Genomic DNA, 113,259 nt, shown 5'->3' with positions numbered 1-113,259 from the left:
CGCTCGCCAAGGTGTGGAAGGTGTGGACCGAGCCGGAGTACTTCGCCCAGTGGTTCGGCGCCCCGCTGCCCACCGTCGCCAGCGACGTCCGCCCGGGCGGCGCCTGGCGCGCCACCATCACCACGCCGCAGGGCGAGATGCCGCTGAGCGGGGTGTACCGCGAGGTGGAGGTGCACAAGCGGCTGGTGTGGACGATGGACGTCCCCGGCGCACCCGAGGTCGTCATGGACGCCACCTTCACCGACCGCGGGGACAGGACCGAGGTCGTCTACCACCAGCCCGGGGTCCCCGAGGAGCACTGCGCCACGGCCGAGGCCGGCGCCAACCACATCCTGGACAGCTTCACCTCCGTCCTGACGAAGTCCTGAAGGGAGGGCGGACGGACGTGACGGAGACGACCTTCGTCCTGGTCCCCGGGGCGGGCGGCGGCACCTGGTACTGGCACCTGCTCGTGCCGGAGCTGCGCCGCCGCGGCCACGCGGCGGTCACGGTGGACCTGCCCACCGCGGACGACTCCGCGGGCCTGCAGGAGTACGCCGACGCGGCCGTCGCCGCCGCGGGCGACCGTGCGCCGCTGGTACTGGTCGCCCAGTCGATGGCCGGCTTCAGCGCGCCCCTGGCCTGCGAACGGCTGGGGGACCGGCTCGTCCTGCTCGTCCTGGTCAACGCGATGGTCCCGGTCCCCGGCGAGACCGCCGGGGACTGGTGGTCCGCCACCGGCGAGCCGGAGGCCCGGCGCGCCCTCGACCTCGCCGAGGGACGTCCGGTGGACGGGGAGTTCGACCCCCTGGTCACCTTCTTCCACGACCTTCCGCGGCCCGTGGCGGACGAGGCCCTCGCCCAGGGGAACCGGCAGTCGGACACCCCGTTCGGCGTGCCCTTCCCCCTGCCCGCCTGGCCGCGGGTGCCCACCCGAGTCGTCGTGGGCCGCGACGACCGGCTGTTCCCCGCCGCCTTCCAGCAGCGGGTGGCCCGGGAACGGCTCGGCGTCGAACCGGACGTCCTGCCGGGTGGGCACCTGGTGGCGCTCGCCGATCCGGGCGGGCTGGCGGACCTTCTGGTGGGCTATCTGCCGGGCTGAGGCAGCGACCGGCGCAGGTCCAGGGCGCCGGGGCTCCACTGCTCCCGCCCCGTGCCGCGTACCTCCGCCGTCCAGCCCTCCGCGGCGGCGACGGCGGCGGCACGGTCCGGGCCCGCACCGCGGAAGGACCGGGCGGGGACGCTGACGGCGAGCACGGCCCCGCCGTCGGCGTCCCGCGCCCGGTGGGCCGCCGGCCGGCGCTCGGCGGCGGCGATCCGGGCGCGGATCCGCTCGGTCGCGTACGCGTCCCACCGGGCGGGGTCGGCGGCCCACTCGAGCCGGAACCGGGGCCAGGTGAGGGCGCCGCGCCACGGGTTGAGCCACGCGAGCGGCGGGTTGACCCCCGCGGACGCGAGCGCGACGAACAGGCCCAGGGCGAGCGCGACGACGGCCCACAGCGGCAGCCAGAGCCACTGCAGGACGAACTGCGCGAGCAGCCCGGGCCGGTTCCTGCGCGGGACGGCGAGGCGGGGCGGGGCGGTCACGCGGTGCCGTGCGAGCGGTGGACCACGGCCTGCGCGTACGCCACCCGTACGTCCAGCCGGTCCGTCCGCACCTTGTACCGCTCGGACATCCCGTAGTACTTCAGCGACGCCGGCGAACCGATCCCCTGCCGCCAGGCCGTCCGGACGGGCAGCGACCAGGCGGAGTCCCCGGTGCCGCCGACCGCCCAGAACAGGTTGAGGACGAGCCACAGCGGCGACAGCAGCACGAACACCACCCACGAGGTCGTCGTCCCGCCGTGCCCGGCGAGCACCCGGCCGCCCGGCAGCCTGATCTCCCACCGCGGCCGCCACCGCGCCCGCTTCGCCGGGGTCCCCAGCTCGCCCAGTTCCTCGCCGCCCGCCCCGAGCACCGACAGCCGCCCGCCGGACGACTGCCCGCCCACCGGCCGTACGACGAAGCCGAGCGTCTCCCGTCCGGCCAGGTCCCGGTACATCGCGAACCGCGGTTTCGCGTCGGCCCCGGAGCCGCCGACGGGAACACCGTGCCCGACGTACACGGTCTCCCCGCCCCGCCCGGGACGGATGACCTTCTGCAGCTTGAACCCGGCCTGCCGGCGCTCCTGTTCGGAGGGCGGCCGTACCTGGAACGAAACGACACTCATCCGATCACGTCCTGTCCTGTGTCATCCGAAGACGGAGCGGACGTCGCCGCCCGCGCCGGGCTGCTCCGGTGGGCTCCCGGGGGCGCCGCCGCCAGCGCCGCGGTCACGTGCGAAGTGCACGCTCTGCCCGATCTCGGACATCAGCGAGACGTACACGGGCAGGTCCGCCAGGCTCGGGGTGCTCAGCGAGAAGACGACGAGGTAGCCGGCGAACGGCGACGGCACGTAGAGCTCGATGTGCAGGAACGCGAAGGGGGCCGCGATCTGTTCGCCGTCGACCTCCGTCGCGTGGAACGACACCACGGCGGGACCGCACTCCAGGTCCACCCGGTGGACGTCCCGGTGCGGCTCCAGCGAGAGCATCTCGTGCAGCGCCGCCGCCGCGATCCCCGGGTCGCCCGGCTCGACCTCCTCGATGCGCACCAGCAGGTTGGCCGTGCTGATCCGGTCGTCCTCGGTGGCGAACAGGCCGAGGGCCGCGTGCAGGACTCCGTCGGCGTCCAGCGACCCGGCGACCTCGCGGTACACCGCGGCGGTGGCCTCCCGCTGGAAGTCGGTGCCGCCCGGCCAGATGCGCGCGGCCAGTTCGGCCACCTGCGCGTCCAGGGCGTCGGGCGGCAGGTGCAGCGGGATCTCGTGGAAGACGTCCGGGGACTCGAACTCGACGAGCACGCCCGGCGCCTCGTGGAGCGACGTGCTCATCAAAGCCTCCCGGCCGCGGGCGTGTCCGAATTGTTGAACATGTTGTAGACGCCGGTCACGATACCGGGAGCCTGCTGCGCGACCTGCGGTCCCTTGGCCCACCACGACATGGGGTCGAGCGTGCCGTCGGCCCGGATGGCCGCGCCGAGGGAGTTCTTCACGCTCTGCGGGGCGAACTTCTCCACCGCCCAGCTCAGCGCCTTCTCCTTGGCGGAGGATCCGACGGTGTCCAGGACGTGGTTGTCCCAGGCCATCTTCATGCGGTTGCCGAAGCCCTCGGCGCTGACCATCTTGCTGCCCGGCAGTGCCTCCCGCCGCAGCAGGCCGACCTTGCCCTCCAGCTTCTCGACCGTGTAGCCGGCGTTCTTCAGCGCCCGGATCTTGGTCACGTGCTCGATGGAGGCGATGGTCCTGCCGTTCACCTTGTAGAGCTTCATCGGGATCTTGACACCCTTCATCGCGACCTTCCCCAGCTTGCCGATGGGGATGACGCCCAGACCGTCACCGATCAGGTCCATCGCGCTGACGTCCGCGCCGCCCAGTTTCGCCGCCCCGTGCGTGGCCAGGGCGCCCAGCGACAGCGCGCCGCCCGCGAGCGCGAAGGCACCGGAGAGCGGCGGGCACCAGAGCGTGAGCAGGGAGAGGACGCCCATCACCGTCGAGGCGATGCTGAGCCAGTCGCCGATCTGCTTGAGCAGGTCGGCGTGCTCGACGCACCAGTTCTGGATGCTGTGACCCAGCTTGGTGAACGCGTCCGCCAGTCCCTCGAAGAACCCCGAGTCGGGCGCCTTGTCGTTGGCCTTGCGCAGCCGGTCCGCGATGCCCCGGGCGTCGGACTGGTGGTGCTCCAGCAGTTCCTCGGCCCGCTTGATGATGTCCTCGAGCTCCTGCTGCGCCTTCTCCAGCTGCTTCCCCGCGGAGTCGAGGTCCTTGCCCGCCTGGTTCAGCCGGTTCGACGCCGCGTCGATCTTCGCCTGGGCGTCGGCGAGTTCGCTCTGCGTCGCGTAGTACTGGCCCGCCAGGCGCAGCGCAGGGTCCGCGGCCGCCTGGTTGTACGCGGACGTCGCGCGGTCGTAGGTGCCCTGCCCGGCCTTCTCCCGCTCCTTGGCGGCCTTGGCCTGCGCCTCGTACTCCCGGGCCTTGTGCTGGTACTCCGCCAGCTTCGAGCGCCACGACGACAGCTGGAGCGAGGCCTCGCGCAGCGCGTCCCGGCTGTCGCCCACGTAGCGCGGCAGGTCTCCGACCTTCTCGGCGAAGGCGCTCGCCGCCTCGCCCTCCCAGGTCTTGCCGCCCTTGGTGATCCCGGTGAGCGTCGTGTAGGCGTTGTCCAGGCCCGTCGCGGCCCGCGAGAGCTTGGAGGTGAGGTCCTCGACGCTCTCCAGCTTCCCCGGCGCCGGGTCGAAGCCTATGGAGGGGTATTCCACCGCCGTCATCGCGCACCCGCCGTGGGCCGCGCCTGCGGGGACGGGGAGGGCGTGGGCTTCGGCGCCGCGCCCTGCGTCATGGCGTCGCGGATCGCCTGCTCCGTGGCCTCGTAGTTGTCCTTGGTGGCCTTGAGCTTCTCCTCGATCTGCTGCGTGCCGTCCGCGATCTTCCCGATGGCGTTGTCCCAGCTGTCGTGGAACTCGTCGCAGGCGTTGTCCAGCGCCTCGCTGCCGGTGCTCTTCGGACCCACGTCCTTCAGCGCGCCCAGCGCCTTGCGCATGTCGTCCTGGCTGTCGTGCAACTGCTTCAGCAGCCGGTCGAGGTCCTGGACCTCGACCTTGAAGTGGTCACCCAATGTGTGTCCCCCGCGTGGACCGCCCGCCGTGCTTCAGCACCAGGGGCGGTGGTTTCAGCCGACCCACCGAGGCTACCGGTCCCCACGTGCCGCTTCACCCCCTCCCGGGGGCTCCCCGCAGGATCTCTACGTGCCCTGGCGGGGGCGCGGTTCGCGAGCGCGGCTCGCGGGTGCCGTCCGGGACGCGGGGCGCACGGTGCGCCCCGGACGTGATCCGGTATGTTCGGGTGCCATTGGCATGTCCCCGCTTAGGGCGATCGCGCGGTACCGGGTTCCGGGGACCGCGCGGGCCGCGCGGTGGGCGTGCCGGGATTGCAGTCAACGGGGATGGGACAAAGGGATGAGCACTCCCTTCGACGGTTCACAGGGCGGCGGAGCCACGCGTATGCGGCTGAACTCCGTTCCCGCGGATCCGGGAGGCGGCGGTACGTCCGCCGGAACGACGAAGGTCGACACCCAGCGCCTGGACGAGGCCGCCAACGCGCTGGTCGAACTGCGCGGTGACACCGAGAACGTCGACAACCAGGCCGACGAGGACACCCTCGGCGCCGTCACCGGCCTCAACAAGCACACCGCTCCGGGTCCGCCCGAGGGGGGCTCCTGGGCCACCGCGGGCTCCCTGATGAGCATGGACGTCCGCTGGGGCGACCAGGTCCTCGACCTCAAGCGCATGCTGCAGGACATCAGCGACAAGCTCCACACCAGCACCGGCCACTACACCCGCGCCGAGCAGGAGGAACAGGCCCGCCAGGCCTCGATCCACACCCCCTTCGGCTAGGGGCCGCCTTCCGGCCCGGGACGCCCGGGACACGTGGCACGGCCGCAACGCGAAACCCACACCCGTCCGAAGGGACGGACAGGAGCTGACGCACACATGGTGTCCATCCCCTACCTCGACAAGGCCGACCTCGGGCCGCTGTCCGACGCCGCCACCTCATGGGGCGCGCTGCCCGCCAAGTACGAGGCCCTCCAGGGCGAGTTCGAGCAGCGTGTGATCAACCACCTCAAGGGCCACTGGGAGGGCGACGCCGCGACCGCGGCCTTCGCCACCATGGACAAGGCCCGCACGGAGTACGAGAACGCCGCCACCGAGGCCGGCCGCATCGCCAAGCTGCTCAAGGACGCCCACACCGAGTTCGCCGCGTACCAGAAGCAGCTCCGCACCCTGCTCGACGAAGCCCGGGCCGACAGCTTCCACGTCTCCGAGGACGGGGCGATCAAGGACGTCGACTCCCGCTGGGACAGTCCGACCGCCTCCGCCGCCCCGGGCTTCGCCACCGAGCGCAAGGACAAGCTGGACTCGCTCTCCTCACGCCTGACGCGCGTGCTCGAACTGGCCACCGCCGCCGACGAGGCCGCGAGCGCCGCCCTGGAGCGCGACGCCAACGGCGACAGCCGGTCGTTCAACACCAGCGTCTACACCAGCCTCGACGCCGTCGAGGCCGACCAGGCGGCCGCGCTGATGACGAAGAAGGGGCGGCTGTCCGACGCCGAGCTCACCAAGCTCGACCTGCTGCTCTCGGCGAACAAGAACGACCCCGAGTTCTCCCGGCAGTTCGCGGTGAAGACCGGCGGCGAGAACATGCTCGAGAAGTACAACGAGATCGTCACCCCGCCCGCGGGGACGCACCTGTCCAAGAGCGAGCTCGCCCGGCTCGAGGACATCCAGAAGAACCTGGGCACCACCATCGGAACGGCCACCACCTCCGACGACCGCGCCGGCCGCCCCGACCCGGCCGTCACCAAGTTCCAGGACGACCTGCTCGAGGCCGGCCGCCGCGATTTCAACGCCAACCCCACCGAGACCCCCTACGGCCTCAGCGGCTACCAGCTGACCAGCAGCCTGATGAGCCACGGGAAGTGGGACAAGGACTTCCTCCAGGCCTACGGCAACGACCTCATCACCGCCGAGGCGAACGGCGCCAACGGCGGCCAGAACCCCGACGCCTACTGGACCGGCAACATGACCCGTTCCCTGGGGCCGGCGAACATCGGCGCGCTCGACCCCATGACGGGCTTCATGGACGCCCTGGGCCACAACCCGGCGGCCTCCACCGAGTTCCTCTCCTCCGAGTCGGAGGTCAACGGCGAGAAGGTCGACCACCTCGACTACCTGATGAAGGACCGCCACTGGCCGGAAGGCGCGGGCTTCACCGGCGACTCGAAGAACCCCAGCGGCTACAACAACCTGGGGCACGCCCTGGAGTCGGCGACCACGGGGCACCCGTACGACACCAGCCCCTCGACGGACACCCCGGCGCACAACACGGCCCAGGCCCGCCTCATGCAGGAGGTCGTCCACTCCGTCTCCCAGGACTCCGAGCTCGCCCACGACGGGATGCAGGACAGCCTCGGCCGGATGGCGGGCGAGTACATGCCGGACATCCACCAGTCCCTGACGAACGACCGCTCGGGGAACAGGGACCAGTTCTATCCGATCGGCGGCACCGCGGCGAACCTGAGCGAGCAGGACACCTCCCGCTTCCTCATGACCGTCGGAAAGGACCCGGACGGCTACGCGGCGATCAACCTCGCCGAGAGCGCGTACACCTCCAACCTCATCGACTACCACCTGCAGCACCCCGAAGCGTTCGACGGATCCACGGACACCGCGCTGCGGGAGATCGCCAGGTCGTCCGGCGAGGTCCAGGGGAGCATCGCGATCGGCAGGCGCGAGTCGGACATCGGCGACGCCGTGGAGGCCGACAAGGCCTACAACGACGCCATGGGGAGGGCCGGCAGCTACGCGTCCGGGATCGTGGGCACCGGCATCGGTGTCGGCACGTCCTTCATCGCCACACCCGCCGTCGGCGCGGGCGTCGGCGGCGTGGCGACCACCGTCACGGGGGACCTGATCAACCAGATCGTCAGCGGTTCCGAACGGGACACCATGGGCAACGCGGTGTACTCCAGCGGCACCGACTGGGAGGACGCGAAGTACTCCACCACCGCGGTCCTCCAGGACGCCTACCGGAACTCCGCGGAGGCCCGGGGACAGGGCCACGTCGCCGACTACCAGAACATCCTGGCCAACGAGGTCGAGGTGGGCTTCCACTCCGCCGACAGCAACCTGGACGGCTACGGGCAGGACAAGAGGGGAACCGGGCAGGGCTGACCGCCGGGGCCCGGAGCGGCCCGGCCACCACGAGGGACACCGCCGACACGATCGGCCCAGGTATCGCGGACAGGGATTACGGCACATGAAGTGGAACGACCGGATTTCGCTCCGGAAGAACGGCAGGCGCAAGCTGCTCGTCTCAGCGGTGACGCTCGTCGCCCTGGGCGCGGGGTGCTACGGATTCCAGCTGCAGTATCCGGCCGCGAAGGCGGGCAGGGCGTGCGGTGGCATGCTGCCGGTCGACCCGGTGCTGGACCTCGCGGGGAAGTCGCGGATGAGCCTGCTCGGCGGGGGCTTCGAGGTCGGCAGCCGGCAGTTCGACGTGTCCGACGACGTGAAGGAGCCCGCGGGCCTCGCCGTGCGGTGCGACGTCGGTGGCGTCGAGATATCCGTCGAGACCACGGCGGGTGCCCTCAATGCCTTCGGCGTCTACACGTTCCAGGACGAGCAGGAGTCGCTCCCCGTGCCCTTGGACGCGGGCTGGCAGGGCTTCATGGTCACCAAGGACGCCGGGGCGACCGCGTCCGTACTGCTGAGCTGTGACAACTGGGAGCCCGAGCAGGGCGGTGGCCTGCTCGTCGCGGCCGAGTCCCCCCGTGACATCGAGGTCACCGATTCCGTGCGCCTCCAGCTCGCCCGCACCGTGACCGAGACGGCACGGAAGGCCGCGGAGACGACCGGGTGTGCGACGAAGCCGGGGGACGCGAAGAGGCTGACGGCCCCGGCGGCGTCCGCCACGGCCGTACCGGCCGCCGAGGCCGAGGGAACCTGCAAGGGGCTGACCTCCGCCACCGAGGTACGCGAGACACCGGCGGAGGCAGCGCCGGTGGAGGAGTGCGTGCTCTCGGGGCACCTGCAGCTGGCCGCCGCGTACGGCCCCTTCAACGACAACTCCCAAGCCGTCATGAACGGCGCGTACGGGGGGCACGACAAGCCTTCAGGCGTCGACGGTACGTCGGTGTGGACCTCGGCCACCTGCCCGGGGGCCCTGGGCCTCGGCTACTTCCGCGCGTCGCCGGTCGACGGGAGCGACCGGCACTTCACCTCGCAGCCGCTCACCGCCTCCGAGCGGGCCGATCTGCAGCGCTTCGCCGAGCAGTCGGCCGCCCGCCACGGGTGCGACAGCCCCGCGAAGCTCTCCTGACGGCCGCCGGGACCCGTAGCGCCCGCGCGGCACGCGGTTCAGCGTCCGCCGGCCCGCGAGCGGGCGCGGACGGGGCCGGTGAGGCGGACGCCTCAGTCCGTGTGCCGTGATCGTCGGCGGCCTGAGGAGCGGTGGAGCCACCGTCAACGAAGTCCTTGCCTTGATCACGTTGCCCTTGAGGTCCACGTGGTCGGCGTTCACCCCGGCGTCGACGACCGCGACGGTGACTCCCTTGCCCTGCCAGACCTTCCAGATCGACTGCGCGCCGAAGGCCTCAACACCCACTGGTCCTGCCTCGTCTTGTCGGCCGCTGCCGTCGAGGCAGTGCCGAGAACCAGCGCACCCGCCATCACCGCTCCGCCTGCCGAGCGAAGCGTCCCCGTGAACCGCACCCCGTTGTCGTCCTTCCTCGGGCAGCACGGAAGGCGGCAGCACACCGTCCCCCGTCTGCTACCGCGTCACATGACCCGGACTACTGGTTCGGCCACCGTCCGGGCGCCTGCGGCTGCTGCTGGTACGGGCTGCCCCCCTGCTGGTACTGCGGCTGCTGCCCGTACTGCGGATGGCCATTGCCGCCCCAGCCGGAGGGCGCCCCGGGTCCGCCGGGTCCGCCCGGGCCGCCGTCGTCGCGCTTGCCACGGCGTGCGATCTTGACGATCAGCAGGATGACGAGTGCGAGGACTACGAGCGCGACGACTCCCACGCCGACGAGGATGATGATCCGCTTGGACTCGGCCGTAGAGGACGACGACTCGTCGTCGCCGGCCGCCGCGTTGTTCGACGGCTGGGCCGTGTCCGCGTTCCCCGTGCCTCCCTTGAGGGACTCGGGGACGGACAACGGCCCGTTCTTCGGCCCCGCCGGGATGTCCTCCTTGAGAGCAGCGAGCGGCTGGATGAAGCCGTAGCCGTAGCGCTCGTCCGGGAGGGAGACGCTCTTGGCGGAATCCGGCAGACCGGCGGTCTTCGTCAGCCGATTGGCGATCTGGCCGGCGGTGAGGTCGGGGAACTTGGAGCGCAGGAGGGCGGCGGCCGCAGAGACGAAAGCCGTGGCATCCGAGGTTCCCGTGCCCGACACGTACGCCGTGTCCGACTTGTTGCCCGCGGAGACGATGGACGTCGCCGGGGCGCTGAGGAGGGCGCTCGGGCCGCGATTCGAGTCCTCCCAGATGGTGCCGTCGTTCTTGACGCCGCCGACGGCGACGACGCCGGGATAGTTCGCCGGGAACTCGACGCCCTGCCCGTTGTTGCCGGTGCTCGCGACGACGAGAACGTCCTTCTGGAACGCGTACGCGATCGCGTCCGCCTCGGCCTTCTCGTCATTGGCGCCGGGACCGCCCTGCGAGATGTTGATCACCGATGCCCCGTGGTCCACGGCATAGCGAATGGACCCCGCGAATCCGTCCGGCCGCAGGCCGATGTCCCGAATGTCGAGGATCTTGGTTTCCGGAGCCAGGCCCATGACCCCGTCGGACGAACCGGGACCGTGGCCGTGACCGGCGATGATCGCGGCCATGCTCGTGCCGTGGGAGTCACCGTACTTCGGCGTGGTGGCGCCTCCGTCGACGAAGTCCTTCCCCTGGATCACGTTGCCCTTGAGATCCACATGGTCGGCGTACACGCCCTCGTCGATGACGGCGACAGTGACGCCCTCACCTTTGGAGATCTTCCAGATGGCCTGGGCATCGAACGCCTCCAGAGGCCATTGGTCCTCCCTGGTCTGGTCCGCGGCAGCGCCCGGTGCGGACACCAGGACCAGCGCGCCGGCGAGCACTGCCCCGCTTACCGCGCGAAACGTCCGTGTGAAGCCCATCCCTGTCTGTCCTCTCTCAGGCAGTGTGGGGGCGTAGCTCAGGCGGCTACGCCCCCACACCTTTCCACATGCACTGATGCACCGGTCGGCCAAGGGTGATTACTCGATGACCCGGGGAGCGTTGTTCTGCTCCGGCGTCCAGGTCTCCTCGTCCTCGACCAGGTAGTCGGGACGCTCGCCCTCGCGCCGCTCTTCCTCTTCCGTCCGATCGGTCTGGCCGCGGCCCATCATGCGGTTCGCGCCCTTGCCCACGTTGCCGCCGCTGCCGGCTCCCGCCGCGCCGCGGCTCCTGTGCAGGCCCGAGCCGCCCGGCGTACCGCGGGTGCCCGAACCGGTGCCCTTGGCGGCACCGACGACACCGCCGCCACGACGGGCGAGGCTGCCGCCGCGCCCGGCGGCCGCGCCACCCCTGCCGCCTGCACCCGCGCCGGCCCCGCCTGCGCCGGGCATGCCGCCGCGACCTGCTGCTCCCCCGGACCCGCCACGGGCACCCGCTCCACCACGTGCACCGAGCCCGGCGCCGGCCACGCCTCCGGGGAGTCCGCCGGTGGCCCCACCGGGACCACCGACCGCGCCGCCGACACCACCACCGGCGCCGACGCCACCGCCCGCTCCGCCCACGCCACCGCCGATGCCGGCAGTTCCGCCGCCCGGGCCGGAGATGCCGTCGATGGCCGTGCCGACCTGGGGCTTGGTGCTCGTGACGGGCTTCTGCACGCCCCCGGTGATGCCGGACTCGCGCGGCGGCTTCACCTGCTGCGACGGCCTGACATTGCCGGTGGTGCCCCCCGTCGTGCCACGGCTCGGGGCCACCGTCTTGGGCCGGGACACCTCCGTGGGTATCGGAGCGGGAACCGGAGCGACGCCTCCCGGATCACCCGGATAGTCGTCGTGGTCGTCCCGCCTCGCCGGCGGTACCTTCTTCCACGACCCCATGGTCGACGTCTGCAGGGTGTACGCCTGGGCCAGCGTCTCCATCTTGGCCGCCATCTGCAGTTGACGCTCTTTGCCCTCGGAGAGGTTTCCGGCGTGGTTGTCCAGGGCCTTCTGCGCTCCCTGGTTGTTCCGGATCTCACCGCGCCAGTTCTCGTCCCGGCTGCCGAGGTTGCCGACCGCGTCGGCCTTGGAGGCGAGCCACCCCGGCTTCTCGATGGCGTCGACCTCGGGCTTGATCCTGGCCAGGACGTCGCCGGCGTGCTTCATCGCCGTGGAGGTGTAGTCGGCGTACGTCGCACAGTCGTTGATGCTCTTGCTGATCTGCTGCGCCTTCGTGTGGAAGGCCTGCGCCGCCGGGCCCTCCCAGTGGGCCATGATGTGGTCGACCGCCTTGTCGAACTGGGCCTTCGCGCTGTCCGGGTCCCGAGCGAGGTCGCCTGCGACCCGCTTCCAGCCATCGGCCACGCGCAGCACGGTGTCCGGCTGCGCGTTGGCGAGCATGGCCTTCATCTGGTCCATGTCCGTGTCGGTGGCGAACGGGGTCTTCACCACACCGACGTACGGCCCGTACATGTGCTGGTAGTCGTAGTCGATCTGGTCGTTCTCACCCATGGTTCACAGCCCCCTCGTCGATCCTCGCCACGTTTCCCGTCCACCCACCGTCAGCCGCCGGCCATGCCGGTCTGCGTGTCGTACTCCGCGTCGGAATAGGCGCCGTGGACCTTCTTGGTGTTCTTCCCGAACTCGTCCATGACGCTGTGCAGAAAGTTGATGACGTCCTGGATGTGTATCTTCATCTCGTCGTGAGCCTTGGCCAGTTCGCTCGCCTCGATGAAATCGCCACTCCCGAGAGCGCCGTCCGGCAGGTGCGTCCCGTTGACGGCGCAGGACTTCACTCCGCCCATGCTGCTGAGCACGCCGTTGAGCTTGCTGATCGTGTCCTCAAGCTCACTCAGATCGACCTTGTACTGGTCACTCATCGTGTCGCTTCCCCGTTCCTACTCATGTGTTGATCCCTCGCTTGCGACGCCAGTCGCCCAGCACCACACCGCCGCCCACCAGCAGCGCGACACCGCCGATCGCGCCGCCGACCGTGTAGACGGCGTAGCGCTCGGTGCGTTCCTGGGGGCTCTCGCCGAGGATGACGGTCGCCGCCTCGATCTTCTCGTGGGCCCCGGCGTTGACGACGGGGTCCGGCGTCGGGGCGTCCTGCGGGGTGGTGGCGTCGTCGTTGACGGCGGCCACGGGGTCGATGACGCCCCATCCGACGAAGTCGTCGCGGCCCGGCTTGCCGCGGTCCGCGGTCTGCTCGATCTGGGTGATGACCTGGCGGTAGGTCCAGTCGGGGTGCTTGGCCCGGATGAGGGCGGCGACGCCGGAGACGTACGGCGCGGAGAAGCTGGTGCCCTGGTCGATGCAGTGGCCGCCGAAGGGGACGGTGGAGACCATGTCGACGCCGGGGGCGGCGATGCCCACGAAGGAGCCGGGCTGCGAGAAGTTGGCACGGGCGTTGTCGCGGTCGGAGGCGCCGACCGCCAGGACGCCGTCGTAGGAGGCGGGGTAGGTCAGCTTTTCCTGCCCGCCCGCGCCGTCGTTGCCGGCGGAGGCGACGATCAGGGCGTCGCGTTCCTGGGCGTACTTGACGGCCTGCTCCAGCGCGGAGTCGGGCGGCATCGCCGTGGCGGTGTCCTGCGAGATGTTGATGACCTTGGCGCCGGCGTTCGCGGCGTACTTGATCGCCTCGACCATGGTCCTGACCGTGCCGCCGCCCTGGTTGTCGTTCTGGCGGATGGCGAGGATCGACGCGCGCGGGGCGATGCCGACGAAGCCGGTGTCCTTGAAGGGCCGGGCGGCGATGATGCCGGCGACCTTGGTGCCGTGGCCGACCGGGTCCTTGGTGCCGTCGTTCTTGCGGTCCCGGTCGATCAGGTCCTTGCCCGCGTGGAACTTGATGGCGGTGGCGAGCTGCGTGTTGTTCTTGTCGACGCCGGTGTCGATGACGGCGACGACCACCCCGAGGCCCTGGGTGTCCTTCCACAACTGCTCGAGGACGATGCGCTGCAGCGACCAGGGCGTGCCCTTGATCACGTCGGACGGGAACGAGCACTGGGTGTCGTCGATCTGGAAGCGCTCGTTGTCGCCGTCGTCGGCGAGGACCGTGCGTACGTCGCCGGCGGACGACGCCGAGGCGACGCCGGAGGCCGGCAGGCCGAAGGCGGCGAGCGCCGCTGCTGCGGCGATGGCGGCGGTGCGCCTCACGGCGTGCGATCCCACTGGTGTTCCGTCCTCCCGTTGTGTGCGGTTCGTGGTCAAACCGCCGACGAGGGCGAGCACGTACGTCGTCCGTACACGCCCGCCCTCATCACGTATTACGCGGCCAGGCGCGTCATCAGCCCCAGATCTGCCGGTTCTTGTTCTCGGTGGCCTGGTAGCTCTGCGCGGCCGTGTCGAGGGCACGGGCGATGGCCTCCAGCGTCTGGTGCATGGACGCGGCGCGCTGGTCCCACTCGGTCTGCTTGGTGCGGTAGGCCTCCTGCGCGGAGCCCTCCCACGTGGTCGCGATCTTCTTCACGCCGGACTCGAGGTCGTCCAGCTGGCGCTTGATGTTGTTGGCCGTCGTACGCACGTCGGTCGCGGCCTGGGAGATGGTCTGGAAATTGACCAGGATCTGCCCGGACATGTGATGTCTCCTCAGATGTTGGATTCGGATGGGTGGTCCGGCCGGCGCGGCATCAGGTCACCGCGCGGGGACGGTCATCCGAACGGGTTGCTTCCCTGCGCCGAGATGCTCTGGATGGACGCGCGCTGCTCCTCCTCGGAGGCGGAGTAGTTCTTGGTGCTCGCGTCCACAGCTTCCTTGATGTCGCCCAGGATCTGGTTGATCTTGTTGGCGTCCTCGTTCACCTGCGACTGCAGGTTGTTGTACGCCGTGGCGGCGGAGCCCTTCCACCCCGAGGTGATCGTGTCGATCACGGTCTGGAGGCGGCGGATCTCGCCCTGGATCGAGGAGTTGACCGTGGAGATGCGGTTGCTGAATGCAACCATCTCCTCCTCGGTCATGGTGAACTGCTGTCCAGCCATGTCTGGCGTCCCCCATGAGACGTAGAAGATCGGATTCCTCGCACATCGGAAGATGTGGTCGGTCTTCAACTCTAGCCAATAGCGGTGACAAGGCGAACAGGTACCCGGTTCCGTATCGGGATCCTGACCTTCATCACCAAACCCTCACGTTGCCACGGGTGTTGATGGCTTGGCCAATGGATTGTCAAATACTCAATCAATACCCGTGAAGCTCCGCGGAAATACCAGTTCAGGAGCCCTGCGCCTGCTTCGCCGCGTTGACGTCGAGCGTCGGCCCGCTCGCGAGGAGGTCCGACCAGATCCGCGGCACCGGCACCGGGGAGTTCTTCGCGTAGCCGAGCTTGGTCTGCACGACGCCGACCGCGTCGTCCTGCTTGGCCGCGCCGCCGCTGTCGCTGTCGCCGGTCGTCGGCACCGAGTAGCGCAGTCCGGTGTCGGTGACCATGAAGATGGACCCGATGCGCTTGTCGGTACCGTCGTACGCCTTGTAGAAGAGGCCGCTACCGGGCGAGACGTAGGTGTTCGTACCGCTCTGCGCCACGTCCCGGGGGAACTTCTTCCCGGCCCACATCGTCATCGCCGGCTTCTTGGTCACCTTGTCGTCGACACCGCTGTACACGCTGCACGCGACGCTGCGACCGTCCTTCTCGTCCTGGGTGTTGGCCTGCGTGACCGCCTTCTCCGGCCAGCCGAGGTCGTCCATGAAGGTCTCGCTCGCCTGGGCCGAGGTGACTTCGCCCACGTTGACGGAGACCGCCTCCGGCGATCCGTCGTACAGCGACCTCGCCTGGGGGCTGTTCAGCAGCAGCTTCGCCATGAAGGCGGTGACACGGACGACCCGGTCCCGCTGCACCACGTACTGGTCGTCGTTGGCCTTCAGCACCAGGCCGACCTTCGCGTGCTCCGCGCTCAGACCCGGCGCGGTGGACGTCTCGCCCATGCCGTCGACCTGCGGGAAGGAGATGGCGGCGCCCGGCACGTTGTTGAGGGTCGACAGGAAGTCGGCGTCGACCTTCTGCGGCTGCGCGGAGGCGCCGAAGATGACCTGGCGCAGGGTGTTGACCAGTTCGGGCTGCTGCTTCCCGTCGGGGCCGCCGAGCAGGTAGGGGAAGCCCCGGTCCGTCACCAGGTACTGGGCGCCGCCGGGCACCTCGATGTACATGGCCTCGTCGTCACGGAGCTGGTTCGCGCCCCCGACCAGCGCCGCCTCCTTGGGCTTCTGCTGGTTGATGACGAGGACCGCCCGCTGGGCCGAGCGGTCCGTGCCGCCGCCCGGGGTCTCGCACAGCGCCCAGGTCTTGGGCTTGCCGGCGTCGGCCTGGCTGGGCAGCCGGTCCGGGGCGTAGGGGATGCCGATGGTGCTGCCGAGCGTCATGCCGCTGTTGTCGAGCACCGACTCCTTGACCTTGATGACCTCGAACTTCTCGGGGTCGAGCAGCAGTCGGGCGGAGGCGAGGTTGAGCACGGGGTGCAGCTGCGCCTCGCCGTTGGTCTTCAGCACGACGTAACGGGTGGTGGACTCGTCGCCGACGATGACCTTCTGGGCGGGGGTGTCCCAGCCCTTGGGCGCGGCGGGCTTCAATATGCCCCAGAATCCGAAGCCGACGACGACCAGCAGACCCACGACGAGGCTCGGGGCGACGGTCTTCAGCGGACGCGGGGTGGCCTCCTCCGAACCGTGCGGGGAGGGCTGGAGGAACGCGGCCACCGTGCGCCTGCGCGCGAACGAGTAGGCGTTCAGCTCATCCCTACGTGTCGCCATCCCTGCGTCAACTCCCCGTATGTCGCTGCTTTGTTGTGGCGTTCCCCGGTCCCGTCTGTCCGCCGCGGTGACGGCTGTGGTGACGGCTGTGGTGAGGGGGACCCCTACTATGCCGTGTGACGATCGCACCGTACGGTACGGGGTAGCGCGATCGGCCCGCCAGCGGCACCCGGAGCGTCCCAGGCCGGCAGGGCGACGGACGCGAGCGAGCGCCGGACGGCGCCGGACGCCGCCCACGCGGCACAGGTACCGGCAGAAGCAGAAGGGTTGTACGGGGGATGACCACCGCGACCAGGTCCCGGCGCAGTCCGGGCGACGAGCCACCGCAGCAGTACGCCGGACCACCCGGGAGCGGGCACGGCGGCTCCCCCGCGGCGCGGGCCGGGGCGGCGGCCCCGGTGATGACCCGCAGGCCCGGGAGCATAGGCCCCGTGCGGGTGCAGCAACTCGTGCTGATCGAGCTGGCACTCGCACTGCTGCTGGGCGGCTGGCTGATCCACGAGGTGGTCGGGCCCGTCGTGGCCGCGGTCATCGCCGTCCCGCTGCTGCTCTTCGGCCTGCTGCGGCGGCGCGGCCGCCCGATGCCGGAGTGGATGGCCACCGCCCGTTCCCTGAAGGCCCGTCAGCGGCGCAACGCCGCCGGCGTCCCGCAGGGCACCGACCCCGGTTTCGTGCCGGCCGTGGAGTGCGACCCGGCGCTGCGCACCTACGGGTACACCGACGAGCGCGAGCAGCGCGAGATCGGCATGATCGGCGACGGCACCTTCCTGACGGCCGTCGTCCAGGTGCAGGCGGTCGACGAACCGCTGCGCCCGGCCCGCGGCGTCCGCTCGCTCCCCCTGGAGCTGCTGAACGGCTCGCTGACGGTGGACGACATCCGGCTCGCGTCGGTCCAGGTCGTCCAGCACACCCAGCCCGCCCCGGCCCCGCACCTGCCCGCGCAGGCGCTGGCCGCGCGCTCCTACGCACCGCTGCAGGCGCAGAGCCAGACGCCGGGGCTGCGGCTCACGTGGATCGCGATCAAGCTCGACCCCGAACTGTGCCCGGAGGCGGTGCAGGCGCGCGGCGGCGGCATGGCCGGGGCGCGGCGCGCCCTGCTGCGGGCCGCCGACCACCTGGTGAGCCGGCTGGTGGGCACCGGGCTCGAGGCCCGCGTGCTGACCGAGCCCGAGATCATCGCCGCCGTGGCGACGTCGAGTTGCGTGAACCCCCTCGCCACGACGGGCGGCGCCGCCCTCGACGGCAGCCGCCAGGCACGCCGTACCTCCGAGAGCGCGCGGGCGTGGCGGTGCGACGACCGCTGGCACACCACCTACTGGGTCAGCCGCTGGCCGCAGTTGGGCACCGGCGCCGCCGCACTGCCCGACCTGGTCGGCCTGCTGACCTCCTCGCCCGCGCTGGCCAGCACCTTCTCGCTGGTCCTCGCGCCGGGCGGCAGCCGGGCGGCGCTGCTGTCCGGGTACGTGCGGCTGACCGGCCGCAGCGAGAACGAACTGACGGAGGCGCGGCGTCAGTTGGAACGCCGCGCGACCGCGTCCCGGCTGGGCCTGGTGCGGCTGGACCGCGAGCAGGTGCCCGGCATCCTGGCCACGCTGCCCTTGGGAGGTACCCGCTGATGTCGGCTCCGACCGTTCCCGCCTTCGGCGGACAGCGCCCCGGCGCGGGCTCCGGTTTCCCCGCCGGCGCCGGGCCCCGCCCCTCGCACCTGCCGCAGGGCGCCGACCCGCGCGGCTCCTCGTTCGCCGGCGCCGGTCGGCGCACGCTGCGTGCCGCGTTCGGGCTGCTCGGACCGCGCCGCGACCGGCACACCCTGACGCCCGGACAGCTGTCCGGGCTGTCCCTGCCGATCGGTGACGACGGTGTCGTCATCGGGATCGACGCCGCCAACCAGCCCGCCGTGCTGGCGCTGAGCCGGCCGGTCCGGCTCGACGTGGTGCTGGTCGGCAGCATGTGGCTGGCGCAGGTGCTGTCGCTGCGCGCCGCCGCAACCGGTGCCCGGGTCGCGGTGGAGACCGCCCGCCCCCAGTCGTGGGCGCCGATGGCGCAGGCGGCGGGCGGCGGCCAGCAGTGCGTGACGGTGCACGAGGTCGGGCGGATCGCCCCGCAGGGTCCTTCGGTGCACAGCCCCGTCGTCATCGTCCGTGACTGCGGCGCCCGTCCGCCGCGCAGCCGGGTCGCGGCGCAGTCCTGGCAGTCGGTCATGACCCTGCTGCCGTACCTGGGGCCGACGGCCCCGCGGTTGCTCGCCGGCGCCGACGTGGTGGGGCTGCAGCGGGTCTCGCCCCAGGAGGCCGAGGTCATCGGCCAGGTGATGGGCCTGTCGGAGGCCGACGTGGCCGCGCTGCCGACGCTCGGCGACAACGTGACGATGTGGTGCACGCGCAAGCGCCGGCAGTTCGTGATGACGCAGCCCACGGACGCGGAGTCCGGCCTTCTGGGCCCGGCCCGGCGCGTGGACTGACCCGGGGCCGCCCGTCGGGGGCGTTCCGGACGCTCGAGTGCCGCGGCGGTTACCCGGCCGCGGCACGGGGCATGGGCACAGGGGTCCCGGCATCCGCAGCGGCCGTGCCAACGCGTGGCCGGCACGGCTCCGTGCGCGGCGAACGGTGCATCACGTCGGCGTGCCGGTCGTGATGCCGACGGCGCTTGCCCTACCCGCGGCCCGGATGATTAGGCTCTTCCGGTGAGCCGCGGCGGCTGTGCCGCGGGAACTCCGAGACGGGGGAATCGCGTCCGCTCCGACGGACCGGGCGCGTACTTGAGTTGACCAGGAGGCACAGTGAGCAGCGATCAGGACGACATCCGCACGGGCGGGGCCGTCCCGGACGGGGATCAGTCCGACGCGGACCTCACGGGCGAGTTCCAGATCGACTACGCGCCGCCGTCCTGGTACACGCAGCAGGCGGGAGGAGGCGCGCCCACGCCCACGCCCACGCCCGCGCCCGCGCCCGCTCCCCCGGCCCCGGCTCCCGCGGTGAGCCCGCCGCCAGTGGGTCAGCCGGTGGGTCCGCCGGTGGCGGCCGCGCCCGAGGCGATGTCGCCGCAGGAGCCGCAGAACCCCCGTCCTGCGCAGGCCGGGCAACCGCCCACCCCCGCACCCGCCGTCGCCCCGGGCGTCCCGACCCTGCGTCCCGCCGTGGAGGAGGTCCCCGCCCCCACCCCCGCGGAGCCGCAGCCCGCTCCGGCGGTCCCCGACGCCACCCGCGAGGCCGCCGCGGCGGCGGTCTTCGCCGACCCCGAGCCCGCCCCGCCCGAGGAACCGCAGCCGGTGGAACCGCAGTCGGTGGAGGCGCCCGCGCCGGTGGCCACCGAGGTGACGTCCGCGCCCGCGGAGCCGGACGCAGGGCCGCAGCAGCCGCCCGTGCCGCAGCCCCAGGAAGCGCCCCAGGGGGAGATCGCGGCCACCCCCGAGCAGCAGCCGCAGCCGCCCGCTCCGGCGCCGCAGTCCCAGGTGCCGCCGCTGCCGCCGGAGTACCAGCCGGCCACCCCTCAGGAGGCACCGCAGCAGCCTGCCCCGGTGCAGCCCCCGCCTCAGCAGGGGTACGGCTACCCGCAGCCGCCGCATCAGGGTGCGCCGTGGGGCGACCCCAACTCGCCCGCGCCGCAGCAACCGTACGGCTACCCCCAGCCCGCCCCGCCGCCGCACGGTTACGGGTACCCGCAGCCGAACCAGGGCGCGCCCTGGGGTGACCCCCACGCGCAGCAGCCGCCGTACCCGCAGCCCCAGCCCCCGTACCCGCAGCAGGGGTACGGCTATCCGCAGCAGGGGCCCGGTCCGCACGCCCAGCCCCAGCCCCCGTACGCGCAGACGGCCCCGCAGCAGCCCCCGGCTCCCGCGCCCGGGCCGCCCCCGCAGCAGGGGCAGCAGCCGATGCCGCCGTACGCCGACGGAGCCAACCCCCCGGCACCGCCGCACGGTTACGGCTATCCGCAGCCTGGGCCCGGCCCGCACGCCCAGCCCCAGCCGCAACCGCCGGTGCAGCCCCACCCCCCGGTCCTGCCGCAGCAGCAGCAACAGCCCACCCCGCCCGTGGACCCGCGCACGGCCGCCGGCTGGGGCGGTCCCGGTCCCGGCCAGGAGCAGCAGCAGCGGGTCATGCACGGCGCCCCGCTCGGCTACAACGCGGCCGTGGAGCTCTCCTCGGACCGTCTGCTGCGCCAGCAGCCGAAGGCGCGCAGGAACAACAACCAGGCGTCGCGCTTCAAGATCGGCGCGAAGAAGGAGGAGCAGGAGCGCCAGCGCAGGCTGGACCTGATCCGCACCCCGGTGCTGTCCTGCTACCGGATCGCGGTGATCAGCCTCAAGGGCGGCGTCGGCAAGACGACGACCACCACCGCCCTGGGCGCCACGCTCGCCTCCGAGCGCCAGGACAAGATCCTGGCCATCGACGCCAACCCGGACGCCGGCACGCTCGGCCGCCGCGTGCGCCGGGAGACCGGCGCGACGATCCGCGACCTCGTCCAGGCGCTTCCGCACCTCAACAGCTACATGGACATCCGCCGCTTCACCTCGCAGGCGCCCTCGGGCCTGGAGATCATCGCCAACGACGTGGACCCGGCCGTCTCCACCACCTTCAACGACCAGGACTACCGCCGCGCGGTGGCCCTGCTCGGCCAGCAGTACCCGATCATCCTCACCGACTCCGGCACCGGTCTGCTCTACAGCGCCATGCGCGGCGTGCTCGACCTGGCCGACCAGCTGATCATCGTCTCCACCCCGTCGGTGGACGGTGCCAGCAGCGCCAGCACGACCCTCGACTGGCTCGGCGCGCACGGCTACGCCGACCTCGTGCAGCGCAGCCTGACCGTGATCTCCGGGGTCCGTGAGACCGGCAAGACGATCAAGGTGGACGACATCGTCGCGCACTTCGAGACCCGCTGCCGCGCAGTCGTCGTGGTGCCCTTCGACGAGCACCTCGCCGCGGGCGCCGAGGTCGACCTCGACATGATGCGGCCGAAGACCCGTGAGGCGTACTTCCACCTGGCGTCGCTGGTCGCCGAGGACTTCGTCCGCGCCCAGCAGGCCCAGGGCGTCTACCCGCCCCAACAGCAGATGCCGCCGCAGCAGCAGGGCGGCTACCCGCCCCAGCAGGGGCAGCAGCCGTACCCGCCGCAGCAGCCGATGCCCCCGCAGCAGGGGTACGGCCACCCGCAGCAGCCGCCCTACGGGCAGCCGGCCCCGCCTCCCCCGCCCGCGCAGGGCGGCATGCCCCAGGGCTGGACCCAGCAGCCTCCCCCGCCGCCGCAGGAGGCGCAGCCCGGGCAGCAGCCCCCGGCGCAGGGGCAGGTCCCGCCCGGCTGGACCCAGCAGCAGTGACGGGAAGGGCCCGTCCCGCCATCGTGGCGGGACGGGCCCTTCGCGTCGGTCGGTCAGCGGCGCTCCGGCCGCCGGTTCACCCGGCGGCGCCGTAGGCGTCGACCAGTTCCCGGGCGCGCTTGACGTCGTCGGCCATCCGCTCCAGGAGCGCGTCGATCGTGTCGAACTTCTCCATGCCCCGCAGGTAGGTGAGGAAGTCGACGGCGACGTGCAGCCCGTACAGGTCCAGCCCGACGCGGTCGATGGCGTACGCCTCGACGGTGCGGGCGGTCCCGTCGAAGGTCGGGTTGGTGCCGACGGAGATCGCGGCGGGCATGGCCTCGCCCTCGACGTGCAGCCAGCCGGCGTAGACCCCGTCCGCGGGGATCGCGGTGTGCGGCAGCGTCTCGACGTTCGCCGTGGGGTATCCGAGGTCCCGGCCACGCTGGGCGCCGCGGACGACCACGCCCTCGACCCGGTGCGGTCGGCCGAGGATCTCGCCGGCGCCCGCCACGTCGCCCTCGGCGATCAGGCGGCGGGTCATCGTGGAGGAGAACGGCCGGCCGCCGCCCGCCTCGCCCGTCAGGTAGAGGTCGACGACGTCCACCTCGTAGTCGTACTTCAGCCCCATCGCGGACAGGAACTCCACGTCACCGGCGGCCTTGTGCCCGAAGCGGAAGTTCGGGCCCTCCACGACGGCCCGCGCGTGGAGCGCGTCGACCAGCACGGTGCGGACGAAGTCGCCCGGCGAGAGCTGCGAGAACTCGGTCGTGAACGGGAGGATGAGCAGGGCGTCGACGCCCAGCTCCGCCATCAGCTCGGCGCGGCGGTGGTGGGCCGCCAGCAGCGGCGGGTGGCTGCCGGGGCGGACCACCTCGCTGGGGTGCGGGTCGAAGGTGACGACGACGGAGGCGACGCCCATTTCGCGGGCGCGCTCCACGGCCCTGCCGATGATCAGCTGGTGCCCGCGGTGCACGCCGTCGTAGGAGCCGATGGTGACGACGCTGCGTCCCCAGTCCCCGGGGACGTCCTCCAAGCCTCGCCAGCGCTGCACAGTGACCGCTCCTCGACCGCCGATGGTTCTTCGATGTGCAGGTCCAAGCCTGCCATGCCGGGGGGCCCACCGGCGCAGCGCCCCCGGTGACGCGGCCGTCGCGGACCTGGGCGCGCCTCCTTGGCCGACCGGTGAGAGCACGCTTTCGGCGGCCGGATCGCCCGCGAGCCGGATCACATTCCGCGGCTCCGCCCGGAAGGGACGCGGTACGGGGCGGGGCTCGGCGCCGGATGCCGGACGCACGCGGTACAGGAGTGCCGGCGCGGCGACCAGCGGCGCAGCACGACGGCCGGCCGGAACACATGACGCCGCCGCCGTCGGCGGATGGTCCCCGGCCGGTCAGAGGCCCACCGCCTCCGCCGGCGCCAGCTGGTCGCACATGCGCCGGGCGCTCGGGCCGATCACCGCGTCCCACGCCCCTGGGCCCGCGCCGTCGAGGCCGTCCGCGGCCAGCCATCCGCGCACCTGCCGGGCGAACCCGGGCGACCCGCTGACCAGCTGCACCAGCCGCCGGTCGAAGAGGGCAGCGCCCTCGGGCGTACGGCAGAGCAGGAGGCCGACCCGGTGCACCAGGTCGCGGGTCATCGGGGCCGGCCGCCGGGCGCACCCGTCGGCGGCCGCGCCCAGGAGGGCGTCGAGCACGGCCGGGTCGCGTTCCTGGTCCAGGAGGACGTCCAGCAGCTCCTGGCGCAGCGGGCGGGAGACGCGGCCGCCCGGTGCGGCCAGCACGGGCGCCAGCACCCTGCGCACCTGCGGCGGGTGCTCCCGCAGCAGTCCGGTGACCAGCGGGAGGAGTACGGCGCGGGCGGCCGGCCCGTGCTCCAGGCGGCGGTCGAGGTAGGCCGCCGCGTGCCGCGCGTCCTCGGGTCGGTGGCCGAGGTGGTCCCACACCAGGGCGGCGGCCCGGCGGGCGAGTGCCGGGGTGGACACCTCGGCCAGTTCGCGCAGTACCTCGGCGGCGCCGGGACCCGGTTCGCGCAGCCGGGAGTGGAACGCGGCGAGCACCTGCTCGGGGTGCGTGGGGAGGGCCGCGGCGAGCGCCGCGGCCGGCAGCAGCGGATCGCCGGCGGCGAAGCCGTCCAGGGCGGCCCGCAGGTGGAGGCAGCGGGTCGCCGGGTCCCGCACCAGGAGGCCGAGCGCGGCGCCGTGCAGGGTGCCGTCGGCGGGTCTGGCCAGGATCGCCAGGGCCGCGTAGCGCAGCAGTTCGCGGTCGGCGGCGAGTACGGCGTGCGGGGCGGCGAGCAGGCCGTAGGTGGCCGCGGCGGCGTGCCGCTCCGGCCGGTCCTCGTGCGCCCAGCGGTCGACGGCACGGCACACGGCGGACGGCTCGTCCTCGGCGAGGGCCGCCAGCAGTTCCTTGGCGCGGGGGTGGTCCGCGGCGGCCAGGGCCTCGGTGAGGTCGTCCACCGCCTGCCGCCGGTGCGTGTGGAGGAGGGCCTGCGCCGCGGTGGCGACCGTCGGCCGGGGGCCGGAGGGCGCGGACTGCAGCAGCCGTTCGTCGGTGAACCAGCCGCACAGCGCGGGCATCGACGGCCGCGGCGTCGCGGCCAGCACCTCGCCGGCCGCCGTCAGGAACCGCTCCCGCGTGCCGTCCGCGGCGCGCGGCGGACCGTCGGCGGGCAGCAGCAGCCGCAGCAGCGCCAGGCGCTCCTCCGGGGGGAGCCGCAGCCGCCGCCAGAACCACGGCCCGAACTCCCCCAGCCCCGCGCCCTCGTGGAAGCCCCCGGCCTCGATCGAACGGACGGTGACACGCTCCGCCAGCAGCCGCAGCACGTCCCGGTACGGGGTCGCGTCCGGCACCCCGAGCAGGGTCTCCCCCAGCAGGTGCGCCGCCCACCACACCGCGTCCGCGCGCCGGGCCGTCACCCGGGCGACGGCGTCGCCCTCCCCGCGCGGCCGGGGCACCCCGTCGAGCAGTACGGTCCCGCCACCGCGCGACGCGGGCGCGGCGGCGTCGCGGTCGAGCACCTGGACCAGTTGCCGCAGCCTGCGCCCGAGGACGTCCGGCCCCGAACGGCGGGCGGTGAGCAGCAGCGCCTGCACGACCGGGCCGATGCGGTGCCGCGGCACGGGCAGGCAGCGCGGCTCGGAGGTCGGGGCGAGCGGCGGCGCGGGCGGCACCGGCGGCACGGCCCTGTGCCGCGGCTGCGCCCCGGTCCGGGCGGGCAGGCGCACGGGGGCCTCGGCGCAGCCGTCCCGGTCGCCGGCCGACCAGCGGTGGACCAGGGCGTACAGTGCCTCGTCCAGGTCGAGTTGGCCACCCTGCAGCCAGTCGCCGAACTCCTCGTGCGCGAAGCGGTACCCGGCGCCGGCCGGCACCACCAGCCCCTCCGTGAGCACCGCCGCCGCCCACCCGGGGCGCCACGGGAACAGCTCCTCGAAGGACGCCCGGTCCAGTTCGCCCTGGCCCGGACCCAGGCAGCGCCGGGCCGCCTCGTGCGCCTGCCCGGCGACGCGGGCGGCCAGCCGCCGTACCTCCGTCGCCCGCGCGGGGGCCGTGGCGGCCGCGATCCGGTGGGCGATCCGCAGGCACAGCAGATCCAGGTGCGCCGAGAAGACCTCCGCCCGGCCGGGCCGTCCCGTCAGGCCACCGCCGGCGGCCCGCACCTCCGACAGCAGCCGCAGGGCCAGCGGATGCGCCGCGTCCTGCTCGGCGAGGGCACCGGCGGACAGCCCGTGGCGCTCCCGGGCGAGCCGCGCCGGCTCCTCCGCCAGGCCGCCGAGGCGCAGGCAGGCGGGCAGCGCCCGGGCGCCCGGCGGAGCGCCGGCGTCGTGGAGCAGGCCGGGCGGGAAGAGGGCTCCGGCCTCCTCCCAGTACTCGGGGCGGCACGCCACGATCAGCCGCGCCCCCGCCGTGCCCAGCCACCGTGCCGTCTCCGCGGACCACTCGGGCAGCGCGTGGGCGAGCAGCGGCGGCATCTCCTCGGGAGCGTCCAGCACGACGAGCAACCGCCGCCCCACGGCACGCGCCAGGCGGGCGACGGCATCGGGCGACGCGTCGGCCGGCGCGCGTTCCGGCACCCGCCCTGCGTGCACGATGCGCCCCGCGGCGGCCAGCGCCCGCGCCACGGCGTCCCTCAACCCGGCGTCGCCCGCCCGCAGTTCGGCCCCGCGCAGCCACAGCGTGGGCGCCGGGTCCGGGCCCGCGGCACGCCGGGCGGCCAACGCCTCCAGTGCGGTCGTACGGCCGCTGCCGGGGGCGCCGACCAGCCCGAGCACGCAGGCGCACCCCTCCTCCGTGAAGCCCGCCAGCTCCGCCTCCGTGTCCGGGCGCGCCTCGGCCTCGCGCCAGGACCGCGGCCGGGCCGCGGAAGCGACGGAGGTCGCGGTCAGCCGCAGCGCCCCCGCGATGTTGAGGTGCGGCCCGTACGCGGGCACGGTCGCCGCGTTGCGCGCCAGCGCGTCCGCGAGCGCCCCGCCCTCCGCCGGCGCCCGCAACGGCACGGCGAACCCGCCCGCCCTTCGTCCCGCGTGCAGCGCGGTCACGACGACCCCGTGCACGGCACCGGTCTCCGCGTCGATCACGGGCTCCCCCGAGGCGACGGCACGCAGCGGCTCGTCGTCGCCGCGCGCACCGGCGAGCTCGTACGCCACGTCGAGGAGGTGGAAGCGGTCCGTCGCGGTGTACGTCACCGGCGCCGTCCCCGCGATCGTGGCCTCCACCCAGGCCGCGCCGCGCAACCGCACCCCCCGCCCGGACCCCGCGGTGCGCGCGAACCCGGCCACCGGCAGCGGCGGTACGTCCAGTCCCTCCGTCGCCACGAGCGCCAGCCCCAGTTCCGGCAGCGGGGTGATCGCGGGCGCCTCGACGAGGGTCGTCTGTTCCCCGTGCGCGTGCAGCACGAGCCGTACGAGGCCGTCCACGGCCTCATGGCTCGTCACGAGCGTCCCCCGTCCGTCCCGCGCCTCGACGAGGAACCCCGTCCCCCGCGGCCGTCCGGCCAGGTCACGGACGCGCACCAGCGCCCGGTCGACATCGGCGGGCAGTACCGCCATCTGCGCACCTCCCCGCCACAGTGCCCGTTTCGACCGTAGACGTCCGTTGATCGACACAACAGATCCCACGTCGAACGCGCCCCCAAGCGCTCCCTCTCTTCACTCCGAGCGCCTGCCCGTTGGGGTGAATTGATCTTGGGGGGTGGATAGGGACGGGGAGGGAGGGGGATCGTGCAGCGCGGGCCGCGAGGGGGGAGGGCCCGCGCTTCACGGTTGCGCCGCGAAGCGGTCCGGGGTGCGATCCGTTGGGCCCGGTTGTCGTGTGCGGCGCCGCGTCTGTTGCTGTTGCGGTTTCTCCCCCGCCCTCCCGCCCTCCCCCAGCCTTCGGCCGGGGGTGCCCCAAACTCCCCCGCCCCCTCCCTATCGCGGGCGACCAACCGCCGGTGGGGGTGAGAGAGCGGTCCGGGGTCGCCGCAGGTGCCCTACTGAACCCCCACCGGCCGTCAGTCGCCCCAACATGCGGGAGGGGGTGCGGCGGGGTGCCCCCGCAGGGGACGAGCGGCGGACCCGGGCGCCGAACGATGTGGGGGTAAACCGCGAGCCCCGAGGAGGTACGCCGGCGCGGCACCGACCCCAACCCAACAGAGCGCAGGCGCGCACCAACCGCGCCGGGCAATCGGGAGGGCGGGCGGGGGACAGCCCGCCGCAGGCGGGACGCACCCGCACACAAACACCCGGGCAGCCCGGCGCAGCCACCCGCAGGCGCAAGGACCCGCACACAACCACCGGGCCCCACAGAACGCACCCCGGACCGCAAGCGCCGCGCCGCGTCGCGTCAGGCGAGGTTGGCCAGGATCTTGGCCTGCCCCTCCCGCGCTTCGACCAGCGCCAGAAACTCCCCCTCCGGCCCGAACACCGCCGTGGGCACCGCCCCCAGGGACGGGGGCGCGTCCAGCCGTACCCCGTGGCCGAGCAGCCGCGCCTGCCGGGCGTCCACGTCCCACCGGGGGAACGCCGCCGCCGCGGCCTCCGCGATGGGCAGCACCGCGAACGCCTCCGTGAGCTGCTCCAGCGTGCGGGCGAGCCCGGCGCCGTAGGGCCCGACGCGGGTGCGCCGCAGCGCGGTGAGGTGGCCGCCGACGCCGAGCCCGGCACCGAGGTCGCGGGCGAGGGCCCGGATGTACGTGCCGGAGGAGCACTCGACCGTGACGTCGACGTCGACCACGTCACCGCCCTCGTGCCGCACGTGCCGGACGTCCCGCACGACGAACGACGACACCGCCACCGGCCGCGCCGCCAGCTCGAAGTCCTCGCCGCCGCGCACGCGGGCGTACGACCTGACGCCGTTGACCTTGATGGCGCTCACCTTGGACGGCACCTGCATGATGTCCCCGGTCAGCGGCACGATGCCCGCGTCGATCGCCTCGCGGGTGACCCCGTCCGCGGGGACCGAGGCCGTGACCTCGCCCTCGGCGTCGTCGGTGACCGTGCTCTGGCCGAGCCGGATGGTCGCCTCGTACTCCTTGCGGGTGAGCGCGAGGTGCCCGAGCAGCCGGGTGGCCTTGTCGACGCCGATGACGAGGACGCCGGTGGCCATGGGGTCGAGCGTGCCCGCGTGCCCCACGCGCCGTGTCCCGGCCAGCCTGCGCAGCCGGGCCACGACGTCGTGCGAGGTCATACCGCCCGGCTTGTCGACGATGACAAGCCCGTCCTTCATCGGTCGCCATCCTCCTCGTCGTCGCCTTCGTCCTCCGCCGGCTTGCGGTAGGGGTCGGCGTCGCCGGCGTAGGTGGCGTCCGTGGCGGTCTTGCGGACCTCCTCGTCGGCCTCCCGGGCCTTGGCGAGCAGGTCCTCGATCGTGCGCGCGTTCTCGGGGATCGCGTCGGCGACGAACGTCAGGGTGGGCGTGAAGCGCACGCCGGTCTGCCGTCCGACCTCCGAGCGGAGGACGCCCTTGGCGCTCTCCAGCGCCGCCGCCGAGGCGGCCCGCTCCTCGTCGTCACCGAAGACCGTGTAGAAGACGGTCGCCTCCCGGAGGTCACCGGTGACCCGGGTGTCCGTGATCGTCACGTAGCCCAGCCGCGGGTCCTTGATCCGCCGCTGGAGCGTCTCCGCGACCACGACCCGGATGCGGTCCGCCAGCTTGCGCGCCCGCGCGGTGTCGGTCATGCGTGCTCTTCTCTCTTCTCATCACGCTTCGGAACGTGAGTGTCAGTCGTCGTCCCCGTGCACCCGCTGCCGCGCCGACAGCAGGTCCACCTCGGGGCGCGAGGCCATCCAGCGCTCGCAGCGTCCGAGGACGTCCTTGATGTGCCCGGGGTCCCCGGACACGACCGCCACGCCGATCTCGGCCCTGCGGTAGAGGTCGTGGTGGTCGACCTCGGCGACGCTCACCGCGAACTTGCGGTGGAGCTCGGCCACGATCGGCCGGATGACGGACCGCTTCTCCTTCAGCGAACGGACGTCGCCGAGAAGCAGGTCGAAGGACAGCGTCCCTACATACATGGGCATCAGGTCAAGCCGACCTGTGGGGCCTCGTCGTGAACGGTGCGAACACCGTGAACAGCAATCACCACAGTAAAGGCAACGGCCGGGGCCGATCGACGGAATTTTCCCTCCGCCAACCGGCCCCGGTCAGATGTCCCTCGATCAGACGCGAGGCTTCTCGCGCAGCTCGTAGGTCGCGACGACGTCGTCGATCTTGATGTCGTTGTAGTTGCCGAGGTTGATACCGCCCTCGAAACCTTCACGAATCTCGGTGACGTCGTCCTTGAAGCGCCGCAGACCCTCGATGGTGAGGTTCTCGGCGACGACCTTGCCGTCACGCAGCAGGCGCGCCTTGGCGTTGCGTCGGACCTCGCCGGAGCGGATGAGCACACCGGCGATGTTGCCGAGCTTGGAGGAGCGGAAGACCTCGCGGATCTCGGCGGTGCCGAGCTCCACCTCCTCGTACTCGGGCTTGAGCATGCCCTTGAGCGCCGCCTCGATCTCATCGATGACCTGGTAGATCACCGAGTAGTAGCGGACGTCGACGCCCTCACGCTCGGCCAGCGACGTGGCGCGGCCCTCGGCCCGCACGTTGAAGCCGATGATGATGGCGTCGGAGCCCGCCGCCAGGGTGACGTCGGTCTCGGTGACCGCACCGACACCCCGGTGGAGGATGCGCAGGTCCACGTCCTCGCCGACGTCGAGCTGGAGCAGCGAGGACTCCAGGGCCTCGACCGAACCGGACGCGTCGCCCTTGATGATGAGGTTGAGCTGCTGGACCTCGCCGGCCTTGAGCACCTTGTCCAGGTCCTCCAGGCTGACCCGGCGACGGGTCTTGGCGAAGGCCGCGTTCCGCTCGCGGGCGGCACGCTTCTCGGCGATCTGACGGGCCGTACGGTCCTCGTCGACCACCAGGAAGTTGTCGCCGGCACCCGGCACGTTCGTCAGACCGAGCACCAGGACCGGGGTCGAGGGGCCCGCCTCGTCGACGGTGTTGCCACTGTCGTCGAGCATCGCGCGGACACGGCCGTACGCGTCGCCGACCACCATGGTGTCGCCGACCCGCAGGGTGCCGCGCTGGACCAGGACGGTCGCCACGGCGCCGCGGCCGCGGTCGAGGTGCGCCTCGATCGCGATGCCCTGTGCGTCCTGCTCCGGGTTGGCCCGCAGGTCGAGCGCGGCGTCCGCGGTGAGGACCACGGCCTCCAGCAGGCTGTCGATGTTCAGACCCTGCTTGGCGGAGATGTCGACGAACATGGTGTCGCCGCCGTACTCCTCGGCCACCAGACCGAACTCGGTCAGCTGACCGCGCACCTTCGTCGGGTCCGCGCCCTCGACGTCGATCTTGTTGACCGCGACCACGATCGGCACGTCGGCCGCCTTGGCGTGGTTCAGCGCCTCGATCGTCTGGGGCATGACGCCGTCGTTCGCCGCCACCACGAGGATCGCGATGTCGGTGGACTTGGCACCGCGGGCACGCATGGCGGTGAACGCCTCGTGACCCGGGGTGTCGATGAAGGTGATGGCCCGGTGCTCGCCGTTGACCTCGGTGGCCACCTGGTAGGCACCGATGTGCTGGGTGATGCCGCCGGCCTCGCCCGCGACCACGTTGGTCTTGCGGATCGCGTCGAGGAGGCGGGTCTTGCCGTGGTCGACGTGACCCATGACGGTCACGACCGGCGGACGCGCGACGAGCGCTTCCTCGCCGCCCTCGTTCTCGCCGAACTCGATGTCGAAGGACTCGAGGAGCTCGCGGTCCTCCTCCTCCGGGCTGACGATCTGGAGGGTGTAGTTCATCTCGTCGGCGAGCAGCTGCAGCGTGTCGTCGGAGACGGACTGGGTCGCGGTGACCATCTCGCCGAGGTTCAGCATCACCTGGACGAGCGACGCCGGGTTGGCGCCGATCTTCTCGGCGAAGTCGGTCAGCGAGGCACCACGGGACAGGCGCACGGTGTCGCCGTTGCCGCGGGGCAGCAGCACGCCGCCCACGGACGGGGCCTGCATGGCCTCGTACTCCTGGCGCTTCGCCCGCTTCGACTTGCGGCCACGGGCCGGACGGCCACCGGGGCCACGGCCGAAGGCGCCCTGCGTGCCACCGCGGCCACCCGGACCACCGGGACGACCGCCGAAGCCGCCACCACCGGGACGGCCGGCGAAGCCGCCGCCGCCACCGCCACCACCGGCGCCGGCAGGACGCGGACCGCCGAAGCCGCCGCCACCACCGGGACGGCCACCGCCGCCACCGCCACCGGGACGACCGGCGAAGCCGCCGCCACCGCCACCGGGACGACCGGCACCGCCGCCGGGACGCGCACCGGGACCGCCGGGACGACCCGGACCGCCCGGACGACCCGGCGCGCCGCCGGCAGCGGGACGCTGCGGCATCATGCCGGGGTTCGGACGGGGGCCGCCGCCCTGCGGACGGGGCATGCCGCCCGGGGTCGGACGCGGACCGCCGGAGGCGGCACCGCCGCCGGGGCGCGGAGCGCCACCCGGACGGGGACCGGAGCCACCCGGGGCGCCACCGGGGCGCGGGCCGGACTGGCCGGGGGCACCACCCGGACGCGGCGCCTGCGGGCGCGGCATGCCGGTGGAGCCGGAGGTGAAGGGGTTGTTGCCCGGGCGGGGACCGGCCGGACGCGGGGCACCCGGACGCGGCGCCTGGCCACCGGAACGCGCACCGGGGCCGCCCTGGCCACGGCCGCCGTCACGCTGGCCGGGACCGGAGGGACGGGTACTCGGACGCGGGCCGGGGCCACCGGGACGACCGGCAGCGGGGCGCTCGCCCTGGGCCGGACGCTCCTGAGCCGGACGCTCCTGGGCCGGGCGCTCCGGGGCCGGCGGGGCGGAGAACTCCGCCTGCGGCACCGGGGTGACCGGCGCGGGCTTGGCCGGGGCCGGCTTGGGACCCGGGGTCGGGCGCGGGCCCGGCGTCGGCGCGGGGCCACCGGCGGGCTTGGTAGTGGGGGCTGATCCCGTGGCCGGCTTGGGAGCCGGCGCAGCGGGACGGGCCGGCGCACCCGGAGTGGGGGTGACCGGCTTTGCGGGCGCGTCCTTGCGCGGCGCCGCGGGCCTGGCAGCCGAGGGCTTGGAGGAGGCGGAACCGCCACCGGAACCCTGCAGTGCGTCGGTCAGCTTGCGAACAACCGGCGCCTCGATCGTCGAGGACGCCGAACGGACGAATTCGCCAAGTTCTTGGAGCTTGGCCATGACGACCTTGCTCTCAACTCCGAACTCCTTGGCGAGTTCGTATACCCGGACCTTAGCCACTTCGCTCCTTCATGAGGTCCGGGGTGGTCGTCCGCCGGACCGTCGCTACTTCATGGGCGTACTCATCGCGTGCTCATCGAGTGCTCATCGCAATCTCGACCTACTTCCAACTCGCGGGGTACCTGGCCGCACGGTCGCCCGTACGGTCTTCCTGCCTACTCACGGTGTGCCTGCTCGACGTAGCCACGGAGGTCCGCGGTGTCCAGCGGTCCCCGGGCCCGGAAGGCCCGCGGGAACGCCCGGCGGCGGACCGCCAGGTCGAGACAGACGGTGTCGGGATGCACATACGCACCCCGACCGGGCAGCGTACCGCGAAGATCGGGAACACAGAATTCCCCGACCACCGCCACACGCAGCAGATCTCGCTTGGCCGCCCGCTCCCTGCACCCGATGCACGTACGCTCCGGGCGTGCTGGGTCATGCGTCCGGCCAGACATCCTTAGTCTACCTCCCCGCGCCGACCTCACCCCTCCGGGTTATTCGACGCACGGTCGTTCCTCGGTTACCCGCCGGTGCTACTGCTCGGCGAGCTCGGTGTCGGGCCGGATGTCGATCCGCCAGCCCGTGAGCCGTGCGGCCAGGCGGGCGTTCTGCCCTTCCTTGCCGATCGCCAGCGACAGCTGGTAGTCCGGCACGGTCACCCGCGCGGAGCGGGCGGCCATGTCGACGATCTCCACCTTGCTCACCCGGGCGGGTGACAGGGCGTTGGCGACCATCTCCGCCGGGTCGTCCGACCAGTCGACGATGTCGATCTTCTCGCCGTTCAGCTCCGCCATCACGGCGCGCACCCGGGCGCCCATCGGGCCGATGCAGGCGCCCTTGGCGTTCAGCCCGGAGCGGCCGGAACGGACCGCGATCTTCGTACGGTGACCGGCCTCGCGGGCGATCGCGGAGATCTCCACGGAACCGTCCGCGATCTCCGGGACCTCCAGCGCGAAGAGCTTCTTCACCAGGTTGGGGTGGGTGCGCGAGAGCGTCACGGACGGACCGCGCACACCCTTGGCCACCCGGACGACGTACGAGCGAAGGCGCGTGCCGTGCTTGTAGTCCTCACCGGGCACCTGCTCCTGCACGGGCAGGATCGCCTCGAGCTTGCCGATGTCGACCAGCACGTTCTTGGGGTCCTTGCCCTGCTGGACCACGCCGGTGACGATGTCGCCCTCGCGGCCGGCGTACTCGCCGAAGGTGATCTCCTCCTCCGCGTCCCGCAGCCGCTGCAGGATGACCTGCTTGGCCGTGGTCGCGGCGATCCGGCCGAAGCCGCTGGGCGTGTCGTCGAACTCCTTGGGCTCGGCGCCCTCGGGGGTCTCCGACGGGTCCTCCTTGGCCCACACGGTGACGTGCCCGTTCGTGCGGTCGAGCTGCACGCGCGCGTTGCGGCGGCTGCCCGGCTCGCGGTGGTACGCGATGAGGAGCGCCGACTCGATCGCCTCGACCAGCAGGTCGAAGGAGATCTCCTTCTCCCGCACCAGACCCCGCAGGGCACTCATGTCGATGTCCACGGCTACGCCTCCTCCATGCTCTCGTCGCCGTCAGTATCGGCACCGGCCGGGTCCTTGCGACTGAATTCGATCTCCACCCGCGCCTTGGCGATCTCGCCGAAGGCGGCACGGGCGGGCTTGGGCTTGCGTCCCTTGACACCCGGGACCTCCAGGTCGAGCCCTTCCTCGTCGACCGCGAGGATCCGCGCGACCAGCTCGTCACCGGCGGTCGTCGTCAGCTTGACCAGCCGACCCTCGTTGCGGCGGAAGTGGCGCGGCTCGGTGAGCGGGCGGTCCACGCCCGGCGAGGAGACCTCCAGCAGGTACGCCGCGCCGCCCATGGCGTCGGCGTCGTCGAGGACCTGCGAGATCTCCCGGCTCAGCTCCGCGAGCGTGTCCAGCGGTGCACCCTCGTCGGAGTCCACGATCACCTGGAGCTGCCGCCGGTTTCCGGCGGCCGTCACCTTGACCTCTTCCAGTTCGAGCCCCGTCTTCACGACGAGCGGCTCGAGCAGCCCGCGCAGCCTCTCGCTCTGGGTGGTGCTCATCCGGGTGACTCCTCGGCCGCGTGTGCTGTTGTGGTGGAAGGTCGTGTGTCGGGCCAAAGCCTATCGGTTCAGGCCCCGGAACGACGATTCGGCGCAGCGGAGGGCGCCGTCACGGCCCCCGGGCGTCGCGCGGGTACCCTCACGTGAGGTGATCACGGGAAGGGGCACTGTGCCGCTCAGCAACATTCCCCGCCGGCGCGCGGTCCGCGCCGCCCTCGTCCTGCCGGCCGCCGCCGGACTGCTCGGCGGTTGCTCCGACGGGACACGGCCCGAGGGGACGTCCGCGAAGGGTTCGCCGGCCGCCGACGCGACCGCGGCGCTGCGCAAGCGGGCCGCCCGGGACAGCGCGGCACTGCTCGCGCAGTACGACGCCACCGTCGCGGCGCACCCGGACCTGGCGAAGCGGCTGCGGCCGCTGAGGGCCGAAGTGGCCCGCCACGCCGAGGCGTTCGGCACGTCGGCACGGGCGGCGTCACCGTCCGCCGCGCCTTCGTCGTCGGCCTCGCCGATGTCCTCCCCGTCGCCGTCGGCCTCGCCGTCCGTCCCCGCGGGGGCCGGAGCCGCGTTGTCCGCGCTGGCGGCGGCCGAACGCACGCTCGCCGACGCCCGGGCGACCGCGCTCCTGGACGCGACGCCCGAACTCGCCCGCCTGCTCGCCTCGGTGGCCGCCTGCGGCGCCGGGCACGTCCTGCTGCTCAAGGAGCACTGACCCGACCCATGGCACAGCAAGCGCTGCTCAAGGCCGTCCAGGCCGCACTCTCCGCCGAGCACGCCGCCGTGTACGGCTACGGCATCGTCGGCGCCCGCGTCGGCGGCGAACTCGGCGAGCAGGCCCAGCAGGCGTACGACGCGCACCGCGCCCGCCGCGACTCGCTGCGCCGTACCGTCGGCGACCTCGGCGGCGAACCCGTCGCCGCCGAACCCGCGTACGCCCTGCCGTTCGACGTGCCGGACGGCAAGGCGGCCGTGCGTCTCGCCGCGGAACTGGAGGACCGGGTCGCCGGGGTCTACGCGGACCTCGTGCGCGCCGCCGACGCCGATCTGCGCCGCGGGGCGGCCGACGCGCTGCGCGAGGCGGCGGTCCGCGCCGTGCGCTGGCGCGGGGGCAGCGTAGCCTTCCCGGGGCTGGCCGAACGCGCGCGGACGGCCGCGGAGAAGGTTTAGCACCAGGAGGGACGTACCCACGCATGGCCTCGGCACCACAGCCCCAGCACCTGGAACCGCCCGAGCGGCTGGTCCGCACGGTCAGCGCCTGGGAGGGCGAGGCGGGCCGCGCCTGGCTCGCCGGCCTCCCCGAGCGCGTCGCGGACCACCTCGCGCGCTGGGAGCTGAGGCCGGAACGGGTGCTCTCCCCCGGCGGCCAGATCAGCATGGTCGTCCTCGTACGGCAGGCCGACGACACCCCCGCGACCCTCAAGGTCGGCCTCGTCACGGACGAGACCCGGCACGAGCACGCCGCGCTCGCCCGCTGGGACGGCCGCGGCGCGGTCCGCCTGCTGCGAGCCGACCCCGACGCGGGGGCGCTCCTCCTGGAGCGCCTGCACAGCGACGTGTCGCTGCGCTCGCTGCCCGAGCAGAAGGCGATGCTCGAGGCGTGCGCCACCCTGCAGCGGCTCTGGGTCCCCCCGGGCGAGGGGCACCCCTTCGTTCCGGTCGCCGAGCACACGGCGCGCTTGGCGGCACTGCTGCGGGAGCGGCGCGAGCAGCGTTACGTCCCGGAGGAGGCCCGGGCCCTGGTCGACGAGGCCCTCGCGGCCCGCGATGAGCTGTGCGCGGCCGCCCCGGGCGAGGCCGTGCTGCTGCACGGCGACTACCACCACGGGAACGTGCTCGCCGCGGACCGCGCGCCGTGGCTGGCCATCGACCCCAAGCCGGTCGCGGGCGAGCCCGCGTACGACCTGGCCTGGCTCGTCCGTGACCGCCTCGAGACGCTGGTCGCCACGCCGGGGTCGCAGTCCGCGGCCCGGCGGAGGGTCGCCAAGCTCTCCGACTCCCTCGAGGTCGACCGGGACCGCGTCCGCGGCTGGGCCCTGTTCCGGGCGGTCGAGGCGGGCGTGTGGGCGTTCTCCGTGGGCGACCGTCAGGGCGGGGAACTGCTGCTGGAGTTCGCGGCCTGGCTTTAGTTGTTGCCCGGGGTACCCCTTGCGGCCCGTTGTCGTGTGCGGGTTGTTTGCGCCTGCGGCGGGCATCCCCCGCCCGCCCGCCCTCCCCCAGCCTTCGGCCGGGGGGACCCCCATCCGGCACGATTGGTGCGGGCCTCGCGCGTGCGTGGTGGGCCGGGGGCGGGGCCTCCGGGGCTGGGCATTCTGGACCGCATATTTATGTGCATGACGGGCGGTCCAGGTCGGACCCCGGATGCCGCACAACAAATACACGTCAGCGTCCAGAACGCCCACCCTCCCCCAGCCTTCGGCCGGGGGTGCCCCCAACTCCCCCGCCCCCTCCGTATCGTGCGGCGACCAACGGCCAGTGGGGGGTGCAAAGGCGGTCTGGGGTCGCCGCAAGTGCCTTTCTGAACCCCCACCGGCCGTCACGCGCCCACACATCGGGAGGGGGTGTGGCGGGGTGCCCCCGCAGGCGACGAGCGGTGGGCGCGGTGCCAAATGACCTGGGGCAGCGCCGCGAGCGCCGAGGTGGGGGTCCCCCCGGCCGAAGGCTGGGGGCGTACCCCGGCGCGGCACCGACCCCACGACGACCGAGCGAGGCGGTCACTGACCGCGCCGGGCAATCGGGCGGGCGGCGGGGAAACCGCCCGCCGCAGGCGCAAACGACCCGCACACGACAACCGGCCGCAAGCGGCACCCCGCGGATACGCTACGCGGATACGCGGGAGACCGCGTCCGCGACGGACAACTCCTCGCGCTCCCCGGTGCGGCGGTCCTTGACCTCGACGACCCCGTCCCCGGCGCCGCGCCCCACGATGAGGATCGTCGGCACCCCGAGCAGCTCCGCGTCGGTGAACTTCACGCCCGGCGAGACGCCCGCGCGGTCGTCGACGATGACCCTGACCCCGGCTGCGTGCAGCTTCTCCGCGACCTCGAGGGCCAGTTCCGTCTGCAGCGCCTTGCCGGCCGCCACGACGTGGACGTCCGCCGGGGCGACCTCGCGCGGCCAGCACAGGCCCTGCCCGTCGGCGGTCTGCTCGGCGAGCGCGGCGACGGCGCGGGAGACGCCGATGCCGTAGGAGCCCATGGTGACCCGGACCGGCTTGCCGTTCTGGCCGAGGACGTCGAGCTCGAAGGCGTCGGCGTACTTGCGGCCGAGCTGGAAGATGTGGCCGATCTCGATGGCCCGGTCCAGCTTGAGGCCGGCGCCGCAGCGCGGGCAGGGGTCGCCGGGCTCGACGGTGACGACGTCGAGGTACTCGTCGACCTCGAAGTCGCGGCCGCAGACGACGTTGCGGGCGTGCGTGTCGGGCTTGTTGGCGCCGGTGACCCAGGCGGTGCCGGGGGCGACGCGGGGGTCGGCGAGGTAGCGGACGCCGGTGAGGCCCTGCGGGCCGACGTAGCCGCGGACGAGGTCGGGGCGGCCGGTGAAGTCCTCGGCGGTGACGAGTTCGACCTCGGCGGGGGCGAGGTGCTCGGCGAGCTTGCCGAGGTCGACCTCACGGTCGCCGGGGACGCCGACGGCGACGATCTCGCCGTCGACCTTGACCAGCAGGTTCTTCAGGGTCGCCGAGGCCGGCACCCCCAGGTGCGCCGCGAGGGTCTCGATGGTGGGGGTGTCGGGGGTGTCCACCTCCTCGAGGGCCGGGTGGTCCGCGCCCTCGACCGGGGGCACCGCGGTGGTGACGGCCTCGGTGTTGGCCGCGTAGTCGCACGCGGGGCAGTCCACGAAGGTGTCCTCACCGGCCGCGGCGGGGGCGAGGAACTCCTCGGAGGCCGAGCCCCCCATCGCGCCGGAGACGGCGGAGACGATGCGGAAGTCGAAGCCGAGCCGCGAGAAGATCTTGATGTAGGCCTCGCGGTGCAGCCGGTAGGCCTCGGCCAGGCCCTCGTCGGTGGTGTCGAAGGAGTACGAGTCCTTCATCTGGAACTCGCGGCCGCGCAGCACGCCGGACCGGGGCCGGGCCTCGTCGCGGTACTTGGTCTGGATCTGGTAGAGGATCACCGGCAGGTCCTTGTAGGACGCGCACTGGTCCTTGACGACCTGGGTGAAGATCTCCTCGTGCGTGGGCCCGAGCACGTAGTCCGCGCCCTTGCGGTCGCGGAGCTGGAAGAGCAGGTCGCCGTACTCGCCGGCGCGCCCGGTGAGCTCGTAGTTCTCCCGCGGGAGCAGCGCGGGCAGCAGGACCTCCTGGCCGCCGATGGCGTCCATCTCCTCGCGGACGACGCGTGCGACGTTCTCCAGCACCCGCTTGCCGAGCGGCAGCCAGGTCCACACCCCCGCCGATGAGCGGCGGACGTATCCGGCCCGGACCAGCAGCTTGTGGCTCGCGGTCTCGGCGTCGGCCGGGTCGTCGCGCAGCGTCTTGAGCATCAGCCGGGACATGCGCAGGACCATGGGGGCTCTCCAGGGGGTTTCGTACCGTTGCGCCGAGGATATCGAGCCGTGGCGCGCTCCCGGAAACGCGTTATCGCACGAGGGGCAGGCGGGCGCCCATGACGGCGTACGGGCTGGCCGCGCTGGGGAAGTGCACGGGCCGGGCCAGATCGGTGTAGCCGAGGGCGCGGTAGAGCCGCCGGGCCCGGCTCTCGGTGTCGATGGCGGACAGGATGCTGCGGGGCTCGTCGGCGCCGTCGGTGATGGTGGTGATGAGGGCGCGCCCGATGCCGCGGCCCTGGAATTCGGGGTGGACGTGCAGCTCGGTGATGGTGAAGGAGTCGTCGAGCCACTCGTCGGTGCCGGTGCGCCGCAGGTAGGGCTCGACGACCGTGGACCACCAGTGGATCCGGCTGTTGGGCATGCCGTACACGAAGCCGGCGAGCCGCCCGTCGGGGGTGAGCGCGCCGAGCGCGCGGACACCGGGGAAGCACAGGTGCCGCAGCACGATCTGCCGGCGGATGGCGACCTCCTCCGCGCCCAGCCCGAAGGCGACCGCCTGGACGGCCAGTGCCTCGTCCACCCGTGCCGCCAGGTCGATCGGCTCGACCGCCACGTCCTCCATGGGCGGCGACACTACTAGAACAGGACGCTCATGAAGGCGCCGACCTCGGTGAAGCCCACCCGGCGGTACGCGGCCCGGGCGGGCGCGTTGAAGTCGTTGACGTAGAGACTGGCCACGGGGGCCACGTCGCGCAGCGCGTAGTGCAGGACGGCGGCCATGCCGGTCTCGGACAGGCGGCGGCCGCGGTACTCGGGGGCGACCCAGACGCCCTGGATCTGGCAGGCGTGCCGGGTGACGGCTCCGATCTCCGCCTTGAAGACGACCCTGCCGTCCTCGATGCGGGCGAACGCGCGGCCGGCGCCGACGAGTTCGGCGACGCGGGCCTGGTAGAGCAGTCCGCCGTCGCCGGCGAGCGGGGAGACGCCGACCTCCTCGGTGAACATGGCGACGCAGGCCGGCATGATCACGTCCATCTCGTCGCGCCGGACCCGCCGCACGTACGGGTCGGGCTCGACCTGCGCGGGCAGCGCGCGGGTGACCATCAGCGGCTGGTGGGAGCGGACCTCGCGGGCCGGGCCCCAGCTGGGTTCGAGCAGCGACCACAGCGCGGAGGTGGGGGCGGTGGGGCCGACGATGGAGGAGCAGCGGCGTCCGGCGCGCAGCGCCCGCTCGGCGAAGGCGCGCACGGCCTCGGGGCCGGCGCAGATCGGGACGAGGTTGGCGCCGGCGTAGCAGAGCGCTTCGACGCGGCCTCCGGAGTACCAGCCCCACATCTCGCCGCCGAGGCGCCAGGGGTCGAGTCCGGCGACGGCGACCCGGGAGGCGACGAACGCGTTGGACACCGGATCACGGTCGAGCACCGCGAGGGCGGCGTCGAGTTCGCCTGGCTCCATGACCTTGGTCGTCGTGGTCGTCAACACGTGGGGCGCCTCACCGTACGGGCCGCAGCGGTCGGGGGAAGTCCCCGAACCTTACCTCGGGAACGTGTGTTCCGCCCGTGCCCGCCCGTATCCCGGACCGCGGGGGCCCGGGACGCGGGAGGGGATGGTGGGTCAGCTGACGGAGACGGAGGGCTCGCCGGAGGCGATGCCGTCGGCCTCCATCTGCTCGGCGAGCTTCATGGCCTCCTCGATGAGGGTCTCCACGATCTTCGACTCCGGCACGGTCTTGATGACCTCGCCCTTGACGAAGATCTGCCCCTTGCCGTTGCCCGAGGCCACCCCCAGGTCCGCCTCGCGCGCCTCACCCGGACCGTTGACGACACAGCCCATCACCGCCACCCGCAGCGGCACCTCCATGCCCTCGAGACCCGCCGTCACCTGGTCCGCCAGCTTGTACACGTCCACCTGCGCACGACCGCACGACGGGCACGAGACGATCTCCAGCCGCCGCTGCCGCAGGTTCAGCGACTCCAGGATCTGGATGCCGACCTTGACCTCCTCCGCCGGAGGAGCCGACAACGACACCCGGATCGTGTCCCCGATGCCCTCGCTCAGCAGCGCGCCGAACGCCACCGCCGACTTGATCGTGCCCTGGAACGCCGGACCCGCCTCGGTCACCCCCAGGTGCAGCGGATAGTCGCACTGCGCCGCCAGCAGGCGGTACGCGTTGACCATCACCACCGGGTCGTTGTGCTTCACCGAGATCTTGATGTCCCGGAAACCGTGCTCCTCGAACAGCGAGCACTCCCACAGCGCCGACTCCACCAGCGCCTCCGGGGTGGCCTTGCCGTACTTCTCCAGCAGGCGCCTGTCCAGCGACCCGGCGTTCACCCCGATCCGGATCGGGGTGCCGGCGTCGGAGGCCGCCTTGGCGATCTCCTTCACCTTGTCGTCGAACTGCCGGATGTTGCCCGGGTTCACCCGCACCGCCGCACAGCCCGCGTCGATCGCCGCGAACACGTACTTCGGCTGGAAGTGGATGTCCGCGATCACCGGGATCTGCGACTTCCTCGCGATGGTGGCGAGGGCGTCGGCGTCGTCCTGCGAGGGGCAGGCGACCCGGACGATCTGGCAGCCGGACGCGGTGAGCTCGGCGATCTGCTGCAGCGTGGCGCCGATGTCGGCCGTGACGGTCGTGGTCATGGACTGGACGGAGACCGGGGCGTCGCCGCCGACCGCGACCGATCCGACCTGGATCTGGCGGCTCTTGCGTCGGTCGGCGAGCTTGATCGGAACGGACGGCATCCCGAGCGAAATCGCGGTCATGTGCGTGGCATCCCCAAAGTACGCGGATCGAGGTCCCGGCGGCGTGGGCGGGCTCCGTTGAACGAGACTACGTCACCCCACCCACGCCTCCGACATCGCGCCTAGGTCAAACGCACCGGATTGATGAGATCGGCGGCCATGACCAGCGCCGTGAAGCAGATGAAGATGCCGGCGACCACGTAGGCGACGGGCATCAGCTTCGCCACGTCGAAGGGTCCGGGGTCGGGCCGCCGGAAGATCCGGGCGACGGTACGGCGGACGGACTCCCACAGCGCGCCCGCGATGTGACCGCCGTCGAGCGGCAGCAGCGGGAGCATGTTGAACAGGAAGAGCGAGAGGTTGATGCCGGCCAGCAGGTTGAGGAAGAACGCCAGCCGCCAGGTCGCCGGGATGTCCATCGCGAAGACCTCGCCGCCGATGCGGGCGGCGCCGATCATGCCGACCGGGGAGTCCTGCTTCCGCTCCGCGCCGTTGAAGACGGCGTTCCACAGGTCGGGGACCTTGGAGGGCAGGGCCGCCAGGGACTCGACGCCGCTCTGGGCCATGTCGCCCATGCGGTCGAGGGACTGGGCGAAGTCCAGCCGGATCACGCCGCTGGCCGGGGTGAATCCGAGGAAGCCGGCGGTGACGTACTGGCCCTCGGCGTAGCCGCCGTTGCCGTCGGTCTTGGCGACCTTGTTCTCGACCAGGTCGGCGCGCAGGTCGACGGTCTTCCCGTCGCGGAGCACGGTGACGGTGGCGGGCCCGGTGGTCTTGCGGATCTCCTGCTGGAGGACGGACCACTCGCTGTCGTCGACGCGGACGCCGTTGAAGGCGACGATCTGGTCGCCCGCCTTCAGGCCGGCCTTCTTGGCCGGGGTCTCGGGGTACTTCTTGGTCGCGCAGGGGTCCTTGGCCTTGAGCGCGGCCGTGTCGGACTGCTCGATGACGCAGTCCGAGACCACGCCGACCGTGGTGGTCTGCATCTGCAGGCCGAAGCCCATGAGGACCGTCAGGAAGAGCCCGAAGGCCAGGATCAGGTTCATGAAGGGGCCGGCGAACATGACGATCACGCGCTTCCAGGGCTTGCGCGTGTAGAACATCCGGGTCTCGTCGCCGGGCTTCAGCTCCTCGTACGCCGCGGAGCGGGCGTCCTCGATCATGCCCCGGAAGGGCGAGGTGGACCGGGCGGCCACCCGGCCGTCGTCGCCGGGCGGGAACATGCCGATCATGCGGATGTAGCCGCCCAGCGGGATCGCCTTGATGCCGTACTCGGTCTCACCCTTGTGGCGGGACCAGACGGTCGGCCCGAAGCCGACCATGTACTGCGGCACGCGGATCTTGAACAGCTTGGCCGTGGAGAGGTGGCCGAGCTCGTGCCAGGCGATGGAGACCAGGAGGCCGACCGCGAAGACGGCGATCCCCAGTGCCCACATGAGTCCCGTCATACGTGTGCCGCCTCCGTTGTCGCCTGTTCCGCAGCCAGTTCCCGGGCGCGGGCCCGCGCCCAGTTCTCCGCCTCGAGGACGTCCTCCACGGTCAGGGAGGTTCCCTCCGCGGGGGTGCCGTGCTCCTCGACCACCCGTGCGACGGTGTCCACGATGCCCGTGAAGGGCAGCGTGCCCGCGAGGAACGCGGCCACGCACTCCTCGTTGGCCGCGTTGAACACCGCGGGGGCGGTACCCCCGAGGCTACCGACGCGGCGGGCGAGCGCCACCGCCGGGAACGCCTCGTCGTCCAGCGGGAAGAAGGTCCACGTGGCCGCCTTCGTCCAGTCGCACCCGGGCGCGGCGTCCGGCACCCGCTCGGGCCAGCCGAGGCCCAGCGAGATCGGCATCCGCATGTCGGGCGGGCTGACCTGGGCCAGCGTGGAGCCGTCGGTGAATTCCACCATCGAGTGGATATACGACTGCGGGTGGACGACGACCTCAATGCGGTCGAAGGGAATGTCGAAGAGCAGGTGGGCCTCGATGACCTCCAGGCCCTTGTTCACCAGGGTGGCCGAGTTGATCGTCACCACCGGGCCCATGTCCCAGGTGGGGTGGGCCAGCGCCTGCTCGGGGGTGACCCCGGCCAGCTCCTCCTTGTCACGGCCGCGGAAGGGGCCTCCGGAGGCGGTCACGACGAGCTTGCGCACTTCGGCGCGGGAGCCCCCCATGAGGGCCTGGAAGAGCGCGGAGTGCTCGGAGTCGACGGGCACGATCTGCCCCGGCTTGGCCACGGCCTTCACCAGGGGGCCGCCGACGATCAGCGACTCCTTGTTGGCGAGGATCAGGATCCGCCCCGCCTCCAGGGCGGCCAGCGTCGGGCGCAGCCCGATCGAGCCGGTGATGCCGTTGAGGACGGAGTGGCACGGCCGGCCGGCCAGCTCGGTCGCGGCTTCCGGGCCGACCAGGACCTCCGGCAGGGGCTCGGTGCCGTAGCGCTCGGCCAGCGCCTCCCGCAGCGGGCCTTCCGCGTTCACGTCCGCGACGGCGACCGCGGAGACGGCCAGCTGCCGCGCCTGGTCGGCGAGGAGCCCGACCCGGCCGCCGGCGGCGGACAGGGCCACCACCCGGAAGCGGTCGGGGTTGCGCAGGACGACGTCGATGGCCTGGGTGCCGATCGATCCGGTCGAACCCAGGATCACGATGGTGCGGGGGCCGTCGTGGGCGGCGGTGGCCGCGTCCGGTCCGGGCAGCCGCAGGTGCGGGTCGGCGAGAGAGTCCGTCATCCCCCCATTGTGTCCGGTCGCCGGCACGGCGGGGGCACCGCCTCCGGGAAGGCGGTGCCCTGTGCGCGGGGGACGCGTCCCCGGTCCGGTCAGCGGATCGGCCGGTGGACGTTCTCCTTGTGCGAGGCGCCCGGGGTGGTGTCGGCGATCCACGGGCCGTCGCTGGAGGGGTCGACGATGCCGGACTCCAGCCAGGTGTAGGCGCCGCCGAGGACCCCGTCGACGACCTTGCGGTCGATGGCGTCGGTGTTCGTCCACAGGCGGCCGAAGAGTTCCTCGACGCGGATCCGCGACTGGCGGCAGAAGGCGTCGGCGAGCTGGTAGGCCTCGCGCCCGTTCTCGCCCCGGGTGCGGAGCATCTCGGCGCGGACGCAGGCGGCGCTCATGGCGAACAGTTCGGCGCCGATGTCGACGACGCGGCCCAGGAAGCCCTGCTTGGTCTCCATCCGGCCCTGCCAGCGCGACATGGCGTAGAAGGTGGAGCGGGCGAGCTTGCGGGCGCCCCGTTCGACGTAGCGCAGGTGGGCGGCGAGGTCGGGGTGGCCAGCCGGGTGGAACGCGGAGTACGCGCCGGGGATCTGTCCGGGGCCGGCCACCAGCTTCGGCAGCCAGCGGGCGTAGAAGCCGCCGGCCTTCATGCCGGCCTTGGCCTTGTCGCCGAGCGCCTTGTCGGGGTCGATGAGGTCCCCGGCGACCGACAGGTGGGCGTCGACGGCCTCGCGGGCGATCAGCAGGTGCATGATCTCCGTGGAGCCCTCGAAGATCCGGTTGATCCGCAGATCGCGCAGCAACTGCTCGGCCGGGACGCCCCGTTCGCCGCGGGCGGCGAGGGACGCGGCGGTCTCGAAGCCTCGGCCGCCGCGGATCTGGACCAGTTCGTCGGCCATGGTCCAGCTCATCTCGGAGGCGATGAGCTTGGCCAGCGCGCCCTCGATGCGGATGTCGTTGCGGTCCTCGTCGGCCATCTGGCTGGACAGCTCCATGACGGCCTCGAGGGCGAAGGTGGTCGCCGCGATGAAGGAGATCTTCGCGCCGACGGCCTCGTGGCGGGCGACCGGCCTGCCCCACTGCTCGCGGGCGGCCGACCACTCACGGGCGATCTTCAGACACCACTTGCCGGCCGCGACGCAGGACGCGGGCAGCGAGAGGCGGCCGGTGTTGAGGGTGGTGAGGGCGATCTTCAGCCCGGCGCCCTCGGGGCCGATGCGGTTCTCGGCGGGGACGCGTACCTGGTGGAAGCGGGTGACGCCGTTCTCGATGCCGCGCAGCCCCATGAAGGAGTTGCGGTTCTCGACGGTGATGCCCTCGGAGCCGGCCTCGACGACGAAGGCGGTGATACCGCCCTTGTGGCCCTCGCTCTTCGGCACCCGCGCCATGACGACCAGCAGGTCGGCGACGACGCCGTTGGTCGTCCACAGCTTCACGCCGTCGAGGACGTAGGAGTCCCCGTCGGGCACGGCCGTGGTCGCCAGGCGCGCGGGGTCGGACCCCACGTCGGGCTCGGTGAGCAGGAAGGCCGAGATGTCGGTGCGGGCGCAGCGCGGCAGGAACCGCTCCTTCTGCTCCGGGGTCCCGAACATCTTCAGCGGCTGGGGCACGCCGATCGACTGGTGCGCGGAGAGCAGCACGCCGATGGCGGGGCTGGCGGAGCCCACGAGGGCCAGCGCCTTGTTGTAGTACACCTGGGTGAGGCCGAGGCCGCCGTACTTGGGGTCGATCTTCATGCCGAGGGCACCGAGCTCCTTCAGCCCGGTGATGACCTCGTCGGGGATCCTCGCCTCACGCTCGATCAGGGCCCCGTCCACCTTCGTCTCGACGAAGTCGCGCAGCTTGGCCAGGAACTCCTCGCCGCGCTGGACCTGCTCGGTCGACGGTGTGGGGTGGGGATGGATCAGGTCGAGCCGGAAGCGGCCCAGGAACAGTTCCTTGGCGAAGCTCGGCTTTCGCCATTCCTGTTCGCGGGCGGCCTCTGCGACCTGGCGCGCTTCGCGTTCGGAAACGGTGGGGCGGGCGGATGCTGCGGACATGGGGGCGTCACCTCGCGTCGGTTACCGACCGGTGCTACTTGTTCGTTAGTACCCCGGTTCCGGCATGGTCACCAGCCCTCGCGCACGGGGCGCGGGGAGCCGGCGGCCTTTCCGACGGCATTTCAGGCCGACGCGAGCAGCTTCCGCAGCGGCGCGGTGTCCGGGGAGGGGTCGCCCTCGGTGACGGGGCCGGTGAGGGCGGCGACGGCCGAACCGGACTCCGCCTCGCCGGTGCCGTCGGCCGGCACCGGCCGGACATCCTGATTTGACGTCAGTTCCCATGGGGTCGCGCCGGATCCGGCGCGGGCGAGGCCGGCGACGCCCTCGTGCGGCGCGCGCTCGGGCAGCGCCTGCGCCAGGGCCGGGAGGCGGCCCCGGTCGGCCGCGTCGAGCGGGGCCACGACGGTCGGCTCGGTGCCCGCGGCCGACAGTGCGACGCGCAGCGGCGCGGCGTTCTCGGCGGGCACCGGACGCACCGCCGGATCCGCGAGGGCGCTCCACTCCACTCGGGTGAACGCCGGACTCTCGGGGCTGCGGGTGGCCCCTCCAGGGCGATCGGCACCTGGTCCCGGTCGTACGGCGGCTCCAGGGCCGGTCGGTCCTGCCCGGGGGACGCCGCCGCGACGAGCCGGACACGCTCGGCGATCGGGGGTGCGAGTCGTACGGGGAGCGCTGCTCGCGCGGCAGCCGGGCGCGCCGCCGGTCCGGCTCCGCGCGGCCTCCGCCGTGCGGACCACCGCATACGGTGCCACCTCGCGTTTCCCCTCCCTGGGCACAGCGCGGCCGGGGCGCACCGCACATGCGCCCCGGCCGCTGGAAGGGGTGGCTCGTCCTGGCGTGAGGATTACAGAGCGAGACCGGTCAGGACCAGGACCCGCTCGTAGGTGTAGTCGTCCATGGCGTACTTGACGCCCTCGCGGCCCACGCCGGAGTCCTTGACGCCGCCGTAGGGCATCTGGTCGGCCCGGTAGGAGGGGGCGTCGCCGATGATGACGCCGCCGACCTCCAGCTCGCGGTGGGCGCGGAAGGCGGTCTGCAGGTCGTGGGTGAACACCCCGCTCTGCAGGCCGAACTTGGAGTCGTTGACCGCCGCGAAGGCCTCGTCGGTGCCGTCCACCTTGTGCAGGGACAGGACGGGGCCGAAGACCTCCTCGGTGGCGATGATCGCGTCCGCCGGAAGGTCGGCGAGCACGGTCGGCTCGTAGGCGGCGCCGTCGCGCCGGCCGCCGGTCAGCAGCTTGGCGCCCTTGCCCAGCGCGTCCTCGACCCACGACTCCACGCGCTCGGCGGCCTTCTCGTCGACGAGCGGGCCGACGTCGGTGGCGTCGTCCGAGGGGTCGCCGGTGACCTGGGCGCGGACCTTGGCGACGACCTTCTCCACCAGCCGGTCGTACACGGACGCGTCGGCGATGACCCGCTGGACGGAGATGCAGGACTGGCCGCCCTGGTAGTTGGAGAAGGTGGCGATGCGGTTCGCCGCCCACTCCAGGTCCTCCTCGGAGGACCAGTCGGCCAGGACGACGGCGGCGGCGTTGCCGCCCAGCTCCAGGGTGGTGTGCTTGCGCGGCACCGAGTCCATGATCTGGTAGCCGACCCGGTCGGAGCCGGTGAAGGAGACGACCGGCAGCCGCTCGTCCCGGACGAGGGCGGGCATGCGGTCGTTCGGGACGGTGAGCACGCTCCACGAACCGGCCGGCAGGTCGGTCTCGGCCAGGATCTCGCCCAGGAGGAGCGCGGACAGCGGGGTCGCCGGGGCCGGCTTCAGGATGATCGGCGTGCCGACCGCGATCGCCGGGGCCACCTTGTGGGCCACCAGGTTCAGCGGGAAGTTGAACGGCGCGATGCCGAGCACGCTGCCGCGCGGGAAGCGCCGGGTCAGCGCGAGGCGGCCCACGCCGCCCGCGTCGGTGTCCAGGCGCTGGGCCTCGCCGCTGTTGAAGCGGCGTGCCTCCTCCGCCGCCCAGCGGAAGACGGACACGGCACGGCCGACCTCGCCGCGGGCCCACTTGACCGGCTTGCCGTTCTCCGCGGTGATCAGCCGGGCGATCTCCTCGGAGCGCTCTGCCAGCCGCTTCGACACGTGGTCCAGGGCCGCGGCCCGCACGTGGGCGGGGGTCGCGGCGAACTCCGCCCCGACCGCCTCGGCGGCGGCGACGGCCTCCTCCACCTGGGCGGGGGTCGGCACGCCGACGGAGGCCACGACGCTGCCGTCGTACGGGTTCACGACATCGAAGGTGTCCTCGCCGGTGGCGGGGCGGCCGGCGAGCCAGAAGGCGGTGGGGGTGCTCATGCGGACCACGGTAGGGCGGGCGGCACCCGGCCGGTCTTGTCCAGTGCGTCCTGCGGATCCCGCCCTGTGCGACGTTTTGGCAGACCGTGTCAGCCGCCGGACTTGAGGGCCAGCCACAGCTCCATGCGGACGTCCGGGTCGTCCAGCGAGCGCCCGAGGATCTCCTCCACGCGCCGCATCCGGTAGCGCAGCGTGTGCCGGTGGACCCCGAGGTCCGCCGCGGCGGCGTCCCACTGCCCGTGCCGGGACAGCCACGCCCGCAGGGACGCGACCAGGTCACCGCGGGCGGTGGCGTCGTGCTCGCGCAGCGGCCGCAACAGGCCGTCGGAGAAGGCCCGTACCGCCTCGTCGCTCAGCAGCGGCAGCACCGAGCCGGCACCGACCTCGTCGTGCTCGACGAGGCTGCGGCCCCGCCGCCGGGCGACCGCCAGCGCGCGCTCGGCCTGCTCGTGCGCGCCCGGGACACCCGCGGCACCCACCGCGGCGGACAGCCCGGCCACCAGGTCGTCGCTCCCGTCGACCGCCGCCACGCAGGCCGGCATCACCGCGCCGTCCGCGGCCGCGAGCACCGTCAGCCGGTCCTCGTCCCGTACCGCCAGCACGGGCTCCGCGGCCCGCATCCCGGCCGCCTCCACCCGCTCGGCCAGCAGCCCCACGGCGTCCCCCGCGGCCTCCGCGCGCTCCGCGACCAGCACCCGCACCGGGGCGTCGAACAGCCCGCCGTACAGCCGGCCGGCCACGGTGCGGGCGTGCTCGGGCTCGCCGGCCAGCAGCATCCGCAGCAGCGCGGCGCCCAGGCGCTGCTCGGTGTCCTGCAGCGCGCGGGACTGCTCCAGGGACAGCGTCAGCAGCGCGACGGCGGCATGCACGAGGTAGCGGTCCGAGGTGTCCAGCCGCTCCTCCGTGCCCACCGCGAGGAAACCGCGGGGGCGCCGGCCGGTGCCCAGCGACTGCAGCTCCACGCGGTCCTCCGTGCCGGCCGGGCCCGCGACCGCCGCACTGGCCGGGGCGGGCCTGCCCCGCAGCCGCTCCACCTCCCCGGCGAGCCGCGCCGCCCGCCGCCCCGCCCACTCCGGCGCCGCGGCCACCACCGCGCCCGACGCGTCGTACAGCGCCGCCCAGCCGTTCAGGTGCGCCGCCAGCCGCGACAGCAGCGCCGTCGTCCCGTCCGGAGCGAGCGCCGCCCGGGTCAGCTCCCGCTGCGCCTCGAACCCCGCGGTCACCGCCTTGTACCGGTCGGCGGCGAGCTCCGCGGAGACGGCCTTGCTGATCGCGATGAACGGGGTCTTGTGCGGCACCTCCAGCAACGGCAGCCGGTGCGCGGCCGCCGCGTCCACGAGCGCCTGCGGCACGGTGTCATGGCTCAGCCCCACGCCGAACCCGAGGCCCACGACGCCGGCGCCGGCCAGGCGCGCCACGTACTGGCCGAGCGCCTCGGGCGAGCCGACGTCCAGCTTGAGGCCCGTGGTGAGCAGGAGCTCGCCGCCCTCCAGGTACGGCGCCGGGTCGTCCAGCTCGCTGGTGTGCACCCAGCGGACGGCGGCCTCCCCCAGGCGGTCGCCTCCGGCGAGGACGGCCAGCTTCAGGGCGGGGTTCCGCAGCAGCGAGGCGAGCGTGGGGGGCACGGGCTTTTTCTCCATCTCGGAGTGCGTTCACATCCGATTCTGCCTCACCGTATACCTGCGGTGCGGTGCCGTCTTCGTGTGCGGCGCCGCGGTTGTTGCGGTTGCGGGTGCCGCTTGCGGCCCGGTTGCTGTGTGCGGCGGTGTTGTGTGTGGCGGTTGGGGGTTTCCCCGCCCTCCCTCCCGATTGCCCGGCGCGGTCAGTGCGGGCCTGCGCATCGTGTGCCTGGGTCGGTGCCGCGCCGGCGCACGTCCTCAGCGCTCGCGGTTTGGCCCTGCAGCATTCGGCGCCGGGTCTGCCGCTCGTCGCTTCCGGGCGCACCCCGCCACACCCCCTCCTGCTGTGTGGGCGACTGACGGCCGGTGGGGGTGAGTAAGGCACCTGCGGCAACCCCGGACCGCTCTCTGACCCCCCACCGGCCGTTGGTCGCCGCTCGATACAGAGGGGGCGGGGTCGTAGGGGTGGGCGTTCTGGACGCTGACGTGTATTTGTTGTGCGGCATCCGGGGTCCGACCTGGACCGCCCGCCATGCACATAAATATGCGGTCCAGAATGCCCAGCCCCGGAGGCCCCGCCCCCGGCCCACCACGAACCGCGCGCAAGCCCGCACCAACCGCGCCGGGCAATCGGGAGGGCGGGCGGGGGAGAAACCGCAACAGCAACCACGACGGCGCCGCACACAACCACCGGGCCGCAACCACAACGCGCCCGCACACGAAGGGTCAGGCGCGCAGATCGACGAGCACCGGAGGGGCGTGCTCCCCGTCGACCGCGGTGAGGGAGACGACCGCGTGCCCCGCGGGGACCGCGTGGGCGAGCTCGGACGCGGACCAGCGCTCGCGCTCGACGCGGCGGACCGTCACCGACTCCGCCGTGACCGCCTTCCCCGTCACCAGGCGCCGCACGGCATGCAGCACCCGCGTGAGCGGCTCGTCCGCGACGATCTGGCGGTTCGTGACGTCGTGGACGTCCACCCATTCCTTGCCCCACACCTCGGCGAACCGCGCGCCGTCCCAGGCCGTGAGGCCGGCCAGGGCGGCCCGGCAGCCGACGGCGCCGAGCAGGGCACCCCGGAGCGCTTCGGGGACGTCGTCCAGCGTGCGCAGCGTGAGCACCGCGCCGGCGTTGGCGGAGCGCATGCGCTGCAGGCCGCGCACGGATTCCGCGGTCACCGTGTGGGAGGCGTCGTCGAGGACGAGGCAGGCGAACAGGGAGCGGTCCTGCCGGGCCGTGGCGCACTCGGCGAACTGGGCGAGGACGAGCCGCGCCAGCATCCGGGAGACCTCGGCGTGGCCCCGCTCCGGGAGGTCGATGCGGACCCGGAGCGGGTGCTCCAGGCCCCGCAGCGAGAACGGGTGGCTGCCGCCCGTGGTGTCGAAGAACCCGGCGAAGGCGGGCCGGTCGAGCAGCGCGATGCGGTCGGCGAGCAGGGGGCCCGCGTCGCCGGGCCGGGCGGACTGCCGTTCCCGTGCGTCGAGTTCGCGCAGCTGGCCCTGGGCGGCGCCGCCGCGGGCCTGCAGGGCGGAGCGGAGCGCGGCCAGTGCCGAGGGGGTGCCGTCGAGGAGTTCGCGCAGCTCGGGGACGGAGGGGAAGCGGTCGTGGGCGGCGTGGAAGGGCCCGAGGAGCTGGGCGAGGGCGGTGGCGGCGCGGCGGCTGTCGCCGCCGGGCAGCGCCGCGGCGAGGTCGCCGACGAGGGCCTCGGAGAGGAAGCCCGCGGCCTCGTCGGGGTCGGAGGTGCCCCCGTACAGGTCGAGGTCGTACGCGGAGTCGGGATGGCCGATCTTGACGACGACGTCGAAGGACTCGTCCGGTGCGAGCCGAGCTCCCTCGGTGCCGACCACGACCACGGCCGCCCGCCCGGCGAGGGCCTGCAGGCACATGAGCTCCAGCGCGGGCCGCACCAGGCGCACGGTCTTGCCGGAGCCGGGCGGCCCGACGGCCAGCAGCGACGTGCCGAGCACGGACGGGTCGAGGGCGTAGCCGGCGCCGCGGTGGGAGCGGGGGTTGCGCTCGTCGTCGGGGGCGGCGCCGATGCGGACCTGGCCGGCGAGCAGGTCGTGCCGGGCGGCGCGGGCGGGCAGGTCGCGGGCGCCGGACGGGTGGGCGCAGGCGGCGGCCCCGTACCGCAGGACGGTGTCGGTGAAGGCGGTCAGCCGGCCGGGTTCGGAGCGCACGGACTGCCAGGCGCGGGACAGGCGGGCGAAGTCGACGTCGTTCATCAGCCCGGAGCGCGCGTCCTCGGCGAGCCGGTCCGCGGCGTCGGCGGCGCCGCCCTGGCGGAGCGCGGGGAAGGCGGCCGGGTCCTGGGCGGGGTCGGTGGGTTCGCGGCCGGCGGCCGCGGCCTCCTCCTCGCGGGACCGCTGGAGGGGGGTGGTGATGTAGCGGCGCCACAGTTCGGCCCAGCGGCCGATGCGGGCGAAGAAGACCAGCAGGGCGCCGCCGATGATCGCGTAGTAGAGGTACGAGGCCCACAGGTAGGCGGTCTGGTTGCCGCCCGCCCGGCGCCAGGAGTCGGGGGTCAGGGCGAGCAGCGGCCACAGCCAGTAGCTGCCGAGGTAGCCGTTCCACAGCAGGGACCACAGCAGCCAGCCGCCGAGGAAGGAGATCAGGGCGCCGGCGACGAGCTGGCGGCCCGGCACGGCGTCCGGGTCGGCGGCGGGGCGGGGGCGGTGCCCGAGGCGCCACACGCCGGGGGCGGCGGCCGGGCGCGGGGCCCGCAGCCAGGCGAGGAGGCCCGACCCGTCCGGGGTGGCGGAAGGTGCGGACTCGGCCGGGGCGTGCCACGGGGCGGCGCCGGGGCGGACCCCCGGCAGCGGGGGCGGTCCGGGTGGCGGCGGGGGTGTGGCCGGGGCGGCGTCCTGGCCGGCGTCGCGCCAGGTGCGGGTGTCCCGCTCGCCGCGCGAGGGGTCGGCGGGGCCCGGCCGGGCACCGGGGACGGGCGGCGGTCCGGCGTGCGCGGGCGGGGCGCCCGGCATCGGCCGGGCACCGGGTACCGGCGGTGTGCCCGGTTGCGGGCCGGGGCCTCCGGGCGGAGACGCCGCGGGCTTCTCGTGCGTACCGTCGCGTTCCATCGCGTGTGCCACCCCTCGCAGGTCCGCACTCAATGTAGTCGAGCGGCCACCGCAGTCTGAAGGATCTTGGCACGCTCATGTCCGTCACGTCGAAGAGGCATTCCGCAGTGCGCCCTATCGGAGTGTGCGGGGCTCCGCCGTACGGGCTTAGCCTGCGAGAAAAGACCACGCTTCGAAGGAGTACGTCCGCCATGACCGATCTGGCCCAGGAGCGTCGACTCGTCACCCCGATCCCCGGCCCCAAGTCGCAGGAGCTGCTGGCGCGCAAGACGGCGGCGGTCGCGAGCGGTGTCGGCGTGACCCTGCCCGTCTTCGTCACCCGCGCCGGCGGCGGCGTCCTGGAGGACGTGGACGGCAACTCCCTGATCGACTTCGGCTCCGGCATCGCGGTGACCTCGGTCGGCAACAGCGCCGAGGCGGTCGTGCGCCGCGCGTCGGCGCAGCTGGCCGACTTCACCCACACCTGTTTCATGGTGACGCCGTACGAGGGCTACGTGGAGGTCGCCGAGGCCCTCAACGAGCTGACCCCGGGCGACCACGAGAAGCGCACCGCGCTGTTCAACTCCGGTGCCGAGGCCGTCGAGAACGCGGTGAAGATCGCCCGCGCGTACACCAAGCGGCAGGCCGTCGTCGTCTTCGACCACGGCTACCACGGCCGCACCAACCTGACGATGGCGCTGACGGCGAAGAACATGCCGTACAAGCACTCGTTCGGCCCGTTCGCGCCCGAGGTCTACCGCATGCCGCTGGCCTACCCCTACCGCTGGCTGACCGGCGCGGAGAACTGCGCGGAGGAGGCCGCGGCCCAGGCGATCGACATGATCACCAAGCAGGTCGGGGCCGAGAACGTGGCCGCGATCGTGATCGAGCCGATCCAGGGCGAGGGCGGCTTCATCGAGCCGGCCAAGGGCTTCCTGCCGAAGCTGGTGGAGTTCGCCCGGGCGAACGGCATCGTCTTCGTCGCGGACGAGATCCAGACCGGCTTCTGCCGCACCGGCCAGTGGTTCGCCTGCGACGACGAGGGCATCGTCCCGGACCTGATCACCACCGCCAAGGGCATCGCCGGCGGTCTGCCGCTGGCCGCGGTGACCGGCCGCGCCGAGATCATGGACGCCGCGCACTCCGGCGGTCTGGGCGGCACCTACGGCGGCAACCCGGTGGCGTGCGCCGGTGCGCTCGGCGCCATCGAGACGATGAAGGAGCAGGACCTCAACGCCAAGGCCCGCCGCATCGGCGAGATCATGCTGGGCCGGCTGCGCGGCATGCAGGAGAAGTTCGAGATCATCGGTGAGGTCCGCGGCCGCGGCGCCATGATCGCGATCGAGCTGGTGGAGCCGGGCGGCAAGAACCCCAACGCCGCGGCGACCGCCGCCGTGGCCAAGGCCTGCCACGCCGAGGGCCTGGTGGTCCTGACCTGTGGCACCTACGGGAACGTGCTGCGCTTCCTGCCGCCGCTGGTCATCGGGGAGGACCTGCTGAACGAGGGCCTGGACATCATCGAGGGCGCTCTCGCCCGGCTGTGACCAGGTATTTCGCCCGTGACCGAGGGTGTACGACACACAGCGTGAAGAAGGTGTGCGGGCCTGATGGCGGGAGGGTGCAACCCCTGCCGGGCGGCCCCCTGGTGACGTACGGTTTCCGCAGATGGATGCAACACCCCGTCTGCGGAAGTCCGCGGGCGACACTTTGCCGGTGACTCCCCATCACCGGCACAGCAGTGCCCTCGCGCACAGCGCCGAAGCCGAAGGCTCCGGCAATCCTCGCCGATCGGTCGGCCGCTTGCCCCAAACCCCCCGGGGCGGGCGGTACGGCGATCGTTCTGGCCGCCCCGGAACTCTCCCCCCTGTTCCGGGGCGGCCAACTTCTCTGGTGGCCGTGGTGTGCACGGCGCTCTTCGGACTGCTGACCTGGCAGGAAGCACTACGAGGGCGCCTGCTGGCCCTGGACGGGCCGGTGCGCGCCACCCTTGCGGGATCCTCCCCCCACCCCGCGGACCGCTCCGCCGTGGCGCGGTTCCTGGCCGACCTGGGCGACTGGCAGGTCGCCGTGCCCGTACTGCTGCTCGCGATGGTCTGTACCACCTGGTGCGCCCACCGGTACCGACTGCCCCGCCCCTGGCTGCCGCCGCTGGCGTACGCGCTGGTGATGGTCGTGGCGCCGCTGCTGGTCGCCCTGGTGAAGCCGCTGATCGACCGGGCCGGCCCCGGTTCGCCGGCCCTCTCCCCCGGCTATCCCGGGTTCTATCCCTCCGGCCACACGGCCACGGCGACCGCCGCCTATGGCGGCGCCGTGCTTCTGCTGCTGCCCTGGCTGGTACGCACAGCGGCACGGCGGCTGCTGGTCGCGGCCGCCGTGCTGCTCAACGGTGCGGTGGGCGTCGCCCTGGTCCGCTGCGGCTACCACTGGCCGCTCGACGTGGTGGGGAGCTGGCTGCTGTGCGGCGCCCTGCTCGCGGGCGCCGCCGTGGCGGTCAGTTGTTGGTCGGGAAACCGAGGTTGATGCCGCCGTGGCTCGGGTCGAGCCACCGCTGGGTGACGGCCTTGCCACGGGTGAAGAAGTGGACGCCGTCCGGGCCGTACGCGTGCGTGTCGCCGAACAGCGAGGCCTTCCAGCCGCCGAAGGAGTAGTACGCCACCGGCACCGGGATCGGCACGTTGATGCCGACCATGCCGACCTCGACGTCGTGCTGGAAGCGCCGGGCGGCGCCGCCGTCGTTGGTGAAGATGGCCGTGCCGTTGCCGTACGGGTTGGTGTTGATCAGCTCCAGGCCCTCGTCGTAGGAGCCCACGCGGACCACGGACAGGACCGGGCCGAAGATCTCGTCGTTGTAGACGGACATGCCGGGCTTGACGTCGTCGAAGAGGGTCGGGCCGAGCCAGAAGCCGTCCGCGGTGTCCTCCCCGGTGACGGTGTGCTCACGGCCGTCCACGGCGAGGGTCGCGCCGTCGGCGAGGCCCGCGTCGAGGTAGGACGTCACCTTGTCGCGGTGGACGCCGGTGACCAGCGGGCCCATCTCGGAGGCGGCGTTGCAGCCGGGGCCGACCGTGAGCCCGGCCATCCGCTCCTTGATCTTCTCGACCAGCGTGTCGCCGATCGGGTCGACCGCGACCAGGACGGACACGGCCATGCAGCGCTCGCCGGCCGCGCCGAACCCGGCGTTGACGGCGGCGTCGGCGGCGAGGTCCAGGTCCGCGTCCGGCAGCACCAGCATGTGGTTCTTGGCGCCGCCCAGGGCCTGGACGCGCTTGCCGTAGCGGGTGCCGGTCTCGTAGACGTACCGGGCGATCGGGGTGGAGCCGACGAAGGAGACGGACTTGACGTCCGGGTGCTCCAGGAGGCGGTCGACGGCGACCTTGTCGCCGTGCACGACGTTGAAGACGCCGTCCGGCAGCCCGGCCCGCTTCCACAGCCCGGCCAGGAAGTTGGCGGCGGACGGGTCCTTCTCGGAGGGCTTGACGACGACGGTGTTGCCCGCGGCGATGGCGATGGGGAAGAACCACATCGGCACCATGGCCGGGAAGTTGAAGGGCGAGATGATCGCGACCGGGCCGAGGGGCTGGCGGATCGAGTAGACGTCGATGCCGGTCGAGGCCTGCTCGGTGAAGCCGCCCTTGATGAGCTGCGGGATGCCGCAGGCGTACTCGACGACCTCCAGGCCGCGGGCGATCTCGCCGAGCGCGTCGGAGTGCACCTTGCCGTGCTCGGAGACGATGATCGCCGCCAGCTCGTCGCGCTGGGCGTTGAGGAGCTCGCGGAAGGCGAAGAGCACCGAGGTGCGCTTGGCGACGGAGGCGTTGCGCCACTCCTTGAACGCGGCGGCGGCCGCGCCGACGGCCTGGTCGACCTCGGAGATCGACGCGAAGTCCACCCGACCGGTCACGGCCCCGGTGGCGGGGTCGTACACGTCCCCGTGCCGCTCCGTGGTGCCGGTCCACGTCTGTCCGGCGATCCAGTGCGTGATGTGCTTGTCGGTCACGGCGGACCTTCCTCTCCTCGTCTCCTGCCAGTCTCGTCAGCCGGCGGGACCCCCTCAAGCACCAAGGTGTCGGCGTCGGAGGCGGGAGCTTTACAGGTCGTACAGCTCGTCGGGGTGCTCCATGCCCTCCATGAGGTCCAGCCGGATGTCCTGCGCCCACGCGAAGGCCCAGCGCTTGACGGCGGCGACGGCCGCGCCGTCCAGTCCAAGCGCCGCGTACGCCGCGTCGTCGGCCTCGACGAGCTTGTCGAGGCGGTCGGCGAGGAGGCGCGGCTGGAGGTCCTCGTCGAGGTGGACGGCCATCGTCAGCAGCTCCCCCGGCGTGAACCAGGCGGTCAGGGCGTGGACGTCGACCAGGTCGCGCACGGTGGCGCGGTGGGCGACGACGGCCACCTTCAGCGCGGCGCAGTCCTCCAGCGCCACCACCGGCACGGGCCCGGACAGGCCGAGGCCGACTCGGACCGGGGGACGGGAGAGCGGCTGCTTGGCGACGTGGACCGTGTGGCCGGCATCGCCCGGCAAGGTGGCCCCGAGGTGGGCGGCCAGCGGTGTGCCGGGCAGCGCGACCACCTCGTAACCTGCCCCGGTGTACGCGGCCGCGAGCGCGGCACCGATGTCGCCCGCCGGTGTGGAGCTGAAGGTCACCAGGTCGAGGTGGCGGGACGGGCGGCGGTCGAAGCCGTGCGCGATCAGCGCGAGGCCGCCCGCCACGGCGAGGCCGTGGCGCCCGCAGACGGGCAGGGCGGTCTCGACGAGGTGCGCGAGGCCGGGCGTGAGGTCCATGTCAGCCCGCCGCAGGGGCAAGCGCGGGAGCGGGCGCGCGCCGTGGCGCGCCCGGGTATCCGGGGCCGCTCCGGGGCCGGCCGCGTTCCGTGCGGATCATGGCACCAGTGTCGCGCACGGGGGCGTACGGGTGGCGGGCCCCCGGGCGCGGGGTCACTCGCCCGGATCACGGCCGCGCCGTCCCGCCAGGTGGGCCACCGCCTCGTGCATGGCCAGCTCCAGGACGCCGGGGTCGGTGAGGTTGCCGGTGCCGTCCGGCGGCACGAGCCAGCGGACGCCGCCCGTGGCGCGGCCGGGGTAGGGGACCACGATCCAGGTGCCGGGGCCCGCGGTGCGGACCCCGGTGCCGATCCAGCGGGCGGCGGTGCCCGGGGGCACGAAGTAGCCCATGCGGGAGTCGCCGAAGTCGGCCAGGACCGGGCCCGGGCGGTCGACGAGACGGGTGAGGACGTCGAGCGTCGGGTAGCCCAGTTCGCCGGTCAGGATGAGGACGTCCCACAGCCGCCCAGCGGGCAGGAGCGTCACCCCGAGGGGGTGCCGCTCCCATTCCCACCGGGTGGCCTCGGGGTCGGGTGCCACGGAAACCAGCCATTCGACCGCTCCCCGCGCGTCTGTGCCCACCATGCCGGTTCCTCCGTTCCGTGTGTGCGCTGTCGTGCTGTCACGCGGAGAGAGGATGCCGGGGCCGGATCATTACGCGGGTTTCACCACGCCCGATGGGGTGATCCGGCTCACAGGGTGCGGAGGGGGTGCCGCAGGGGCGGTCAGCTGTCGAAGCCGAGGCCGAGCCGGTCCATCGTCTTGAGCCACAGGTTGCGCCGGCCGGCGTTGCGGTCGGCGCGGTCCAGAGACCACTTGGTGAGGCCGATGCCCGCCCACGCCAGGGGCTCGGGCGGGAAGGGCAGCGGCTTGGTGCGGACCATGCGCAGTGCGGTGCGCTCGGTGCGCTCGCCGGAGAGCAGGTCGAGCATGACGTCCCCGCCGAAGCGGGTGGCACCGACGCCGAGGCCGGTGTAGCCGGCGGCGTAGGCGACCTTCCCGTCGTGGGCGGTGCCGTAGAAGGCGGAGAAGCGCGAGCAGGTGTCGATCGCGCCGCCCCACGCATGGCTGAAGCGCACGCCCTCCAGTTGCGGGAAGCAGCGGAAGAAGTGCCCGGCGAGCTTCAGGTAGGTCTCCGGGCGTTCGTCGCGGGCGGCGTCCAGGCGGCCGCCGTACGGGTAGATGGCGTCGTAGCCGCCCCACAGGACGCGGTTGTCGGCGGTGAGCCGGAAGTAGTGGAACTGGTTGGCGCTGTCGCCGAGCCCCTGGCGCTTCTTCCAGCCGATCGCGCCGAGCTGTTGCGGCGTCAGCGGTTCGGTCACCAGCGCGTAGTCGTACACGGGGACGATGTAGGGACGCACCCGGCGCACCAGCGAGGGGAAGACGTTGGTGCCGAGCGCGACGTGCCGGGCGAAGACCCGCCCGTACGGGGTGCGTACGGCCATGCCGGAGCCGTTGCGGGCGAGCTGGGTGGCACGGGTGTGCTCGTAGACGCGTACGCCCAGCTCCTCGCAGGCCCGCCGCAGGCCCCAGGCGAGCTTCGCCGGGTGCAGCATGGCGACGCCCCTGCGGTCCCACAGCCCGCCCACGAAGGTCGGCGAGTCGACCTCGGCACGGACCTGGTCACGGTCGAGCAGCTCCAGTTCGACGCCGTGCCGGGCGGCCTCCTCGGCGGAGGCCTGGAGGTCGTCGAGCTGGTAGGGCTCGGTGGCGACGTCGATCTCTCCGGAGCGTTCGAAGTCGCAGTCGATGGAGTAGCGGTCCACCGCCTCCTCGATGCCGTCGAGGTTGCGGTTGCCCAGCTCCTCCAGTCGCCCGAACTCCTCGGGCCAGCGGGCGAGTCCGTTGGCCAGGCCGTGGGTGAGGCTGGCGGCGCAGAAGCCGCCGTTGCGGCCGGACGCCGCCCAGCCCACCTCCTTGCCCTCGATCAGGACGACGTCGCGGCGCGGGTCGCGCTCCTTGGCGAGCAACGCGGTCCACAGCCCGGTGTAGCCGCCGCCGACCACCAGCAGGTCACAGTGCTCGTCGCCGACGAGCGCGGAGCCGGCCTGCGGCCTGCCGGGGTCCTCCAGCCAGAACGGTGTCGGCTGCGCGTCGGCGAGCGAACGGGCTGGATCCATGGGGTCTCACACCTTTGCGGATGCGGTCGGCGGATTAACTATGGGCTTTCCTGCGGCGGCTGAGCAGCTGTCCGACGACGACGCACAGCACCGCCACGACGAACATCAGCGTGCCGATGACGTTCACCTGGACGGGCAGGCCCTTCTGGGCCGCGCCCCAGACGAACATCGGGAAGGTCACGGTGGCCGGGCCGGCGTTGAACTGCGTGATGATGAAGTCGTCGATGGAGATCGCGAAGCTGAGCAGCGCTCCCGCCGCGATGCCGGGCGCGGCGATCGGGAAGGTGATCCGCCAGAACGTCGACCACGGTGTGGCGTACAGGTCCTGGGCGGCCTGCTCCAGCCGCGGGTCCATGCTCATCACGCGCGCCTTGACCGCCGTCACGACGAAGCTGAGGCAGAACATGATGTGCGCGATGAGGATGGTCCAGAAGCCGAACTGGATGCGCATGTTGAGGAAGAGGGTGCCGAGCGAGGCGCCCATGACGATCTCGGGCATCGCCATCGGCAGCCAGATCAGGCCGGTCACCGGGCCGCGGCCGCGGAAGCGGTAGCGGCCGAGCGCGAAGGCGACCATGGTGCCGAGGATCGTGGCGCCGATGGTGGCGAGTACGGCGATCTCCAGCGACAGCGACACCGAGTCGCACATGTCGCCGACACCGCAGGGGTTGGCCCAGGCGTCGAGCGAGAAGTGGTTCCAGGAGTAGTTGAAGCGGCCCTTGGGCTGGTTGAAGGAGAAGATCAGGACGATCACGTTGGGGATCGTCATGTAGGCGAGTGCCGCCGCGGCGGCGAAGACGACGAGGCGCCGTCGCACCCAGTTCAGCACGGGCATCAGACCAGTTCCTCCGTCCCCGCCTTGCGGATGTAGACGGACACGATCACCAGGATCGCGGCCATGAGCATGAAGGACAGTGCGGCGGCGGTCGGGTAGTCGAGCACCGTGAGGAACTTGGACTGGATGACGTTGCCGATCATCTGCTCGCTGGGGCTGCCCAGCAACTCGGCGTTGATGTAGTCGCCGGAGGCGGGGATGAAGGTGAGCAGCGTGCCGGCCACGACGCCGGGCAGCGAGATCGGGAAGGTCACCTTGCGGAAGGTGGTGAAGGGCCGGGCGTACAGGTCGCCCGCCGCCTCGTGCAGCCGCGGGTCGATGCGCTCCAGCGAGCTGTAGAGCGGCAGGATCATGAAGGGCAGGAAGTTGTACGTCAGACCGCACACCACCGCCAGCGGGGTGGCGAGCACGCGGTCGTCGGCGGTGATGCCCAGGGAGGCGGTGACGCTGAGGATGTGCAGCTTGTCCAGCACGGTGACGACGTAGCCGTCGTCCGCGAGGATCGTCTTCCAGGCCAGGGTGCGGATCAGGAAGCTGGTGAAGAACGGCGCGATGACCATGACCAGCAGCACGTTCCGCCAGCGGCCCGCCTTGAAGGCGATGGTGTACGCCAGCGGGTAGCCGATCGCCAGGCACAGCACGGTGGCGATGCCGGCGTAGATCAGCGAGCGCAGGTAGAAGACGTCGTATTCCTTGAACGCGTCCCAGTAGGTCGCGAAGTGCCAGGTGACGCGGTAGCCGGTCTCCAGGGAGCCGGTCTGCACCGAGGTCGAGGCCTGGTAGACCATCGGGGCGGCGAAGAAGACCAGCAGCCACAGGATGCCGGGCAGCAGCAGCCAGTAGGGGACGAGTCTGCGCCGCCGGGCGGCGGCGCCGGCCGGGACCGGCGGGGTCTCCTCCGGTGCCCCGGCGGGGGCGGTGGAAAGGGCGGCCATTACGCGTTGACCTCCCCGGCCTCGATGTCCTGCGCGGCGTCGAGACCGAAGGTGTGCGCGGGGCTCCAGTGCAGCACCACCTCGGCGCCGGGGACGAGACGGCCGTCGCGTTCGACGTTCTGCGCGAAGACGGCCAGCTCCGGGCACCAGGGGCTGTTGACGACGTACTGGGTGGAGACGCCGATGAAGCTGGCGTCGACGATCCGCCCGGTGATCTTGTTGCGGCCCTCGGGGACCTCGGCCGCGTCGTCGGCGTGGACGATGGAGATCTTCTCGGGGCGCACCCCGGCGAGGAGCTTGTCGCCCGCCTGCACGGAGGGGACGCACCGTGCGGTGGGCATCGCAAGGCGGCCGTCGCCGACGCTGAGCAGCAGGTCGTCGCCGCTGGTACCGGCGACCTCGGCCTCGATGAGGTTGGACTGGCCGAGGAAGTTGGCGACGAAGGTGGTGCTGGGGTTCTCGTACAGGTCGGTGGGCGCGCCGAGCTGCTCGATGCGGCCCGCGTTCATCACGGCGATGGTGTCGGCCATGGTCATGGCCTCTTCCTGGTCGTGCGTGACGTGCACGAAGGTGATGCCGACCTCGGTCTGGATGCGCTTGAGCTCCAGCTGCATCTGGCGGCGCAGCTTCAGGTCCAGGGCGCCCAGCGGCTCGTCGAGGAGCAGCACCTTGGGGTGGTTGATCAGGGCACGGGCGACGGCGACGCGCTGCTGCTGGCCGCCGGAGAGCTGGTGCGGCTTGCGGCGGGCGAGGTGACCCAGCTCGACGAGGTCGAGCATGTCCCCGACCTGGCCCTTGACGGACTTGATGCCGCGGCGGCGCAGGCCGAAGGCGACGTTCTCGTAGATGTCGAGGTGCGGGAAGAGCGCGTAGTTCTGGAAGACCGTGTTGACCGGGCGCTTGTACGGCGGCAGCCCGGTGACGTCCTGGTCGCCGATGCGGACGGTGCCGCTGCTGGGGTCCTCCAGACCGGCGATCATGCGCAGCGTGGTGGTCTTGCCGCATCCGGAGGCGCCCAGGAGCGCGAAGAAGGAGCCCTCGGGGATGGTGAGGTCGAGCGGGTGGACGGCGGTGAAGTCGCCGTAGTCCTTGCCGATGCCGGTGAGGGTCACGGCGCCGCCCGCGGAAGCGGGGTTCTTGCCGCCGGCCGGCTCGGTGAGCGGTGCGGTCTGCTGGGTCATGTCGTCAGATCCCTAACTGCGGTGGCCGGTCAGGCGCCGATGAGCTTGGCGAACTTGTCCTCGAAGGCGGTCTCCTCCTTGGAGGAGAGCGACCGGAAGGGATGGGCCTTCGCCTTCATCTCCGCGTTGGGAATGATCAGCGGGTTGTTGGCCACGTCCTTGTCGATCTTGAGGAGTTCCTCGTAGACGCCCGTGCAGGGCGTGATGTAGTTGACCCATGCCGCGAGCTCGGCGGCGATCGCGGGCTGGTAGTACCAGTCCATGAGCCGCTCTGCGTTCTTGCGGTGCTTGGAACCCGCCGGGACCAGCATGTTGTCGGTCGAGTAGATGTAGCCGGCGGGCGGGATCACGAACTTGATCTCGGGGTTGTCGGCCTGGAGCTGCACCAGGTCGCCGGCCCAGGCGACGCAGGCGGCGATGTTCCCCGAGGCGAGGCCGTCGGTGTACTCGTTGCCGGTGAACTGGCGGATCTGCTTGTTGTCCACGGCCTTCTGGACGCGGGCCACGGCCGCGTCGAAGTCGTCCGCGGTGAAGGACTCCGGCCGCTTGCCCATGTCGAGCAGGGTCATGCCTATGGTGTCGCGCATCTCGCTGAGCATGGCGACGCGGCCCTTGAGGTCGGGGTCGTCCAGCAGCTGGGAGACGCTGCCGACCTTCTTCCCCTTGGTCGCCTTCTCGTTGTAGGCGATGACCGTGGCGATGCCCTGCCAGGGGTAGGAGTGGGCGCGTCCGGGGTCCCAGTCGGGGTTGCGGAAACGTTGCTCCAGGTTGGTGAACGCGTTCGGCAGGTAGGTGGGGTCCAGCGGCTGGGCCCAGCCCAGGCGGATCATCCGGGCGGCCATCCAGTCGGTGAGGACGACCAGGTCGCGGCCGGTGGACTGGCCTGCGGCGAGCTGTGGCTTGATCTTGGCGAAGAACTCGACGTTGTCGGTGATGTCGTCGCTGTACTTGACCTTGATCCCGGTCTTCTTCTCGAAGGCCTCCAGGGTCGGCATGTGCTTCTCGTCGTCGCTCATGTCGATGTAGAGCTGCCAGTTCGAGAAGACCAGCGACTTGTCCTTGTCGGACAGGTCGTCGCTCTTCACACCGCCCTGGTTGTTGGTGGCGGCCGGGATGCCGCAGGCGGACAGCGCCCCGGCGCCCGCGACGCCGAGCCCCGCGCCGAGCACCCGGCGCCGGCTGACCGATGCCCTCCCGTTGGTCAGGCTGCGTTCCCACGCTTTGCGTACGGGCTCGGACAGGCCCTCGAACATCTCCATTGCGGTGCGGCCTCCAGGGGCGGTGGTGCGTGGGACGGACGGGCTAGCGGGCCGGTGGGGGGCGGTCCCGGAGGGGGCGGCGGCCGAGGTCAGCGGTCGCCGAAGATCGTGCGGTGCCAGTCCTTCCTGGCGACCGCGGTGTTGTCGTACATCACGTGCTTGACCTGCGTGTACTCCTCCAGGGAGTACACCGACATGTCCTTGCCGTACCCAGAGGCCCGGTAGCCCCCGTGCGGCATCTCGCTGATGATCGGGATGTGGTCGTTGACCCAGACGCACCCCGCCTTGATCTCACGGGTGGCACGGCCCGCACGGAAGACGTCACGGGTCCACGCGGACGCGGCCAGACCGTACGGCGTGTCGTTGGCCAGGGCCAGACCTTCATCATCGCTGTCGAACGGCAGCACGACCAGTACCGGCCCGAAGATCTCGGACTGGACGATCTCGCTGTCCTGCGCGGCGCCGGTGACCAGCGTGGGCCGGTAGAAGGCGCCCTCCGACGTGGGAGCGTGCCCGCCGGTGACGACCGTGGCGTAGGAGCGGGCGCGCTCCACGAAGGCGGCGACGCGGTCGCGCTGGGTGTGGGAGATGAGCGGGCCGAGATCGGTCTTGGCGTCGAAGGGATCGCCCACGCGGATGCCGGAGAAGAGGTCGGCGACCCCGGCGACGAAGGCGTCGTAGAGGGGGCGCTGCACGTAGGCACGGGTCGCGGCGGTGCAGTCCTGGCCGGTGTTGATCAGGGCACCGGCGACCGCGCCGTGGACGGCCGCCTCCAGGTCGGCGTCGTCGAACACGACGAAGGGCGCCTTGCCGCCGAGTTCCAGGTGGAGCCGCTTGACGGTGGCGGTGGCGATCTCCGCGACGCGCTTGCCGACCGCGGTGGAGCCGGTGAAGGAGGTCATGGCGACGTCCGGGTGCCCCACCAGGTGCTCGCCCGCCTCCTGGCCGGCGCCGGTGACGATGTTGACCACGCCCGCCGGGATGCCCGCCTCGGTCGCCGCCTGGGCGAACATCAGCGAGGTCAGCGGGGTCAGTTCGGCCGGCTTGAGAACGATGGTGTTGCCCGCGGCGATCGCCGGGAGGACCTTCCAGGCGGCCATCTGCAGCGGGTAGTTCCACGGTGCGATGGAGCCCACGACGCCGACGGGCTCGCGCCGCACGTAGGAGGTGTGGTCGCCGGAGTACTCCCCAGCCGCCTTGCCCTCCAAGTGGCGGGCGGCGCCCGCGAAGAAGGCGGTGTTGTCGACGGTGCCCGGGACGTCGAACTCGGTGGTCAGCCGGAGCGGCTTGCCGCACTGCAGCGACTCGGCGTACGCGAACTCGGCGGCCTGCGCGGCGAGGACGCCGGCGAAGCGGTGCATGGCGTCGGAGCGCGCTCCGGGGGTGGCGCCGGCCCAGCCGGGCAGCGCCTCCGTGGCGGCGGCGACGGCGGCGTCCACGTCGGCGGTGCCGGCCAGTTCACAGGAGTACACGGTCTCGCCGGTGGCCGGGTCGACCACGGGGTGCCGCCGGCCCGAGGTGCCGGGGCGCAGGGTTCCGCCGATGTACTGGGCCCCCTCGGCGAAACGCTCCCTCACATCGAACTCGCCGTTCGCGCTGAGGTCCATCGTCTTCTCCTCGCACTCGGCTCGGCGGCGTGGCCAAAGCCTTGATTGGTGGACGATCCTGACAGAGTAGGCTCGCCCCAACAAGTGATTCCGTTGTTGCCTTTTGGTTACGCGACGAATTCTGTGTTCACCTGGCGGCCCGCAACAGATCGTCACCGTGGACGATGCCGGGCGCCGCGTACACCGGGCAACCGACACATCGCATGCCGTGCGACGGGGGCCTTTACACCCTGGAGCTACGGTGGCACGACGTTCCGCCCCCGTTCCGCCCGGAGGTCACCGTGTTTCCCACCGTCGCCGAGGTCCTGGAACTGGACGTGCTCAGGCGGGGTTCGCCGCAGGTGGTCGCCGGCTCCGGCGGACTGCAGCGCCCGGTGCGCTGGGTGCACATCAGCGAGCTGGCCGACATCGCGGGCATGCTCCACGGGGGCGAGCTGGTCCTCACCACGGGCGTGATGCTGCCCGACGACAAGGAGTCCCTGGCCCGCTACATCGACGGCCTCGCCGACGTCGGCGCCGCGGGCCTCGTCGTCGAACTGGGCCGGCGCTACGCGGACGCCCTCCCCCGCCCCCTGGTCCGGGCCGCGGAACGGCGCGGACTGCCGCTGGTGGCACTCCGTACCGAGGTGCGCTTCGTGGCGGTGACCGAGGCCGTGCACGCCCACGTCGTCGACGCCCAGCTGACCGAGCTGCGGGCCTCGGAGGCGGTGCACCAGATCTTCAACGAGCTGTCCGTCGAGGGCGCGGAGCCCGATGAGGTCGTGCGCGAGGTGGCCCGGATGGCGGGCGCGCCCGTCGTGCTGGAGAACCTCTCCCACCAGGTGCTCGCCTTCGACCCGGCCGGCCAGGACCCGGAGGCCCTGCTCGACGGCTGGGAGCGGCGCAGCCGCGGCGTCCACCCGGCCGGGCGCACCGGCCACGACCCGCGCACCGGCTGGCTGGTCACCGCCGTGGGGGCGCGCGGCCGCGACTGGGGCAGGCTGGTGATCGTCGGCGAGCCCGCGCCCGACGAGGAGCCGGAACCGGGCGAACGCCCGCACCGGCACAGCGTGCTGCTGGAGCGGGGGGCGGCCACCCTCGCACTCAACCGGCTGCTGGAGCGCGACCGGGAGTCCCTGGAACGGCAGACCCACCGCACCCTGCTGTCCGGCATCCTCACCCACGCCCTGACCGTCTCCGACGTGGCGCTGCGCGCCCGCGCCCTGGGCGTGCCGCTGGAGGGCCGCCGGCTGGTCGGCGTCATGCTGCGGCTGCGCGGCGGACCGGCCTCGGCCGCCCTGGAGGCGCAGGCCAGGCTGCGGGACTTCACCGAGACCGCCGCCCAGGCCGTGCGCGAGCGGGGCCTGACCGCGCTCACCGGCACCCTCGACGACGGCGGCGTCGGCGTGCTGGTCTCCCTCGGCCCGTCCGACCACGAGCACACCGCACTGGAGGACTTCGCCGCCGCGCTCACCCGGCTGACCGAGTCCGCCCCCGACGGCGGCCCCGCCTTCGTCATGGCGGCCGGCTCCTCCGTCGGCTCCCTGCGCGACGCCCGCCGCACCCTGCTGGAGGCGGCACAGGTCGCGGACGCCGCGATGCACGGCGGCCGCAATGAGGGAGGCAGGGCGCAGCCCTCCGAAAAAAGGGTGGTGGCGGGCGGCGGGCGGGCGTATTACCGGCTGCCGGACGTCCGGTTGCGCGGTCTGCTGCACCTCCTGCGCGACGACGCGCGGCTGCAGACGTACGTCGAGCGCGAGCTCGGCCCGCTGCTCTCGTACGACGCCGAGCACGGCACGGACCTCGTCCGGATCCTCACCGTCTACCTGGACGCCGGCCGCAACAAGTCGGCCGCGGCCGACGCCGCGCACCTGTCGCGGCCCTCCTTCTACGACCGGCTGCACCGGGTCGAGCGCGTCCTCGGCATCGACCTGGACCAGGTCGAGTCCTGCCTCTCGCTGCACGTGGCCCTGCTGGCGCTGGACGCGGTGCGGCGCTGAGGCGGCCCGGCGGCGCCCCCGTTACGGGACGTCCAGGTGCCAGTAGGTGTAGTCGTAGTCGAAGCCGGGGGCGACCTCGACCTGGAAGGTGCCGTCCTCGTCGTCCTCCGGCACGAGTACGGTGATCTCCCTTGTCGCGCGCTCCCCCGGCTCCAGCTCGTCGGGCAGGCCCACACCGGCGGTCAGGTCGGTCAGGCTCTCGTCCTCGAAGTCGTCCGCGTAGGCCGAGACCTCGCTCTCGCCCAGGTCGGCGGTCGTGTCGCCGGTGTTCTCCAACTCGACGGAGAAAGTGACGGCGATGCCGCCGTCGAGCTGGCTCTCCGGGAGGACGATATCCCGGTGGACGTCCGACAGCGTGACGTGGACCCCGTCGTCGTAGAGCGCGGTGCCGTCGACGTCCAGCGGCGCCGCCCAGTCGCCGTTCCGGGAGGTGATGAGGTCGTCGCCGGACCCGTCGAACCAGCCGTCGTCGATCCCGCTGAACACCAGGGCGATCATCGCGACCGACAGGCCGATGGAGACGATCCCGAGGATGAGGCCGGTCAACGCCTGCGGCCGGTTGGTCGCCTCGCCGCGCCGGGCGATCCGCAGGCCGACGATGCCGCAGACGACGGCCGCGATGCCGAGCGGCAGGCCGAGGAAGGCCCCGAAGCAGGAGACGGCCAGGACGGCGCCCACGATGCCCATGATCATCGCCGTCAGGCCGGCGCCGTTGCGGGCGACGGGCGGCGCCCATCCGCCGTAGGGGCCCACCGCGTAGCCGGGGTGGGCGGGGTAGCCCGGGTGGGCCGGGTAGCCCGGGTACGCGGGGTACTCCGGCTGAGTGGGGTGGCTCGGGTAACCGGGGTAGCCGGGGTAATCGGGGTAGCCCGGGTACGTGGCGTGGGGCGGCTGCGGCGGCACGGCCGCCGCCGAGTCCGGGGCCGGCGGGGCCCAGGGATCGCGCGGCTGCTGCGCCGGCCCGGGCGCGGGTGCGTCCACGGGTACCGGACGCTTGGTCAGCGTCACGTGCTCCTGCGGGGCCTGCGGCACCGGCGGGACGGGCGGTCCCCAGGGGTTGTACCCGGCCGGCGCGCCCGGCTGCCCGTACCCGGGGGCGACCGGCACCGGCGGCGCCCACGGATCCTGCGGCCCGGGCGCCCCCGCGGGCGGCACGGCGGGCGGCACGGCGGCGGGGGCGTCGACGTACGGTGCAGCGCCCCCGGCCGGTGCGGCCTCCGCCACCGGCGCGCCGGCAGGCGCGTCCGGGGCGACCGGAACGTCGGCCGCGCCGACCACGGCAGGCGAGCCGTCACCGGGCTCGGCATCGGCGACCGGCGCGCCGGCAGGCGTCACGGCCTCCGCAGCAGTCACGCTTCCCGGGACCTCCGCGCCCTCGACATCGGGAGCCGTCGCGGCATCCCCGCCCGAAGCAGCGCCGGATCCGCCGTCCTCGACCGGCGCGTCGGCAGGCGTCGCGCCCTCCGCAGGAGTCATGCTTCCCGGCACCCCCGCGCCCTCGACGCCGCCGGCCACCGCGTCGGCCACCTCGGCGTCCGCGCCCGAGGCGGCGCCGGATTCGGCGTCCATGGGCGCCGCGGGCGCCGGGGCGGGCAGCTCGAAGTCGGCTGCGGGCCGTGCGTCCGCCGGGGCCGACGAGGACGACGGGGCCGCCGCTTCGGGGGTGTCGCTCGCGGCGTCGCGGGGCGTCGGGTGCTCGGGCTCGTGGGACATCGCTGCCTTCCTGCTGACTACGTCGGGCAATGCTATGGCCTGCGAAGACGCCGGACGGAGGCAATTTCGCGTTTACGATGGCGGTTGCCGCCGACCCCGCAGGAGGATCGCCCCATGTCCGACACCGCGTCAGCCCTCGACGCCTTCATCGCGGGACTCCCGAAGGCCGAGCTCCACGTGCACCACGTCGGCTCGGCCTCACCCCGCATCGTGGCGGAGCTGGCCGCGCGGCACCCGGATTCCAAGGTGCCCACCGACCCCGCCGCCCTCGCCGAGTACTTCAGCTTCCGGGACTTCGCCCACTTCATCGAGGTCTACCTGTCCGTCGTCGACCTGATCCGCGACGCGGAGGACGTGCGTCTGCTGACGTACGAGGTCGCCCGCGACATGGTGCGCCAGAACATCCGCTACGCCGAGCTGACCGTCACCCCGTACAGCTCGGTCCGCCGCGGCATCCCGGACAAGGCGTTCGTGGAGGCCATCGAGGACGCCCGCAAGGCGGCCGAGGCGGAGCTCGGCATCGTGCTGCGCTGGTGCTTCGACATCCCGGGCGAGGCCGGGCTGGCCTCCGCCGAGGAGACCGCGCGCATCGCCACCGAGCTGCAGCCGGACGGGCTGGTCAGCTTCGGCCTGGGCGGGCCCGAGATCGGTGTGCCCCGCCCGCAGTTCAAGCCGTACTTCGACCGCGCCCGCGCCGTCGGCCTGCACAGCGTGCCGCACGCGGGCGAGACCACCGGCCCGCAGACGATCTGGGACGCCCTGGGCGACCTGGGCGCCGAGCGCATCGGCCACGGCACCAGGGCCACCCGGGACCCGCGCCTGCTGGACCACCTGGCCGAGCACCGCATCCCGCTGGAGGTCTGCCCGACCTCCAACATCGCCACCCGCGCCGTCGCCACGCTCGACGAGCACCCCGTCAAGGAGATGGTGGCCGCGGGCCTGCTCGTCACCATCAACAGCGACGACCCGCCGATGTTCGGCACCGACCTCAACACCGAGTACGCGGTGGCCGCGCGCCTGCTCCAGCTCGACCAGGGCGGGCTGGCCCAGCTCGCCAGGAACGCCGTCGAGGCCTCGTTCCTCGACGCCCCCGGCAAGGCGAAGCTCACCGCCGAGATCGACTCCTACCTGGCGGGATGGCAGCGCTAGCGATCGCCCACCGCGGCGATCCGTACCGCCACCGCGAGAACACCCTGCCCTCGCTGCGCAGCGCGCTGCGCGCGGGGGCGGACGCGGTGGAGATGGACGTACGGCTGAGCCGCGACGGCGTGCCGGTGCTGCTCCACGACCCCACGCTGAAGCGGCTGTGGGGCGTGGACTCCGCCGTCGCCGGCCTCGCGGCGGACCGGCTGCCATCGGGCGTGCCGACCCTCCACGAGGCGCTGGCCGCCGTGGACGGCTGCCGGGCCCTGGTCGACCTCACCCTGCCGGAGTCCGCGGGCCCGGTGCTGTCCGCGGTCCGGGACGCGGGCGCCGGGGACCGTACGTACTACTGCGGGGAGGCGGCCGCCGTGCTGGCGGTGCGGGACCAGGACCCGGCCGCCGAGATCGCGCTGACCTGGAAGACCTCCGCGCCGGTGCCGCCGCTGCTGCTGTCGGAGCTGCGGCCGCGCTGGATCAACCTGCGCTTCGGGCTGGTGCGCGCGCCCCTGGTGGAGTGGGCGCGCGGCGAGGGCCTGCTGGTCGGCGCGTGGACGGTGGACCTGCGCCGGACGATGCGACGACTGGAGCGGCTCGGCGTGGACGCCGTCACGAGCAACCGCATCGACGTGCTGCGCGCGGAGTTGAGCGGCCGGTGAGCTTCTCCCCGTCGGCCGCGGGCACCGCGCGTTCCTCCGCGGTGATGTCGCGAGCGCCGCGGTCTCCTCGCCGTACGGCCCCGGACCCGGGCAACCGCCGGTCCGTCAGGCGACGGCCGGCTCGACGGGCACGGTGTCGGAGCGCTCCAGTCGCTTGATCATCCGCCGCAGGACGAACAGCGGCACGATGCCGAGGACGCCGAAGGCCATGTCCACGGGCATCCACCACAGCGGCAGGCCGCGCAGCGGGATGCAGATCGCCGCGAGCGGGATGACGCCGACGCAGGCGATCATGGCCCACTCCACGATCCAGATGTTGCGCACCGGGTCGCGCCAGACGCCGTAGAAGGCCACCGCGATCACCAGGTGCGCGAAGGCGAGCCAGTCCGTCCCGTACATCATGAACGGGTACTTCTCGTCGCTGGCGTCGAGTCCCTCCCGTACGTGGGAGATCCAGTCACCGATGGCTCCGGGCAGGCCCCAGCCGTCCACCCACCGCACCTCGTGCACGAGCGGGAACGCGGTGGCGCCGCTCAGCACCAGGCACACGACGAAGACGACCAGCCATGCGCGTATGCGCTGTTCAAGGGCTCTTCGATACTCCATGGAGCGGAGCGTACGCGTACATGCCACGGCCCCGGACACGGGGGCAGGTCCGGGGCCGTGGCGGGCTCGCGCCCTGTGGCGTCAGCCGTCCAGGGACGTCATGACGTGCTTGATGCGGGTGTAGTCCTCGAAGCCGTAGGCGGACAGGTCCTTGCCGTAGCCGGACTTCTTGAACCCGCCGTGCGGCATCTCGGCGACCAGCGGGATGTGGGTGTTGATCCACACGCAGCCGAAGTCGAGGCGCTTGGACATGCGCATCGCACGGGCGTGGTCCTTGGTCCACACCGAGGAGGCGAGGGCGTACTCGACGCCGTTCGCCCACTCCACGGCCTGGTCCTCGTCGGTGAAGGACTGGACGGTGATGACCGGGCCGAAGACCTCGTTCTGGATGATCTCGTCGTCCTGCTTGAGGCCGGAGACGACGGTCGGGGCGTAGAAGAAGCCCTTCTCCCCGACCCGGTGGCCGCCGGCCTCGACCTTGGCGTGCGCCGGGAGGCGCTCGATGAAGCCGGTGACCTGGGCGAGCTGGTTGGCGTTGTTCAGCGGGCCGTACAGCACGTCCTCGTCGTCCGGGGCGCCGGTCTTGGTGTCGGCGGCGGTCTTGGCGAGCTGGGCCACGAACTCGTCGTGGATCGACTCGTGGACCAGGACGCGGGTCGCGGCGGTGCAGTCCTGGCCGGCGTTGAAGTAGCCGGCGACGGCGATGTCCTCGACCGCCTTGGCGATGTCGGTGTCCTGGAAGACCACCACCGGCGCCTTGCCGCCGAGCTCCAGGTGGACCCGCTTGACGTCCTTGGCGGCGCTGGCCGCCACCTGCATGCCGGCCCGGACCGAACCCGTGATGGAGGCCATCGCGGGGGTCTCGTGCTCGACCATCAGGCGGCCCGTCTCGCGGTCGCCGCAGACGACGTTGAAGACGCCCTCGGGCAGGATCCCGCCGATGATCTCGGCGATCAGCACGGTGGAGGCCGGGGTGGTGTCCGAGGGCTTCAGCACGACCGTGTTGCCCGCGGCGATCGCCGGGGCGAACTTCCACACGGCCATCATCATCGGGTAGTTCCACGGAGCGACCTGGGCGCAGACGCCGACCGGCTCACGGCGGATGATCGAGGTCATGCCCTCCATGTACTCGCCGGCCGAACGGCCTTCGAGCATGCGGGCGGCACCCGCGAAGAAGCGGATCTGGTCGACCATCGGAGGGATCTCCTCGCTGGCCGTCAACCCGATCGGCTTGCCGGTGTTCTCGCTCTCGACGGCCACGAGCTCGTCCGCCCGCGCCTCGAAGGCGTCCGCGATCTTCAGCAGCGCCTTCTGGCGCTCGGAGGGCGTCGTGTCGCGCCAGGCCGGGAAGGCGGCCGCCGCGGCGGCCATGGCCGCGTCGACATCGGCGGCGGCGGAGAGCGGGGCGGTCGCGTAGACCTCGCCGGTGGCGGGGTTCACCACGTCGGTGGTGCGCCCGTCGGCGGCGTCGCGGAATTCTCCGTTGATGTGGTTGCGCAAGGTACGGAGCTCGCTCACTGCACCTCTCCCTGTTCCTGGTTCCTGTCCGATGTGTGAGACGAACACCAGCCTACCTGCAGCACTGCCGTATTCGACATAGCCGAAACTCCGAAACAATGGATTCCGTGAGTTTCGAGCCCTCAAACCACGGATTTCATCGATCGGGGGTTGCGTGACGGCTGACCTCTCGTGCAGAGTGGGGTCCGTGGCCACTCGTACTCCGGATCACAGGGGCGCCAACGGTGCCTTCGTGATCGATTCCGTCTCCAAGGCGATCATCGAACAGCTCCAGGAGGACGGCAGGCGTCCGTACGCCGCCATCGGCAAGGCCGTGGGCCTGTCGGAGGCGGCCGTACGGCAGCGCGTCCAGAAGCTGCTCGACCAGGGCGTCATGCAGATCGTCGCCGTCACCGACCCGCTCACGGTGGGGTTCCGGCGACAGGCGATGGTCGGCATCAACGTCGAGGGCGACATCGAACCCGTCGCCGACGCGCTCGCGGAGATGACGGAGGTCGAGTACGTCGTCGTCACCGCGGGCTCCTTCGATCTGCTGATCGAGATCGTCTGCGAGGACGACGACCATCTCCTGGAGACGATCAACAAGCGGATCCGCACGCTGCCCGGCGTGCGGTCCACCGAGAGCTTCGTCTACCTCAAGCTCCGGAAGCAGACCTACACCTGGGGAACCAGATAGCCATGAGCGCGGACCTTTCCAAGACCGCGTACGACCACCTGTGGATGCACTTCACCCGCATGTCGTCGTACGAGAACGCCCCTGTGCCGACCATCGTGCGCGGCGAGGGCACGTACATCTACGACGACAAGGGCAAGCGGTACATCGACGGCCTGGCGGGGCTGTTCGTGGTCAACGCCGGCCACGGCCGCGTGGAGCTCGCCGAGACCGCCTACAAGCAGGCCCAGGAGCTCGCCTTCTTCCCGGTGTGGAGCTACGCCCACCCCAAGGCCGTCGAGCTCGCCGAGCGCCTGGCCGACTACGCCCCCGGCGACCTCAACAAGGTCTTCTTCACCACCGGCGGCGGCGAGGCGGTCGAGACCGCCTGGAAGCTCGCCAAGCAGTACTTCAAGCTCAAGGGCAAGCCGACCAAGTACAAGGTCATCTCGCGCGCCGTCGCCTACCACGGCACCCCGCAGGGCGCCCTGTCCATCACCGGCCTGCCGGGCCTGAAGGCCCCCTTCGAGCCGCTGGTCCCCGGCGCCCACAAGGTGCCCAACACCAACATCTACCGCACCCCGCTCTTCGGCGACGACCCCGAGGCCTTCGGCCGCTGGGCCGCCGACCAGATCGAGCAGGAGATCCTCTTCGAGGGCCCCGACACCGTCGCGGCCGTCTTCCTCGAGCCGGTGCAGAACGCCGGCGGCTGCTTCCCGCCCCCGCCCGGGTACTTCCAGCGGGTCCGCGAGATCTGCGACCAGTACGACGTGCTGCTCGTCTCCGACGAGGTCATCTGCGCCTTCGGCCGCCTGGGCACCATGTTCGGCTGCGACAAGTTCGGCTACGTCCCGGACATGATCACCTGCGCCAAGGGCATGACCTCCGGCTACTCCCCCATCGGCGCGTGCATCATCTCCGACCGCATCGCCGAGCCCTTCTACAAGGGCGACAACACCTTCCTCCACGGCTACACCTTCGGCGGCCACCCGGTCTCGTCGGCGGTCGCCCTGGCCAACTTCGACATCTTCGAGCGCGAGCAGCTCAACCAGCACGTGCTCGACAACGAGGGCGCCTTCCGCGCCACCCTGGAGAAGCTCCACGACCTGCCGATCGTCGGCGACGTCCGCGGCAACGGCTACTTCTACGGCATCGAGCTGGTGAAGGACAAGGCCACCAAGGAGACCTTCACCGACGAGGAGACCGAGCGCGTCCTGTACGGCTTCCTCAGCAAGGCGCTCTTCGAGAACGGCCTCTACTGCCGCGCCGACGACCGCGGCGACCCGGTCGTCCAGCTCGCGCCGCCGCTGATCGCCGACCAGTCGACGTTCGACGAGATCGAGGGCGTCCTGCGCACCGTCCTGACGGAGGCCTGGACCAAGCTCTGATCGGCCTTTCTGATCGGCCTTTTCGAGGCTCGGTTCGCCTCCGGGGCGCTCTCAGCCGATGTTGGGGGCGCCCCCGGCCGCCAGGCCGGGGGCGGTCGATCGTGCTCGGTCCCTCGTTCCTCGGGACCTCCGCGCTCCCCCGGCTACCGCCGGGAGGGGCCCCCACCTTTCGACACCGGCCGCGCCCCTTCGGCTCACTCGCCGAAGCATCCACGGGCCGGGGCACGCACATCGCGTGCCCCGGCCCGTCGGCGTCCGCGGCGGGAACCGTGCTAGTCCGCACGGGTGGCCGCGCCCGGGAAAGCCCGCTCTTAGCCGTGGTCCCGGGCCTTGGGGCGCGTACGGTGCCGCAGTGACCCGGACTCCCCGCGTTCGTTAGAGGCCAACGTGAACCCACCCGACAACGACGTGCTGTGGGCCCGCGGCCTGCGCCACGCGCACGACCGCTCACCCGCTCTGCTCGGCGTGTCACTCGGCGTACGGGAGGGCGAGATCCTCGGCGTCCTCGGCCCGCACGGCGCCGGGAAGACCACCCTGCTGCGCTGCCTGTCCGGTGAGCTGCTCCCCGAGCAGGGCGAGGTGTGGTTCAACAGCTCCCCCGTGCACACCCTGGGCGTGACCGCACGCGAGCGGCTGCGCCGTGAGCGCTTCGGCTGGATCGACAGCAGCCCGCAGCTGCTCCCCGAACTGACCGTCCGGGAGAACGCCGCGCTGCCGCTCCTGCTGTGCGGCGTCCCGTACCGCACGGCGCGCGCCGCCGCGCAGGAGTGGCTGGACCGGCTGGACATCGGCGGGGCCGCCCGCAAGCGTCCCGGCCGGCTGCTGCAGGCCGAGCGGCAGCGGGTGGCGATCGCCCGCGCCCTGGTCAACCGGCCCTCCGTGGTCTTCGCCGACGAACCGACCGCGCCGCTGCACCGCGCGGACCGCGCCCAGGTGCTGCGCATGCTGACCAGCGCCGCCCGCTCGCACGGCATCACCGTGGTGCTCGCCTCCAACGAACCCGAGGTCGTCTCGCTCGCCGACCGGGTGGTCACCCTCGTCGACGGGCGCTTCGTGGCCGGCATGCCTCACCAGGAGCGGGAGGACGCCGACTCGTGCTCAGCCTCCGTGTAGCCCTCGGCTCCCGTCCGGAGGTGCTGTTGCGCCGGCTGCTGGTCGCCGCCGCCGCCGCCGGCACGGGCTTCCTACTGCTCGCCGTCCTCGGGCACGCCCTCGCGCACCCCGAGGACGCCCCGGACGGCCTGGTCCGGCTGCTCTGGTGCGCCGTGCCGTTCGCCGCCACCGTCCACCTGTCGGTGCTCGTGGCCCGTACGGAGCCGAGCGGACGGCTGCGCGCGGGCCTGGCCTCGGCCGGGCTCGGCCGGCACGGGCTGCCCCTGCTGGCCGCGGCGAGCTCCGCCCTGAACTGCGGCCTGGGCGTGCTGATCGCGCTCCTGGGCTTCCTCTTCCTGCGCGGTGAGCTGCCCGGCCCGCACCTCGGCGGTGCCGCCGAGGCGCTGGGCGCGGACCGGGAACTCCCGTTCGCGGGCGCGGTGACCCTGCTGGCCTCACTGCCGCTGGCCGCGGCGGTCTCGGCCGCGGTCGTGCTGCGGCCACGGCGCTCCCGTGGGGACGAGACCGCCGTCCGCGAGGGCGGGGCGCCGTCCGGACTGCCGTGGGGGGCCGCGCTCGTGGCGATCGGCCTCGCCGTGCAGATCTCCTCGGCCGGGGACGGCGGCGCCCCGGGGCCCGACGGCGCACTCCCGCTGCCCGGCGGTCTCGGCCATGCCGCTCCGGCCGTCGTCGGCGGCTGGCTGCTGACGGCCACGGGCATGGTGCTGGCCATGCCGGGCCTCGTCCACCTGTGCGGACGGCTGCTGGCGGCGTACCGGCCGGGTGCCCTGCGGCTCCTCGCGGGTCGTGCCCTCCAGGAGGAGGCGACGCTCGTGGGCCGTCCGCTGGGCGCGCTGTGCGCGGTGGCCGCCACCGCGCTCGCCGGCAGCGACCGGTTCGGCGCCGTGGCGCACCCCGTCGGACCGCTCACCGTGCTGGGCGCCGTCCTCGTCGTCCTGTCGGCGGTCGCGACCGCCCTCACCGCGACCGTGGACGCCAAGCGCGCCCGCCGTCCGGCCACCGCCGCCCTCAGCCGGCTCGGCACACCCGCCGCGCTGCTGCGCAACGCGGCCGCCGTGCGCGCCCTCGCGGTCCTCGGCGTCGTGCTCCCGCTGACCCTGCTCATCGCCCACCTGGGCGCACTGCCGCTGCCGTAGTGCCGTGCGGAGCCCCGCGGCGGCGGCCCCCGCCGCGGGCGCTAGGGTGGCGGCCGTGCTGTCGCCGAACGATCACGAGATAGAGACCCTGGAGGAGTTCGACCGCGTCGCCGCGTCGGGCTCGCTGCGCGGACACCGCGTCCAGTCGGTCGACCTGACGACCCGTACGCCCGCCCTGATGTCCGCCGACACGACCGAGGCCGTGTTCCTGGGCTGCCCGATGGAGCCGGAGGCGGCCGCCCACGTCCGCGCCGGCGGCGCCATGGTCTTCCCGCCCGTCCCGGACCTGCCCTTCGATCCGTACCGGGGCTCCCTCTACGGCCCCGACGCGCTGTACGAGGGCCTTGACGCCGGCGGCTACGAGGCGACGCCGGACGCCCGCGGCTACCAGTGGTTCCTGCGCACCCGGGGCAGCGGCGACATCTACGCTTCGATGCTCCGCAGCATCCACGACGACGCCGTCTCCGACGCCTTCGACGAACTCGTCGCGGACGCCCGCGTCGTGGGCGTCATGGGCGGTCACGCCATGGAGCGCGGCACGGAGGCGTACGCGGGCGCCGCCCGCCTCGGCCGGGCGCTGGCCCGCGAGGGCCTGAGCGTGGCCACGGGCGGCGGGCCCGGCGCCATGGAGGCGGCCAACCTCGGCGCCTACGCCGCGCCCTTCGGCGACGCGATGCTCGTCGAGGCCCTGGAGACGGTGGCCAAGGTCCCCTCCTTCCGCCCGTCCATCACGGACTGGGCGCGCACCGCCTTCGACGTGCGCGACCGCTGGCCCGGCGGCGGCGCCTCCATCGGCGTGCCGACGTGGTTCTACGGCCACGAGCCGCCGAACGCCTTCGCCGCGCACATCGCCAAGTACTTCGCCAACGCCACCCGCGAGGACGGCCTGCTGGCCCGCTGCACCGCCGGGGTCGTCTTCCTGCCGGGCGCCGCGGGCACCGTCCAGGAGATCTTCGACAACACCACGCCGAACTACTACGAGTCCAACGGCGCCCCCCGCCCCATGGTGCTGGTCGACCGGGACCACTGGACCCGGCGCCTGCCGGCGTGGCCCCTTCTCCAGGCGCTGGCGGAAGGCCGCTCCATGGAGCAGCGCATCGTGCTCGTCGACTCCGTCGAGGACGCCCCGGAGGCCCTGGCACGCCTGACGCGGGGTTAGCCCGTACTCCGCCGGCTGTCCCGCCGGCTCGCGCCCTTCGGGCGCACAGCGGCGGGCTGCGGAGGGGAGAGTGGGGCGCAGCCCTGTCCGCAGGGTGCGGGTGGACGGGTGGCCGGGGTTCAAGCGCCGGAGCGGGACCGGTTGTTCGTACGGTCCCGGTCTCGTTGCCGTCCGCGGGTGCAGATGGCCGGTGACCACGCCCACCCTTCGTGGGTGGCGCGCCGCCGTAACCCGCGACTGCGGGTGATTCCCCCGCAACGGGTCCACTTCCGACGTCCATACCGACGAAAGCGCGCCCGGTCTCCCGCCGACCGCCCGGCAGCGCCCGAAGCACCCGCAGACGCCGGTAGCGGCGGGCGCCACCACCAGCAGTAGGCGTGGCAACCGGCCATCTGCACCCGCGGACGGCAACGAGACCGAGGCCAACGGAAAGGCAAGCCGCTCCGGCGCCTGAACCCCGGCCACCCACCCGCACACCGCGGAGGAGAGCCCCCACCCTCCCCTCCGCAGCCAGCCGCTTCGCGCCCGCAGGGCGCGAGACGACGGGACAGCCGAACAGCCCACCAGCGCGCCCCGAAGGCCCCCCGGTGCTCAACGGGGCCTACCCGCCCAGGACCACGACCTCGTCCGCCGTGAAGGAGACGCCGACCGTGTCGCCCTCGGCGGGGGCGTCGCGCAGGGCGCAGCCGGCCTCCAGCGGGGGGCCTTCCTCGGGGCGCAGGAGGAGGGTGACCTGGTCGCCGCGGAAGGTACGCGCGAGCACGTCGCAGCGCAGCCCGTCGGCGGGCGGGACGAGCCGTACGCCGGCGGGCCGGACGAGCAGCCGCCCGGCGCCCTGCGGGGAGCCCGGGGGGACGGGGACCTTGCCCCAGGCGGTGTCGGCGGCGTCGCCGGTGACGGTGGCGGCCACCACGTTGTCGAAGCCGAGGAAGCGGGCGACGAACTCGGAGTCGGGCCGCTGCCACACCTCCAGCGGGGTGCCGGCCTGCTCGACCCGGCCGTCGCGCATGACGACGACGCGGTCGGCCAGCGCGAAGGCCTCGCTCTGGTCGTGCGTGACGGCCAGCACCGTGGTGCCCAGCCGCCGGAAGAGCCCGCGCAACTCGACCACCAGGCGCTCGCGCAGGCCCCGGTCGAGCTGGCCGAGCGGCTCGTCGAGCATGAGCAGCCGCGGCCCGGGTGCCAGGGCCCGGGCCAGGGCGACGCGCTGCTGCTCACCGCCGGACAGGGACGCGACGGCGCGCCGCTGCGCGCCGGGCAGACCCACGAGCTCCAGCAACTCCTGGACCGTGCGCTCCCGTTCGGCGCGTCCCGCGCCGCGCATGCGCAGACCGAAGTCGACGTTCCCGGCGACGTCGCGCTGCGGGAAGAGCTGGTGGTCCTGGAACATCAGGCCCACCCCACGCCGGTGCGCGGGAACCCCCGCCTGGTCGCGGCCGGCCAGCAGGACGCGCCCGGCGTCCAGCGGCTGCAGCCCGGCGACGGCCCGCAGCAGCGTGGACTTCCCGCTGCCGCTGGGCCCGAGCACGCACACCGTCTCGTGCTCGGCGACCTCCAGGCCGACGGCGTCCAGGGCGGTGTGCCCGGCGAAGCGCACGGTGGCGCCGTCCAGTCGCAGCAGGGTCATCAGAACTCCCCGGACCTGTCGATGCGGATACGTTCCAGCGCCAGCAGCGCCCCCGCGCACACCAGCATCAGCACGGTGCTGAGCGCCATCGCCTGGCCGTAGTTGAGCTCTCCGGCACGCCCCAGGAAGCGGGCGACCGCGACCGGGAGGGTGGGGTTGTCGGGGCGGGCGATGAAGACGGTGGCCCCGAACTCGCCCAGGGACACGGCGAAGGCGAAGCCGGCTGCCACCAGCAGCGCCCGCCGCACCAGGGGAAGGTCGACCTCGCGCCACACCCGCAGCGGGGAGGCGCCGAGCACCGCCGCCGCCTCGCGCAGCCGGTCGTCCACGGCACGCAGCACCGGCAGCATGGTGCGCACCACGAAGGGCACGCCGACCAGCGCCTGCGCGAGCGGCACGAGGATCCACGAGGAGCGCAGGTCCAGCGGCGGCTCGTCGAGGGTGATGAGGAAGCCGAAGCCGATGGTCACCGCCGAGGTGCCGAGCGGCAGCATGAGCAGGGCGTCGAAGCCCCGTACGAGGCGCCCGGCCCGCCGGGTGAGGGCGGCCGCGGCCAACCCGCCGACGACCAGGGCGATCGCGGTGGCGGCGGCCGCGTACTGCAGCGAGTTCCAGACCGCGGCGACGGGCGCCACCAGGAAGGTCCCGCCGCTGCCGGCCACCGAGCCCAGCGCCCGGTAGTAGCCGAGGCCGTAGCCGTCAGGCCCGTGCAGCGAGCGCTCGGCCAGCACAGCCAGCGGCAGCAGGATCAGCAGCGCTGCCACGCCGAGCGCGCCCGCGAGCAGCCCCCACTCACCGGCGCCGCGCGGCCGGCGCGCGGTGCGGGCCGGGTCCACCAGCCGCAGCGCGCTCTCCCTGCGCCGTACGGTCCCGGCGTGCACGGCGAGGATCGCCGCGACGGCGGCGAACTGGACGATCGTCAGCACGGCCGCCGTCGGCAGGTCCAGCAACTGCGCGGTCTCGCGGTAGATCTCCACCTCCAGGGTGGAGAAGGTGGGGCCGCCGAGGATCTGGATCACGCCGAAGGAGGTGAAGGTGAAGAGGAAGACCATCAGCGCGGCCGCGGCGACCGCGGGGGCGAGGGCGGGCAGCGTCACCCTGCGCCAGGCCGCGAGGCGTCCCGCGCCGAGGACCCGCGCGGCCTCCTCCTGCCGGGGGTCCAGCTGTGCCCACAGCCCGCCCACGGTCCGTACGACCACGGCGTAGTTGAAGAAGACGTGCGCGAGGAGGATCGCCCAGACCGTGGTGTCCAGGCGCACGCCCCACAGTTCGTCGAGCAGCCCGCCGCGCCCCAGCAGCGCGAGGAAGGCCGAGCCGACGACCACCGTCGGCAGCACGAAGGGCACGGTCACCACCGCGCGCAGCACCTGCTTGCCGGGGAAGTCGAAGCGGGCGAAGACGTACGCGCCGGGCAGCGCGATCGCCAGGGTGAGCGCGGTGGAGGCGGCCGCCTGCCAGCAGGTGAACCACAGCATGTGGACGATGTCGGGCTCGCCCAGCACCTCCGCGAACCGGCCGAACCGCCACCGCCCGCCCTCGCGGAGCCCGCGGGCGACGATGGCGGCGACCGGGTAGCCGAAGAACAGCCCGAAGAACGCGACCGGCACGGCCATCAGGCCCAGCCGTACGGCGAGCGGCCGGACGGCCGCCGCCCCGGTGCGCGTCCCCTCGGCGGTCTTCGTTACTTCAGCACGAGCGAGGACCACGACTTGACCCACTGCTCCCGGTTCCCGGCGATCTTCTCCGGGGCGACGGTGGCCGGTTCGCTGATGACCGGCGCGTACTTGGTGAAGACCTCGGGCAGCTTCGCGTCGCCGCGGGCGGGGTTGACGAACATGTTGAGCGGCATGTCCTCCTGGAAGGCGCGGCTCAGCAGGAAGTCGACGAGCGCCTTGCCGCCCTCGGTGTTCTTCGCGCCCTTCAGCAGGCCGGCGAACTCCACCTGCCGGAAGCAGGTACCGGTCGCGACACCGGTCGGCCCCTGCTCGGGCTGCGTCTTCAGACCGAGCACCTCGGCGGGCGGGCTTGAGGCGTACGAGACGACCAGCGGCTTGTCGCCCTTGCCACCGCCGGCGCCGGAGAAGGTGTCGTAGTACGCCTGCTCCCAGCCGTCGACGACCTGGACGCCGTTGGCCTTGAGCTTCTTCCAGTAGTCCTCCCAGCCCCCGTCGCCGTACGTCGCGGTGGTGGCGAGGAGGAAGGCGAGACCCGGGGAGGAGGTGGCGGCGTTCTCGGTGACCAGCAGGTCCTTGTACTCGGGCTTGACGAGGTCGTCGAAGCTCTCCGGCACGGGGAGCTTGTGCTCGGTGAAGTACTTCCGGTCGTAGTTGACGCAGACGTCGCCGAAGTCGATCGGGGTGACGCGGTGCTCCGCGGCGTCCAACTGCAGTGCCGCGGGCACCTTGTCGAGGTCCTTGGCCTCGTACGGCTCGAACAGGTCGTTGTCCAGGGCCCGGGACAGCAGGGTGTTGTCGACGCCGAAGAAGACGTCGCCCTGCGGGTTGCCCTTGGACAGCACGGCCTGGTTGACCGCGGCACCGGCGTCGCCGCCGCGCAGCACCTTGACGGTGTAGCCGGTCTGCTCGGTGAACGCCTTCAGCACGTCCTTCGACGCGGCGAAGGAGTCGTGGCTGACGAGGGTGACGGTCTTGGAGGCGGTGCCGCCCTTCCCTTTGGCGGTGTCCCCGCCGTCGCTGCCGCAGGCGGCGAGCGCGGTCGCGCCGAGCGCGACGATGAGGACGGTGCCGGCCGCACGCCGACGGATGGTGCTCATGTGGTGACTCCCTACGCCGGTATGACCCGGATCAGGTCCGAGGGTCTGCGGCCGTGCCGCACTCTCAGCGCTTTCCGCGCTCCCCTGTCGGATGTTCTTTTGTGTGCTGTGCGTGGCGTCGCGGCAAACGGCCGCAAACGACCGTCACCCTAGCAAGCGCGGATCAGCGCTCGGAAGCCGCCAGCTGCCCGCAGGCGCCGTCGATCTCCTGCCCCCGGGTGTCCCGGACGGTCACCGGCACGCCGTGCGCCTCCAGCGCCGCGACGAACGCCCGCTCGTCCTCGGGCCGCGAGGCCGTCCACTTCGAGCCGGGGGTCGGGTTGAGCGGGATCAGGTTGACGTGCACGCGGCGGCGCTTGAGCAGCCGGCCCAGCAGGTCCGCCCGCCACGCCTGGTCGTTGATGTCCCGGATCAGCGCGTACTCGATCGAGACCCGGCGCCCGGACACGTCCGCGTAGTGCCACGCGGCGTCCAGCACCTCGCGCACCTTCCAGCGGGTGTTCACCGGCACCAGGGTGTCGCGCAGCTCGTCGTCGGGCGCGTGCAGCGACACCGCGAGCCGGCACTTGAAGCCCTCGTCGGCGAAGCGCAGCATCGCCGGGACCAGGCCCACCGTCGACACGGTGATGCCCCGCTGGGACAGCCCCAGCCCGTCCGGCTCCGGATCGGTCAGCCGGCGGATGGCGCCGACGACACGCTTGTAGTTCGCGAGCGGCTCGCCCATGCCCATGAACACGATGTTCGACAGCCGCGCCGGACCGCCCGGGATCTCCCCGTCCCGCAGCGAGCGCATGCCCGCCACGATCTGGTGCACGATCTCCCCGGTCGACAGGTTCCGGTCCAGCCCGGCCTGGCCGGTGGCGCAGAACGGGCAGTTCATGCCGCAGCCCGCCTGCGAGCTGATGCACATCGTCACCCGGTCCGGGTATCGCATCAGCACCGACTCGACCAGGGTGCCGTCGAACAGCCGCCACAGCGTCTTGCGCGTGGTGTCGTTGTCCGTGCTGCTGTGCCGCACCACCGACATCAGGTCCGGCAGCAGCCCCTCCGCCAGCTTCCCCCGCACCGCCGCCGGGATGTCCGTCCACGCGGCGGGGTCATCGGCGTAGCGCGCGAAGTAGTGCTGCGACAGCTGCTTGGCGCGGAACGGCTTCTCCCCCAGCTCCGCGACCGCCTCCCGGCGCTCCTCGGGCGAAAGATCGGCAAGGTGCCGCGGCGGCTTCTTGACTCCGCGCGGCGCGACGAATGTGAGTTCTCCGGGTGCAGGCATGGTTCATCCAGTGTCGCAGATCGATTCGGCGCCCCCAGGTCAGATGGGTGAGGGGCCTGTCACGTTGGGGTGTCCTCTGTCAACGTCGGCCAACCTTCCACGGCCCAGGGACGGCCCGGCCTTCGCCTCTGGGCGTTCCACCGTCTGACTGCCGGAGGCGGTATCGCTCCAGGAGCTTTCACGGCCCCAGGACAACCCGGGAAGCGCGCTCGTGTCATCCCACGGTGCAGGCGTAAGGCTGCGGACGGGCAGCGACTTCATCACGGACCGTTACAGCGCGGCAGCATTCAGGACAAATTCGATTCGGCACGTCCACACGGTCTTGCAGTCGCACGTATTGACTCGCCCCAGAGCATGATCCTATTGTGCGCCTTACGCGGCCGTGACCGAAGACGACAAAGCGAACCGGTTCCCGATTGACGCCGCAATCCGAGTAAGCGGGGGGACATTGTGGGCGTGCTGCTGTCATATCTATTTCTCTTCCTTGTTGAATGCGGCTTGATGATTCTCCAGGCAGTCGGCATATACCTGCTTCTACTGGGCACGGCCTTGCTCATCTCGCACTTCATCGCCGCGCGGAGAAATCGGGTCGATGGCCGATTTTCGAAAGTTGGACCGATTGCGTCGTGCATATTTGGCGGCGTTGGCTTCTGCTTGCTGGCTTCCGCTTCCGCAGCACTCTTCTTCGGGAAGGAATGGGGCCTTTTCGATAGCTGGGCGATATAGACCCACATCGCTGACCCGCGCCGGCAACTGCCGGCCGCAGGACAAGCCCCAACGACTGCGTCGAGACCGCCGCGATCTTGAAGACCTTGCAGCCCCAGTTTGAAAGACTGAGGCTGCGAACCCGGCCTCATCTCGGGGACGCTGACCTGCGGCAAAGCGACCCCGTCACCGCTGTTCCCCGCGGGTCCCCGTTCGGCACCGCCTCGCCTGGCACGGCTGTGGCACGCCCGATCCCCTCGATGCGAACCATGGGCGTGACCGTTGCTGGTCTACCGGGCGGGTCAGTCGGCCGCCCGGGTCTGGTGGCGGTCAGTGGTTGACGCGGTGGTTGCTGTAATCCGCTGCTGTACGGCTATGTTCTGCGCCCCAGAGCTACAAGATCGGGCAACAGCATGAGGAACCCGATCAAGACCCAGCCTCCGCCAACGATTCGGAGCGTTCTCGGCGTCGCCGTCCCCGTGTACGGCATCCGTCGCGCGACCATGTGGAAGAACCTTTCGGCCGCACCCCACAGGTTCAGCGCGCCCGGGGATGCTGGCTTGTCGGTGCTCGGACCTAGTATGCGGAGCATGACGCGGTATGTTGACGAGGATCTGCACGGTGCGGAGTTCCGCGAGTGCGATCTGACCGGGGCACGGCTGATCGGCGTCGTCATGCAGGATGCCGTGATCGACGGGCTCATCACCAACCTCGTGGTGAACGGTGTCGAGGTCACCGAGTACGTCGAGGCAGAGCTCGACCGGCGTCATCCGGTGCGGGTGCTGATCCGCTCCGAGGACCCGGCCGATCTGCGCGAGGCATCGCGTCAGCTCCATGCCGGCTGGGCCGCCACGATCGAGCGAATCCGCCGTACGCCCGGCATCGAGCGCCGCAGCGTGAACGACGAGTGGTCGGCGGTGCAGACGATGCGCCACCTGGTCTTCGTCCACGACTCGTGGTTCCGCCGCTGCTGCCTGGGCTCGACGGAGCTGTTCACGCCGATGGGCATCGGGACGACCGTCGAGCCCTACCGTGGAGCGCACGGGCTTGACCTCTCGCTCGATCCGGCCCTCGACGAGATCGTGAGGGTGCGTGACGCACAGGTCGCCGAGCTTGAGACTTGGCTCGACGAGGTCACCGCTGTGCAGCTCGCAGCACGAGCGCCGGTGCCCGACGACGATGTCTGGCCGCCGTACGCCCGGGGCCGCTTGGTGCGGCAGTGCCTCGGCACGGTGCTCAACGAGACCTTCGAGCACCACGGCTTCTGCGTCCGCGACCTCGACCTGATCGAGGCACAGGACGCTACAGGACGCTGAGTAGGGCCGGCTACGGACTCGAGCCAGCCGTGGGGTCTTGCCATTGTCGGCAGTCGTCAAGCATGACCCGGCGCAAGCCTCAACCGAGCTCCGACAGGCTTCAGAGAGCAGGGGGCCTGTACGTCATGGCTCGGTCGACGACCTGCTCCGCGGTCAGCGCAGGGTCGAAGTCCCAGAAGATGTGGTCCGAGATGTGCGGGCACCGCAGTCCACGCTCCAAGGCTGTCAGGAGCTCAGACGCCCATCTGCATGACCTCGCTGCCGCAGCCGGACAAGACGGCTGGAAAGCCTGGGGCCTACCCCGTCTCCGTGGATCTGCTCCTGGTCGCCGCCTGGCGCAAGCTACGCACCCTTCGTCCCAGTGGGGAGCCGGTCCGGGCCGCGTGGTTCTGGTTCGCCATCGCCCTGACCGCCTCACTCGGTGCCAACATCGCTACCGCTGGACTCCTCGACCTGGAGCACGTGCCGGACTGGCTGAGCATTCTCCTGGCGGGCTGGCCCGCACTGGCCTTCCTTGGCGGCACCCTCCTCGCGCACTCCCCAAGTCCCGCCCTCGAACGCCAGGAAACCCCGGCTGCCGACGCGACCGAGACGACCAGCGTCGAACGCGCCCCAACTCCGGGAGGACGGACCGCAGCTGGTTCAGGGCCATCGACCTCGCGCATCTCTACAACGGGCGCTCCTACGTTGCCTTCGGGTCCCTGTTCGGTGTCCGCGACACCACCTCCTTCTGGTCCGCGGCTCTGGCCGGCTCGGTCAATGAGGCGTCTTCCGACACATCTGTGACGCGCCGGGCGGTCACCAAGTAGCCCGCGAATTGCACGTCTGGCCGGACCTCCGCCCACCCGTCCGCTTTCCTGACAGGAACCAGTACGGTTGTGCCCGGCACCGGGTAGTACTCGTTGGCCGTGCCGCGTGGGGGGACCTCGTAACGGCAGTGCACCTCGGCGATCGTCAGCGCCTCCAACGAGGTGGGCGCGTGCTCCTCCCCCCGGCCGTGATGCTCCTCGCGGAAGTCGATCCCAGTTGCACGTTCGCCACCGACGACGTCTGCGTAGTCCTCCGGATCGACCTCCAGCAACTTCCACGAGACAACATCTCCTGGCGCGAAGTCCTGCCCGCAGCACTGGATCTGCCAGTCATCGACCCAAATTGTCAGCGTCATGCGGCCATTGTCCGCCGAGTGACCTGCGCTCACCAGGGCCTTTGTTCATCCCTGCCGTTGCGTAGCGGGGCGGGGCAGGGTGGTGCCGACGCTGACGTATCGGATTTTCCTGGAAGGATTTCAGCCATGACCGATTTCATTCGCACGGGGAGGCTGTTCCGGCTCGCTGGGTTCAACCCGTCACACCGGCAGCTCTTCCTGCAGAGTGACGCAACGTTGATCGACCGGACCACATCGCATATCGAGGTCTACATTGGGCATGTGAGATTGATGCTCCTTCAGCCCTACTACCGTAAAGGGATCCACATTCGGCGCGCCAGTCCTGTTGACTTCGCCGTATTGAAGGAGCGGCACGGGCTGGAGTCCTCGGACGCCGAGTACACCTGGATGCTGGACCCTGACGGAGGAAGCTTTGTCGTTGGGGGCAACCCGGGCTGGCGCGAAGCGGAGTACGCGCTGATGAGCGACCGGGAGTCCTTGTACGACCTGTCCAAGCCCTGGCCGCCGGAATTCCCGGTAAAGTCGGGGATCGTCAGCTGATTCGTCAATGCGCAGGCTCCGCTGACAAGCACCGGTCGATTCCCTCCCCCAAGCAGCAGGATCCGCTGGTCCCGCCGATGGGCCTCCATGTGGACGACGGCTTCGGCGGCGTCCTCGTCTTCCGCGTCGAGAACCAGGACTGCGCGTCATGGGGCATCCCACTGGACCGGGTCGAGCAGGACGATCCGCCCGTGGTGGTGGAGTCGCACGAGGGGTGGGTCCCGTTCCTGGACCGCATGTCCGTGGCCTGGGTGGAGCTGGTGCTGAGCGAGGGAAGCCTGACCGCTGGTTCCGTGATCGTGACGTCTGCGGCCCAGGCCGCCCGTTCGCGGCAGCTCAGTGCTTGAAGACGTCGACCCCGCCGGGCTCGGCCTCCAGGGACCGGCGGTCGAAGACCAGCATGCCGAGGAAGAACAGCCCGCCGACGACGAGCAGGCCCACCACGATCACCAGGGGCACCAGCGCCTCCTGCGGTGTCACCAGGGCGATGAGCGCGACGACCGTCCACGCCAGGGCGGTGAGGGCGACGGGCAGCTCGAGGCGTCCCAGGTCGAAGGCGCCCTTGCGGCGGCCCAGGCGTCGGCGTACCGCCAGGTAGAGGACGATCGTCGAACCGTAGATGAGCGCCGGGAGGATCGTCGACGCCGTGATGAGCTCCAGCAGTGCGGCGCCGGGGAGCGCCACCATCAGGACGACCCCCATGGCGAGGATGAGCACGGTGGCCGGGATCGGGGTGTGCGTGCGCGGGTTGACCCGTCGCATGATCCGGTGCGCGGGGAAGCGCCCGTCGCGCGACATCGCGAAGATGATCCGCGAGCACGCCACCATCACCACCATCCCCGCGCCGAAGAAGGCGAAGGTGATCGCGACCAGCAGCGTCCGTTCCGTCACCGGGCCGAGCTGGTCCCGCATGATCGTGGCGACCGGGGAGCCGTCGCGGCTGATCCGCGGGACGTCCTCGATGGCCACGGTGAGCGTGATCAGGAAGAGCATGCCCAGCAGCCCCGCGGCCACGACCGAACCGACGATCGCTCGGGGGACGCTCCGGTAGGGGTCCTTGGCCTCCTCGGCGAGGTTCGCCGCGGAGTCGAAGCCGACGAGCGTGGCGAGGCCCATGATCATCGCGATCATGAGCCCGCCGCCGACGGTGAAGTAGTGCGGGGCGCCCTCGGTGATGCCTCGCGAGGTGAGGTTGCCGACCGCGCCATTCCCCGTGACCGCCGCGGCGATGACGAGCGCGACCGCCATCACCACGACGAGTGCCAGCTCCAGCCCGACCGCAGCGCTGTTGACCAGGCTGACGAGGCGGGTGGAGGCCACCGCGAGCACGGCCTGGACGAGCAGCACCACGAGCGTGATGACGCGGGCCGTGTCCTCGTCCGGCCTCATGCCGGCGAGCGGCATGAAGGCCTGGCTCGCGAGGGCGTTGTCGATGGCGACCACGGCGATCGCCAGGTAGCAGAACGTCAGCCAGCCGAATCCCCACCCCACCTTCGGGTTCGCCAGCCGTGAGGCCCACTGGTACGAGGAGCCGCTGAGGGCGATGCGTCCCGCGAGCTGAGCCACCACCAGGGCCACCAGGGACTGCCCGACCGCGACGAGGATCCACAGCCAGATGCCGACGGGGCCCGCGTTCTGCAGCACGTCGTCGTAGGTGGAGAAGATGCCGACGGCCACGGAGATGAACGCGAACGAGATCGCGAAGACCTGGAAGGAGCCGAGGGTACGTTTCAGTTCCTGCCGATATCCCCCCTCCTCGACCGACCTCTCGCCGGCCGACTCGTCCGTCGGGGCTTCCGCCACCTCAGCCACCTCGTCCTCGCTCGGGATCCTTCCGGGCCGCACCCGTTTTCCATATGTATGTCATGAATGCTTCCCAGCCTGCACCTTGAGGCTCCCCGGGCCGTCCGCACCCCGCGAACGTTGGCCAGTGCTGCACGGCTCACGGAGGGTCAGGGTCTGTCCAGGCGCAGGGCGTCGATCGGGTGAGCGCGACTCGGCGGCCGGGAACGGGCTGCGCCACTGGGATGACCTTGGCGCCGGACGCCGGTGGACGCGGGTACGGATCTCGTCGACAGGGGCCCGAGCCGTGCCGGAAGGCCCTCCGGTTCGGTGCCGGCCAGAGATCGACGAGGAGTGTCTCCATGCGTCCTGCAGACAGGACCCCTCCGCCCTCCAGGCGGTCCCTTCGACGGTTCGGACGGCTCGTCGGCACGGTGGTGCCGGCGGCCCTGATCGCCACCGCGATATCCGCGGTCTCCCTGACGACGGCTCAAGCCGCCGACACGAACGACGCGGCCACGCCTGGGGCACCGGCGTCGAGCTTCCCGTGGCCCGACCCGTACGACGACTACCCGTACCCCGACGGAGACCCCGACCCCGGTCCCGGTCCCGGACCCGGTCCCGGACTCGGCCCTCTCCTCGGCCCTCTCCTCGGCTCCGGTTCCCTCCTCGACACCGAGCCCCTCCTCGGCCCCGGTCGCGGACCCTTCCCGGCCCCCCGCCCCGGGCCCGGCAGGCTCTCGGGGTGTGACATCGACTCCACCAGCGTGGACAACACGACCGACCGCGACTTCTCCGTCGCCGTGATCCGCGGCCGGACGTTCGTCGGCCAGCGCGACACCGTCCCGGTGGGCGGCACCTACACCTGGCGGGACCTCAGCTGGCTCCCCGGGTACCCCGGCACCGGGGTGTGCGGCGCGAGCGTGAGCACCTCCTCGGAATCGGAACTGTCGGTCAAGGTCATCACCTTCCGCGGCGACGTGGCGGAGAGCCGCTGCACCATCACCGATGACCTGCCGGTCTGCACTGCCTGGAGCCCGCTGCTGGGCACATTCCAGCCGCCCCCGGTCGCCATCCCCTGACCGGCCCGGGTCGACGGTCCGTCGCAGTGTGCGCCCGCCGAACGACGGGCGCCGGCGTGGCCGGTCGTACGAGGGGCCGTCAGCCCCGGGTGGGACCCGCCTGTGAGGCGGAGGACGGGAACCGGCCGCGCACCTGACAGGCCAGGCTGCCGTCACCCCCGGCCATGGGTAGGAACCACGTCGATGTGGCCCGAACCGGAACGGAATTCCCTCCGGTCCGGCTCGGGCCCGATGTCGACGAGGAGTCTCCCCATGAGTCCTGCAGACAGGACCGCTCCGCCCTCCGGGCGGCACTCGCGGTGGTACGGACGGCTCACCGGCATGGTCGTGTCCGCGGCCCTCGCCGCCACCGCGGTGTCGGCCGCCGCCCTCGTCCCGGCCCAGGCCGCGGGCAAGGACCGGGAGCCCGCGGCCGATCCGGCCGCGATACGTGAGTGGAACGCCATCGCCACGGACGTCATCGGCACCAGCCTGGGCCCGACCCGGCCCTCGGGGCAGGCCGTCGTCTGGCACGGCTTCGTCTCGGTCGCCGTCTACAACGCCGTGGTCGGCATCGAGGGCCGCTACGCACCCTACAAGTGGCACGCCCGCGGGCCCGCCGGCGCGTCGCCGGAGGCGGCGGCCGTGACCGCCGCACACCACGTCCTGCTCTCCGACTTCCCAGCGTCCCGCACGCTGCTCGACACCGCGTACGCCGATTCCCTCGCCAGGATCCCCGACGGCAACGCCAAACGGCAGGGCGTGGCCTTCGGGGCGCGAGCCGCCGACCGTGCCATCCAACTACGGCAAGGCGACGGCCGGTTCGCGACGGTGGAGTTCACCACCCCGCCGGCGCCGGGCGTCTGGCGGCCCACACCGCCCGGGAACCTCCCGTTCATCGACACCTGGCTCGCCCGGCTGCGCCCGCTGCTGCTCGCCTCACCGTCCCAGTTCCGGCCCGGGCCGCCGCCCGCCCTGACCTCGGCCCGCTACGCCCGGGACGTGAACGAGGTGAGGACCATGGGCGCGCGGACGGGCTCGCCCCGCACCGCGCTGCAGACCGAGACCGCCCTGTTCTTCGGGGGCAACCTGACCGTGCAGCTCCAAGCCGCGTTCCGCGACCACAGCGCCCGCCACCGCCTGGACATCGCCGACACCGCCCGGCTGTTCGCCGCGGCGAACTCCGCCGCGACCGACGCCGTCATCACCGCGTGGGACGCCAAGCTCCACTACGGATCCTGGCGGCCGATCACGGCCGTCCAACTGGCCGGCACCGACGGCAACCCGGCGACCGAGCCGGATCCGCAGTGGCAGCCGCTGCTCTTCACGCCACCGCACCCCGACCACATCAGCGGGCACGCCGCGGTCGCCGGCGCCGTGGCCCAGACCCTGACGGGGCTCTTCGGCACGACCCGCATCGACCTCACCTTCCCGTCCGACGCCACGGGCACCACACGGCACTACGACGACGCCGTTCAGTTCAACCAGGACATGATCGACGCCCGTGTGTGGGCCGGCATCCACACCCGGACGGCGGACACCGAAGGCTGCCTCGCGGGAGCCCGCATCGGCCTCTGGGCCCTCACGCACTACTTCCAGCCCCTCCGCCCGGCGCACCCCCACTCCTCCCGGCCGATCCCGCGCACGTGCCCGCAGACCGAGGCGAGCTGACCCGCCCTCACCGTCGCGTGCCCTCCCGCCCGGCACCCGGGGAGGGCACGCGGTCGCGAGAGCGCCGGGCCGGCCCGGTCAGTCCCACCAGAAGCTCCACATCTGCTTGCCCAGGAGCTCGTGGGCCGCGAAGGTACGCAGGGTGTCGTGCTCACCTGCCTGGGTGATGGTGTCCGGCGAGAAGGCGAAGTGCTCCGCCGCCACGGCAAGCGCCTCGGCCATGCTGGTCGGCGGCGCGGCCACCGAGACGACCAGACGTTCACGGTTGAGCGCCAGCAGGCGTATGCCGAAGCGGTCCTCCCACGACCGCAGCACCGTGCACATCTCCTCGACGTCAGACGACCACAGGTCCGGCAGCCCGCGCTCGTCGGCGAGGGAGGGCACGTCCGTACTGCGGGACACCCGCTGCACGACGCCCCACGGGTCGTCCTCGCTTACCTCCTCGTCGTCCACCAGCTCGGCGAGGACCTCGGCGGCCAGCTCGTCGGGATCGGTCCGAGGGCCGACGGGGGGCGCCGCCGACCCCGGCCACCGGGGCCCGAAGGGCGCGATCAGTTCCTCGAACGGCTCGGGTTCGCCGAAGACCTCGACGACCATCGCCCGGCCCGGATAATCCTGCCCCGCCTCGGCGAGTGCCTCCTGGGCGTACTCCTCCCACCGCTCACCGAGGATCTGTTCCACCGTCCGGTGACCGCTCATCACTTCCCCCGCTCTCCCCGCCCTGGACACGCGCACGCGCCGACGGCCTCCCCTCTGGAGCGACGGCACGTACACAGTGTGCGCGCCGGGTGTGACACTGCCGTTGCCGGAACTGTGGATTCCGCCACAGCCCGGGCGCCCCCCTGCTCCGAGCGGTTCCGGGCGCCGGACCGGCCCGGGCGGATGCCGCGCGGTGACTTGACTGTCCGTCACGCAGGGCCACGCGGGACGCGGGACGCGGTCCTGGACCTCACGGGGTGCGTTCCGATTCCGGGTGGCAGATCTCGCACGGCGCGACGTCCGGCATGCCGAGGGCGACCTCGAACTCCTGCCGGTTCAGCCGCCCGCCTCCGGGTACGCGGCAGTCGTCGCGATGGAGGACGCCCCGGCCCGCACCGCCGCGCGGATCGGGCACGCTCTGCAGCCGCCAGGCGGAGATGCGACCGCGCTTCCCGCCCCGAGTCCGCGGAACGGCGTCATCTCCGGCCTCCGCCCCGGCCACGACCAGGGAACCGGATTCCGCCTCCTGGATCTTGGCGTCGACTGCGGCGATCTGCATCTGCAGATAGAGGCGTATCACCCGCAGGCGCTGCGGATCCGGAGGAAGCTCGTACACACGTTCGAGTGTAAGCGGCGGACCGACCGCCGACCAGCGTCACGGGCCACCGCACCCTGCGACCGCCGTCACGACGAGCGGCGACGGCGCAGGTCAGGGAGGGGTGTCGGCCGTGGGCCGCTCAGCGGCAGGCTGCCGCCCGCACGGCCGGCTTCCCGGCTCGGCCGGGCTGCGCCAGGATGGGCCGGTGAACACGATCATCAGCGCCGCGGAGCTCGCCACCACCCTGCGCGACGGTACCGCCCCCGTGCTCCTGGACGTTCGCTACGAGCGCGGAGGCTTGTCCGGGCGCGCGGCGTACGAGGCGGGCCACATCGCGGGCGCGGTGTACGTCGACCTGGAGGCGGAAATCGTCGGACCGGCGGGCCCGGCCGGCCGGCATCCGCTGCCGGATGCCGGGGTGTTCGCAGCCGCGATGCGGCGGGCCGGGGTGCGCAGGGGCAGCCGGGTCGTCGTCCACGACGGCGGCCAGGGCTGGGCCGCCGCACGGACCTGGTGGACGCTGCGCTGGGCGGGCCACGACGACGTACACGTGCTGGACGGCGGACTGCCCGCCTGGACGGCCGCCGGCGGCGGACTGACCACACGGGCCACCGCACCGGAGCCCGGCGACTTCGAGGCCGTACCGGGCGCGCTGCCGGTGCTGAGCGCCGACGACGCTGCGGCGCTGGCCCGTACGGGGGTGCTGCTGGACGCACGGGCGGCCGAGCGCTACCGGGGCGAGGTCGAGCCGCTGGATCCGGTGGGCGGTCACATCCCGGGGGCCGTGTCGGCTCCGACGTCCGGGAACGTCACCGCCGACGGCACCTTGCGTTCCGCCCGCGAACTGGCCGCCCGTTTCGCCGCCCTGGGGGTCACGGCGGACGGCGGCAGGGTCGGCGTGTACTGCGGTTCGGGGGTCTCGGCCGCGCAGCAGGTGCTGGCCCTGGCCGTCGCGGGGATCGACGCCGCGCTGTACGTCGGCTCGTGGAGCGAGTGGAGCGCCGACCAGGCCCGGCCCGTGGCGACGGGGCCGCAGCCGGGCTGAGCTGCTGACGGCCGGCTGCCGGGGATCAGCCCGAGCCGACGAAGACGACCAGCAGCAGCCACACCACGGGGGCGGTCGGCAGCAGCGAGTCGAGGCGGTCCATGATGCCGCCGTGGCCGGGCAGCAGCTTGCCCATGTCCTTGATGCCGAGGTCCCGCTTGATCATGGACTCGCCGAGGTCACCGAGGGTCGCGCTGGCGGCCACCGCGAGGCCCAGCAGCAGACCCTGCCACCACCGGCCGTCGTCGATCAGGAACTGCATGGACAGGGCGCCCGCCGCCATGGCGAAGGTGATCGCGCCGACCAGGCCCTCACGGGTCTTGCCGGGGCTGATGCGGGGAGCGAGCTTGTGCGTGCCGAAGCGCCAACCGACGGCGTAGGCACCGGTGTCGCTGATCACCGTGAGCAGCAGGAAGACGAAGACCCGCCACGGGCCGTCGCCCGCCGCGAGCATCATCACCACGAACGTGGCCAGGAACGGCACGTAGAAGGCGGCGAACACGCCCGCCGTGACGTCGCGGAGGTAGTTCTCCGGAGGCTCGGTCATGCGCCACACCAGTACGGCGAGCGCGGTGAGCGCCATCGCCACCCACGCGCCCTCGGCACCGCGCACGTAGCCCGCGACGACCATGGCGGCGCCGCCGACGGCGAGCGGCACCAAGGGAGCCCGGATCTCCTTGCGTTCGGCCAGGCGCGAGGTGAGCTCCCACAGGCCCACCACGACCGCCGCGGCGACGACGCCCACGAAGACGGCCTTGACGATGAAGAGCGAGGCGATGATGACGACCCCGAGGCCGACACCCACCCCTATCGCGGCGCGCAGGTTGCGCCCCGCGCTCTTCTTCGCCCGGCCGCCGTTCCCACCCGCTGCCGAGGGCTGCGGCACGGAACGGTCGGGCCGGGCGGAGTGCCGCTCCGGTTCGGGGGCGTCGTCGCGGAACAAGGGGCCGCCCATCCGGGTGGCCCCTTCATCCTCGCCTCCCCAGGAACCGGCATGTGGCGAGGGCCCCCAAGAAGAGTCGTTCACGGAGTTTCGCCTCGCGTTTTCGTCCGGTCCGGGTCGGTCGGATGGGTGGTCGGGTGGATGGGTCGCTCAGCCGCGGGCCTGCGGAGCCGAGGATCCGGTCCGGCGGTGTGCCGGATCAGACCTCCAGCAGCTCGGCTTCCTTGTGCTTGAGCAGCTCGTCGACCTGCGCCACGTACTTGTGGGTCGTGTCGTCGAGCTCCTTCTCCGCGCGGCGCACCTCGTCCTCGCCCGTCTCGCCGTCCTTGACGAGCTTGTCGAGGGTCTCCTTGGCCTTGCGGCGCACGCTGCGGATCGAGATCCGCGCGTCCTCCGCCTTGCCGCGGGCGACCTTGATGTACTCCTTGCGCCGCTCCTCGGTGAGCTGCGGGAAGACCACCCGGATGATACGGCCGTCGTTGGTCGGGTTGACACCCAGGTCCGAGTCCCGGATCGCCTGCTCGATGTTGCGCAGCGCCGAGTTGTCGAACGGGGTGATCACGGCCATCCGTGCCTCGGGCACCGCGAAGGAGGCGAGCTGGTTGATCGGGGTCGGGGCGCCGTAGTAGTCCGCCACGATCTTGTTGAACATCGCCGGGTGGGCGCGGCCGGTGCGGATCGCGGCGAAGTCCTCCTTGGCGACGACGACGGCCTTCTCCATCTTCTCCTCGGCTTCGAGGAGGGTCTCTTCAATCACCATGTGCTCCTGGTATTCAGAAGGCAGAGCCTCGGCCCTTGCGCGCGTCTTTCCTGCACGGTGTCCGACCGGCAGCGTCTTGTCCATCCCCGTTCCGGGCGGATCGCAGGCCGGGTTGCGGCCGGCGCCGTCCGTCAGCGGGCACCCGTGTCGTTGACGAGCGTGCCGATCTTCTCACCCTTCACGGCCCGCGCGATGTTGCCCTCCGCGAGCAGCTCGAAGACGAGGATCGGGAGCTTGTTGTCCTGGCACAGCGTGATCGCCGTCAGGTCCGCGACGCGCAGGTCGCGGGCGATGACGTCGGCGTACTCCAGGGCGTCGAACATCACCGCGTCGGGGTTCGAGCGGGGGTCGGCGTCGTAGACCCCGTCGACCCCGTTCTTGCCCATCAGCAGCGCCTCGGCGTGGATCTCCAGGGCGCGCTGCGCGGCGGTGGTGTCGGTGGAGAAGTACGGCATGCCCATACCGGCGCCGAAGATCACCACGCGGCCCTTCTCCAGGTGGCGCACGGCGCGCAACGGGATGTAGGGCTCGGCGACCTGGCCCATGGTGATCGCCGTCTGCACCCGCGACTGGATGCCCTCCTTCTCCAGGAAGTCCTGGAGGGCGAGGCAGTTCATGACCGTGCCGAGCATGCCCATGTAGTCGGAGCGGGCACGGTCCATGCCGCGCTGCTGGAGCTGGGCGCCGCGGAAGAAGTTGCCCCCGCCGATGACCACGGCGATCTCGTAGCCGTCGCGGACGACGGCGGCGATCTCGCGGGCCATCGTGTGCACGACGTCGGGGTCGACTCCGAGTCCCCCTCCGCCGGCGAAGGCCTCGCCGGAGAGCTTGAGCAGGTACCGGCCCTTGTGCGTGCTGCCGGTGGCGGTGGGTGCCTTGTCGGCGTCCTGTTCCATGGAGATCTCCTCGTACACGTACGAAGAAGGCCATTGCCGAGGGTCCGTGATGGTTCCCTGTGGGCAATGGCCTCCTCGTCACAACTGCGGCCCGCCGGTGAGCGGCCGGCTGCGTACGACCCTAGCGGGGCCGTCGGTCAATCGCTTGCGCGGTGGTCGCTCAGACGCCGACGCGGAAGCGGGCGAAGCGCTTCAGCGAGACGCCGGCCTCGTCCAGGACCTTCTGGACGGTCTTCTTGTTGTCCTTGGCGAAGGCCTGCTCGAGAACGACGTTCTCCTTGAAGAAGCCGTTGACGCGACCCTCGACGATCTTCGTCAGGGCGGCCTCGGGCTTGCCCTCCTCGCGGGCGGTGGCCTCGGCGACGCGACGCTCGTTCTCGACGGTCTCGGCCGGCACCTCCTCGCGGGACAGGAAGGTGGGGGCGAAGGCGGCGATGTGCTGCGCGACGTCCTTGGCGACCTGGGCGTCGGCCTTGTCCAGCTCGACCAGGACACCGACCTGCGGGGGCAGGTCCGGGCTGGTGCGGTGCAGGTAGGAGGCGACGTAGCCGTCGGTGAACAGGGCGAAGCGGTCCAGGACGATCTTCTCGCCGAGGGTGGCGTTGGCCTCGTCGACGAAGGCCTGGACGGTCTGGCCGTCCTTGATCTCGGAGGCGAGCAGCGTCTCCAGGTCGGCCGGCTTGCTGGCGGCGACGTGGGCCGCGAGGGCGTCGGCGGCGGCGATGAACTTGTCGCCCTTGGCGACGAAGTCGGTCTCGCACTTGAGCTCGACGAGGACACCCTCGCTGTTGTCACCGGCGATCAGGGACACGACGGCGCCGTTGGAGGCGGAGCGGCCCTCGCGCTTGGTGACGCCCTTCTGGCCCTTGACGCGGAGGATCTCGACGGCCTTGTCCAGGTCGCCCTCGGCCTCCTCGAGCGCCTTCTTGCAGTCCATCATGCCCGCGGCGGTCAGCTCGCGGAGCTTCTTGACGTCGGCGGCGGTGAAGTTCGCCATGGTCTGTCAGTCTCTTCTCGGAAGTCGGTGGATCCGGTGAGCGGTGGTTCTACGGACGAACGGCGGGGGCCGGAGCCCCCGCCGTCCTCACACGCATCGGAAGGCGGGCTGAGGCTCAGGCCTGCTCGGCGTCGGCGGCGGGCGCCTCGGCGGTCTCGGCGGCCGGAGCAGCCTCGGCTGCGGTCTCCTCGGCGGCGGTCTCGGCCGGAGCGGCCTCCGCGGCGGGCGCCTCAGCGGACTCGGCAGCCGGAGCAGCCTCGGCGGCGGTCTCCTCGGCCTTCGCCTTGTCGCCCTCGAGCAGCTCGCGCTCCCAGGCGGCCAGCGGCTCGCCCTCGGCCTTGTCACCGGCGGTGGCGGCACCGGAGCGGGCGATGAGGCCCTCGGCGACGGCATCGGCGATCACACGGGTCAGCAGGGTGACGGAGCGGATCGCGTCGTCGTTGCCCGGGATCTTGTAGTCGACCTCGTCGGGGTCGCAGTTGGTGTCGAGGATCGCGACCACCGGGATGCGGAGCTTGCGCGCCTCACCGACGGCGATGTGCTCCTTCTTGGTGTCCACGATCCAGACGGCGCTCGGCACCTTCTGCATCTCGCGGATGCCGCCCAGGGTCTTCTCCAGCTTCTCCTTCTCACGGGAGAGGACCAGGAGCTCCTTCTTGGTGAGGCCGGAGGCGGCCACGTCCTCGAAGTCGATCTCCTCGAGCTCCTTCAGGCGCTGCAGGCGCTTGTAGACGGTCGAGAAGTTGGTGAGCATGCCGCCCAGCCAGCGCTGGTTCACGTAGGGCATGCCGACACGGGTCGCCTGCTCGGCGATGGCCTCCTGGGCCTGCTTCTTCGTACCGACGAAGAGGATGGTGCCGCCGTGTGCGACGGTCTCCTTGACGAACTCGTAGGCGCGGTCGATGTACGACAGCGACTGGAGCAGGTCGATGATGTAGATGCCGTTGCGCTCGGTGAAGATGAAGCGCTTCATCTTCGGGTTCCAGCGGCGGGTCTGGTGCCCGAAGTGGACGCCGCTCTCCAGCAGCTCCCGCATCGTGACGACGGCCATGGCCGTACTCCTAGGGGTACTCGGTTTTCGCGGTCGCCGGACGGCGGCCGCGCCTGACGCCCCGAACGCGCCGTGCCACGAGGGACCGAGGAGCGCGTCCACCGCTCGCTGTAGGGCGGTGGCGGGGCGTGCGAAGTCGACCCGGTGACCCGGATCGCCATGGAAAGTGTACGGGACCGCCGGAGCGGCGGGCGACATCGTGCCTGGGGGCGGGGGCCGTACGGGGTTGTCCACAGGCCGCTTCCATGATCATCCGGCGACGGCGGAACACGTCACCGTTGGACCATGAGGACATACGCGGTGGTGGTGTTGGCGGTACTGACGTGGCTCGGGGGGCTCGTGCACCCGGTGGGGGTCGCCGCCCGGACGCCGGTCGTCCCGGCCGGCGGGGGCGCGGACCGGGCCTGGCCGGTGGATCCGTCCGGCGGGGGCCGGCGACCGGTCGTGGAGCGGGGGTTCGATCCGCCGGCGGTGCCGTGGGCGGCGGGGCACCGTGGGGTGGACCTGCGCGCGGGGCCCGGCGCACCGGTGCGCGCGGCAGCGCCCGGCAGGGTGTCGTACGCCGGTCAGGTGGCGGGGCGCGGGGTCGTGGCGATCGAGCTCGCCGGCGGGCTGCGCATCACGTACCAGCCGGTGCGGGCCTCGGTCGCGGTGGGCGACGAGGTCGGGGCGGGGCAGGAGGTGGGGGTGCTCACGGAAGGCCCGTGGCACTGCCCCGGCGGCTGCCTGCACTGGGGGCTGCTGCGCGGGGAGGTCTACCTCGACCCGCTGTCGCTGCTGCCGGACGCGATGCTGCGCGGCGGGCCGTCACGACTCCTGCCGGTCTTCGGGGTGCCCTTGCCGGAAGGGGTGGCCGGAACGACGGTCGGAGCGATCGAGGCGGTCGGGAAGGTCCCGCCGGTCAGCCCAGGACGCCGCGCAGGGCCATGGTGACGGCCGCATCGGCGATGGCGTCCGGCTCCTCGGCGGCGCCGAGCTCGATCCGGCGGACCGCGGAGTCGACGATGCCCTGGAGCAGCATCGCGGTGAGCCTCGGCTCATGGTGGCCGAGCGCGGCGAGCGCCTCGACGACCATGGCGACCAGACCGCCGTGGGCGGCGCGGATCTTCTCACGGGCGCCCGAGTCGAGTTCGCCCGCGGAGATCGCGACCACGGCCCGGTGCCGGCGGTCACCGACGAGCGTGAGCTGGCTGCGGACGTACGCCTCGATCTTGGCTTCGGCGGTGGGGGCGGCCTCCATGGCCGCCTCGACCTCGGCCGCCCAGACGGGGAAGTCGACGGCGCACAGCTCCTCGACGACTGCGGCCCGGGAGCGGAAGTACTCGTAGACGGAGGACCGGGCGAGCCCGGTGCGCTCCGCCAGGGCAGGGAAGGTCAGTGTCTCCGTCCCGCCTTCGGAGAGCAGACTGCGCGCGGCGTCCAGCAGGGCGTCGCGCTGCATCGACCGGTGCTCGGCCACCGAGGCCGCTCGAATCTTGGGCACCTCACCACTGTACGGAAGCGGCGCGGCCGTCGGGCCCACCCGTCGGCAAAGCGGCGTCAACGGCCGACGTCGGCCAGTTTCGCGCGCAATTGCAGAACGGATTTGGTGTGGATCTGGCTGACCCTGCTCTCGGTGACCCCCAGCACCTGGCCGATCTCCGCGAGGGTGAGCCCCTCGTAGTAGTACAGGGTGACCACGGTCTTCTCGCGCTCGGGCAGCGTGTTGACGGCGCGGGCCAGCAGGCGGCGCAGCTCGCGGTCCTCGGCGACCTCGACGGGGTTGTCGGCGCCGGTGTCCTCCAGGGTGTCGACCAGGGTGAGCCGGTCGCCGCCGTCGGTGCCCGCGTGGAGCAGTTCCTCCAGGGCGACGACGTTGGCCAGGGAGAGCTGGCTGAAGACGCCGTGCAGCTCCTCCAGGGCGATGCCCATCTCGGCGGCGACCTCGGACTCGCTCGGGGTCCGCCGCAGGGAGGCCTCGAGGGTGGCGTAGGCGCGCTCCACGGCGCGGGCCTTCTGGCGCACCGAGCGCGGGATCCAGTCCAGGGCACGCAGCTCGTCGATCATGGCCCCGCGGATCCTGGTGATCGCGTAGGTCTCGAACTTGATCGCGCGCTCGGGGTCGAACTTCTCGATGGCGTCGATGAGCCCGAAGACCCCGGAGGAGACGAAGTCCGCCTGTTCCACGTTGGCGGGCAGGCCGACGCTCACACGTCCCGCGACGTACTTCACCAGGGGTGAGTAGTGCAGGATCAGCTGCTCGCGCAGGCGTGCGTCCCCCGTGGACTTGTAGGTCCGCCACAGCGCGTCGAGCGAGGTGGGGGCGGGCGGCCGGGGGTTTCCGGTGACGGCGGTCGCCGCCGTGCTGCCTTCGTGCCCGGGAGTGTGCCGGTGCATGCGTCGATCTGAGCCGTTCTGCGTGACCTGAGGGACGGGCGGGACTCGAACCTCCTTGAGCGTAGCGTGACCATACCGTCGCTCAGGGCGACGTTCGGGCGTCCCCATAACCTCGCCATCCAGGGGGTCCCAGGTCAAGAACCGTCCTGTCACCTGATGGTGTGTTCACCGGGAGAGCGTGTCGGCTTGGCGGCCCCCCTCCGCCGTGGGAGCCGTGGGAGCCGCCTCGCGGCCTTGCGGCAACTTCCAGCGCGGGCCGTCCCGTTCGACGAAACCGAGGGCGTGCAGCTCATGGAGCCTGGCGAGGGTGTCGTCGGGGGTGCTCGCGGCGGCGACCGCGAGTTCCGCTACGCCGGCCCCGCCCCGGGCCGGCAGGGCCTCCAGGACCCGGGCTGCTGCGGGCGGGAGCAGATCCCGCGGCAGGACCGGCCCGCGACGCTCGGGGGCGAGGTCCTCGCCGATGCGGCCGACGAGTTCGATGACGTCGGCGGCGCCGGTGACCAGGACCCCGTCCGCGCGCAGCAGCTCGTGGACCCCCTGGGACAGCGCCGAGGTGCAGGGTCCCGGTACGCCCATGACGAAACGGCCCAGCTTGCGGGCCCGGCGGGCGGTGATCAGGGAGCCGCTGCGGTACTGGGCCTCGATGACGACGGTGCCCCGGGTGAGCGCGGCGATCACACGGTTGCGGAGCACGAAGCGGCTGCGGGTGGGATGCGATCCGGGTGGCAATTCACCGATGAGCAGCCCCTGTTCGGCGATGCGTCCGATCAACTCGGCATGACCCGGCGGATACGGCACGTCCACTCCGGAGGCGACGACCCCCACGGTCGCCCCCGTCGCGGACAGCGCTCCCCGGTGCGCGGCGCCGTCGACGCCGTAGGCGGCCCCGGAGACGGTGACCCAGCCGGCCTCCGCCAGGTCGGCTCCGAGGGACGCCGCCATGTGGGAGCCGTAGTCGGTGCAGGCGCGGGCACCGACGACGGCGACCGACCGCAGCGCCCACATCCGCAGCGAGGCGCCGCCGCGCACCCACAGTCCGTACGGGCGCTCGCCGCCCAGGTCGTCGAGCTGCCGCGGCCAGTCCGGGTCACCGGGGCACACGAAGCGGGCCCGCATGGCCCGGGCCGCCGCCAGATCCCGCTCCGGCCGGGTCCGGCGGGCCCGCAGGGCGTATCCGGCCGCCCGCTGCTCGCCCGCCCCGGGCAGCTCCTCACCGGCGGTGAGGGCCCGTACGGTCTCGACGGGGCCGAGCTCCCGCAGCCAGGCGCCGACGAGGGCGTCGCCGGGATCGGCGATCCGCGTCACGGCGGCGCGGGCCAGACGCTCCTCGGGCGTCGGTGGCGGCTCCTCCTCCAGGTCCGGCCCGGCGTCCCCGTCCATGCCGGGTGGCATCTGCGTCATCGCGCGGCCCCCGTCGCCGCCATGCCGCGGCGCACACCGGTGCGCAGCTCCAGGGCGCGCTCCATGTCGACGCCGTCTGGCCGGTCACGGCCCGCGAGGTCGGCGACCGTCCAGGCCACGCGCAGGACCCGGTCGAGTCCCCGCGCGGTGAGGAGCCCGCGCTCCATGTCCCGCTCCGCGGAGCGCAGGACCCCGGGCGACATCGCCCAGCGGGTGCGCAACTCATGGCCGGGGACCTCGCTGTTGAGCCGCCACGGCGTGTCCGCGTACCGGGCGGCGGCGCGCTCGCGGGCCTCCCGCACCCGCGTGGCGACCACCGCGGTGGACTCCGCGGAGCCGGCACCCCCGATCAGCTCGGAGCGGCTGACGGCTTCCACCTCGACCCGCAGGTCGACCCTGTCCAGGAGGGGCCCGGAGAGCCGCCCCTGGTAACGGCGGATCATGCTCGGCGTGCAGTCGCACATACCGCCGGGTGAGCCGTACCGCCCGCAGGGGCAGGGGTTGGCGGCGAGGACGAGCAGGAACCGCGCGGGAAGGCGGACGACTCCGGCCGCCCTGGCGATCACCACATGGCCGGACTCCAGGGGCTGGCGCAGCGCGTCGAGGGCCTGACCATGGAATTCGGGTGCTTCGTCCAGAAAAAGCACACCTTTGTGAGAGAGCGAGACGGCACCCGGCCGTGGCAGCCCGTTTCCGCCGCCGACCAGGGACTGCATGGTCGCCGAGTGGTGCGGCGCGCAGTACGGCGGCTGGTCCACCATGTGCCGGCCCGGCGGCAGCATCCCGGCGACCGAGTGCACGGCGGTGACCTCCACCGCCTCCTGCCGGGTGAGCGGCGGCAGCAGCCCGGGCAGCCGCTCGGCCAGCATCGTCTTGCCCGCGCCCGGCGGGCCCTTCAGATAGATGTGGTGACCGCCGGCGGCGGCGACCTCCAGGGCGGTCCTGGCGGTGCCCTGTCCCGCGACCTCGGCCAGATCCGGGGTGCCGGTGTCGGCGAGCCCCGTGCCGTGGCCGGCGCCCGGCAGGGTCAGGCCGGCCAGCATCGGGTCGGGCCTCCCGTCGGCGGGCTCCTCGTCCTCCTCCGGGGCGAGCTCGTCGTTGAGCAGTGCGATCAGCTGCCGCAGGCTGCGGACCCCGAGCACGGAGACCCCCGGTACGAGCGAGGCCTCGGCGACCGTGCGCTCGGGCACCACGACGTGGCGGTATCCGGCGTCGGCGGCGGCGAGGACCGCGGGCAGCACCCCGCGGACCGGGCGGACCCGGCCGTCGAGGCCGAGCTCGCCGATCATCATCAGGTCGGCGATGTCGCGCGGGGCGACGCGGTCGTTCGCGGCGAGGACGGCGCACGCGACCGCCAGGTCGAAGCCGCTGCCACTCTTGGGGACGGAGGCCGGGCTGAGGCCGACCGTGAGCTTCTTCTGCGGCCAGGTCTCGCCACTGTTCACGATGGCGGCGCGGACCCGGTCGCGGCTCTCGCTCAGGCTCTTGTCCGGCAGCCCCACCAGCGTGAACGCGGCCACTCCCGCCTCCAGGTCCGCCTGGACCTCGACGACGACGCCCTCCACACCCAGCAGCGCCACCGAACACGTCCGGGCGAAGCCCATCACTCCACCCCCCGCACGTGCTCGACGCGGGCGGCGCCCCGGGGCGGCAGCACCACGCCGACCACGTCGATCCGCACCCCGCCCGGGGGCGGTCCGCCGTGGTCGGCGAGCCAGCATTCGGCGAGCAGCCGCAGCCGCTCCGCCTTGCGCGGGGTGACGGCTGCCATCGGATGCTCACCGCAGGACTCCGCGCGCGACTTCACCTCGCACACCACGAGCGCGTCGCCGTCCGCCGCCACGATGTCGATCTCGCCGTGCCGTTCGCGGTGCCTGCACCGCCAGTTCCGCTCCAGCACGGTCATCCCGGCCTCGGTCAGAGACCGTGCCGCCAGTTCCTCGCCGTAGCGTCCGAAAGCTCCTCGGGCATTCATCGGTACCACCTCCGTCACTCACTGTGAGGGAGGTGGCGTCCGCGAGATGATCTTGATCGGGGCCTGTGGACAACCCGCCGGCCCCGGCCGGCTCAGCCGTTGAAGCCGGAGTCGTCCGAGGGTAGGTCGAGGTCGGCCTTGTTCAGCTCCTCGATGTTCACGTCCTTGAACGTCAGCACGCGCACCTGCTTCACGAAGCGCGCCGGCCGGTACATGTCCCACACCCACGCGTCGGCCATGGAGACCTCGAAGAACACCTCGCCCTGGACCGAGTGCACCTGCATCTCGTAGTCGTTGGTGAGGTAGAAACGACGCTCCGTCTCGATCACGTACTTGAACAGGCCGACGACATCCCGGTACTCCCTGTAGAGCTTCAGCTCCATCTCGGTCTCGTACTTCTCGAGGTCCTCGGCGCTCATGGCATGTTCCCCTTCAGCCGTACGTCCCCCCATTGTGCGTCAGTCACGCTCCGTCCCCAGGTGAATCGGGGACAATGGGGGACCTTCGTCGAGCAATGCGCGCAGCAGCTCGGCGAGCCTGGTCGGGTACACCGTCTCATGCGAGGCCAGCAGTTCCTCACAGGTCCACCATCGCAGGCCGTCGACGCTGCGCCGCTCCAGCTCGGTCAGACCGGCCGTGTGCACCCGGACGTCGTCGGTGCGGGCCAGGTAGTACCACTCGTCCTGCTCCCAGCGCCGGCCGTCGAAGTCGAAGGCGCACGAGCGCTCCCACAGCACCGGCCCGAGCAGGGCCGTGGTGATCCCGGTCTCCTCCGCCAGTTCGCGGCGCGCCGCGACGTCCAGGCTCTCGCCCTCCTCGACGCCGCCACCCGGGGTGAACCACCAGGTGACGGACGGGTCGTCCGGCTCGTACCCGTGGAGCAGCAGGATCCGGTCGGAGGGGTCCAGGAGGACGAGCCGGGCCGCGCGCCGTCGCATCGTTATCGCGCCGCCCTCCGCCGCCGGGCCCGGTCCGCGACCGGGCCGTAGGCCGCACCAGCGAAGATCAGGACCACGCCGGCCGCGAGCGCCACGCCCACCGTGCGCAGCGGGCCGGGGCCGGAGGGCCCGTCGCCCGGCAGGGCGGCGAACGCGCCGGTCCGGTCGACCATGCCCGCGCGGCCGAGCGGCCACACCACACCGTCGACCCGCGCGGACACCGTGCTGCGCGGCACGGAGCCGTTGTCGGCGTCGCCGAGGCGGAAGCGGGAGTCCTCGGACGTGGCCCGGTTGTCGCCCATCATGAACAGGTTGCCCCGGGGCACGGTGGCCGAGAAGGAGGTCGGCGACGCCGGGCCCTCGGGGTCGAGCCGGAACGGCTCGTCGACCGGCTTGCCGTCGACCGTGAGCCGCCCCTGCTTGTCGCAGCAGGCCACCTTGTCACCGCCGACCGCCACGACCCGCTTCACCATGGGGACGTCGCCCCACAGCGGGTCGGTGAAGACCACGATGTCCCCGCGCCGCACCTCGGAGCCGTCGATCCGCTGGGCGAGGATCTTGTCGCCCGCGTCGACGGTCGGGGTCATGGATCCGGTGGGGACGGTGTACGGCCGGTAGACCAGCGCACCCCAGACGAAACCTCCCAGGAAGAGCACGCAGCCGAGGGCGACGGCCAGACCGGAGACTATCCGTCCGGTCCGCCCGCCGCCCTGTTCGCCTGCTCGCCCCGTCGCCGTCCGCGTGCCCGTGCGTGTGCTCGTGCTCATGCGTCCGCACCCTACCCGGCGGTACGGACCGGGGGCAGCCCTCTCACCCGGTCCGGTTGATCAGACGGCGCCGCCGCCACAGCACCAGCGGGACCGCACCGGCCAGTCCGCCCGCGGCCGGCAGACCCGCTGCCGCCGCGTTGATGCCGGGCTGGTCGAAGGTGCTGGGCACGGGGAGGGTGGACCAGTTGCTGATCGGCCAGGCCACGACGACCGCGCGGCCGACGACCTCGTCCACGGAGACCGTGCCGTTGCCCGGCAGGTTCTGGTGGTAGCGGGAGTCCAGGGAGTCCTGCCGGTGGTCGCCCATCACCCAGATGCGGCCGTCCGGGACCTTGATCGGGCCGAAGGGACGGTCGCCGCAGGGGGTGTTCCCCGGGTAGATGTACGGCTCGTCCAGCGCCTTGCCGTTCACCTTGACCGGGCCGGTGCCCTTGCACTCCACCGTGTCCCCGCCGACCGCGATGACCCGCTTGATCAGGTCCTTCTCCTCCGCGGACGGCATGAGGCCGACGAAGCTCAGACCCTTCTGGATCGCGTTCGTCACCGGGTTGGTGTCCACCGGGACCGTCTCGCCGAGCCAGCCGCCCGGATCGTGGAAGACGACGACCTCGCCGCGCTCGGGCTCGGAGCCGAACCAGGGCGTGAGCTTGTCGACCAGGACCCGGTCGCCGATCCTGAGGGTGTTCTCCATCGACGCCGAGGGGATGGAGAACGCCTGCAGCAGGAAGGTCTTGATCAGCCAGGCCAGCGCGAGCGCGATGACGATGAGCAGCGGCAGTTCCTTCCAGAACGAACGTTGCTGCTGCTTCTTCCCCGCGTCGCCGTCACGGCCCTTCGTGTCACTCGCCTCTTCGGAGGTTTCCGCGCCCGCGTCCGGGCCTTTCTTTCCGAGCGGCGCCTCGCCGTCGCCCGCCGAGCCGCCCGACGTGGGGTCCCGATCCTCCGGCTCTCCGCGTCCGGACCTTGCGCCGACCACCAGGTCCCCCACATCCACTCCTTACTCCGCTTGCTGCGCGCTGCCGCCCGCGCCATATGCGGCGCAAGCCCACCACCCCCATAACGAGCGGGAGTTCCGCAGGAGTCGGGAGCGGGGTCATTCCTTGCCGATTGTTGGATGTTGCCACTCCCGGGCCCGCCCTCGCGGCAGACGCGCCCGAACCCCCCGGCGCGGCGACGCCGGAGTACGTCGCCGGTTCCTTCAGCCCCGCCCAGTGCCCCATCGGCCAGGCCACGGCGAAGGCCCTGCCCACCACCAGGTTCTCCGGCACGGTGCCGTCGCCGTCGTCCTTGAGGTGGAAGCGGGAGTCCGCGGAGTTGGACCGGTGGTCACCCATCACGAAGAGCCGGTTCGGCGGGACCTTGACCGTGAACTTGATCTCCGACGGCGGATTGCCGGGATGGATGTAGGGCTCGTTCAGCGGGGTCCCGTTGACGGTGATCTTCCCCTGGGCGTCGCAGCACTTCACCGTGTCGCCGCCGACCGCGACCACCCGCTTGATCAGGTCCTGCTCGTCCGCGGACGGCAGCAGCCCGATGAAGGTGAAGAACTCCTTGACCTGCTTCACGACCACCGGGTCCTCGCCGGACTGGGCCTGCTCGCCCTCCAGCCAGTTGCCGGGGTCCTTGAAGACCACCACGTCGCCGCGCTGCGGCCGGGAGCCGAACCACGGCGTGAGCTTGTCGACGACGACGCGGTCACCGATCCTGATCGTCTGCTCCATCGAGCCCGACGGGATGACGAAGGCCTGCAGCAGGAAGGTCTTGAGCACCAGCGCGATCAGCAGCGCGACCCCGATGAGCAGGGGTATCTCCCTGGCCGCGGAACGACGCCGCCTGCGCTTGACCTTCCGCGCCAGCTTGCGCCGCTCGGCCCGGCCGCCGCCCCTGCGCGGGCCCGCCGGCTCCTCGCCCAGGTACTCGGCACGGCTCGGCTGGCCGGCGTTCGCCCGCCCGCGGCTACCCATGGGCGCCGTCCAGGGAGCGGCGGCGGCCCAGCGGCCAGAAGGTCGCCTCGGCCCGGCCGATCACCTTGTCCACCGGGACGGTGCCCCCTCCGGGGTCGCCCAGATGGTCACGGGAATCCCGGCTGTCGGCACGGTGGTCACCCATCACCCACAGCCTCCCCTTCGGAACCTCGATGTCGAACGCTACCCGGGACGGCGTGTCCCCGGGGTAAAGATAGGTCTCGTCCAGCGGGCGCCCGTTGACGGTGATCCTGCCCCGCTCGTCGCAGCAGGTCACCCGGTCCCCACCGACACCGATGACCCGCTTGACGTAGTCGGTCCCGCCGGAGTCCTGCACGAACGATCCCTCGCCGTCGAACACCACGACATCGCCTCTGGCGGGCACCTTGCCGAAACGGTACGCCAGTTTGTTGACCAGCACGCGGTCCCCGGCCCGCAGGGTGTTCTCCATCGACCCGCTGGGGATCTCGAAGGGCTGGGCCACGAAGACGTTGACCAGCGCGATCACGGCGGCGGCCGCCACGGCGAGCAGCGCATACCGCTGTGTACGTACGCCGAAGCGCGACCGCTCATCCCGCTGTTCGGCGGGATCGGCGCGGTCGCGCTCCGGGAGGTGTACCTCTGTGTCCATCAGGCGCAGAGCCTATAGGGCCCCGCATATGCCGGGCGGACTCAGTTGTCGCGCTTCTCCTTGATCTTCGCGGCCTTGCCGCGCAGCTCACGGAGGTAGTACAGCTTGGCGCGACGGACGTCACCGCGGGTCACGAGCTCGATCTTCTCGAAGATCGGGCTGTGCACCGGGAAGGTACGCTCGACGCCGACGCTGAAGGAGACCTTGCGGACCGTGAAGGTCTCACGGACGCCGGCGCCCTGGCGACGGATGACAACGCCCTTGAACTGCTGGATACGGGAGCGGTTGCCCTCGATCACGCGGACGTGGACGTTGACGGTGTCACCGGGGCGGAAGGCCGGGACGTCGCTGCGCAGCGACGCGGCGTCGACGGAGTCGAGCAGGTGAGACATGTTCGTCTGCTTTCTTCGCCCATGCCACAGGTCATCGGCGGGAGTAGTGGTGGTGATCCGACTGCCTCCGCGTCGGACGGGCGTCATGTCCCCCTGTGGCAGGGGCGCACACCGGACGCGAGGCAGCAGCCGCCTATTCTTCCACGGACTCCGGGAGTCGCCCAAATCGGCCGTCCTCGCCCTGCACCCAGCCGAGGGCCGCGAGCATCGCGCGGTCCTTCTTGTCCAGGGCGGCCGGGTCGCAGCGCTCGATCAGGTCGGGGCGGTTCTCCGTCGTACGGCGGAAGGCCTCGTCGCGTCGCCAGCGGGCGACCTTGCCGTGGTGGCCGCTGAGCAGCACCTCCGGCACTCCCCGGTCCCGCCAGACCGGGGGCTTGGTGAAGACCGGGCCCTCCAGCAGGTCGGCCATGGCACCGGGGGCGAAGGAGTCGTCGCGGTGCGACTCGGCGTTGCCCAGCACGCCCGGCAGCAGCCGGGCCACGGCCTCCACCATCACCAGCACCGGGGCCTCGCCGCCGGCCAGGACGTAGTCGCCGATGGAGACCTCGCGGACGTCCAGCCGCTCCCCGTACTCCTCGATGACCCGCCGGTCGATGCCCTCGTACCGGGCCGGGGTGAAGACCAGCCAGGGCTTCCCGGACAGCTCGACCGCGAGCTCCTGGGTGAAGGGGCGGCCGCTCGGGGTGGGGACCACCAGCACGGGGTCGCCCTCCCCCGACTCCAGGACCGCGTCCAGGGCCTCGCCCCACGGCTCGGGCTTCATGACCATGCCCGGGCCACCGCCGTACGGGGTGTCGTCGACCGTGTTGTGCCGGTCGTGGGTCCACTGGCGCAGGTCGTGGACGCGCACGTCCAGCTGCCCGCGTGCCCGGGCCTTGCCGACCAGGGAGACGTTCAGCGGCTCCAGGTACTCGGGGAAGATCGTGACGACGTCGATGCGCATGGGGCTACTGCTCCGCCTCGGCCTCGTCCAGCAAGCCGGGCGGGGGCGTGATGACCGCGCGCTGCTGCTCCAGGTCGATCTCGGGGACGATCTCGGCGACGAAGGGCACCATGACCTCGCTGCCGTCCGGCCGTTCGACGACCAGCAGGTCGTGGTACGGCAGGTGCGAGATCTCCTTGATCCGGCCGACCTCGGTCCCGTCGGCGGTGACCACGTCGAGGTCGACCAGCTGGTGGTCGTAGAACTCCTCGGGGTCCTCCGGCGTCTCGTCCGGGTCGACGTCGGCGATCAGCAGGACGTTGCGCAGCGCCTCCGCACCGGTGCGGTCCTTCACGCCGGCGAAGCGCACCATCAGCCGGCCGCTGTGCACCCGGCCCGTCTCGATGGTGAGCGGGCCGGCCGACGCCGGGTCCGTGACGAGCACGGCGCCCGGGGCGAGCCGCAGTTCCGGCTCGTCGGTGCGCACCTCCACCGAGACCTCGCCCTTGATGCCATGGGCGCGACCGATGCGTCCCACTACCAGCTGCACTTGATCGCGCTCCTGTGCTCACGTGTCGGATACGGCCACGGGCCGAGGGCGGCCCAAGTGCCACCCCCGGCCCGTGCCGGTGCTGCGTACCTCAGCGGACGTGGTCCACGTCGACGAGGTCGACGCGGACACCGCGTCCCCCGATCGCGCCCACGACCGTGCGCAGGGCGCGGGCGGTGCGGCCGTTGCGGCCGATCACCTTGCCGAGGTCGTCGGGGTGCACCCGGACCTCCAGGACCTTCCCCCGACGCAGGGTGCGCTCGGCGACCTGCACGTCGTCGGGGTTGTCGACGATGCCCTTGACCAGGTGTTCGAGGGCCTCCTCGAGCACGATCAGGCCTCGGTCGACTCAGCCGCCTCGGCGGCCTCGTCCTTCTTGTCGGACTTCTTGGCCTTCTGGGTGATGGCCTCACCCTTGGACTCGTCACCGGCGTCCTTGGCGGCGGCCTCGAAGAGGGCGCGCTTGTCGGCCTTGGGCTCGGCGACCAGGAGCGGGGCCGGAGCCGGCTCGCCCTTGTACTTCTGCCAGTCGCCGGTCTTCTTCAGGATGGCGAGCACGGGCTCGGTCGGCTGCGCGCCGACACCCAGCCAGTACGCGACGCGCTCGGCGTTGACCTCGATGCGCGACGGGTTCTGGACGGGGTGGTACAGACCGATCTCCTCGATGGCCCGGCCGTCACGGCGGGTACGGGAGTCGGCGACGACGATGCGGTAGTGAGGCGAACGGATCTTGCCCAGACGCTTCAGCTTGATCTTGACTGCCACGGGAGTGGGTTCTCCTGGAGTTGACGTGGTTGGGCAGGCCGGACCACCACGTGGGGTTGTGGAGCCGGTTGCCCGACGGACGCGTCAGCCGAAGGAGAGAGGGGTCCTGCACGGCTGCCGAGTGCTCAGCTGACCATTCTGCCATACGGCGGGCATGCCGCCGCACGCCGGTGACCCCACCGGCGCCGTCCCCCGTACGGTGCCGCCCCCGTGCCGCGGCGGGCGCTCACGCGACCGCCCGGGGCGGCCGGATTACGGTACGCGGAGCACAGCGCCGCCACGACGGACGGGCCGTGGCGGTGGCGGGCGGGCCGGCCCCGGGGGTTG

The 113,259-nt window shown here is 72.3% G+C and carries 101 protein-coding genes, 1 pseudogene and 1 riboswitch (1 of these 103 cut by a window edge); of the genes and pseudogenes, 29 read left to right on the top strand and 73 right to left on the bottom strand.

The features are described from left to right. Together ACFV3E_RS18330 and ACFV3E_RS18325 are read left to right on the top strand one after the other, a co-directional pair. Window positions 1-368: the 3' portion of an SRPBCC family protein gene (locus tag ACFV3E_RS18330; RefSeq protein WP_500535548.1), read on the top strand. Its footprint begins 115 nt before the window's first position; the window shows 368 of its 483 coding nt (coding positions 116-483); the start codon falls outside the window, past its left edge; its stop codon occupies window positions 366-368. 17 nt (window positions 369-385) lie between these two features. After that, the gene (locus ACFV3E_RS18325) at window positions 386-1,081 is read left to right on the top strand and encodes an alpha/beta fold hydrolase (protein WP_500535547.1); all 696 of its coding nucleotides are present in this window, start codon (window positions 386-388) and stop codon (window positions 1,079-1,081) included. On the opposite strand, the gene ACFV3E_RS18320 is transcribed toward ACFV3E_RS18325, so the two are convergent. Genes ACFV3E_RS18320 through ACFV3E_RS18300 form a run of 5 tightly spaced genes read right to left on the bottom strand, consistent with a single transcriptional unit; the run spans window position 1,066 to window position 4,671 of the window. Then, window positions 1,066-1,566 carry a hypothetical protein gene (locus tag ACFV3E_RS18320; protein ID WP_500535546.1) on the bottom strand — a complete coding sequence of 167 codons (501 nt, stop codon included), beginning with the start codon at window positions 1,564-1,566 and terminating at the stop codon, window positions 1,066-1,068. The two genes, ACFV3E_RS18325 and ACFV3E_RS18320, sit on opposite strands and share 16 nt — an antisense overlap. Next, the gene (locus ACFV3E_RS18315) at window positions 1,563-2,189 is read right to left on the bottom strand and encodes a hypothetical protein (protein WP_500535545.1); all 627 of its coding nucleotides are present in this window, start codon (window positions 2,187-2,189) and stop codon (window positions 1,563-1,565) included. Before ACFV3E_RS18315 ends, ACFV3E_RS18320 begins: the two co-directional genes overlap by 4 nt. 21 nt (window positions 2,190-2,210) lie before the next feature. Then, window positions 2,211-2,891, bottom strand: coding sequence for a hypothetical protein (locus ACFV3E_RS18310; protein ID WP_500535544.1), 681 nt, complete (start codon window positions 2,889-2,891; stop codon window positions 2,211-2,213). Then, on the bottom strand, window positions 2,891-4,324 hold the full coding sequence (locus ACFV3E_RS18305; RefSeq protein ID WP_500535543.1) for a putative T7SS-secreted protein: 1,434 nt from the start codon (window positions 4,322-4,324) through the stop codon (window positions 2,891-2,893). Before ACFV3E_RS18305 ends, ACFV3E_RS18310 begins: the two co-directional genes overlap by 1 nt. Next, window positions 4,321-4,671, bottom strand: coding sequence for a WXG100 family type VII secretion target (locus tag ACFV3E_RS18300; RefSeq protein WP_499514332.1), 351 nt, complete (start codon window positions 4,669-4,671; stop codon window positions 4,321-4,323). The genes ACFV3E_RS18305 and ACFV3E_RS18300 overlap by 4 nt, the downstream gene beginning before the upstream one ends. A 340-nt stretch (window positions 4,672-5,011) precedes the next feature. Here ACFV3E_RS18300 and ACFV3E_RS18295 point away from each other — a divergent pair, with 340 nt between their 5' ends. From ACFV3E_RS18295 to ACFV3E_RS18285, 3 genes are all read left to right on the top strand, one after another. Then, window positions 5,012-5,449, top strand: coding sequence for a hypothetical protein (locus ACFV3E_RS18295; protein ID WP_500365877.1), 438 nt, complete (start codon window positions 5,012-5,014; stop codon window positions 5,447-5,449). Between the two features lie 96 nt (window positions 5,450-5,545). Further along, entirely contained in the window at window positions 5,546-7,786 is a 2,241-nt protein-coding gene (locus ACFV3E_RS18290; protein WP_500535542.1) for a WXG100 family type VII secretion target, read from the top strand. Between the two features lie 85 nt (window positions 7,787-7,871). After that, window positions 7,872-8,933 (top strand): hypothetical protein, encoded by a 1,062-nt coding sequence (locus tag ACFV3E_RS18285; protein ID WP_500535541.1) that lies wholly within the window; start codon window positions 7,872-7,874, stop codon window positions 8,931-8,933. A gap of 472 nt (window positions 8,934-9,405) precedes the next feature. Here the strand turns inward: ACFV3E_RS18285 and ACFV3E_RS18280 are convergent, their stop codons facing one another. The 7 genes from ACFV3E_RS18280 to eccB form a co-directional block, all read right to left on the bottom strand. After that, window positions 9,406-10,743 carry a S8 family serine peptidase gene (locus tag ACFV3E_RS18280; RefSeq protein ID WP_500535540.1) on the bottom strand — a complete coding sequence of 446 codons (1,338 nt, stop codon included), beginning with the start codon at window positions 10,741-10,743 and terminating at the stop codon, window positions 9,406-9,408. Between the two features lie 99 nt (window positions 10,744-10,842). Beyond that, window positions 10,843-12,291 carry a WXG100 family type VII secretion target gene (locus tag ACFV3E_RS18275; protein ID WP_500535539.1) on the bottom strand — a complete coding sequence of 483 codons (1,449 nt, stop codon included), beginning with the start codon at window positions 12,289-12,291 and terminating at the stop codon, window positions 10,843-10,845. A gap of 50 nt (window positions 12,292-12,341) precedes the next feature. Next, window positions 12,342-12,659, bottom strand: a complete 318-nt coding sequence (locus ACFV3E_RS18270; RefSeq protein WP_500535538.1) for a hypothetical protein — start codon at window positions 12,657-12,659, stop codon at window positions 12,342-12,344. A 22-nt stretch (window positions 12,660-12,681) separates the two neighbouring features. After that, window positions 12,682-13,938, bottom strand: a complete 1,257-nt coding sequence (gene mycP / locus ACFV3E_RS18265; protein ID WP_500535537.1) for a type VII secretion-associated serine protease mycosin — start codon at window positions 13,936-13,938, stop codon at window positions 12,682-12,684. Between the two features lie 130 nt (window positions 13,939-14,068). Continuing rightward, the gene (locus ACFV3E_RS18260; protein ID WP_500535536.1) at window positions 14,069-14,359 is read right to left on the bottom strand and encodes a WXG100 family type VII secretion target; all 291 of its coding nucleotides are present in this window, start codon (window positions 14,357-14,359) and stop codon (window positions 14,069-14,071) included. A 74-nt stretch (window positions 14,360-14,433) separates the two neighbouring features. Continuing rightward, window positions 14,434-14,760: a WXG100 family type VII secretion target gene (locus ACFV3E_RS18255; protein WP_500325805.1), complete on the bottom strand. Its 327-nt coding sequence runs from the start codon at window positions 14,758-14,760 to the stop codon at window positions 14,434-14,436. 229 nt (window positions 14,761-14,989) lie between these two features. Next, a complete protein-coding gene (gene eccB, locus ACFV3E_RS18250; protein WP_500535535.1) occupies window positions 14,990-16,522 on the bottom strand; it encodes a type VII secretion protein EccB in 1,533 nt (510 codons plus the stop codon). 278 nt (window positions 16,523-16,800) lie between these two features. Here eccB and eccE point away from each other — a divergent pair, with 278 nt between their 5' ends. From eccE to ACFV3E_RS18235, 3 genes are all read left to right on the top strand, one after another. Further along, window positions 16,801-18,138: a type VII secretion protein EccE gene (eccE, locus tag ACFV3E_RS18245; protein WP_500535534.1), complete on the top strand. Its 1,338-nt coding sequence runs from the start codon at window positions 16,801-16,803 to the stop codon at window positions 18,136-18,138. Next, the gene (locus tag ACFV3E_RS18240; RefSeq protein ID WP_500535533.1) at window positions 18,138-18,983 is read left to right on the top strand and encodes a hypothetical protein; all 846 of its coding nucleotides are present in this window, start codon (window positions 18,138-18,140) and stop codon (window positions 18,981-18,983) included. Before eccE ends, ACFV3E_RS18240 begins: the two co-directional genes overlap by 1 nt. 318 nt (window positions 18,984-19,301) lie before the next feature. Next, the gene (locus ACFV3E_RS18235) at window positions 19,302-21,839 is read left to right on the top strand and encodes an SCO5717 family growth-regulating ATPase (protein ID WP_500535532.1); all 2,538 of its coding nucleotides are present in this window, start codon (window positions 19,302-19,304) and stop codon (window positions 21,837-21,839) included. A 76-nt stretch (window positions 21,840-21,915) separates the two neighbouring features. Here the strand turns inward: ACFV3E_RS18235 and ACFV3E_RS18230 are convergent, their stop codons facing one another. The 9 genes from ACFV3E_RS18230 to rimP all read right to left on the bottom strand — a co-directional run bounded on the left by ACFV3E_RS18230 (window position 21,916) and on the right by rimP (window position 34,594). Then, window positions 21,916-22,872: a bifunctional riboflavin kinase/FAD synthetase gene (locus tag ACFV3E_RS18230; protein WP_500535531.1), complete on the bottom strand. Its 957-nt coding sequence runs from the start codon at window positions 22,870-22,872 to the stop codon at window positions 21,916-21,918. A gap of 339 nt (window positions 22,873-23,211) precedes the next feature. Next, the gene (locus ACFV3E_RS18225; protein WP_500535530.1) at window positions 23,212-26,868 is read right to left on the bottom strand and encodes a serine protease; all 3,657 of its coding nucleotides are present in this window, start codon (window positions 26,866-26,868) and stop codon (window positions 23,212-23,214) included. A 775-nt stretch (window positions 26,869-27,643) separates the two neighbouring features. Next, window positions 27,644-28,525 carry a tRNA pseudouridine(55) synthase TruB gene (truB, locus tag ACFV3E_RS18220; RefSeq protein ID WP_500535529.1) on the bottom strand — a complete coding sequence of 294 codons (882 nt, stop codon included), beginning with the start codon at window positions 28,523-28,525 and terminating at the stop codon, window positions 27,644-27,646. Next, window positions 28,522-28,977 (bottom strand): 30S ribosome-binding factor RbfA, encoded by a 456-nt coding sequence (rbfA, locus tag ACFV3E_RS18215; RefSeq protein WP_500535528.1) that lies wholly within the window; start codon window positions 28,975-28,977, stop codon window positions 28,522-28,524. Before rbfA ends, truB begins: the two co-directional genes overlap by 4 nt. A gap of 42 nt (window positions 28,978-29,019) precedes the next feature. Further along, entirely contained in the window at window positions 29,020-29,313 is a 294-nt protein-coding gene (locus tag ACFV3E_RS18210) for a DUF503 domain-containing protein (protein ID WP_018562639.1), read from the bottom strand. A gap of 144 nt (window positions 29,314-29,457) precedes the next feature. Beyond that, entirely contained in the window at window positions 29,458-32,565 is a 3,108-nt protein-coding gene (gene infB / locus ACFV3E_RS18205) for a translation initiation factor IF-2 (RefSeq protein WP_500535527.1), read from the bottom strand. A gap of 155 nt (window positions 32,566-32,720) precedes the next feature. Continuing rightward, window positions 32,721-33,002: a YlxR family protein gene (locus ACFV3E_RS18200; RefSeq protein WP_500325787.1), complete on the bottom strand. Its 282-nt coding sequence runs from the start codon at window positions 33,000-33,002 to the stop codon at window positions 32,721-32,723. Window positions 33,003-33,080: 78 nt separating this feature from the next. After that, complete coding sequence (gene nusA, locus ACFV3E_RS18195) at window positions 33,081-34,067, bottom strand: transcription termination factor NusA (protein ID WP_500365911.1); 987 nt, start codon at window positions 34,065-34,067, stop codon at window positions 33,081-33,083. Window positions 34,068-34,069: 2 nt separating this feature from the next. After that, a complete protein-coding gene (gene rimP, locus ACFV3E_RS18190) occupies window positions 34,070-34,594 on the bottom strand; it encodes a ribosome maturation factor RimP (RefSeq protein WP_500365913.1) in 525 nt (174 codons plus the stop codon). 148 nt (window positions 34,595-34,742) lie between these two features. Here rimP and ACFV3E_RS18185 point away from each other — a divergent pair, with 148 nt between their 5' ends. From ACFV3E_RS18185 to ACFV3E_RS18175, 3 genes are read left to right on the top strand one after another with little or no spacing between them, the layout of a single operon-like run. Next, entirely contained in the window at window positions 34,743-35,303 is a 561-nt protein-coding gene (locus tag ACFV3E_RS18185) for a hypothetical protein (protein WP_500535526.1), read from the top strand. A gap of 8 nt (window positions 35,304-35,311) precedes the next feature. Next, the gene (locus tag ACFV3E_RS18180) at window positions 35,312-35,758 is read left to right on the top strand and encodes a ferritin-like domain-containing protein (RefSeq protein WP_499514308.1); all 447 of its coding nucleotides are present in this window, start codon (window positions 35,312-35,314) and stop codon (window positions 35,756-35,758) included. 23 nt (window positions 35,759-35,781) lie between these two features. Beyond that, on the top strand, window positions 35,782-36,717 hold the full coding sequence (locus ACFV3E_RS18175; protein WP_500535525.1) for an aminoglycoside phosphotransferase family protein: 936 nt from the start codon (window positions 35,782-35,784) through the stop codon (window positions 36,715-36,717). A gap of 691 nt (window positions 36,718-37,408) precedes the next feature. Here the strand turns inward: ACFV3E_RS18175 and ACFV3E_RS18170 are convergent. From ACFV3E_RS18170 to ACFV3E_RS18120, 11 genes are all read right to left on the bottom strand, one after another. Then, window positions 37,409-39,097 carry a proline--tRNA ligase gene (locus tag ACFV3E_RS18170; protein ID WP_500535524.1) on the bottom strand — a complete coding sequence of 563 codons (1,689 nt, stop codon included), beginning with the start codon at window positions 39,095-39,097 and terminating at the stop codon, window positions 37,409-37,411. A gap of 70 nt (window positions 39,098-39,167) precedes the next feature. Beyond that, entirely contained in the window at window positions 39,168-39,701 is a 534-nt protein-coding gene (locus ACFV3E_RS18165; protein ID WP_500535523.1) for a GNAT family N-acetyltransferase, read from the bottom strand. Window positions 39,702-39,715: 14 nt separating this feature from the next. Continuing rightward, window positions 39,716-40,561, bottom strand: coding sequence for a GNAT family N-acetyltransferase (locus ACFV3E_RS18160; protein ID WP_499514304.1), 846 nt, complete (start codon window positions 40,559-40,561; stop codon window positions 39,716-39,718). Between the two features lie 132 nt (window positions 40,562-40,693). Then, window positions 40,694-41,848: a flavodoxin-dependent (E)-4-hydroxy-3-methylbut-2-enyl-diphosphate synthase gene (ispG, locus tag ACFV3E_RS18155; RefSeq protein WP_360911293.1), complete on the bottom strand. Its 1,155-nt coding sequence runs from the start codon at window positions 41,846-41,848 to the stop codon at window positions 40,694-40,696. A gap of 101 nt (window positions 41,849-41,949) precedes the next feature. Next, entirely contained in the window at window positions 41,950-43,275 is a 1,326-nt protein-coding gene (locus ACFV3E_RS18150) for a M50 family metallopeptidase (protein ID WP_500535522.1), read from the bottom strand. Beyond that, complete coding sequence (gene dxr / locus ACFV3E_RS18145; RefSeq protein WP_500365925.1) at window positions 43,272-44,540, bottom strand: 1-deoxy-D-xylulose-5-phosphate reductoisomerase; 1,269 nt, start codon at window positions 44,538-44,540, stop codon at window positions 43,272-43,274. The genes ACFV3E_RS18150 and dxr overlap by 4 nt, the downstream gene beginning before the upstream one ends. A gap of 89 nt (window positions 44,541-44,629) precedes the next feature. Then, a complete protein-coding gene (locus ACFV3E_RS18140; protein ID WP_500535521.1) occupies window positions 44,630-46,567 on the bottom strand; it encodes an acyl-CoA dehydrogenase family protein in 1,938 nt (645 codons plus the stop codon). A gap of 122 nt (window positions 46,568-46,689) precedes the next feature. Then, window positions 46,690-47,034, bottom strand: coding sequence for a hypothetical protein (locus tag ACFV3E_RS18135; RefSeq protein WP_500535520.1), 345 nt, complete (start codon window positions 47,032-47,034; stop codon window positions 46,690-46,692). A 377-nt stretch (window positions 47,035-47,411) separates the two neighbouring features. After that, the gene (locus ACFV3E_RS18130) at window positions 47,412-48,857 is read right to left on the bottom strand and encodes an aldehyde dehydrogenase family protein (protein WP_500535519.1); all 1,446 of its coding nucleotides are present in this window, start codon (window positions 48,855-48,857) and stop codon (window positions 47,412-47,414) included. Window positions 48,858-48,946: 89 nt separating this feature from the next. Then, window positions 48,947-50,482, bottom strand: a complete 1,536-nt coding sequence (locus ACFV3E_RS18125) for a PucR family transcriptional regulator (protein WP_500535518.1) — start codon at window positions 50,480-50,482, stop codon at window positions 48,947-48,949. A gap of 720 nt (window positions 50,483-51,202) precedes the next feature. Beyond that, the gene (locus tag ACFV3E_RS18120; protein ID WP_500535517.1) at window positions 51,203-53,455 is read right to left on the bottom strand and encodes a type IV secretory system conjugative DNA transfer family protein; all 2,253 of its coding nucleotides are present in this window, start codon (window positions 53,453-53,455) and stop codon (window positions 51,203-51,205) included. 287 nt (window positions 53,456-53,742) lie between these two features. Here ACFV3E_RS18120 and gabT point away from each other — a divergent pair, with 287 nt between their 5' ends. Both gabT and ACFV3E_RS18110 read left to right on the top strand, forming a co-directional pair. After that, window positions 53,743-55,074, top strand: coding sequence for a 4-aminobutyrate--2-oxoglutarate transaminase (gabT, locus tag ACFV3E_RS18115; RefSeq protein ID WP_500365935.1), 1,332 nt, complete (start codon window positions 53,743-53,745; stop codon window positions 55,072-55,074). Window positions 55,075-55,426: 352 nt separating this feature from the next. Then, window positions 55,427-56,050 (top strand): phosphatase PAP2 family protein, encoded by a 624-nt coding sequence (locus ACFV3E_RS18110; protein WP_500535516.1) that lies wholly within the window; start codon window positions 55,427-55,429, stop codon window positions 56,048-56,050. Here the strand turns inward: ACFV3E_RS18110 and ACFV3E_RS18105 are convergent. The 9 genes from ACFV3E_RS18105 to ACFV3E_RS18065 all read right to left on the bottom strand — a co-directional run bounded on the left by ACFV3E_RS18105 (window position 56,022) and on the right by ACFV3E_RS18065 (window position 66,286). Further along, window positions 56,022-57,527, bottom strand: coding sequence for a CoA-acylating methylmalonate-semialdehyde dehydrogenase (locus ACFV3E_RS18105; protein ID WP_500535515.1), 1,506 nt, complete (start codon window positions 57,525-57,527; stop codon window positions 56,022-56,024). The two genes, ACFV3E_RS18110 and ACFV3E_RS18105, sit on opposite strands and share 29 nt — an antisense overlap. 90 nt (window positions 57,528-57,617) lie before the next feature. Then, complete coding sequence (locus ACFV3E_RS18100; RefSeq protein WP_500535514.1) at window positions 57,618-58,310, bottom strand: nucleotidyl transferase AbiEii/AbiGii toxin family protein; 693 nt, start codon at window positions 58,308-58,310, stop codon at window positions 57,618-57,620. Between the two features lie 153 nt (window positions 58,311-58,463). Further along, entirely contained in the window at window positions 58,464-58,934 is a 471-nt protein-coding gene (locus ACFV3E_RS18095; RefSeq protein WP_500535513.1) for a hypothetical protein, read from the bottom strand. A 140-nt stretch (window positions 58,935-59,074) separates the two neighbouring features. Continuing rightward, window positions 59,075-60,469 (bottom strand): NAD(P)/FAD-dependent oxidoreductase, encoded by a 1,395-nt coding sequence (locus ACFV3E_RS18090; RefSeq protein ID WP_500535512.1) that lies wholly within the window; start codon window positions 60,467-60,469, stop codon window positions 59,075-59,077. 34 nt (window positions 60,470-60,503) lie between these two features. Further along, window positions 60,504-61,304: an ABC transporter permease gene (locus ACFV3E_RS18085; protein ID WP_499514291.1), complete on the bottom strand. Its 801-nt coding sequence runs from the start codon at window positions 61,302-61,304 to the stop codon at window positions 60,504-60,506. Continuing rightward, window positions 61,304-62,239 carry an ABC transporter permease gene (locus ACFV3E_RS18080; protein WP_500325752.1) on the bottom strand — a complete coding sequence of 312 codons (936 nt, stop codon included), beginning with the start codon at window positions 62,237-62,239 and terminating at the stop codon, window positions 61,304-61,306. The genes ACFV3E_RS18085 and ACFV3E_RS18080 overlap by 1 nt, the downstream gene beginning before the upstream one ends. Next, the gene (locus ACFV3E_RS18075) at window positions 62,239-63,420 is read right to left on the bottom strand and encodes an ABC transporter ATP-binding protein (protein WP_500535511.1); all 1,182 of its coding nucleotides are present in this window, start codon (window positions 63,418-63,420) and stop codon (window positions 62,239-62,241) included. The genes ACFV3E_RS18080 and ACFV3E_RS18075 overlap by 1 nt, the downstream gene beginning before the upstream one ends. A gap of 29 nt (window positions 63,421-63,449) precedes the next feature. Further along, entirely contained in the window at window positions 63,450-64,679 is a 1,230-nt protein-coding gene (locus tag ACFV3E_RS18070) for a polyamine ABC transporter substrate-binding protein (RefSeq protein ID WP_500535510.1), read from the bottom strand. An 89-nt stretch (window positions 64,680-64,768) separates the two neighbouring features. Then, complete coding sequence (locus ACFV3E_RS18065; RefSeq protein WP_500535509.1) at window positions 64,769-66,286, bottom strand: gamma-aminobutyraldehyde dehydrogenase; 1,518 nt, start codon at window positions 66,284-66,286, stop codon at window positions 64,769-64,771. A gap of 281 nt (window positions 66,287-66,567) precedes the next feature. Between ACFV3E_RS18065 and ACFV3E_RS18060 the strand changes: the two genes are divergently transcribed. Further along, on the top strand, window positions 66,568-68,265 hold the full coding sequence (locus ACFV3E_RS18060; RefSeq protein ID WP_500535508.1) for a PucR family transcriptional regulator: 1,698 nt from the start codon (window positions 66,568-66,570) through the stop codon (window positions 68,263-68,265). Between the two features lie 21 nt (window positions 68,266-68,286). On the opposite strand, the gene ACFV3E_RS18055 is transcribed toward ACFV3E_RS18060, so the two are convergent. Beyond that, window positions 68,287-69,978, bottom strand: a complete 1,692-nt coding sequence (locus tag ACFV3E_RS18055) for a DUF4190 domain-containing protein (protein ID WP_500535507.1) — start codon at window positions 69,976-69,978, stop codon at window positions 68,287-68,289. Between the two features lie 114 nt (window positions 69,979-70,092). Here ACFV3E_RS18055 and ACFV3E_RS18050 point away from each other — a divergent pair, with 114 nt between their 5' ends. Together ACFV3E_RS18050 and ACFV3E_RS18045 are read left to right on the top strand one after the other, a co-directional pair. Further along, a complete protein-coding gene (locus ACFV3E_RS18050) occupies window positions 70,093-71,127 on the top strand; it encodes an adenosine deaminase (protein WP_500535506.1) in 1,035 nt (344 codons plus the stop codon). Next, the gene (locus tag ACFV3E_RS18045; RefSeq protein WP_500535505.1) at window positions 71,115-71,777 is read left to right on the top strand and encodes a glycerophosphodiester phosphodiesterase; all 663 of its coding nucleotides are present in this window, start codon (window positions 71,115-71,117) and stop codon (window positions 71,775-71,777) included. The genes ACFV3E_RS18050 and ACFV3E_RS18045 overlap by 13 nt, the downstream gene beginning before the upstream one ends. 105 nt (window positions 71,778-71,882) lie before the next feature. Here the strand turns inward: ACFV3E_RS18045 and ACFV3E_RS18040 are convergent, their stop codons facing one another. Both ACFV3E_RS18040 and ACFV3E_RS18035 read right to left on the bottom strand, forming a co-directional pair. Further along, complete coding sequence (locus ACFV3E_RS18040) at window positions 71,883-72,383, bottom strand: hypothetical protein (protein ID WP_500535504.1); 501 nt, start codon at window positions 72,381-72,383, stop codon at window positions 71,883-71,885. A gap of 81 nt (window positions 72,384-72,464) precedes the next feature. Beyond that, on the bottom strand, window positions 72,465-73,901 hold the full coding sequence (locus ACFV3E_RS18035) for a gamma-aminobutyraldehyde dehydrogenase (protein ID WP_500535503.1): 1,437 nt from the start codon (window positions 73,899-73,901) through the stop codon (window positions 72,465-72,467). Window positions 73,902-74,079: 178 nt separating this feature from the next. Here ACFV3E_RS18035 and ACFV3E_RS18030 point away from each other — a divergent pair, with 178 nt between their 5' ends. From ACFV3E_RS18030 to ACFV3E_RS18010, 5 genes are all read left to right on the top strand, one after another. After that, a complete protein-coding gene (locus tag ACFV3E_RS18030) occupies window positions 74,080-74,577 on the top strand; it encodes an Lrp/AsnC family transcriptional regulator (RefSeq protein ID WP_391579073.1) in 498 nt (165 codons plus the stop codon). 2 nt (window positions 74,578-74,579) lie between these two features. Next, on the top strand, window positions 74,580-75,941 hold the full coding sequence (locus ACFV3E_RS18025) for an aspartate aminotransferase family protein (protein WP_500325737.1): 1,362 nt from the start codon (window positions 74,580-74,582) through the stop codon (window positions 75,939-75,941). A gap of 387 nt (window positions 75,942-76,328) precedes the next feature. After that, the gene (locus tag ACFV3E_RS18020; RefSeq protein ID WP_500365965.1) at window positions 76,329-77,054 is read left to right on the top strand and encodes an ABC transporter ATP-binding protein; all 726 of its coding nucleotides are present in this window, start codon (window positions 76,329-76,331) and stop codon (window positions 77,052-77,054) included. Continuing rightward, on the top strand, window positions 77,036-78,190 hold the full coding sequence (locus ACFV3E_RS18015) for a hypothetical protein (protein WP_500535502.1): 1,155 nt from the start codon (window positions 77,036-77,038) through the stop codon (window positions 78,188-78,190). Before ACFV3E_RS18020 ends, ACFV3E_RS18015 begins: the two co-directional genes overlap by 19 nt. A gap of 46 nt (window positions 78,191-78,236) precedes the next feature. Beyond that, the gene (locus ACFV3E_RS18010; RefSeq protein WP_500535568.1) at window positions 78,237-79,349 is read left to right on the top strand and encodes an LOG family protein; all 1,113 of its coding nucleotides are present in this window, start codon (window positions 78,237-78,239) and stop codon (window positions 79,347-79,349) included. Window positions 79,350-79,950: 601 nt separating this feature from the next. Here ACFV3E_RS18010 and ACFV3E_RS18005 read toward each other — a convergent pair. From ACFV3E_RS18005 to rlmN, 4 genes are all read right to left on the bottom strand, one after another. After that, complete coding sequence (locus ACFV3E_RS18005) at window positions 79,951-80,976, bottom strand: ABC transporter ATP-binding protein (RefSeq protein ID WP_500535501.1); 1,026 nt, start codon at window positions 80,974-80,976, stop codon at window positions 79,951-79,953. Further along, window positions 80,976-82,589, bottom strand: coding sequence for an ABC transporter permease (locus ACFV3E_RS18000; RefSeq protein ID WP_500535567.1), 1,614 nt, complete (start codon window positions 82,587-82,589; stop codon window positions 80,976-80,978). The genes ACFV3E_RS18005 and ACFV3E_RS18000 overlap by 1 nt, the downstream gene beginning before the upstream one ends. A 68-nt stretch (window positions 82,590-82,657) precedes the next feature. After that, entirely contained in the window at window positions 82,658-83,749 is a 1,092-nt protein-coding gene (locus tag ACFV3E_RS17995) for a thiamine ABC transporter substrate-binding protein (protein WP_500535500.1), read from the bottom strand. Beyond that, window positions 83,741-83,845: riboswitch (TPP riboswitch) on the bottom strand. It overlaps the preceding gene by 9 nt. Window positions 83,846-83,912: 67 nt before the next feature. Further along, window positions 83,913-85,019, bottom strand: coding sequence for a dual-specificity RNA methyltransferase RlmN (rlmN, locus tag ACFV3E_RS17990; RefSeq protein WP_500535499.1), 1,107 nt, complete (start codon window positions 85,017-85,019; stop codon window positions 83,913-83,915). Window positions 85,020-86,314: 1,295 nt separating this feature from the next. Here rlmN and ACFV3E_RS17985 point away from each other — a divergent pair. Then, window positions 86,315-87,040, top strand: a complete 726-nt coding sequence (locus ACFV3E_RS17985; RefSeq protein ID WP_500535498.1) for a DinB family protein — start codon at window positions 86,315-86,317, stop codon at window positions 87,038-87,040. Window positions 87,041-87,219: 179 nt separating this feature from the next. After that, window positions 87,220-87,826 (top strand): annotated as a pseudogene (locus ACFV3E_RS17980) (DUF2637 domain-containing protein). Here the strand turns inward: ACFV3E_RS17980 and ACFV3E_RS17975 are convergent. Next, window positions 87,723-88,205, bottom strand: a complete 483-nt coding sequence (locus tag ACFV3E_RS17975) for a DUF6578 domain-containing protein (protein ID WP_500535497.1) — start codon at window positions 88,203-88,205, stop codon at window positions 87,723-87,725. The pseudogene ACFV3E_RS17980 and the gene ACFV3E_RS17975 overlap by 104 nt on opposite strands. A 126-nt stretch (window positions 88,206-88,331) precedes the next feature. On the opposite strand from ACFV3E_RS17975, the gene ACFV3E_RS17970 reads away from it, so the two are divergent. Both ACFV3E_RS17970 and ACFV3E_RS17965 read left to right on the top strand, forming a co-directional pair. Further along, window positions 88,332-88,745 carry a hypothetical protein gene (locus ACFV3E_RS17970; protein ID WP_500535496.1) on the top strand — a complete coding sequence of 138 codons (414 nt, stop codon included), beginning with the start codon at window positions 88,332-88,334 and terminating at the stop codon, window positions 88,743-88,745. A 77-nt stretch (window positions 88,746-88,822) separates the two neighbouring features. After that, window positions 88,823-89,092 carry a hypothetical protein gene (locus ACFV3E_RS17965; protein WP_500535495.1) on the top strand — a complete coding sequence of 90 codons (270 nt, stop codon included), beginning with the start codon at window positions 88,823-88,825 and terminating at the stop codon, window positions 89,090-89,092. On the opposite strand, the gene ACFV3E_RS17960 is transcribed toward ACFV3E_RS17965, so the two are convergent. After that, the gene (locus tag ACFV3E_RS17960; protein WP_500535494.1) at window positions 89,082-90,548 is read right to left on the bottom strand and encodes an APC family permease; all 1,467 of its coding nucleotides are present in this window, start codon (window positions 90,546-90,548) and stop codon (window positions 89,082-89,084) included. The genes ACFV3E_RS17965 and ACFV3E_RS17960 overlap by 11 nt on opposite strands. 341 nt (window positions 90,549-90,889) lie before the next feature. On the opposite strand from ACFV3E_RS17960, the gene ACFV3E_RS17955 reads away from it, so the two are divergent. Further along, window positions 90,890-91,609 (top strand): hypothetical protein, encoded by a 720-nt coding sequence (locus ACFV3E_RS17955; RefSeq protein WP_500535493.1) that lies wholly within the window; start codon window positions 90,890-90,892, stop codon window positions 91,607-91,609. A 252-nt stretch (window positions 91,610-91,861) separates the two neighbouring features. Then, window positions 91,862-93,259, top strand: coding sequence for a vanadium-dependent haloperoxidase (locus tag ACFV3E_RS17950; RefSeq protein WP_500535492.1), 1,398 nt, complete (start codon window positions 91,862-91,864; stop codon window positions 93,257-93,259). A 78-nt stretch (window positions 93,260-93,337) separates the two neighbouring features. Here ACFV3E_RS17950 and ACFV3E_RS17945 read toward each other — a convergent pair whose 3' ends face one another. Both ACFV3E_RS17945 and ACFV3E_RS17940 read right to left on the bottom strand, forming a co-directional pair. Then, window positions 93,338-93,958 (bottom strand): DUF4253 domain-containing protein, encoded by a 621-nt coding sequence (locus ACFV3E_RS17945; RefSeq protein ID WP_500535491.1) that lies wholly within the window; start codon window positions 93,956-93,958, stop codon window positions 93,338-93,340. A 250-nt stretch (window positions 93,959-94,208) separates the two neighbouring features. Continuing rightward, window positions 94,209-94,574, bottom strand: a complete 366-nt coding sequence (locus ACFV3E_RS17940; RefSeq protein WP_500535490.1) for a DUF6233 domain-containing protein — start codon at window positions 94,572-94,574, stop codon at window positions 94,209-94,211. Between the two features lie 187 nt (window positions 94,575-94,761). Between ACFV3E_RS17940 and ACFV3E_RS17935 the strand changes: the two genes are divergently transcribed. Further along, window positions 94,762-95,601, top strand: coding sequence for a sulfurtransferase (locus ACFV3E_RS17935; RefSeq protein WP_500535489.1), 840 nt, complete (start codon window positions 94,762-94,764; stop codon window positions 95,599-95,601). Window positions 95,602-95,626: 25 nt separating this feature from the next. Here the strand turns inward: ACFV3E_RS17935 and ACFV3E_RS17930 are convergent, their stop codons facing one another. From ACFV3E_RS17930 to rpsB, 5 genes are all read right to left on the bottom strand, one after another. Continuing rightward, window positions 95,627-96,628 (bottom strand): phosphatidate cytidylyltransferase, encoded by a 1,002-nt coding sequence (locus tag ACFV3E_RS17930; RefSeq protein WP_500365992.1) that lies wholly within the window; start codon window positions 96,626-96,628, stop codon window positions 95,627-95,629. Window positions 96,629-96,743: 115 nt separating this feature from the next. Further along, complete coding sequence (frr, locus tag ACFV3E_RS17925; protein ID WP_319140848.1) at window positions 96,744-97,301, bottom strand: ribosome recycling factor; 558 nt, start codon at window positions 97,299-97,301, stop codon at window positions 96,744-96,746. 134 nt (window positions 97,302-97,435) lie between these two features. Continuing rightward, window positions 97,436-98,200, bottom strand: a complete 765-nt coding sequence (pyrH, locus tag ACFV3E_RS17920; protein ID WP_500365994.1) for a UMP kinase — start codon at window positions 98,198-98,200, stop codon at window positions 97,436-97,438. Window positions 98,201-98,360: 160 nt separating this feature from the next. Next, a complete protein-coding gene (tsf, locus tag ACFV3E_RS17915; RefSeq protein ID WP_500535488.1) occupies window positions 98,361-99,197 on the bottom strand; it encodes a translation elongation factor Ts in 837 nt (278 codons plus the stop codon). A gap of 115 nt (window positions 99,198-99,312) precedes the next feature. After that, window positions 99,313-100,248, bottom strand: coding sequence for a 30S ribosomal protein S2 (rpsB, locus tag ACFV3E_RS17910; RefSeq protein ID WP_500535487.1), 936 nt, complete (start codon window positions 100,246-100,248; stop codon window positions 99,313-99,315). Between the two features lie 285 nt (window positions 100,249-100,533). On the opposite strand from rpsB, the gene ACFV3E_RS17905 reads away from it, so the two are divergent. After that, window positions 100,534-101,181, top strand: coding sequence for a murein hydrolase activator EnvC family protein (locus ACFV3E_RS17905; RefSeq protein WP_500535486.1), 648 nt, complete (start codon window positions 100,534-100,536; stop codon window positions 101,179-101,181). Here ACFV3E_RS17905 and ACFV3E_RS17900 read toward each other — a convergent pair. The 16 genes from ACFV3E_RS17900 to rpsP all read right to left on the bottom strand — a co-directional run bounded on the left by ACFV3E_RS17900 (window position 101,150) and on the right by rpsP (window position 112,932). Next, on the bottom strand, window positions 101,150-101,707 hold the full coding sequence (locus tag ACFV3E_RS17900; RefSeq protein WP_500535566.1) for a TetR/AcrR family transcriptional regulator: 558 nt from the start codon (window positions 101,705-101,707) through the stop codon (window positions 101,150-101,152). The genes ACFV3E_RS17905 and ACFV3E_RS17900 overlap by 32 nt on opposite strands. Before the next feature lie 80 nt (window positions 101,708-101,787). Then, window positions 101,788-102,624 (bottom strand): RNA polymerase sigma factor WhiG, encoded by an 837-nt coding sequence (gene whiG, locus ACFV3E_RS17895; RefSeq protein ID WP_499514235.1) that lies wholly within the window; start codon window positions 102,622-102,624, stop codon window positions 101,788-101,790. A gap of 165 nt (window positions 102,625-102,789) precedes the next feature. Then, the gene (dprA, locus tag ACFV3E_RS17890) at window positions 102,790-104,025 is read right to left on the bottom strand and encodes a DNA-processing protein DprA (protein WP_500535485.1); all 1,236 of its coding nucleotides are present in this window, start codon (window positions 104,023-104,025) and stop codon (window positions 102,790-102,792) included. Beyond that, the gene (locus ACFV3E_RS17885; RefSeq protein ID WP_500535484.1) at window positions 104,022-105,629 is read right to left on the bottom strand and encodes a YifB family Mg chelatase-like AAA ATPase; all 1,608 of its coding nucleotides are present in this window, start codon (window positions 105,627-105,629) and stop codon (window positions 104,022-104,024) included. The genes dprA and ACFV3E_RS17885 overlap by 4 nt, the downstream gene beginning before the upstream one ends. After that, complete coding sequence (locus ACFV3E_RS17880; RefSeq protein WP_499514232.1) at window positions 105,629-106,000, bottom strand: YraN family protein; 372 nt, start codon at window positions 105,998-106,000, stop codon at window positions 105,629-105,631. Before ACFV3E_RS17880 ends, ACFV3E_RS17885 begins: the two co-directional genes overlap by 1 nt. A 92-nt stretch (window positions 106,001-106,092) precedes the next feature. Beyond that, window positions 106,093-106,419, bottom strand: a complete 327-nt coding sequence (locus tag ACFV3E_RS17875; protein ID WP_018562949.1) for a DUF2469 domain-containing protein — start codon at window positions 106,417-106,419, stop codon at window positions 106,093-106,095. A gap of 39 nt (window positions 106,420-106,458) precedes the next feature. Continuing rightward, entirely contained in the window at window positions 106,459-106,938 is a 480-nt protein-coding gene (locus ACFV3E_RS17870; protein ID WP_500535483.1) for an NUDIX hydrolase, read from the bottom strand. Window positions 106,939-106,940: 2 nt separating this feature from the next. Then, a complete protein-coding gene (lepB, locus tag ACFV3E_RS17865; RefSeq protein ID WP_500535482.1) occupies window positions 106,941-107,705 on the bottom strand; it encodes a signal peptidase I in 765 nt (254 codons plus the stop codon). A gap of 43 nt (window positions 107,706-107,748) precedes the next feature. Then, window positions 107,749-108,486 carry a signal peptidase I gene (gene lepB, locus ACFV3E_RS17860; protein WP_500535565.1) on the bottom strand — a complete coding sequence of 246 codons (738 nt, stop codon included), beginning with the start codon at window positions 108,484-108,486 and terminating at the stop codon, window positions 107,749-107,751. Window positions 108,487-108,547: 61 nt separating this feature from the next. Further along, complete coding sequence (gene lepB / locus ACFV3E_RS17855; RefSeq protein ID WP_500535481.1) at window positions 108,548-109,672, bottom strand: signal peptidase I; 1,125 nt, start codon at window positions 109,670-109,672, stop codon at window positions 108,548-108,550. Beyond that, window positions 109,665-110,303: a signal peptidase I gene (gene lepB, locus ACFV3E_RS17850; RefSeq protein WP_500535480.1), complete on the bottom strand. Its 639-nt coding sequence runs from the start codon at window positions 110,301-110,303 to the stop codon at window positions 109,665-109,667. The genes lepB (ACFV3E_RS17855) and lepB (ACFV3E_RS17850) overlap by 8 nt, the downstream gene beginning before the upstream one ends. A 41-nt stretch (window positions 110,304-110,344) precedes the next feature. After that, a complete protein-coding gene (gene rplS / locus ACFV3E_RS17845; protein WP_105869103.1) occupies window positions 110,345-110,695 on the bottom strand; it encodes a 50S ribosomal protein L19 in 351 nt (116 codons plus the stop codon). Between the two features lie 133 nt (window positions 110,696-110,828). Beyond that, the gene (trmD, locus tag ACFV3E_RS17840; protein WP_500535479.1) at window positions 110,829-111,638 is read right to left on the bottom strand and encodes a tRNA (guanosine(37)-N1)-methyltransferase TrmD; all 810 of its coding nucleotides are present in this window, start codon (window positions 111,636-111,638) and stop codon (window positions 110,829-110,831) included. A 4-nt stretch (window positions 111,639-111,642) separates the two neighbouring features. Beyond that, window positions 111,643-112,167: a ribosome maturation factor RimM gene (rimM, locus tag ACFV3E_RS17835; protein WP_500535478.1), complete on the bottom strand. Its 525-nt coding sequence runs from the start codon at window positions 112,165-112,167 to the stop codon at window positions 111,643-111,645. Between the two features lie 91 nt (window positions 112,168-112,258). Continuing rightward, the gene (locus tag ACFV3E_RS17830; protein ID WP_450395265.1) at window positions 112,259-112,498 is read right to left on the bottom strand and encodes an RNA-binding protein; all 240 of its coding nucleotides are present in this window, start codon (window positions 112,496-112,498) and stop codon (window positions 112,259-112,261) included. A 2-nt stretch (window positions 112,499-112,500) separates the two neighbouring features. After that, window positions 112,501-112,932: a 30S ribosomal protein S16 gene (gene rpsP, locus ACFV3E_RS17825; RefSeq protein WP_500366011.1), complete on the bottom strand. Its 432-nt coding sequence runs from the start codon at window positions 112,930-112,932 to the stop codon at window positions 112,501-112,503. Window positions 112,933-113,259: the final 327 nt, after the last annotated feature.

Source organism: Streptomyces sp. NPDC059718 (assembly GCF_042733315.1).
Taxonomy (GTDB): Bacteria; Actinomycetota; Actinomycetes; order Streptomycetales; family Streptomycetaceae; genus Actinacidiphila.
This window is presented reverse-complemented; position numbering and strand designations above follow the sequence as displayed.

Excerpts from the sequence above, each read along its gene's own strand:
- ACFV3E_RS18095 (WP_500535513.1), bottom strand. The coding sequence starts at position 58,934 with ATGGTGGGCACAGACGCGCGGGGAGCGGTCGAATGGCTGGTTTCCGTG.
- lepB (WP_500535480.1), bottom strand. The coding sequence starts at position 110,303 with ATGGACACAGAGGTACACCTCCCGGAGCGCGACCGCGCCGATCCCGCC.
- ACFV3E_RS17885 (WP_500535484.1), bottom strand. The coding sequence starts at position 105,629 with ATGGGCTTCGCCCGGACGTGTTCGGTGGCGCTGCTGGGTGTGGAGGGC.
- dxr (WP_500365925.1), bottom strand. The coding sequence starts at position 44,540 with ATGACGGACTCTCTCGCCGACCCGCACCTGCGGCTGCCCGGACCGGAC.
- ACFV3E_RS18295 (WP_500365877.1), top strand. The coding sequence starts at position 5,012 with ATGAGCACTCCCTTCGACGGTTCACAGGGCGGCGGAGCCACGCGTATG.
- tsf (WP_500535488.1), bottom strand. The coding sequence starts at position 99,197 with ATGGCGAACTTCACCGCCGCCGACGTCAAGAAGCTCCGCGAGCTGACC.
- eccE (WP_500535534.1), top strand. The coding sequence starts at position 16,801 with ATGACCACCGCGACCAGGTCCCGGCGCAGTCCGGGCGACGAGCCACCG.
- ACFV3E_RS18285 (WP_500535541.1), top strand. The coding sequence starts at position 7,872 with ATGAAGTGGAACGACCGGATTTCGCTCCGGAAGAACGGCAGGCGCAAG.
- ACFV3E_RS17945 (WP_500535491.1), bottom strand. The coding sequence starts at position 93,958 with ATGAGCGGTCACCGGACGGTGGAACAGATCCTCGGTGAGCGGTGGGAG.
- ACFV3E_RS18275 (WP_500535539.1), bottom strand. The coding sequence starts at position 12,291 with ATGGGTGAGAACGACCAGATCGACTACGACTACCAGCACATGTACGGG.
- ACFV3E_RS17880 (WP_499514232.1), bottom strand. The coding sequence starts at position 106,000 with ATGAATGCCCGAGGAGCTTTCGGACGCTACGGCGAGGAACTGGCGGCA.
- rbfA (WP_500535528.1), bottom strand. The coding sequence starts at position 28,977 with ATGACCGACACCGCGCGGGCGCGCAAGCTGGCGGACCGCATCCGGGTC.
- ACFV3E_RS18055 (WP_500535507.1), bottom strand. The coding sequence starts at position 69,978 with ATGTCCCACGAGCCCGAGCACCCGACGCCCCGCGACGCCGCGAGCGAC.
- ACFV3E_RS18270 (WP_500535538.1), bottom strand. The coding sequence starts at position 12,659 with ATGAGTGACCAGTACAAGGTCGATCTGAGTGAGCTTGAGGACACGATC.
- ACFV3E_RS17905 (WP_500535486.1), top strand. The coding sequence starts at position 100,534 with ATGAGGACATACGCGGTGGTGGTGTTGGCGGTACTGACGTGGCTCGGG.
- ACFV3E_RS18280 (WP_500535540.1), bottom strand. The coding sequence starts at position 10,743 with ATGGGCTTCACACGGACGTTTCGCGCGGTAAGCGGGGCAGTGCTCGCC.
- ACFV3E_RS17965 (WP_500535495.1), top strand. The coding sequence starts at position 88,823 with ATGGGCCTCCATGTGGACGACGGCTTCGGCGGCGTCCTCGTCTTCCGC.
- ACFV3E_RS18310 (WP_500535544.1), bottom strand. The coding sequence starts at position 2,891 with ATGAGCACGTCGCTCCACGAGGCGCCGGGCGTGCTCGTCGAGTTCGAG.
- truB (WP_500535529.1), bottom strand. The coding sequence starts at position 28,525 with ATGAAGGACGGGCTTGTCATCGTCGACAAGCCGGGCGGTATGACCTCG.
- gabT (WP_500365935.1), top strand. The coding sequence starts at position 53,743 with ATGACCGATCTGGCCCAGGAGCGTCGACTCGTCACCCCGATCCCCGGC.
- ACFV3E_RS18085 (WP_499514291.1), bottom strand. The coding sequence starts at position 61,304 with ATGCCCGTGCTGAACTGGGTGCGACGGCGCCTCGTCGTCTTCGCCGCC.
- ACFV3E_RS17870 (WP_500535483.1), bottom strand. The coding sequence starts at position 106,938 with ATGCGACGGCGCGCGGCCCGGCTCGTCCTCCTGGACCCCTCCGACCGG.
- ACFV3E_RS18080 (WP_500325752.1), bottom strand. The coding sequence starts at position 62,239 with ATGGCCGCCCTTTCCACCGCCCCCGCCGGGGCACCGGAGGAGACCCCG.
- ACFV3E_RS18170 (WP_500535524.1), bottom strand. The coding sequence starts at position 39,097 with ATGGTCCTGCGCATGTCCCGGCTGATGCTCAAGACGCTGCGCGACGAC.
- ACFV3E_RS18240 (WP_500535533.1), top strand. The coding sequence starts at position 18,138 with ATGTCGGCTCCGACCGTTCCCGCCTTCGGCGGACAGCGCCCCGGCGCG.
- dprA (WP_500535485.1), bottom strand. The coding sequence starts at position 104,025 with ATGACGCAGATGCCACCCGGCATGGACGGGGACGCCGGGCCGGACCTG.
- ACFV3E_RS18200 (WP_500325787.1), bottom strand. The coding sequence starts at position 33,002 with ATGTCTGGCCGGACGCATGACCCAGCACGCCCGGAGCGTACGTGCATC.
- ACFV3E_RS18175 (WP_500535525.1), top strand. The coding sequence starts at position 35,782 with ATGGCCTCGGCACCACAGCCCCAGCACCTGGAACCGCCCGAGCGGCTG.
- ispG (WP_360911293.1), bottom strand. The coding sequence starts at position 41,848 with ATGACCGCGATTTCGCTCGGGATGCCGTCCGTTCCGATCAAGCTCGCC.
- ACFV3E_RS17970 (WP_500535496.1), top strand. The coding sequence starts at position 88,332 with ATGACCGATTTCATTCGCACGGGGAGGCTGTTCCGGCTCGCTGGGTTC.
- ACFV3E_RS18305 (WP_500535543.1), bottom strand. The coding sequence starts at position 4,324 with ATGACGGCGGTGGAATACCCCTCCATAGGCTTCGACCCGGCGCCGGGG.
- ACFV3E_RS18165 (WP_500535523.1), bottom strand. The coding sequence starts at position 39,701 with ATGGAGGACGTGGCGGTCGAGCCGATCGACCTGGCGGCACGGGTGGAC.
- ACFV3E_RS17950 (WP_500535492.1), top strand. The coding sequence starts at position 91,862 with ATGAGTCCTGCAGACAGGACCGCTCCGCCCTCCGGGCGGCACTCGCGG.
- ACFV3E_RS17985 (WP_500535498.1), top strand. The coding sequence starts at position 86,315 with ATGACGCGGTATGTTGACGAGGATCTGCACGGTGCGGAGTTCCGCGAG.
- ACFV3E_RS18065 (WP_500535509.1), bottom strand. The coding sequence starts at position 66,286 with ATGGACCTCAGCGCGAACGGCGAGTTCGATGTGAGGGAGCGTTTCGCC.
- ACFV3E_RS18260 (WP_500535536.1), bottom strand. The coding sequence starts at position 14,359 with ATGTCCGGGCAGATCCTGGTCAATTTCCAGACCATCTCCCAGGCCGCG.
- rplS (WP_105869103.1), bottom strand. The coding sequence starts at position 110,695 with ATGTCTCACCTGCTCGACTCCGTCGACGCCGCGTCGCTGCGCAGCGAC.
- ACFV3E_RS18210 (WP_018562639.1), bottom strand. The coding sequence starts at position 29,313 with ATGTATGTAGGGACGCTGTCCTTCGACCTGCTTCTCGGCGACGTCCGT.
- rimP (WP_500365913.1), bottom strand. The coding sequence starts at position 34,594 with ATGAGCACCACCCAGAGCGAGAGGCTGCGCGGGCTGCTCGAGCCGCTC.
- ACFV3E_RS18180 (WP_499514308.1), top strand. The coding sequence starts at position 35,312 with ATGGCACAGCAAGCGCTGCTCAAGGCCGTCCAGGCCGCACTCTCCGCC.
- eccB (WP_500535535.1), bottom strand. The coding sequence starts at position 16,522 with ATGGCGACACGTAGGGATGAGCTGAACGCCTACTCGTTCGCGCGCAGG.
- ACFV3E_RS18255 (WP_500325805.1), bottom strand. The coding sequence starts at position 14,760 with ATGGCTGGACAGCAGTTCACCATGACCGAGGAGGAGATGGTTGCATTC.
- ACFV3E_RS17975 (WP_500535497.1), bottom strand. The coding sequence starts at position 88,205 with ATGACGCTGACAATTTGGGTCGATGACTGGCAGATCCAGTGCTGCGGG.
- ACFV3E_RS18000 (WP_500535567.1), bottom strand. The coding sequence starts at position 82,589 with ATGGCCGTGCCGGTCGCGTTCTTCGGGCTGTTCTTCGGCTACCCGGTC.
- ACFV3E_RS17995 (WP_500535500.1), bottom strand. The coding sequence starts at position 83,749 with ATGAGCACCATCCGTCGGCGTGCGGCCGGCACCGTCCTCATCGTCGCG.
- ACFV3E_RS18040 (WP_500535504.1), bottom strand. The coding sequence starts at position 72,383 with ATGGAGTATCGAAGAGCCCTTGAACAGCGCATACGCGCATGGCTGGTC.
- ACFV3E_RS17875 (WP_018562949.1), bottom strand. The coding sequence starts at position 106,419 with ATGAGCGCCGAGGACCTCGAGAAGTACGAGACCGAGATGGAGCTGAAG.
- pyrH (WP_500365994.1), bottom strand. The coding sequence starts at position 98,200 with ATGGAACAGGACGCCGACAAGGCACCCACCGCCACCGGCAGCACGCAC.
- ACFV3E_RS18075 (WP_500535511.1), bottom strand. The coding sequence starts at position 63,420 with ATGACCCAGCAGACCGCACCGCTCACCGAGCCGGCCGGCGGCAAGAAC.
- ACFV3E_RS18140 (WP_500535521.1), bottom strand. The coding sequence starts at position 46,567 with ATGTCCGCAGCATCCGCCCGCCCCACCGTTTCCGAACGCGAAGCGCGC.
- whiG (WP_499514235.1), bottom strand. The coding sequence starts at position 102,624 with ATGCACCGGCACACTCCCGGGCACGAAGGCAGCACGGCGGCGACCGCC.
- trmD (WP_500535479.1), bottom strand. The coding sequence starts at position 111,638 with ATGCGCATCGACGTCGTCACGATCTTCCCCGAGTACCTGGAGCCGCTG.
- ACFV3E_RS18100 (WP_500535514.1), bottom strand. The coding sequence starts at position 58,310 with ATGGACCTCACGCCCGGCCTCGCGCACCTCGTCGAGACCGCCCTGCCC.
- ACFV3E_RS17955 (WP_500535493.1), top strand. The coding sequence starts at position 90,890 with ATGCGTCCTGCAGACAGGACCCCTCCGCCCTCCAGGCGGTCCCTTCGA.
- ACFV3E_RS18005 (WP_500535501.1), bottom strand. The coding sequence starts at position 80,976 with ATGACCCTGCTGCGACTGGACGGCGCCACCGTGCGCTTCGCCGGGCAC.
- ACFV3E_RS18025 (WP_500325737.1), top strand. The coding sequence starts at position 74,580 with ATGAGCGCGGACCTTTCCAAGACCGCGTACGACCACCTGTGGATGCAC.
- ACFV3E_RS18150 (WP_500535522.1), bottom strand. The coding sequence starts at position 43,275 with ATGACGGGACTCATGTGGGCACTGGGGATCGCCGTCTTCGCGGTCGGC.
- ACFV3E_RS18290 (WP_500535542.1), top strand. The coding sequence starts at position 5,546 with ATGGTGTCCATCCCCTACCTCGACAAGGCCGACCTCGGGCCGCTGTCC.
- ACFV3E_RS18090 (WP_500535512.1), bottom strand. The coding sequence starts at position 60,469 with ATGGATCCAGCCCGTTCGCTCGCCGACGCGCAGCCGACACCGTTCTGG.
- ACFV3E_RS18225 (WP_500535530.1), bottom strand. The coding sequence starts at position 26,868 with ATGGCGGTACTGCCCGCCGATGTCGACCGGGCGCTGGTGCGCGTCCGT.
- ACFV3E_RS18120 (WP_500535517.1), bottom strand. The coding sequence starts at position 53,455 with ATGCCGGGCGCCCCGCCCGCGCACGCCGGACCGCCGCCCGTCCCCGGT.
- ACFV3E_RS18070 (WP_500535510.1), bottom strand. The coding sequence starts at position 64,679 with ATGGAGATGTTCGAGGGCCTGTCCGAGCCCGTACGCAAAGCGTGGGAA.
- ACFV3E_RS18315 (WP_500535545.1), bottom strand. The coding sequence starts at position 2,189 with ATGAGTGTCGTTTCGTTCCAGGTACGGCCGCCCTCCGAACAGGAGCGC.
- ACFV3E_RS18130 (WP_500535519.1), bottom strand. The coding sequence starts at position 48,857 with ATGAGCACCCCCACCGCCTTCTGGCTCGCCGGCCGCCCCGCCACCGGC.
- ACFV3E_RS18050 (WP_500535506.1), top strand. The coding sequence starts at position 70,093 with ATGTCCGACACCGCGTCAGCCCTCGACGCCTTCATCGCGGGACTCCCG.
- lepB (WP_500535482.1), bottom strand. The coding sequence starts at position 107,705 with ATGAGCACGAGCACACGCACGGGCACGCGGACGGCGACGGGGCGAGCA.
- ACFV3E_RS18045 (WP_500535505.1), top strand. The coding sequence starts at position 71,115 with ATGGCAGCGCTAGCGATCGCCCACCGCGGCGATCCGTACCGCCACCGC.
- rpsB (WP_500535487.1), bottom strand. The coding sequence starts at position 100,248 with ATGGCCGTCGTCACGATGCGGGAGCTGCTGGAGAGCGGCGTCCACTTC.
- rlmN (WP_500535499.1), bottom strand. The coding sequence starts at position 85,019 with ATGCCTGCACCCGGAGAACTCACATTCGTCGCGCCGCGCGGAGTCAAG.
- lepB (WP_500535481.1), bottom strand. The coding sequence starts at position 109,672 with ATGGGTAGCCGCGGGCGGGCGAACGCCGGCCAGCCGAGCCGTGCCGAG.